88 protein-coding genes, 2 tRNA genes and 1 pseudogene are annotated in these 115,166 nt (G+C 34.0%); 51 read left to right on the top strand and 40 right to left on the bottom strand.

Annotated elements, in window-relative coordinates; all coding sequences use genetic code 11:
- Positions 1-102: 102 nt before the first annotated feature.
- Positions 103-2,829 (bottom strand): carboxypeptidase-like regulatory domain-containing protein, encoded by a 2,727-nt coding sequence (locus tag R2782_RS11415; protein WP_371268382.1) that lies wholly within the window; start codon positions 2,827-2,829, stop codon positions 103-105.
- Between the two features lie 32 nt (positions 2,830-2,861).
- On the bottom strand, positions 2,862-3,761 hold the full coding sequence (locus tag R2782_RS11410) for a GLPGLI family protein (protein ID WP_371268381.1): 900 nt from the start codon (positions 3,759-3,761) through the stop codon (positions 2,862-2,864).
- 125 nt (positions 3,762-3,886) lie between these two features.
- Between R2782_RS11410 and R2782_RS11405 the strand changes: the two genes are divergently transcribed.
- Together R2782_RS11405 and R2782_RS11400 are read left to right on the top strand one after the other, a co-directional pair.
- Positions 3,887-4,681: a hypothetical protein gene (locus R2782_RS11405; RefSeq protein ID WP_371268380.1), complete on the top strand. Its 795-nt coding sequence runs from the start codon at positions 3,887-3,889 to the stop codon at positions 4,679-4,681.
- On the top strand, positions 4,681-5,295 hold the full coding sequence (locus tag R2782_RS11400) for a deoxynucleoside kinase (RefSeq protein WP_333694712.1): 615 nt from the start codon (positions 4,681-4,683) through the stop codon (positions 5,293-5,295). Before R2782_RS11405 ends, R2782_RS11400 begins: the two co-directional genes overlap by 1 nt.
- A 38-nt stretch (positions 5,296-5,333) precedes the next feature.
- Here R2782_RS11400 and R2782_RS11395 read toward each other — a convergent pair whose 3' ends face one another.
- From R2782_RS11395 to R2782_RS11360, 8 genes are all read right to left on the bottom strand, one after another.
- Complete coding sequence (locus R2782_RS11395) at positions 5,334-7,811, bottom strand: glycoside hydrolase family 2 protein (protein ID WP_371268379.1); 2,478 nt, start codon at positions 7,809-7,811, stop codon at positions 5,334-5,336.
- 19 nt (positions 7,812-7,830) lie between these two features.
- The gene (locus R2782_RS11390) at positions 7,831-8,502 is read right to left on the bottom strand and encodes a copper homeostasis protein CutC (protein WP_371268378.1); all 672 of its coding nucleotides are present in this window, start codon (positions 8,500-8,502) and stop codon (positions 7,831-7,833) included.
- Positions 8,502-9,494: an isoaspartyl peptidase/L-asparaginase family protein gene (locus R2782_RS11385; RefSeq protein ID WP_371268377.1), complete on the bottom strand. Its 993-nt coding sequence runs from the start codon at positions 9,492-9,494 to the stop codon at positions 8,502-8,504. Before R2782_RS11385 ends, R2782_RS11390 begins: the two co-directional genes overlap by 1 nt.
- A gap of 1 nt (position 9,495) precedes the next feature.
- Positions 9,496-11,787: a family 20 glycosylhydrolase gene (locus tag R2782_RS11380; protein WP_371268376.1), complete on the bottom strand. Its 2,292-nt coding sequence runs from the start codon at positions 11,785-11,787 to the stop codon at positions 9,496-9,498.
- Positions 11,788-11,874: 87 nt separating this feature from the next.
- Entirely contained in the window at positions 11,875-14,331 is a 2,457-nt protein-coding gene (locus R2782_RS11375; RefSeq protein ID WP_371268374.1) for a sodium-translocating pyrophosphatase, read from the bottom strand.
- 111 nt (positions 14,332-14,442) lie between these two features.
- Entirely contained in the window at positions 14,443-14,973 is a 531-nt protein-coding gene (locus R2782_RS11370) for an inorganic diphosphatase (protein ID WP_371268373.1), read from the bottom strand.
- A 144-nt stretch (positions 14,974-15,117) separates the two neighbouring features.
- Positions 15,118-17,598, bottom strand: coding sequence for a DUF5686 family protein (locus R2782_RS11365; RefSeq protein WP_371268372.1), 2,481 nt, complete (start codon positions 17,596-17,598; stop codon positions 15,118-15,120).
- 68 nt (positions 17,599-17,666) lie between these two features.
- Positions 17,667-18,644, bottom strand: a complete 978-nt coding sequence (locus tag R2782_RS11360; RefSeq protein WP_371268371.1) for a pyruvate dehydrogenase complex E1 component subunit beta — start codon at positions 18,642-18,644, stop codon at positions 17,667-17,669.
- 263 nt (positions 18,645-18,907) lie between these two features.
- On the opposite strand from R2782_RS11360, the gene R2782_RS11355 reads away from it, so the two are divergent.
- The 6 genes from R2782_RS11355 to R2782_RS11330 all read left to right on the top strand — a co-directional run bounded on the left by R2782_RS11355 (position 18,908) and on the right by R2782_RS11330 (position 24,800).
- Positions 18,908-19,654, top strand: a complete 747-nt coding sequence (locus tag R2782_RS11355; RefSeq protein WP_371268370.1) for an electron transfer flavoprotein beta subunit/FixA family protein — start codon at positions 18,908-18,910, stop codon at positions 19,652-19,654.
- A 97-nt stretch (positions 19,655-19,751) separates the two neighbouring features.
- The gene (locus R2782_RS11350; protein WP_371268369.1) at positions 19,752-20,720 is read left to right on the top strand and encodes an electron transfer flavoprotein subunit alpha/FixB family protein; all 969 of its coding nucleotides are present in this window, start codon (positions 19,752-19,754) and stop codon (positions 20,718-20,720) included.
- 128 nt (positions 20,721-20,848) lie between these two features.
- Complete coding sequence (locus R2782_RS11345; RefSeq protein ID WP_371268368.1) at positions 20,849-21,472, top strand: bifunctional nuclease domain-containing protein; 624 nt, start codon at positions 20,849-20,851, stop codon at positions 21,470-21,472.
- Positions 21,473-21,493: 21 nt separating this feature from the next.
- A complete protein-coding gene (locus tag R2782_RS11340; protein WP_371268367.1) occupies positions 21,494-23,149 on the top strand; it encodes a NupC/NupG family nucleoside CNT transporter in 1,656 nt (551 codons plus the stop codon).
- Between the two features lie 23 nt (positions 23,150-23,172).
- Entirely contained in the window at positions 23,173-23,997 is an 825-nt protein-coding gene (locus R2782_RS11335) for a thymidylate synthase (protein ID WP_371268366.1), read from the top strand.
- An 8-nt stretch (positions 23,998-24,005) separates the two neighbouring features.
- Positions 24,006-24,800 (top strand): energy transducer TonB, encoded by a 795-nt coding sequence (locus R2782_RS11330; RefSeq protein ID WP_371268365.1) that lies wholly within the window; start codon positions 24,006-24,008, stop codon positions 24,798-24,800.
- A gap of 54 nt (positions 24,801-24,854) precedes the next feature.
- Here R2782_RS11330 and R2782_RS11325 read toward each other — a convergent pair whose 3' ends face one another.
- Entirely contained in the window at positions 24,855-25,151 is a 297-nt protein-coding gene (locus R2782_RS11325; RefSeq protein ID WP_371268364.1) for an isoamylase early set domain-containing protein, read from the bottom strand.
- A gap of 248 nt (positions 25,152-25,399) precedes the next feature.
- Here R2782_RS11325 and R2782_RS11320 point away from each other — a divergent pair, with 248 nt between their 5' ends.
- A complete protein-coding gene (locus tag R2782_RS11320) occupies positions 25,400-25,750 on the top strand; it encodes a 2TM domain-containing protein (protein ID WP_371268363.1) in 351 nt (116 codons plus the stop codon).
- On the top strand, positions 25,747-26,232 hold the full coding sequence (locus tag R2782_RS11315) for a dihydrofolate reductase (RefSeq protein WP_371268362.1): 486 nt from the start codon (positions 25,747-25,749) through the stop codon (positions 26,230-26,232). The genes R2782_RS11320 and R2782_RS11315 overlap by 4 nt, the downstream gene beginning before the upstream one ends.
- Positions 26,233-26,284: 52 nt before the next feature.
- Here the strand turns inward: R2782_RS11315 and R2782_RS11310 are convergent, their stop codons facing one another.
- Entirely contained in the window at positions 26,285-26,683 is a 399-nt protein-coding gene (locus tag R2782_RS11310; protein ID WP_371268361.1) for a hypothetical protein, read from the bottom strand.
- 114 nt (positions 26,684-26,797) lie between these two features.
- Here R2782_RS11310 and ubiE point away from each other — a divergent pair, with 114 nt between their 5' ends.
- Together ubiE and R2782_RS11300 are read left to right on the top strand one after the other, a co-directional pair.
- A complete protein-coding gene (ubiE, locus tag R2782_RS11305; protein ID WP_371268359.1) occupies positions 26,798-27,529 on the top strand; it encodes a bifunctional demethylmenaquinone methyltransferase/2-methoxy-6-polyprenyl-1,4-benzoquinol methylase UbiE in 732 nt (243 codons plus the stop codon).
- Between the two features lies 1 nt (position 27,530).
- Positions 27,531-28,232, top strand: a complete 702-nt coding sequence (locus tag R2782_RS11300) for a porin family protein (RefSeq protein WP_371268357.1) — start codon at positions 27,531-27,533, stop codon at positions 28,230-28,232.
- Here the strand turns inward: R2782_RS11300 and R2782_RS11295 are convergent.
- Complete coding sequence (locus tag R2782_RS11295; protein ID WP_371268356.1) at positions 28,219-28,956, bottom strand: TrmH family RNA methyltransferase; 738 nt, start codon at positions 28,954-28,956, stop codon at positions 28,219-28,221. The two genes, R2782_RS11300 and R2782_RS11295, sit on opposite strands and share 14 nt — an antisense overlap.
- Positions 28,957-28,992: 36 nt before the next feature.
- Between R2782_RS11295 and R2782_RS11290 the strand changes: the two genes are divergently transcribed.
- The 3 genes from R2782_RS11290 to accD all read left to right on the top strand — a co-directional run bounded on the left by R2782_RS11290 (position 28,993) and on the right by accD (position 33,671).
- On the top strand, positions 28,993-31,548 hold the full coding sequence (locus tag R2782_RS11290) for an outer membrane protein assembly factor (RefSeq protein WP_371268355.1): 2,556 nt from the start codon (positions 28,993-28,995) through the stop codon (positions 31,546-31,548).
- 116 nt (positions 31,549-31,664) lie between these two features.
- On the top strand, positions 31,665-32,732 hold the full coding sequence (gene fbaA / locus R2782_RS11285) for a class II fructose-bisphosphate aldolase (protein WP_371268354.1): 1,068 nt from the start codon (positions 31,665-31,667) through the stop codon (positions 32,730-32,732).
- Positions 32,733-32,816: 84 nt separating this feature from the next.
- A complete protein-coding gene (accD, locus tag R2782_RS11280) occupies positions 32,817-33,671 on the top strand; it encodes an acetyl-CoA carboxylase, carboxyltransferase subunit beta (protein ID WP_371268353.1) in 855 nt (284 codons plus the stop codon).
- Between the two features lie 47 nt (positions 33,672-33,718).
- On the opposite strand, the gene R2782_RS11275 is transcribed toward accD, so the two are convergent.
- Positions 33,719-34,972: an ABC transporter permease gene (locus tag R2782_RS11275; protein ID WP_371268352.1), complete on the bottom strand. Its 1,254-nt coding sequence runs from the start codon at positions 34,970-34,972 to the stop codon at positions 33,719-33,721.
- 222 nt (positions 34,973-35,194) lie between these two features.
- Here R2782_RS11275 and purH point away from each other — a divergent pair, with 222 nt between their 5' ends.
- The 6 genes and pseudogenes from purH to rodA all read left to right on the top strand — a co-directional run bounded on the left by purH (position 35,195) and on the right by rodA (position 42,287).
- Positions 35,195-36,721: a bifunctional phosphoribosylaminoimidazolecarboxamide formyltransferase/IMP cyclohydrolase gene (purH, locus tag R2782_RS11270; RefSeq protein WP_371268351.1), complete on the top strand. Its 1,527-nt coding sequence runs from the start codon at positions 35,195-35,197 to the stop codon at positions 36,719-36,721.
- Positions 36,722-36,776: 55 nt separating this feature from the next.
- Positions 36,777-37,805, top strand: coding sequence for a rod shape-determining protein (locus tag R2782_RS11265; protein ID WP_112084823.1), 1,029 nt, complete (start codon positions 36,777-36,779; stop codon positions 37,803-37,805).
- 53 nt (positions 37,806-37,858) lie between these two features.
- Positions 37,859-38,683: a rod shape-determining protein MreC gene (gene mreC, locus R2782_RS11260; RefSeq protein WP_371268350.1), complete on the top strand. Its 825-nt coding sequence runs from the start codon at positions 37,859-37,861 to the stop codon at positions 38,681-38,683.
- Complete coding sequence (locus tag R2782_RS11255) at positions 38,676-39,182, top strand: rod shape-determining protein MreD (RefSeq protein ID WP_371268349.1); 507 nt, start codon at positions 38,676-38,678, stop codon at positions 39,180-39,182. Before mreC ends, R2782_RS11255 begins: the two co-directional genes overlap by 8 nt.
- A pseudogene (mrdA, locus tag R2782_RS11250) lies at positions 39,179-41,034 on the top strand (penicillin-binding protein 2). Before R2782_RS11255 ends, mrdA begins: the two are co-directional and overlap by 4 nt.
- A complete protein-coding gene (gene rodA, locus R2782_RS11245; RefSeq protein WP_371268348.1) occupies positions 41,034-42,287 on the top strand; it encodes a rod shape-determining protein RodA in 1,254 nt (417 codons plus the stop codon). Before mrdA ends, rodA begins: the two are co-directional and overlap by 1 nt.
- A gap of 1 nt (position 42,288) precedes the next feature.
- Here the strand turns inward: rodA and R2782_RS11240 are convergent, their stop codons facing one another.
- Positions 42,289-43,125 (bottom strand): endonuclease/exonuclease/phosphatase family protein, encoded by an 837-nt coding sequence (locus tag R2782_RS11240; protein WP_371268347.1) that lies wholly within the window; start codon positions 43,123-43,125, stop codon positions 42,289-42,291.
- Positions 43,122-43,946, bottom strand: coding sequence for a DNA/RNA non-specific endonuclease (locus R2782_RS11235; RefSeq protein WP_371268346.1), 825 nt, complete (start codon positions 43,944-43,946; stop codon positions 43,122-43,124). The genes R2782_RS11240 and R2782_RS11235 overlap by 4 nt, the downstream gene beginning before the upstream one ends.
- A 109-nt stretch (positions 43,947-44,055) precedes the next feature.
- Between R2782_RS11235 and R2782_RS11230 the strand changes: the two genes are divergently transcribed.
- Positions 44,056-44,505 (top strand): hypothetical protein, encoded by a 450-nt coding sequence (locus R2782_RS11230; protein ID WP_371268345.1) that lies wholly within the window; start codon positions 44,056-44,058, stop codon positions 44,503-44,505.
- 28 nt (positions 44,506-44,533) lie between these two features.
- On the opposite strand, the gene R2782_RS11225 is transcribed toward R2782_RS11230, so the two are convergent.
- Positions 44,534-45,640: an ABC transporter permease gene (locus tag R2782_RS11225; RefSeq protein WP_371268344.1), complete on the bottom strand. Its 1,107-nt coding sequence runs from the start codon at positions 45,638-45,640 to the stop codon at positions 44,534-44,536.
- 42 nt (positions 45,641-45,682) lie between these two features.
- Positions 45,683-47,887 carry a carboxy terminal-processing peptidase gene (locus tag R2782_RS11220; RefSeq protein WP_371268343.1) on the bottom strand — a complete coding sequence of 735 codons (2,205 nt, stop codon included), beginning with the start codon at positions 47,885-47,887 and terminating at the stop codon, positions 45,683-45,685.
- 215 nt (positions 47,888-48,102) lie between these two features.
- Between R2782_RS11220 and surE the strand changes: the two genes are divergently transcribed.
- The 5 genes from surE to R2782_RS11195 are packed head-to-tail and all read left to right on the top strand — an operon-like array spanning position 48,103 to position 53,031.
- Complete coding sequence (gene surE / locus R2782_RS11215) at positions 48,103-48,876, top strand: 5'/3'-nucleotidase SurE (RefSeq protein ID WP_371268342.1); 774 nt, start codon at positions 48,103-48,105, stop codon at positions 48,874-48,876.
- 2 nt (positions 48,877-48,878) lie between these two features.
- Positions 48,879-49,151 (top strand): hypothetical protein, encoded by a 273-nt coding sequence (locus R2782_RS11210; protein WP_371268341.1) that lies wholly within the window; start codon positions 48,879-48,881, stop codon positions 49,149-49,151.
- Position 49,152: 1 nt separating this feature from the next.
- A complete protein-coding gene (lpxB, locus tag R2782_RS11205; protein ID WP_371268340.1) occupies positions 49,153-50,265 on the top strand; it encodes a lipid-A-disaccharide synthase in 1,113 nt (370 codons plus the stop codon).
- A gap of 43 nt (positions 50,266-50,308) precedes the next feature.
- Positions 50,309-50,953, top strand: coding sequence for a C40 family peptidase (locus R2782_RS11200; protein WP_371268339.1), 645 nt, complete (start codon positions 50,309-50,311; stop codon positions 50,951-50,953).
- A 47-nt stretch (positions 50,954-51,000) separates the two neighbouring features.
- On the top strand, positions 51,001-53,031 hold the full coding sequence (locus tag R2782_RS11195) for a ComEC/Rec2 family competence protein (RefSeq protein ID WP_371268338.1): 2,031 nt from the start codon (positions 51,001-51,003) through the stop codon (positions 53,029-53,031).
- Here the strand turns inward: R2782_RS11195 and R2782_RS11190 are convergent, their stop codons facing one another.
- From R2782_RS11190 to R2782_RS11170, 5 genes are read right to left on the bottom strand one after another with little or no spacing between them, the layout of a single operon-like run.
- A complete protein-coding gene (locus tag R2782_RS11190; protein ID WP_371268337.1) occupies positions 53,032-53,490 on the bottom strand; it encodes a thioredoxin family protein in 459 nt (152 codons plus the stop codon).
- Positions 53,490-53,951 (bottom strand): thioredoxin family protein, encoded by a 462-nt coding sequence (locus tag R2782_RS11185; RefSeq protein WP_371268336.1) that lies wholly within the window; start codon positions 53,949-53,951, stop codon positions 53,490-53,492. Before R2782_RS11185 ends, R2782_RS11190 begins: the two co-directional genes overlap by 1 nt.
- A gap of 45 nt (positions 53,952-53,996) precedes the next feature.
- Positions 53,997-55,742 carry a peptide MFS transporter gene (locus tag R2782_RS11180; protein ID WP_371268335.1) on the bottom strand — a complete coding sequence of 582 codons (1,746 nt, stop codon included), beginning with the start codon at positions 55,740-55,742 and terminating at the stop codon, positions 53,997-53,999.
- A 4-nt stretch (positions 55,743-55,746) separates the two neighbouring features.
- Positions 55,747-57,282 carry a peptide MFS transporter gene (locus R2782_RS11175; RefSeq protein ID WP_371268334.1) on the bottom strand — a complete coding sequence of 512 codons (1,536 nt, stop codon included), beginning with the start codon at positions 57,280-57,282 and terminating at the stop codon, positions 55,747-55,749.
- An 8-nt stretch (positions 57,283-57,290) separates the two neighbouring features.
- Positions 57,291-59,465 (bottom strand): S9 family peptidase, encoded by a 2,175-nt coding sequence (locus R2782_RS11170; RefSeq protein WP_371268333.1) that lies wholly within the window; start codon positions 59,463-59,465, stop codon positions 57,291-57,293.
- Positions 59,466-59,649: 184 nt separating this feature from the next.
- Between R2782_RS11170 and R2782_RS11165 the strand changes: the two genes are divergently transcribed.
- Both R2782_RS11165 and R2782_RS11160 read left to right on the top strand, forming a co-directional pair.
- A complete protein-coding gene (locus R2782_RS11165; protein WP_371268332.1) occupies positions 59,650-60,966 on the top strand; it encodes a hydroxymethylglutaryl-CoA reductase, degradative in 1,317 nt (438 codons plus the stop codon).
- Positions 60,967-60,972: 6 nt separating this feature from the next.
- The gene (locus R2782_RS11160) at positions 60,973-61,887 is read left to right on the top strand and encodes a GYDIA family GHMP kinase (RefSeq protein ID WP_371268331.1); all 915 of its coding nucleotides are present in this window, start codon (positions 60,973-60,975) and stop codon (positions 61,885-61,887) included.
- 52 nt (positions 61,888-61,939) lie between these two features.
- Here the strand turns inward: R2782_RS11160 and R2782_RS11155 are convergent, their stop codons facing one another.
- The 7 genes from R2782_RS11155 to R2782_RS11125 all read right to left on the bottom strand — a co-directional run bounded on the left by R2782_RS11155 (position 61,940) and on the right by R2782_RS11125 (position 69,655).
- Positions 61,940-64,042 (bottom strand): peptidylprolyl isomerase, encoded by a 2,103-nt coding sequence (locus R2782_RS11155; RefSeq protein ID WP_371268330.1) that lies wholly within the window; start codon positions 64,040-64,042, stop codon positions 61,940-61,942.
- A 161-nt stretch (positions 64,043-64,203) separates the two neighbouring features.
- On the bottom strand, positions 64,204-65,475 hold the full coding sequence (locus R2782_RS11150; protein WP_371268329.1) for a hemolysin family protein: 1,272 nt from the start codon (positions 65,473-65,475) through the stop codon (positions 64,204-64,206).
- 9 nt (positions 65,476-65,484) lie between these two features.
- Positions 65,485-65,673, bottom strand: a complete 189-nt coding sequence (locus R2782_RS11145; RefSeq protein ID WP_371268328.1) for a hypothetical protein — start codon at positions 65,671-65,673, stop codon at positions 65,485-65,487.
- A 70-nt stretch (positions 65,674-65,743) separates the two neighbouring features.
- Positions 65,744-66,298 carry an LPS export ABC transporter periplasmic protein LptC gene (gene lptC / locus R2782_RS11140; RefSeq protein WP_371268327.1) on the bottom strand — a complete coding sequence of 185 codons (555 nt, stop codon included), beginning with the start codon at positions 66,296-66,298 and terminating at the stop codon, positions 65,744-65,746.
- A gap of 2 nt (positions 66,299-66,300) precedes the next feature.
- Positions 66,301-67,656: a tetratricopeptide repeat protein gene (locus R2782_RS11135; protein ID WP_371268326.1), complete on the bottom strand. Its 1,356-nt coding sequence runs from the start codon at positions 67,654-67,656 to the stop codon at positions 66,301-66,303.
- Between the two features lie 18 nt (positions 67,657-67,674).
- Positions 67,675-68,928, bottom strand: coding sequence for an OmpP1/FadL family transporter (locus R2782_RS11130; protein WP_371268325.1), 1,254 nt, complete (start codon positions 68,926-68,928; stop codon positions 67,675-67,677).
- A complete protein-coding gene (locus R2782_RS11125) occupies positions 68,921-69,655 on the bottom strand; it encodes a type III pantothenate kinase (protein WP_371268324.1) in 735 nt (244 codons plus the stop codon). Before R2782_RS11125 ends, R2782_RS11130 begins: the two co-directional genes overlap by 8 nt.
- 98 nt (positions 69,656-69,753) lie before the next feature.
- On the opposite strand from R2782_RS11125, the gene R2782_RS11120 reads away from it, so the two are divergent.
- A tRNA-Phe gene (locus R2782_RS11120) sits at positions 69,754-69,826 on the top strand.
- A gap of 129 nt (positions 69,827-69,955) precedes the next feature.
- Here the strand turns inward: R2782_RS11120 and R2782_RS11115 are convergent.
- The 5 genes from R2782_RS11115 to R2782_RS11095 form a co-directional block, all read right to left on the bottom strand.
- A complete protein-coding gene (locus tag R2782_RS11115; protein ID WP_371268323.1) occupies positions 69,956-72,865 on the bottom strand; it encodes an alpha-amylase family glycosyl hydrolase in 2,910 nt (969 codons plus the stop codon).
- Between the two features lie 90 nt (positions 72,866-72,955).
- Complete coding sequence (locus R2782_RS11110; protein ID WP_371268322.1) at positions 72,956-73,732, bottom strand: SusE domain-containing protein; 777 nt, start codon at positions 73,730-73,732, stop codon at positions 72,956-72,958.
- A 17-nt stretch (positions 73,733-73,749) separates the two neighbouring features.
- Complete coding sequence (locus R2782_RS11105; protein ID WP_371268321.1) at positions 73,750-74,742, bottom strand: SusE domain-containing protein; 993 nt, start codon at positions 74,740-74,742, stop codon at positions 73,750-73,752.
- 19 nt (positions 74,743-74,761) lie between these two features.
- Positions 74,762-76,378 (bottom strand): RagB/SusD family nutrient uptake outer membrane protein, encoded by a 1,617-nt coding sequence (locus R2782_RS11100; protein WP_371268320.1) that lies wholly within the window; start codon positions 76,376-76,378, stop codon positions 74,762-74,764.
- A gap of 10 nt (positions 76,379-76,388) precedes the next feature.
- Complete coding sequence (locus R2782_RS11095) at positions 76,389-79,322, bottom strand: SusC/RagA family TonB-linked outer membrane protein (protein WP_371268319.1); 2,934 nt, start codon at positions 79,320-79,322, stop codon at positions 76,389-76,391.
- Positions 79,323-79,548: 226 nt separating this feature from the next.
- Here R2782_RS11095 and R2782_RS11090 point away from each other — a divergent pair, with 226 nt between their 5' ends.
- From R2782_RS11090 to R2782_RS11040, 11 genes are all read left to right on the top strand, one after another.
- A complete protein-coding gene (locus R2782_RS11090; protein WP_371268318.1) occupies positions 79,549-80,574 on the top strand; it encodes a LacI family DNA-binding transcriptional regulator in 1,026 nt (341 codons plus the stop codon).
- A 199-nt stretch (positions 80,575-80,773) separates the two neighbouring features.
- Complete coding sequence (locus R2782_RS11085) at positions 80,774-82,120, top strand: MFS transporter (RefSeq protein ID WP_371268317.1); 1,347 nt, start codon at positions 80,774-80,776, stop codon at positions 82,118-82,120.
- Complete coding sequence (gene pgmB, locus R2782_RS11080) at positions 82,120-82,776, top strand: beta-phosphoglucomutase (RefSeq protein WP_371268316.1); 657 nt, start codon at positions 82,120-82,122, stop codon at positions 82,774-82,776. The genes R2782_RS11085 and pgmB overlap by 1 nt, the downstream gene beginning before the upstream one ends.
- 67 nt (positions 82,777-82,843) lie before the next feature.
- Entirely contained in the window at positions 82,844-85,147 is a 2,304-nt protein-coding gene (locus tag R2782_RS11075; protein ID WP_371268315.1) for a glycoside hydrolase family 65 protein, read from the top strand.
- Between the two features lie 60 nt (positions 85,148-85,207).
- A complete protein-coding gene (locus R2782_RS11070) occupies positions 85,208-87,064 on the top strand; it encodes a glycoside hydrolase family 13 protein (protein ID WP_371268314.1) in 1,857 nt (618 codons plus the stop codon).
- Between the two features lie 3 nt (positions 87,065-87,067).
- Positions 87,068-89,464, top strand: a complete 2,397-nt coding sequence (locus tag R2782_RS11065; RefSeq protein WP_371268313.1) for a TIM-barrel domain-containing protein — start codon at positions 87,068-87,070, stop codon at positions 89,462-89,464.
- On the top strand, positions 89,464-91,113 hold the full coding sequence (locus R2782_RS11060; RefSeq protein ID WP_371268312.1) for an alpha-amylase family glycosyl hydrolase: 1,650 nt from the start codon (positions 89,464-89,466) through the stop codon (positions 91,111-91,113). The genes R2782_RS11065 and R2782_RS11060 overlap by 1 nt, the downstream gene beginning before the upstream one ends.
- Positions 91,114-91,254: 141 nt before the next feature.
- On the top strand, positions 91,255-94,962 hold the full coding sequence (locus tag R2782_RS11055; protein WP_371268311.1) for a metallophosphoesterase: 3,708 nt from the start codon (positions 91,255-91,257) through the stop codon (positions 94,960-94,962).
- A 190-nt stretch (positions 94,963-95,152) separates the two neighbouring features.
- Positions 95,153-95,842, top strand: a complete 690-nt coding sequence (locus tag R2782_RS11050; protein WP_371268310.1) for a glycerophosphodiester phosphodiesterase — start codon at positions 95,153-95,155, stop codon at positions 95,840-95,842.
- The gene (locus tag R2782_RS11045) at positions 95,842-97,053 is read left to right on the top strand and encodes an NAD(P)/FAD-dependent oxidoreductase (protein WP_371268309.1); all 1,212 of its coding nucleotides are present in this window, start codon (positions 95,842-95,844) and stop codon (positions 97,051-97,053) included. The genes R2782_RS11050 and R2782_RS11045 overlap by 1 nt, the downstream gene beginning before the upstream one ends.
- Before the next feature lie 75 nt (positions 97,054-97,128).
- Positions 97,129-100,179: a choice-of-anchor L domain-containing protein gene (locus R2782_RS11040; RefSeq protein ID WP_371268308.1), complete on the top strand. Its 3,051-nt coding sequence runs from the start codon at positions 97,129-97,131 to the stop codon at positions 100,177-100,179.
- A 242-nt stretch (positions 100,180-100,421) separates the two neighbouring features.
- Here R2782_RS11040 and R2782_RS11035 read toward each other — a convergent pair whose 3' ends face one another.
- Complete coding sequence (locus R2782_RS11035; RefSeq protein WP_371268307.1) at positions 100,422-100,922, bottom strand: DUF456 domain-containing protein; 501 nt, start codon at positions 100,920-100,922, stop codon at positions 100,422-100,424.
- Between the two features lie 59 nt (positions 100,923-100,981).
- Between R2782_RS11035 and R2782_RS11030 the strand changes: the two genes are divergently transcribed.
- Entirely contained in the window at positions 100,982-101,461 is a 480-nt protein-coding gene (locus R2782_RS11030; RefSeq protein ID WP_371268306.1) for a hypothetical protein, read from the top strand.
- Here R2782_RS11030 and R2782_RS11025 read toward each other — a convergent pair.
- Positions 101,458-102,549, bottom strand: coding sequence for a glycosyltransferase (locus tag R2782_RS11025; RefSeq protein ID WP_371268305.1), 1,092 nt, complete (start codon positions 102,547-102,549; stop codon positions 101,458-101,460). The two genes, R2782_RS11030 and R2782_RS11025, sit on opposite strands and share 4 nt — an antisense overlap.
- Complete coding sequence (locus tag R2782_RS11020; RefSeq protein WP_371268304.1) at positions 102,546-103,442, bottom strand: hypothetical protein; 897 nt, start codon at positions 103,440-103,442, stop codon at positions 102,546-102,548. The genes R2782_RS11025 and R2782_RS11020 overlap by 4 nt, the downstream gene beginning before the upstream one ends.
- A gap of 89 nt (positions 103,443-103,531) precedes the next feature.
- Here R2782_RS11020 and ruvC point away from each other — a divergent pair, with 89 nt between their 5' ends.
- The 7 genes from ruvC (at position 103,532) to R2782_RS10985 (ending at position 108,983) form a co-directional block, all read left to right on the top strand.
- Complete coding sequence (gene ruvC, locus R2782_RS11015; protein WP_371268303.1) at positions 103,532-104,086, top strand: crossover junction endodeoxyribonuclease RuvC; 555 nt, start codon at positions 103,532-103,534, stop codon at positions 104,084-104,086.
- 60 nt (positions 104,087-104,146) lie between these two features.
- Positions 104,147-105,280, top strand: coding sequence for a radical SAM family heme chaperone HemW (gene hemW / locus R2782_RS11010; RefSeq protein WP_371268301.1), 1,134 nt, complete (start codon positions 104,147-104,149; stop codon positions 105,278-105,280).
- 90 nt (positions 105,281-105,370) lie between these two features.
- The gene (locus R2782_RS11005) at positions 105,371-106,153 is read left to right on the top strand and encodes a DUF3667 domain-containing protein (RefSeq protein WP_371268300.1); all 783 of its coding nucleotides are present in this window, start codon (positions 105,371-105,373) and stop codon (positions 106,151-106,153) included.
- A 4-nt stretch (positions 106,154-106,157) separates the two neighbouring features.
- On the top strand, positions 106,158-106,913 hold the full coding sequence (locus R2782_RS11000) for a cyclase family protein (RefSeq protein ID WP_371268298.1): 756 nt from the start codon (positions 106,158-106,160) through the stop codon (positions 106,911-106,913).
- Positions 106,914-106,937: 24 nt separating this feature from the next.
- Entirely contained in the window at positions 106,938-107,210 is a 273-nt protein-coding gene (locus R2782_RS10995; RefSeq protein WP_371268297.1) for a four helix bundle protein, read from the top strand.
- A gap of 138 nt (positions 107,211-107,348) precedes the next feature.
- Entirely contained in the window at positions 107,349-107,705 is a 357-nt protein-coding gene (locus R2782_RS10990) for an MmcQ/YjbR family DNA-binding protein (protein WP_371268296.1), read from the top strand.
- Between the two features lie 75 nt (positions 107,706-107,780).
- Entirely contained in the window at positions 107,781-108,983 is a 1,203-nt protein-coding gene (locus tag R2782_RS10985) for an NAD(P)/FAD-dependent oxidoreductase (RefSeq protein ID WP_371268295.1), read from the top strand.
- A gap of 69 nt (positions 108,984-109,052) precedes the next feature.
- On the opposite strand, the gene R2782_RS10980 is transcribed toward R2782_RS10985, so the two are convergent.
- Positions 109,053-110,153, bottom strand: a complete 1,101-nt coding sequence (locus R2782_RS10980) for a DUF4407 domain-containing protein (protein WP_371268294.1) — start codon at positions 110,151-110,153, stop codon at positions 109,053-109,055.
- Between the two features lie 324 nt (positions 110,154-110,477).
- A complete protein-coding gene (locus R2782_RS10975; RefSeq protein ID WP_371268293.1) occupies positions 110,478-111,866 on the bottom strand; it encodes a dipeptidase in 1,389 nt (462 codons plus the stop codon).
- Between the two features lie 135 nt (positions 111,867-112,001).
- On the opposite strand from R2782_RS10975, the gene R2782_RS10970 reads away from it, so the two are divergent.
- Positions 112,002-112,083: transfer RNA gene (locus R2782_RS10970), tRNA-Leu, on the top strand.
- A gap of 178 nt (positions 112,084-112,261) precedes the next feature.
- Positions 112,262-115,166: hypothetical protein (locus R2782_RS10965; protein ID WP_371268292.1), on the top strand; the 2,905-nt coding region annotated here is incomplete at its 3' end.

Genomic DNA, 115,166 nt, shown 5'->3' with positions numbered 1-115,166 from the left:
TTATTTACTTGGGAAAAATTAGATTTTATTGAGCCTGTTAGAAAAGCATTTGGACTATAAATCACAAAAAAAACCTAACTAAGTTTTTAGTTAGGTTTTTTATTATAAATTATATTTTAGGCTAAAAATTATGTATCGAGGTTGAACAATGTATTGCGATGAAGAGTAAAAAGATTGATTAAAACTATCATCATTCAATGAGCGAGTATCCAATAAATTTGTCACACCAACTCTATACTCCATTTTTGCATCTTTCTTTCTGTAACTCAAACTGGCATTTAGAAAATCATATTCATTGTTAATAGTTCCATTAGAGTTTGAATAATTATAATAATCATACTCTGCATTAAAAGAAAACCCATTTAAAAAGTAATAATCTAAACGAACAAAAGGTTGTTGTGTCTTAAACGTAGCACTTTCATAATCATTCAATGTTATACTGTAACCCACTTCAATATTTGGCCAAAGTTTAAACTGAGTCCCTAAAGATGCTCTGTAAATTTGACTAAATGATTCTGTTGTTTGCAATCTTTCGACTTCAAAATTATTTAATTCAAAAACCCTGATTGTATTAAATTTAGACCAATTTAAATTGGCCCCAACGCTTGCTTTGTAAAATTTTAAAAAAGTGCGTTGATAACCTATTGTTCCATTAATACTCTCATTTTCCACATCCAAATTAACTCTTTCATTTAATTGATAAATGCCATTAAAAAATGCCCTATTAACAACAGGATCAGTTGTTTTAGAATAAATCAAATTACCAAAAATGGTTGTGTAATTGAAAAGATTATATTTAAAATAACGCAAAGTATGTGTCTGCTGTAAAGCGTTTTCCAGCAACCTATTGCCTCTGTTAAAGGCATTGAAATTACTAAAAGTTAATCCTTGGACAAAGGAATTTATATCACTAAAAACATTACTCATTCGGTAATTATAAGTCAACGATTCTGATTTCTTAATCTGATATTGTGCAAAAACATCCGGCAAAATTCTTGAAAAATCATCTCTAACTTTTGAATTAAGTTGATCATTAAATGTATTGTAACGATGGAAACTTACACCCGGATTAAACGTAAATTTACCTGCAATAAACTTGTAGTGAACCCCTAAGTATGCATCATTAAAACTATAACGAACATCATTTTTATAATCTTCAGAATCCAACACAAAATTAGCACCACTATCTAAGGTTTGAAAGATTGCAGAATTATAACTTTGGTAAGAATTTGTATTACCTAAAGTGATATTAATGTTGCTTTTTGATGTTAATGAATAATAATAATCAATTTTAGCATCTAATTTATTTGTTTTAACAAAACGTGTTTGATTGATATTATAGCTACTTTGATTATCATCAAATAGTTGGAGTTCTTCAAAAGGTTCATTCAACAAATCAGGATTATAAAGAGGGTCTTCATCCTGATAAAGATGCTGTATTTCTAAAGCCCAAGTGTTCTTTTCGTCTTGAGTCCAAAACATATTTAGACTTTGATTTAATGTAAGAGGATCTTGCTTTTTAAATGAATTGATACTATTAAAATTCTGAGTTCCGTCAAATGAAGTTTCGTTCGTTTCTACCAAATTTACCTCTTCCTGACTCGATCTTTTTAGAAAAACATCATAATCAAACTGAAAATTTGAATTTGGTTTAAATTTAGAACCCAACTTTATGATAGATAGGTTATTCCTTAAATTTGAAACATCATTTCTATTTTCTTGCGTTGCTACTTCCGTTGAATTAGGTAAAAAATATTCATATCTTGAAAGTGTATTCGTTTGTGTCTTATCTGAAGTCACTACCGCAAATCCGCTAAGATTCCATGTTTTAGAAATCTGTTGAGTAACGTTAGCTGCTCCAAATTTTGTATCAATAGCCGCTGCCCTGTTGTTTCGTTGTGTGGATATTCCTAAATCATTTGTTGAAATATTGAAGTTAGTTCCACTACGACTAATTGTATTTCTTGAACCCCCAGTTAGCCTAAAATAATCACGAAGAGAAAATGGAACATCGCCTATATTGTTAAAATTGGAAATTACATTTACACTTGTATTAGGGCTGTAATAAAACAATTTTGGATTAATAATATAGCGTTCATCCGGACCAATACCGGTAGAAATATCTCCAAACCAAAATTTATTTTTACCTTTTTTAAGTTTTATGTTAATGGCAATATCATCATTATTATTTTCTAAACCACGAAGTTGGCTAACTTCAGTATAATTTCGTAACACTTGTACTTTATCAACCGCATCCGACGGTATGTTTTTTGCTCCTAACTTAGTATCGCCTTCAAAAAACTTTTTCCCATCAACTAAAAGTTGAGAAACTTTCTTGCCTTCTACCTCTATTTCACCATCATCATTTACATCAACTCCCGGCAATCTTTTTAAAACATCTTCTAACTTTCGTTCTGTTCCTGTTTTAAAGGAATCTGCATTATATACAATGGTATCACCACTAATTGAAACAGGCATTTCTTGTACAATTTCTACCCCTTCTAAATCAAAGCCTCCTTCTTTTAAAATCAGTACTTTTTGAATATTTTCTTCTTTTGTTTCAACTGAAACATCAAGCGGTTGATAACCGATATAACTGACTTTAATCTTGTATAAGGAATTAGGTTTTAAAATCAATTGGAATTTTCCTTTATCATTTGTAATTGCATACGAATCCATAGCTTTTGTTAGTTGATTCACTGCCATTACATTAGCCATTTCCAAAGGTTTCTGTAAAGAGTCTTGAACAAACCCTTCTAACCGCACAGATTGCGAAAAAGAAAGAAAAGAAATCAATAAACTAAAGGCTAAAAGATATTTTTTTGTCATATTAAAAAAGTAACTAAATTTCACAATCAAGTTTATCCGCCAATTCTAAATTGCATTCCTCCTCTACCTTGATTCATTTCTCGCATTTCAGTCATTTTTTCCAAGACAATTTTATCATATTCTGCTTGTGATACTTCTTTTCCTTTTTTTGGAGCTTTAATTTCTTTTTTATCCTTTGTATTTAGCACAACTTTTGAGCATAAAATCACTGTTTTTCCATCGCTTACTTCCAAAATCAATCCAGGTAATCCCCAGTAATTTTCAGGTCCTTGATTGATTGGAATATCCGGTGTATACCAAGCTGTAATCTGCGTCTCTGTTGGCATTTCCCAACCATCCATAAAATTAGTAGTTTTTGTTTCTTCTTTCTTTTCTTCTGTATCAACTTCTTTGCTATCGCCTTTTTCTTCTTCTTTTTTTCTTCTAAAATTTCTAAAATCGGATTGGTTTACAGGTTGTTTTGCAGTTGCTTTAAAACACAAATAATTTCCAATTTGTTTGGTCTCCCCTTCTAATTTCCAATCTAATTTTGGAAGTGTATCTTTCACTAAAAACTCCTTACCAAAAAACTCCTTATCAACTGTAAATATCTTTTCTTTTACATTTTTGTAGTGCGTTCCACCGCCACCCATCATATTACTCATCATACGCATTCCTCCTCCTTGGCCAGGAGCATCAAGCTTCTCCTCTTCTTTGTAAATGGAAGCATTTTTGTCGAAATTTAGAATAAATGTTTTTTCAAACATTTTTTTCATACGCTCTTCTATCATTTTTTGCATCTCTGGAGTAATCTCTCTGTTTCCTGCTAGCGTTGCTTTGGCATCGGCAGTACTGGTTTTTGACTCATAAACAGCCATGCCCTGAAAATCTTGAGCAAAGACACTGACAACAGCTGCAAAGAATGTTAATAAAGTAACTACAATAGTTTTCATGGTAAAAACGTTTAATATTGATAGAACAAATATGACGAGTTATTTGGGTTTTTGTTACCAACATTTTGTTAAAAATTAAGATTTTCTTACAAAAAAATTGTCATCATAGTTGTAATTTAGCAAATATGAAAATATTACTTACAGCTTTTTGGCTGCTTTTGGTTGTTACTAGTTTTTCTCAGGATAAAAATAGTCCTCCTGTATTGACCTCAACTCAACAACTTACAGCTGATGAATTTATTACAATGGATTCATTCGGCTATTACTATTATATTAAAAACAATGTTTTTTTTAAACAAAAAGGGAAAGAATTATTTCAATATAAAAATTTAGCACTTGGGAAAATAAAACGGGCAGACTTGCAAAATCCGCTGAAAATTGTGTTGTTTTATGAAGGTTTTAATTCAGTCATCACCCTTGATAATCAATTGAATGAAACATCTACAATCTATTTCTCTGAAAACCAAAACAATCCGATTATAGCTTCAGCAGTAGGTTTGGCTGCTCAAAACAGACTATGGGTTTTTAATTCTTTACCCATGCAATTAGGTCTGTATGATTTTACCAAGCAAGTCTTTCAACCATTGTCACAGCCTTTTCAAAACCCAATTCAATTTTATCAAACCGATTACAATCAATTTTATTGGATTGATTCAAACGGACTTGTTTCCACTTGTGATGTGTTTGGAAAAATAACTATACTTGGCAATATTCCTCCTTTTGATTCGGCCCAAATAATTTCAAAAGATATTTTGATTTATCAAAAGAGTAATCAATTGTATTTTCATCATCTAAATGAAAATAAAAGTTTCCGCATTAATTTAGTTGAAAAAACAATAGAAAAATTTCAGGTAAAAGACCAATTTTTGCTTATTTTTACCGAGAATGAAATAAGAAAATATCAAATTAATTTACCGTAATGCACATAGCAGTAGCAGGCAATATTGGAGCCGGAAAAACCACTTTAACACGACTATTAGCCAAACATTTTAAATGGGAACCTCATTTTGAAGATGTGGTAGACAATCCTTATTTGGACGATTTTTATCATCAAATGGAACGTTGGTCATTTAATCTTCAAATTTACTTTTTGAATAGCCGTTTCAGACAAATTTTACAAATTCGTGAAAGCGGAAAAAAAATTATTCAGGATCGAACGATTTATGAAGATTCCCATATTTTTGCTCCTAACTTACACGCTATGGGATTAATGACCAACCGCGATTTTAATAATTACAAATCGTTGTTTGAGTTAATGGAAAGCATGGTTCAGGCACCGGATTTGTTGATTTATTTAAGAAGTTCGATTCCTAATTTAGTGAGTCAAATTCACAAAAGAGGTCGTGATTATGAAAATACGATTTCCATTGACTATTTGAGCCGATTAAACGAACGCTACGAAGCTTGGATACAAAGTTATGACAAGGGAAAATTATTGATTATTGATGTAGACAATATCAATTTCGTTGATAATCCGGAAGATTTAGGGATGATTATCAATAGAATTGATGCTGAAATAAACGGACTTTTTTAGCAAAAAATAGCAAAAGCCTCAATTTAGTTGAGGCTTTTTTATTTCATTGTATCAAACAACGATTTCACTTTTAGATTTTTAGGTGTTTTAGAAACGTTTATTATTCGTTTTTCATTGGGCAAGACATCAAAATAATTAACATCAAAAAACACATTATTCTCCGAAGAAAGAAAAACATCTTTTGCTAAAACATCTGAAGAAATTTCAATCATAAAATCATTTATCATTCTAATTTGAATAATCGGTTTTTGCAGTTTTAACCCTTTAGGTTTTGCAAAAAAATAATTTGATTTTACATTTTGGAACTGTGCTTTTAAAACGCTTTGTTGCAAATCGAATGATTTCAAATCTTCTTTCATTAACTCATAAACAATGATGCTCGAATTTTCTTCAACGGTTATTTCCTTTGAAATTTCCCAAAGCGATTTGCCGTCAAAAGAGAGCATTTCTAATTCCAATTTTCCGGAATAGCTTTCGAGATCATCATTAATCAAATACATGTTATATTTTTCATTTTCCTCAGCTACTGACAGCAACATATTTTCGAAACTTTGCTTTGCTTGGTAATGAAATGCTTTCCAATTACCGTAATAATCCACCGAACTCCAAGACGTAACCGGCCAGCAATCGTTCAATTGCCAATACAAGCTTCCCATGCAATAGGGTTTTGCTCTTCGATGAGCTTCAATGGCGATTTTCATACCACCAGCTTGTAATAATTGAGAAACATAAGCATAATCTTCAAAATCTTTGGGAACCACATAATCGCGTTCCATGTATTCTTTAATGGTTTCGAAACCCGTTGGATGTTTTTGGTGGTTTTTAAATGCTTCTGAAGTGAAATTCAAATCTTCTTGATCCATTGATTTCTGGAGTGTTCCCAATTTAGGCATGCCTTGAAAACCATATTCGCTTACAAAACGTCCTACTTTTTTTTCATAGATTTCAAACGGTTCTTTTCCCCACCAAACGCCCCAATAATGTACATCACCTTGCGTTAAACTTTCTTTTCTTCCCCAACCTTTTGAAGGTGAAGATGGCCAGTAGATATTTTTCTCTTTGGATAGTAAACTATCTAAAGTCTGCGGAATCATTTCATGAAATACTTTTTTATAATCTTTCCAAATTTGGGTGGAATCCGCTTTGGAATAATTAAATTGTTTTTGCCAACCCCAATTGTGCCAACCTTCATCGTTTTCATTATTACCGCACCAAATGGCAATACTTGGATGATTTTGTAAGCGATTTACGTTATCAATTACTTCTTGTTTTACATTTTGCACAAATTTTTCATCGCCCGGATACATGGAACACGCAAACATAAAATCTTGCCACACTAAAATCCCGTTGGCATCGCAAGCTTCATAAAAGGAATCATCAAAATATACGCCGCCGCCCCAAACACGCAGCATGTTCATATTCGCTTTTTTGGCATTTTCAACCAATGAAAAATAAGTGGAATCCGAAACGCGTGGTAAAAAACTATCCGGCGGAACCATATTAGCACCTTTCATAAAAACGGGTTTTCCGTTTAATTTGAAGTAAAAACTTTTTCCAACTTGGTCATTTTCTTGAATTAATTCGATGGTTCGTAGACCTATGTTTAGCTTTTTTGAATCAACTGATTTTCCTTTTTGATATAATTCGATTGAAAAAGAATATAAATTAGGTTTACCTAGCCCATTACACCACCAGAATTTGGGAGAATCAATTTTATATAGATTCTTAATTGATGTAGCTCCTTTTTTCAAATGAACAAACAACTCGTCTCTTCTACCTGTAACATCATTGTAAATTAAGAGAACATACTTTCCGCTTTTTTTAACATTCACATCAACAATAAACTCTAATTCAGCTATACTATCATTCAATTTGACTTGACTGTATTTTATGTTTTCGATTTTAGCCGAATTCCAAAATTTCAATTGTACTTTCTTCCAAATTCCGGCGGTTACAAAACGCGGACCCCAATCCCAACCGAATTGATATTGAGCTTTTCGAACAAAAACACGTTCTTTTTCAGGTAAAGTGTAGGATAATTTTTTAGTTTCTTCTTTCCCTTTTTGAACTGCCGAATGGAATACTACTTTCAAATGATTGGTACCAATTTTCAAATGTGATTTGGTTGAAATTAACCATTTTCGGAACATATTATTGGCTTCTAAAACTACTTTCCCATTCAAAAAAACCGTTGCATACGTATCTAAACCCTCAAATTCTAAATCGATATTTTGATTTTTAAGTTCCGATGCCGTAAGTGTAAAATATGTTTCGTATTCCCAATTTTCATTTTCAATCCATTGTAATTGTTTTTCATTGGCACCAAAAAAAGGATCGGGAATTAATTGATTTTGAAATAGATCAGTATGAACTGTTCCGGGAATAATTGCATTGTATTTTTTTGCTTCGTTTTGCTTGTTGAATGTCCAATTTTCGATTGATAAATTGCGATAGGAGATCTGTGCTGAAACTGAGTAGCAAATGAAAATTAAAAACAATGTTATTTTTTTAAACATATAAGTTCTATAAGTTCATTTAAGATTGTAACTTTTTCTTGAGTTGAAGTATTTCCTCAGCACTTGTCATTTCACTTCTATTGGTTATAGCGGAAGAATGATACCAATTGGCATTTACTATTTTATCCAAATCTGAAATATTGTTTGAACGCAAACCACCACCGGGCATAATTTCAATGCGATTATTGGCTTGAACGACTAGTCGCTTCAAAACTTCTTTTCCTTCCATTACATTTGGGGAAGTTCCGGAAGTTAGAATCGTTGAAAATCCGCAAGAAATGACATCTTCTAATGCTTTTTCGTAATTCGAAACGGCATCAAAAGCTCTGTGAAACGTACATGGAAAAGGTTTGGCTAATTCCACTAAGACTTTATTTTGTTTTATATTAATTGTATTATCATCCTTCAAAATCCCGAAAACAAAGCCGTTGACACCCAATTTTTTAATGGTTTCGATTTCCGATTTCATTTGTTCCAATTCAGTATCAGAATACACAAAATTTCCTCCTCTTGGACGAATCATTACATATAAATCGATGGTTAGCTTTTGACGAGCTTCTTGAATCATTTCAAGATTTGGAGTAATTCCACCTAGCGAAATATCAGTACATAATTCTACTCTATCAGCTCCAGCATTTTGAGCAATCAAAGCCGAATCCAAATTAAAACAAGCTATTTCTAGTTTTTTCATTATTTCAAATAATACTTCGCATCGATTAATTTATTTCCGGTTGCATCGTGAACGGCAAAATTGAAACCGCCTTGAACGCAATACGAACCGTATTCTCCTTTTTTATTTAAGGCAATAAAACCAACTTGAATGTCTTTTAGGTTTTTACCACGATTTTGCGTGAGTTTTACAATTCGCATAACCGCTTCTTCACACGCTTTTTGAGGCGATTTTCCTTGACGCATGAGTTCAACAACCAAATGACAACCCGTAATTCGAATGACTTCTTCACCGTGACCTGTTGCAGTAGCGGCACCAATTTCGTTATCCACATACAAACCTGCACCAATAATCGGTGAATCACCCACACGTCCATGCATTTTAAACGCCATGCCGCTTGTGGTGCATGCTCCAGATAAATTACCCTGTATATCCAAAGCAATCATTCCAATAGTATCGTGGTTTTCGATATTCACTTTGGGTTGGTATTGACTAGATTTTAGCCAATCTTTCCACTCTTTTTCAGATGCTTCAATTAATAAATTTTCTTTTGGAAATCCTTGCGATAAGGCAAATTGCAAAGCCCCTTCGCCCACCAACATAACATGAGGCGTTTTTTCCATCACGGCTCTGGCAACTGAAATGGGATGTTTGATATGTTCCAAACAAGCCACCGAGCCGATATTTGAAAATTCATCCATGATGCAAGCATCTAACGTTACACGCCCATCTCTGTCCGGACGACCGCCATAACCAACACTACGCTCGGAAGGATCAGCTTCAGTTAGTTTCACTCCAACTTCCACTGCATCGAGAGCTCTTCCATTGATTTTCAATATTTCCCAAGCGGCTTCATTGGCTTGTAAACCGAAATTCCATGTGGAAAGCACTATGGGTTTATTTGAGTATGAGGGAAATATTTCCTTCTCTTCCGATTTTGATTGAAAGGATTGCAAAGCTACACCTGCGGTTGCCAGAGCTGTTGTTTTTAGAAATTTTCGTCTATTTGCCATATTATTCTACACTTATTTCGTCCATAAATAACCAAGCTGCATTTCCGGCACCGGGTTTTCCATCTGGAATGATGCCGTAATTTTTAGCTATAACTTTGAGATATTTGGCTTTTGTTTTGGAAAAACTTTCAACCACAACTCCTTTTTGCTTTGCAATTTGTTCTTGTAAAACAGTTTTAATAAGTGAAAAGGATATTCCATCATCAGAAACCAAAAATTGAATTTCTCTAGGTAAATAAATCCAACTACTTTCGCCATTAAAAGTATTTAAACTCACTTTTTCAAAAGAGGTAGTCGAGCCAAAATCGATAGTGGCTTCGACATCTCTACCCGAAAAACCTAACCAATTTTTTCCAAAACGAAGCAAGTCGCCTTTGACACCATCTACCAAAGTAGATGCTCCATCTTTTCCATACGTTTTACTGGGTTCATATTTTAATGAAATGGATTTTCCGGAAGATTTGGTAATGTAAAATGTTTGTGAAATTGTCGTACTTTTGGCTTGTCCCGCTTCAAAATAGGCAGATTTTATAGTACAACTTTTATCTATTTGTATGGGTGAAGTATATGCTTTTGAATCTGCTTTTGGTTCAGAACCATTAGTTGTAAAGCGAATTCCGGATTCATTTATACCCTTCAAAGCATAATAGATTTGGTTGTTTTGAACTGCAATATCTGAAACCACTTGATAAATGGCTTTACTAAAATTGATATTTTTTTGTTTCCAAGCTTTCATGTGGTGCACCACTCGATCTTCAAAAGCTTTATAGTTTTGAGGATTTGAAGTTCCCCAAACCACCTCTGCAATAGCTGTAAGTCGAGGGAAAAGCATGTATTCAACTTGGGTAGGCGTTTCTATGTATTCAGTCCATAAATTGGCTTGGCCTCCTAATATATATGCCGATTCTGCCTCGTTTAACTCAGTTGGAATAGGATTGTAACTATACACTTTTTCCAAAGTAGTATATCCACCAAAAGCTAAAGGTTCATTAGCAGGTTCTCCTTGGTAATGATCAAAGTAGCAATGTGAGCCCGGCGACATAACTGCAAAATGTTTTTCTTTGGCTGCGGCAATACCTCCTTCGGTTCCTCTCCAACTCATTACGGCCGCATTTGGAGCCAAACCGCCTTCGAGAATTTCATCCCAGCCGATGATTTTTCGTCCTTTACTGTTGACAAATTTTTCAATTCGTTGGATGAAATAACTTTGTAATTCATGCTCGTCTTTTAACTTCTCGTCTTTCATTCGCTTTTGGCAAAACGAACAACTTTTCCATCGTGTTTTGGGACACTCATCACCGCCAATATGAATGTATTCTGACGGAAATAATACAATTACTTCACTTAAAATATTTTCTAAAAAGGTAAACGTTTCGTCTTTTGGGCAAAAGACATCGTCTAATACACCCCATGTTTTTCCCACTTCAAAAGGTCCGCCCGTACAAGAATATTCCGGATAAGCGGCCAAAGCAGCCAAAGCATGCCCCGGCATTTCAATTTCAGGAACTACCGTTATGTGTCGTTCTTTAGCATAGGCTACTACTTCTTTGATTTCTTCTTGGGTGTAAAATCCACCATATTTTTTATTGTCAAAAGTTTGGTCGCGGTAATGCCCAACCATGGAACCGTTTCGCCAAGCACCAATTTCAGTAAGTTTTGGATATTTCTTAATTTCAATCCGCCAACCTTGATCATCGGTTAAATGCCAATGAAAAGTATTCATTTTATACTGAGCCAGGAAATCAATATATTTTTTGATAAATTCTGTATCAAAAAAATGTCTAGAAACGTCTAAATGCATACCTCGCCATTGGAATTTGGGTTGGTCGGAAATTATCAAACATGGAATCTCAACCTCATCTTTTCGCTCCAATGGAAGTAATTGCAGTAGTGTTTGAATTCCATAAAAAACTCCGGCATTTCCAACTCCGGTAATACTGATTTCACTAGTATTTACCAACAACATATATTCCTCACCATTACTTTTAAATGAAGAGCGTTTTCCTGATGAGTCTTTAGTTACTGATAATTTTGGGGAGAGAGCATAATTTAGTGTAATGCAATTTTCACTCTTAGCATTTTTATTGATCGTTAGTTTCAACCCACTATTTTCATGAATATATTTTTGGAGAAATTGAGCTTCAAAGGAATTTTCATCTGCTTTAATGATGGTTTTACTATTTAACATAAATACACCTTGACGAAATTCTATAGATTCGGGTCGAGGAATAATATTTTGTCCAAAACTAAGAAAAGAAATGAATCCAATTAACAAAAAAGAAAATCTTGTCATAAAAAATATTTATTAAGCTAAATGTAGTAAAAATAAAAATGCCTTGCGTACGTAGGCAAGGCATTTTTTATGATTGAAAAACAAAAACTATTGCTTTTTAAATTCCTCAATTTTAGCAGTAACTTCTTCGTCTGTTCCTTCGAAAGTTTGGGTTGCTGTTTTTTCTTCACCATTTACTTTAGAAGTAATGGTTACTACAGCACCTACTTTACCAGTAACATCTTTGGATTTTTCAACAGAAATGTTTTTATAAACTTCTTCTTTTTCTTCGTTCATGAATTTACAATTCTTATTGTTGCAGCCTTTAGCAATACATTCTTCTTTCGTCATTGAAGCACACATTTCAGAAGAGGAACAACAAGTAGGCTTTTCTGCCACTGTAGTTGCATCGTGACCTCCTAAAATTGGAGCAATTACTAAACCTACCAAACAAGTTAATTTAATTAAAATGTTCATTGAAGGTCCCGAAGTATCTTTAAATGGATCACCCACAGTATCACCTGTTACGGCTGCTTTATGAGCATCAGAACCTTTGAAAGTCATTTCCCCATTGATCATCACTCCGGCTTCAAATGATTTTTTAGCATTATCCCAAGCACCACCGGCATTGTTTTGAAAAATTGCCCAAAGCACCCCTGAAACACAAACACCAGCCATGTAACCACCTAATGCCTCTGCACCCATAAATAATCCAACCAAAATGGGAACAATTATAGTGATAGCACCCGGTAACATCATTTCACGTAAAGCCGCTTTGGTAGAAATATCTACACATTTCCCATATTCCGGTTTACCGGTACCTTCCATGATACCCGGAATTTCTCTAAATTGACGACGCACCTCTTGAACCATATCCATAGCAGCTTTTCCTACTGATTGCATAGCAAGTGCAGAAAAAATTACCGGAATCATACCTCCTATAAATAAAGCAGCTAATACATCTGCCTTGAAAATATTGATACCATTAATTCCTGTAAAGGTTACATAAGCAGCAAATAATGCCAGAGCTGTTAACGCGGCAGAAGCAATGGCAAAACCTTTACCTACTGCTGCAGTGGTATTCCCTACTGAATCTAAAACGTCTGTACGTTGACGAACTTCTTTAGGTAATTCACTCATTTCAGCTACACCACCGGCATTATCAGCAATAGGTCCGAATGCATCAATTGCTAATTGCATAGCCGTAGTAGCCATCATAGCTGAAGCAGCAATAGCTACACCATAAAATCCGGCTAATGCATAAGCTCCCCAAATAGCTGCAGCAAAAAGAATTACGGAGCCAAACGTAGATTTCATCCCGGTTGCTAAACCTGCAATAATGTTGGTTGCTGCTCCTGTTGATGAATTTTGTACAATATTTAAAACCGGTTTTTTACCTAAAGCTGTGTAATATTCTGTAATTGCTGATATTAACCAACCTACAGATAAACCAACTAGTGTGGCATAAAACACATGACGAGAAGGCACTTCTTTTAACCCTTCGCCAAAGAAATTCATGTTGATGGTTTCCGGCAACATCATGTCGATTAAAAACCAACAAGCAACCACTGTTAAACCTAATGAGATATAATTACCTAAGTTCAAAGCAGATTGTACTTGAGCTTCTTTTGCATCATTATTTTTGATATTGACAAAAAAGGTCCCGATAATCGAAGCTAAGATTCCAATTCCGGCAATTACTAGCGGTAATAAAATTGGTCCCATATTTCCAAATGTATCCGAAAATTGAGTACCGTTAGCTTGTGTCATATCTTTGATGATATAATTTCCTAAAACCATAGAGGCTAATACTGTAGCTACATACGACCCAAATAAATCAGCTCCCATTCCGGCTACGTCACCTACATTATCACCTACATTATCCGCAATAGTAGCAGGATTACGCGGATCATCTTCCGGAATACCGGCTTCTACTTTACCCACTAAGTCTGCACCAACATCGGCTGCTTTTGTATAAATTCCACCTCCCACACGAGCAAAAAGAGCAATTGACTCAGCACCTAATGAAAATCCAGCTAACGTTTCAAGAGCTACAGTCATTTCGGTGTAAAAATCGCCTCCTTTACCAACAAACATGTTGATAAATATGATAAAAAACAAACTCAGTCCTAAAACGGCCAAACCGGCTACGCCAAGTCCCATTACTGTACCACCTCCAAATGACACTTTTAAGGCTTGAGGTAAGCTTGTTTTAGCAGCTTGAGTAGTTCTTACGTTGGCATTCGTGGCAATACGCATTCCTATATTTCCGGCAAGAGCTGAAAAAATTGCTCCAAAAATAAAAGCAATTACAATCAACCAGTGTGAAGTTTCTACTAATTGAGAAACGCCAAACAAAGCAATGGAGGCAATGACCACAAAAATGGCTAAAATTCTATACTCAGCTTTCAAAAAGGCCATTGCTCCTTCTTGAATACTCTTGGAAATACCTTGCATTTTGTCGTCTCCAGCATCTTGTTTGTTTACCCAAGCTGCTTTAATTCCCATAAAAAGTAATCCCAAGACTGCCATGACAATAGGCACATAAATCATCATTGAATCCATAAAAATGTATTTTATAATTTTTTTAACGATTGCAAAAGTAACAAAATAGGAACAAAAAAAAGCAACAATTCTTATTAGAATGTTGCTTTTTTGAATGAAAATGAAAATTCTTTACAAAATACGGAATAATCCTTCCGGTTTGTCCTTTAAATTCACAAACCGATCTACACATGTTTCAATAATATCTTTGGCTTCGTGAACATCACCCCAGCCTTCCACATCTACTTTCTTTTGTTCTAAATCTTTGTATACTTGAAAAAAGTGTTCAATTTCTTTTAATAAATGTGGATTCACATCGGATAAATCGTTCAATTTATTCCAAACGGGGTCTGAAACCGGTACACAAATCACTTTTTCATCCGGCCCTTTTTCGTCTGCCATGTGGAAGACGCCAATCGGTTTTACCTCCATCACACAACCTGGGAAAGTAGGCTCTGTTACTAAAACCAATACATCTAGCGGATCTCCATCCAAGGCCAACGTTTCCGGAATGAAACCGTAATCAGCCGGATACATCATTGAAGAAAAAATCATTCGATCGTAACGAATTTTTTTTAATTCAAAATCGTATTCATATTTATTTCGGCTTCCTTTTGGTATTTCGATTAGCACATCGAACGACTTTTGTTTTGCTACACTCATATGTTTTTTCTTTACTAAAATTAGTAATGCAAAGGTATCACCTTAATTATTAATAGTGAAGCAGGCAAATAAGTTTTATAAAATTCACAACAATACTTACAAAGCTTTAGAAAGAATAAAAAAATTGAATCTAAATTTTTCGAATTAAAAATAAAACCCAAATGAACCTTTGATTGTGAAATTATTTGCATCGGGAAGATGGCGGTAATTTCCTCGCCAAGAACAGTCGATTCGGAAAACTTTGAAGATATTTCCGATTCCAACACTATATTCCCAATAGGGTTTATCAGGAGCCAAATAGTTTAAACCGGAGGCATTTAACGCTCGGTTGGCATCAGAAACATTACCAACAACAGCTTTTACTCCTACTATTTCTCTTAAATTCAACTCTCTAAGCCCAGGAATTCTAGATAATAATCGCCCTAAAAAGTGATGTTCCAATTGCAAAGTTGCATATTCATCCGTTACAAACTCATAGAAATTTAAGTTATTGAAAGTGTTTTCAATTAGAAAGTAGGATTGGTTTCCCGGCACGACACTCATCAATCCCAATGGAACTTCACCAAAGGTTTTTCCTGCTTCTGTTATGACATTTAATCGTCCGAAACCACCCACTAAAATGGGCTGTTTGATGTATAATTGTAGTTTTTGATAGTCGAAATCACTGTCAAAAACACCTTTTAAACCTTGACTATAATTCACAAATATCCTTGTGAATGGGCTATCTACAATACTTCTTTCAACGCCATACCCAACGGTCTTTCTTCGGGGTGTATAATCTACCGAGAAGTTAATCTCAGATTGAGCCACTTCGCTTTTTATATCGGTTGGAGAATCACTTGAAAAATAATCTAAGCTAAACTTATCCCAAGCCGGTTTTAAGGTTCGGTATGAAAATCCGGTTTCGAAAGTTAGATTCTTTAGAGGTTCAATATTCAATGAAACCATACTCAAGTTAATACTTGTTAAATTATCATTCGCTCCAGACATAAATAATCCGTTGGAAGCAAAACTTCTACCAAGTACATTATTGGTTGTTGTTAAACTAGCTCCAATTTGTTCAATATCACGCCTATTTCCACCTTCGAGAATAAGTCGATTTCGTTTGTTCAATAAAACCTTACCGGAAACGCCATATTTAAATTGGTTATCTTCAAATCCGTATGCCGTATAAAATTGCAAACGCCATGGATCATTTTGACCGAAATAGGTTCTTCCTCCTGCACGTAATCGGAAACCTTCCACTTCATTGTAACCAAAAGTTGAAAAAATTGGACCGATGTCAAAATTACCTTTTTGAATGTACCCACTTCCCAAAATGGCTACCAAATCATACATTTGCTTGAATTTTTTCACGGTTTTGAGTGTATCAAGCATTTTGTAGACTCCCAATTCGTCTTTACTCAAATTCTCAAATCGGTTTTCATGCCAATATTCATCAGAGCGACTGTAGACTTCATTATCAATAAAATTGACTTCTTCTTTATAAAATTCTTTCGGCTTTTCAATATTGAATTGGTGGTTCTTGTAAAGTGTTGTTCTTTTTCCATAGACACCTTGTGATTCTTCCTTTTTTCTAAAAGCAAAATCAGACATCATGTGGTCTCTTTTCAATAAAAATACTGAATCATTCACAACTTCAAATTCTTGCTCAATATAAATTTCTTTGACCCAGTTAATATTAGCACTTTTAGTTACTGCCAAGTTGATGTTTTTGATTGCATAAGTAGTATCATTCACCCAAAAATCACCTTTAAATGTGAGTTCACCTTTTCTACGTGGATAATAAACAATGTTATAACACCATTTATTATCAATATACATACTATCGGTTAGAGCATAATTGTAGACATCAATTCCTGTTCTGGATAATGGACTCACAAAATCTTTATCAAAAAATTTCAGATAATTGTCATAAATATCATAATCGGCATACAAGTCTTTTACAAAAGCTATAATCTGTTGGTTGTTACTAAATCCTGAATTTTTATTAGCCTTAAGTATTTCTTTCTCCCTTTTTGACACATTATCACCATACACCTCTGAAAGGGATTCATTAATAAAAATTGGCAAATAGGTTTTACCGGTAATGGCTGAAGTATCCATCTGTTCAAAAACGAATTCCATTCCTTTGAAAACCCTGCTTTTCATCGTTGCACTATCAATGGTATTGAGATCAAACTCTACTTTTTCGTATTTATCATATTGGTAGTGATTGAATTGTCTCAAACCATTTTTTCGTTTTCTTTCCCAAATTTTACGGAGGATATCAATAGCCGGATTATTCTTTTTGGATAACTTGCCTGAGACCAATACGACTTCTCTTAGAGTTTCACCCTCTGTTAGTGTTACCTTCATGTTATATGTAACTGCTTTCTCCAATTTTACATCCTGAGGTGTATAGCCAATAAATGAGACAACTAAAACACCGTAATTTTTTTGTGACTCAAGGTAAAATCGTCCATTTTCGTTTGTAATTATACCTTCTGTAGAGTTTTTAAAATACACATTGGCAAACGGAATTGGTTCATTATTTTCGTCTACAACAATACCACTGACTTTAGTTTGTGCAATGATTGAAACGGAGAATAAAAAGAAAAATATAAGAAGGCTTTTAATTTTCATAGTGTTTGTAAAAAAAAACTTCATCAAAAATTAGGTTGATGAAGTTTCAAATATAGTTTTTATTTTGTTTATTTATATAAAACCTTTTTTACTGCTTTAATTACATCATTAGCATTAGGCAACCATTCTTTCAATAGTGAAGGAGAATAAGGTGCCGGTGTATCAGCCGTTGTAATTCGCTGTACTGGAGCATCTAAATAATCAAATACTCTCTCTTGAACCATATATGTAATTTCAGAAGCAACACTTGCAAATGGCCATGCCTCTTCTAAGACAACTAAACGGTTAGTTTTTTTAACAGAAGTAAGAATCGCATCATAATCCATTGGTCTAACTGTCCTTAAATCTATAATCTCACAAGAAATACCTTCTTTTGCCAATTCATCAGCAGCAACAAAAGCTTCTTTGATAATTTTTCCAAAAGAAACAATCGTTACATCTGAACCTTCTCTTTTGATATCAGCAACGCCAAGAGGAATAGTGTATTCTCCTTCAGGGACTTCCATTTTGTCACCATACATTTGTTCTGATTCCATGAAAATAACCGGATCATTATCACGAATAGCCGATTTTAATAATCCTTTTGCATCATATGGATTAGATGGAACCACTACTTTTAATCCGGGCGTATTAGCAAACCAATTTTCAAATGCTTGCGAATGTGTTGCGGCTAATTGTCCTGCTGAAGCGGTTGGTCCTCTAAAAACCATTGGCATCGGAAATTGTCCGGCTGACATTTGACGCATTTTTGCGGCATTATTAATAATTTGATCAATTCCAACCAAAGAAAAATTAAAGGTCATAAATTCAACAATCGGACGACAACCGTTCATAGCTGAACCTACCGCAATTCCGGCAAATCCTAGCTCTGCAATAGGAGTATCGATTACTCTTTTTGGACCAAACTCATCTAACATTCCTTTCGAAGCTTTGTAAGCTCCATTATATTCAGCTACTTCTTCACCCATTAAATAAACGCTTTCGTCACGTCTCATTTCTTCACTCATTGCTTCTGCAATAGCTTCTCTGAATTGTATTGTTCTCATATCTTAATATTCAATAATCTATTTTATGAAAGGCAAAAATAAAAATTATAAATCACTTAAATGCATATTTTGAAAGTAAAATAGTTGATATTTTTTTGCGTTATTTTAATTCAGAATTTGCAATAGTTGTTAGGGAAAAATAAAAAAACAATAATAATACCCTACGAAAACGATATAATACTAAAAAAATATTATGCATGCATACTAAAATTTGAAAATTAATTTGTAATTTCGTAACCGAAAAAATAACTTAAACCTATTTTATGAAAATATTAGTTTGCATCAGTCATGTACCTGATACTACTTCAAAAATTAATTTCACAAACGGTGATTCAGAATTTGATACAAACGGCGTGCAATTTGTGATTAACCCTAATGACGAGTTCGGTTTAACTAGAGCAATTTGGTTTCAAGAGCAACAAGGAGCAAACGTAACTGTTGTTAATGTTGGCGGGCCTGATACAGAGCCTACCTTGAGAAAAGCATTGGCAATTGGAGCAAATGAAGCAATTCGTGTAAATGCTAATCCAACTGACGGTTTTTTTGTTGCCAAACAATTAGCGGATGTAATCAAACAAGGTCAATATGATTTAGTTATTTGTGGCAAAGAATCATTAGATTACAATGGAGGAATGGTTCCCGGAATGATTGCCGGTTTATTAGGCTACAATTTCGTAAACTCTTGTATTGATGTAAAAATTGATGGCTCTTCTGTTAAAGCAATCAGAGAGATTGATGGTGGAAAAGAGACTATCTCAGCTTCTTTACCTTTAGTAATCGGTGGTCAAAAAGGTTTGGTTGAAGAAAAAGATTTGAGAATCCCTAACATGAGAGGAATTATGACTGCACGTACAAAAGTTCTCACCGTTTTAGAACCGATTGGAGCTAATGTGAACACAAAAGCAGTGAAATTTGAAAAACCGGCACCTAAATCAGCTGTAAAGTTAATCAATGCTGATAATTTAGATGAATTAGTAAATTTATTGCATAACGAAGCGAAAGTTATTTAGTAATCAGTTTTTAGTTAGGATTTGGGAGTAAGCATATTACCTACTTTTAAACCTTTAAACTATTAAATCACATTTAAACATTTAAACAAAAAAAATCATGTCACTATTAATATACGCAGAATCAACAGAAGGAAAATTCAAAAAAGTAGCTTTTGAATTGGCTTCGTATGCAAAAAAAGTTGCAGCATCATTAGGAACAAGTGTAACAGCCGTAACGGTAAACGCGGGCGATGTTTCAGAATTATCAAAATATGGTGTAGACAAAGTATTGAAAGTATCCAACGATAAATTGACCACATTCAATGCAAAAGCGTATGCTGATGTTATTAAACAAGCTGCACAAAAAGAAGGAGCAAAAGTAATAGTACTTTCTTCAACAACAGATAGTATTTATATGGCATCGCTTGTTGCTGTTGGATTAGAAGCCGGTTATGCTTCAAATGTAGTTGGATTGCCTTTGAGCACTTCTCCCTTCCAAGTAAAAAGAAATGCATTTTCAAATAAAGCTTTCAATATCACTGAAATTTCTACTGATATAAAAGTATTAGGTCTAGCTAAAAACTCTTATGGATTAATAGAAAGTAATTCTTCTTTATCGACCGAAGATTTTTCGCCAAACTTAAACGATGCTGATTTTTCAGTTAAAGTTGAAAATGTAGAAAAAGTAACAGGAAAAGTGACCATTGCAGATGCGGAAGTGGTAGTTTCAGGTGGTCGCGGATTAAAAGGTCCCGAAAACTGGGGAATGCTAGAAGAATTAGCATCCGTTTTAGGAGCAGCGACAGCTTGCTCAAAACCGGTATCTGACTTAGGCTGGAGACCTCATAGTGAACACGTTGGCCAAACAGGAAAACCCGTAGCAACTAATTTATATATTGCCATTGGAATTTCTGGAGCAATACAACATATTGCAGGGATTAATTCTTCAAAAGTAAAAGTTGTTATCAATTCAGACCCCGAAGCACCTTTTTTCAAAGTAGCGGATTATGGTGTGGTTGGTGATGCTTTTGAAATTGTTCCTAAATTGACCCAAAAATTAAAAGATTTTAAAGCTCAAAATTCATAATTTTTTATAAATTGTGCCCACATAGGGCTATCTAAATTGAGATAGTTGTATCTTTGTTTAGATTGCCCTTTTTTTTATTAGTATTTAAGCATAAATGCTTTATTTATAAAGCATTATAAATTCATGTCATGAGTCTTGTTAAACTAGCCATAAAAGGAATTTCTTATAGTCAAACCCAAAACGGTGCCTATGCATTAATATTAAACGAAGTTGATGGTGAGCGAAAATTACCTATTGTTATTGGTGCTTTTGAAGCTCAATCCATCGCTATTGCATTGGAAAAAGAGATAAAACCACCTCGCCCGCTCACGCACGACTTATTTAAAAATTTTGCAGATCGATTTGATATTGTTGTAAAGCAAGTGATTATTCATAAGTTAGTAGATGGCGTTTTTTATTCGAGTATTATTTGCGAACGAGATAAAATTGAAGAAATTATTGACGCTCGAACATCGGATGCAATTGCCTTGGCTCTACGTTTTAGTGCCCCCATTTTTACCTATAAAAACATACTTGATAAAGCCGGAGTTTACCTGAAAGGTAATACGATGGAATCTGAAGATTCAAAAGGTGATAACGATGGTGTGTTAAGTTCTCCGGAAACATTTGGATTGGAAGACTCCTCTTCTAAAGACACCTACAGTGCCAAAAGTATTCAGGAATTATATGAGCTCTTAAACGAAGCTGTGCTGAATGAAGACTATGAAAAAGCAGCAAAAATTAGAGATGAAATTTCGAAAAAAGAGTCTTAAACAAATAATCCTATTTAAAAAATGTATAAAAAAATAATTACCCTTATTATAACCTTGTTCTCTCTCGGTTTTAATGCTCAAGAAATAGAAAAAAAGTGGCAATTAAACTCTTCTAAATCTGATTATTTAGAGTTAAAAGAAGGCGGTTATGAACTCAAAATCAGTGCAGACAGCCTCACGCAAAAAGGTGATTATTTAGTGCAAGATAATTTTTTGTTTTTGTTTGAAAATGGTGCTGATGCTCCAACCAAGCGATTCACTATTATTTCTAAGTCCGATTCAATTCTGACTATAAAATCAAAAGATAAAGCCTATTCCTTTTTTTCATCTAATAAAATAAAACCGATTCAAAATCAAGCAAAACTTATTGCTAGCGAAGGTTTTTCAATAAATAGTTTATGGAGAGGACTTTTAGGAATGCTATCCCTCTTGGCTTTAGCCTATGTGTTTAGTGCTAATCGAAAGGCTATTAATTGGAAAACAGTTGGCATTGGAATTTTTGCCCAATTAGTTTTAGCTATTGGTGTACTAAAAATAACTTTTGTAAAAAATATTTTTGAATTTGTAGGCGGATTATTTGTAAAAGTTTTAGATTTTACAAGAGCCGGAAGTGAATTTTTATTAGGAGGAATGATGAATGTGGATAACTTCGGATTTATCTTTCTTTTTCAAGTTTTACCAACCATTATTTTCTTTTCTGCTTTAACTTCATTATTGTTTTATTTAGGAATAATCCAAATTGTAGTAAAAGGCTTAGCAATGCTTTTAACCAAAATTTTAGGTATATCAGGAGCAGAAAGTTTATCGGTTGCCGGAAATATCTTTTTGGGTCAAACCGAAGCTCCACTAATGATTAAAGCCTATTTGGAAAAAATGAACAAAAGCGAAATTTTGTTAGTCATGGTAGGCGGAATGGCTACTGTTGCCGGTGGAGTTTTAGCTGCTTATATTGGGTTTTTAGGTGGAAACGATCCTGTTTTGCGATTAGAATTTGCTAAACATTTACTTGCTGCTTCAGTAATGGCAGCACCGGGAGCAATTGTGGTATCAAAAATGTTATTCCCTCAAACAGAATCTATTGATACGAATGTAGAAGTTTCAAAAGAGAAAATTGGTTCAAATATTTTAGACGCAATAGCTACCGGAACAACTGAAGGATTAAAATTAGCCGCTAATGTTGCCGCTATGTTATTAGTTTTCATTGCTTTTATAGCGATGATAAATTACACATTGAGCTGGATAGGCGGATGGAGCGGATTAAATGATGTTATTTCGGCCAATACTCCGTATTCTAAATTTTCTTTAGAAACCATTTTAGGAATTGTCTTTGCTCCATTAATGTGGTTAATTGGTGTGGCAAAAGAAGATGTGATGCTGATGGGCCAATTACTAGGGATAAAATTAGCCGCTTCAGAATTTGTAGGTTACATTCAATTAGCGGAATTAAAAAATGCAACTTCAACAATTCATTTCACATATAACAAATCAGTTATTATGGCCACGTATATGCTCTGTGGTTTTGCCAATTTCGCTTCCATCGGCATTCAAATTGGTGGAATTGGCTCGTTAGCACCGGGACAACGTAAAACACTTTCGGAATTTGGTTTAAAAGCTGTTATTGGTGGAAGCATAGCTTCTTTGCTTTCGGCCACAATTGCTGGAATGATAATTGGATAACCTAATAAAATAAAAACATAAAAATGAAGCAGTATCATGACCTTGTAACACATGTTTTAAAAAACGGAACACAAAAAGGTGATAGAACCGGAACCGGAACCATCAGTGTTTTCGGCTATCAAATGCGTTTTGATTTAAGTGAAGGTTTTCCGATGGTAACCACCAAAAAATTACATTTGAAATCGATTATTTATGAATTGCTTTGGTTTTTAAAAGGCGACACCAACATCAATTACCTTAAAGAAAACGGAGTAAAAATTTGGGACGAATGGGCGGATGAAAACGGTGATTTAGGTCCGGTTTACGGACATCAATGGCGAAACTGGAACAGTGAAGAAATTGATCAAATTACAGAATTAATTGAAACATTGAAGAAAAATCCCAATAGTCGTAGAATGTTAGTTTCCGCTTGGAATCCTTCTGTTTTACCGGATACTTCTAAATCATTTGGAGAAAATGTAGCCAATGGCAAAGCAGCACTTCCACCTTGTCATGCCTTTTTTCAATTTTATGTGGCCGATGGTAAATTAAGTTGCCAATTGTATCAACGCAGTGCGGACATCTTTTTAGGAGTGCCTTTCAATATCGCTTCGTATGCTTTATTAACCATGATGATTGCTCAAGTTTGCGATTTGAAACCAGGCGATTTCATTCATACTTTTGGTGATGCTCACATCTATAACAACCATATCGAACAATTAGAATTACAACTTTCTCGTGAGCCAAGACCCTTACCCAAAATGGTTTTAAATCCGGATGTTAGAAATATTTTTGACTTCACTTTTGAAGATTTTACATTGGTAGGATATGATCCTCACCCACATATTAAAGGAGCAGTAGCTATTTAAATTCACTTATGAGATATCAATTAATATTCCTTTTATTTACTTTTTCATTGTTTGGACAGGAAAATAAATCCTATAAATATTTTCCTTTTACAGATATATGTAACAATGAGTCAGACTATTTCGATTGTGAAAGAGAAATTTTTGAAAAAGAAATATTAGGATTAATTACCCCTGAAATTGAAAACGATATCACTCAAAAAATGATTGACAACAAAACTTCTTTAACTTTTGCTTTTGTTTATAGTCCAAATAAATCTATTAGAGAAGATATTGATATTGATTTTCTGAATGAAGAAATAAAAGTTAAAATAATTCAATTTTTACTTCAATTACAACCCTATCCAAGTGATGAAAATCTCGAAGATACCATTAAAGCAAAACGTTTTGAATTTGTTTTTATAAAAAATTCAGAAAACAAACTATTTATTGCTAGTGATGAATTATTGAAAGAAATGAAATTTAAATCAGAATTTAAATTTATAGAAAGACCTTATCCTATAGAATGTAAAAACTCAATTGATATTGAAAGTTGTATCAATAAGTATTTTTCAAGTCACATTGTTAAAAATTTCAGATATCCAAATAAAGCATTAAGAAAAGGAATTCAAGGAAAAGTTGAATGTAACTTCTACATCGATAAAGATGGCTCAATTGTCATTAAAGAATTAAATGGTCCTGATAAAATTTTAGAAGATGAAGCCAAAAGAATTTTAAATAAAATTCCCAAATTAGTTAATGCTACCATTAAAGGAGTCCCTGTAAAAGTTTCTTTTAGTATTCCAATTACATTTAAATTAGATTAAAAAATCCGTTTGAAAAAAATCAAACGGATTAAATCTTTACGATAAAAACAAAGACTAAACTGCTACAACACTGTTTTCGGCAGCAGCAAAATCATTCCATTTGTAAGCATCTGCTTGATCGTCGTTTACAAATTCTCCATCCACTAAATAACGGAATTCATACGAATTGGAAGCCGGTAATTCAAACGTAGCTTTGAACGTTCCGTTTTTTAATTTACTTAACTCTCCTTCTTTTGGATTCCAATTATTAAAATCACCAACAACTGCAGCAGTACTCGCCTCTTTTGCTTCAATTGAAAAAGTTACTTTACAAACCGGTTTTGATTTTATAAATTGTTTCTTAATTGCCATAACTATCTAATTTTTAGAATTATGGCACAAAGAAACAAACAGAATAATGAAAATCAAATAGTTACCCGCACTTTTATCATTTTATCAAAAAGTTAATCTAAAAAAAATAAAATTCTTAATTTCTAACATATTGATTTGTATATAATAAACAGGAAAACGGTTTCGTAATTCATTATAAATAATTTGATTTTTTTATTTTTAAAAAAAACTATACCTTTCAAAAGCAAAAAACAGCAATATTAGAAGCAATGAATACAGAACAACATGAGAAATATGAATATGCCCGCAGAAGAATAAAACAAAAGAAAAGATTGTATTTTCACTTTGTTTTATTTCTTGTAGGTAGTCTTTTCTTTTTTTTAATTGAAAAATTCTTCGATATACAACCTTTTGAAGGGTGGTATTTGTGGGCTGTAACCGTTTGGTTTTTTTTATTTATTCTCCATTTTATTAAAGTTTACATAACAGATCGGTTTATGAACAAAGAATGGGAAAGAGAGCAAATAGAACGTTTAATGACCAAACAAGAACAACGAATTAAACAGCTTGAACAAAAAATAGAAAATCAAGCTAATTCTAAAAATGAACTACAACCATGATTATTATGATTGCTGCTGCGGCAGAAAATAATGCGTTAGGTAAAGACAATGATTTAGTTTGGTATTTACCGGATGATTTTAAACGATTTAAAGCACTTACAACCGGTCATCATATTATTATGGGAAGAAAAACGTTTGAGAGTTTTCCCAGACTCCTTCCCAATCGAACACATGTAATTGTTACAAGACAAAAAAACTACCATCCTAAACATTGTATCGTTGTTCAAAATATTGAGGAAGCCCTAAAATTTATTCCGGAAAATGAAGACGGATATATCATTGGTGGTGGAGAAATCTACAAACAAGCTCTCAAGTATACTGATGTAATTGAACTTACTCGGGTACATAGTTCTTTTGAGGCTGATGCTTTTTTCCCGGAAATCGATTCTAATCATTGGGAATTAGTAAAAGAAGAATATCACCCAAAAGATGACAACCATTTGATAGATTTTACTTATCAAACTTTTCTACGTAAAAAATAAAAAAACATCCCTCACGGGATGTTTAGAATCAATGTTACATGTTAGAATAAGCCTATTCAAGCATAAGTATCTGATAACTTAATATAAAAATTACCACTGCCAAAAATACTCCAGAAATGAAGATTACGACATTGGCAAACCTTTGAGAATACATCTCAAAGAAGCCTTTAATACCAAATACCACAAAGGTACTAAAAGCGAAAAAAACTAAAATTTCCAAAAACAAATTTAACCCTAAGAACGTTTGTGGCACCCCAACTGCAGTATTGCCGATTAAGGCAAAACTGTCGATACCAATAACAAGAAAAAATGTGATAATTAGTGCCAATAACATCCATTTTATTTCAGCCTTGATTATTCTTGAAAACATTATGTGTAACATTTGATTCATGTTGTAAAATTGCACTTTATCAACTACATACGCAATACCCACTTTTAGTGATTTTTTCATATCACCAAAAACAGTGATATTTTGTTCATCTTTATTTTAAATAAATTAAACAAAATATATTTCCCAGTTATTGTCAAGATTATAGAATAGTTTATATTTGCTTAAAATTTTATTATGCCAAAATCTGTAACGCCTTATAAAGATTCCAACTTAGGAAAAAAAGAACAAGTTGCCAAAATGTTTGACACTATTTCAGGTAATTATGATGGTCTGAACAGAGTTATTTCGTTTGGCACAGATATAAAATGGCGTAAAAAAGTTTTGGCATTAGTTGCTTCAAAAAACCCAGACTCAATATTAGATATTGCAACCGGTACGGGAGATTTAGCAATTTTAATGACCAAAACAAACGCAAAAAAAATTGTTGGATTAGATTTATCAGCGGGAATGCTCGAGGTTGGAAGAAAAAAAATTGAGCAAAAAAAATTATTCGATAGAATAGATATGGTCTTAGGAGATTCTGAAAATATGCCTTTTGAGGATAATTCTTTTGATGCTATAACTGTTGCGTTTGGAGTTAGAAACTTTGAAACTTTAGAAAAAGGTTTATCTGAAATTCTAAGAGTTTTAAAGCCGAATGGGATATTTGTTATTTTAGAAACTTCTGTTCCTCAAAAATTCCCTTTTAAACAAGGTTATCATTTTTATACAAGAAACATATTACCACTAATTGGCAAACTATTTTCTAAAGATAACGTAGCCTATTCTTATTTATCAGAATCAGCTTCGGTTTTTCCTTTTGGAGAAGATTTAAACAATATTTTGAGAAAAGTTGGGTTTATAGACGTAGCGGCAATGCCTCAAACATTTGGTGTTGCCACAATATATTCTGCATCAAAAAAGTAAAATGAGAACATTATTTTTAGTCTTTTTTTTAATAATAAGTTATTCGTCTAATGCCCAATTTAGTGGGATTTTTGGGAAAGACCCGATTATCCACTTGGAGAATTTTGACAAACAACGTGTACATTGGGGTTATTATCTAGGTTTTAATTCGTATGATTTTAAAATTGATCAAAATAGTATTTCTGAAGAAATTTTATCCGAAACCACCACAGGTTTTAATGTAGGTTTGGTCGGCGATTTGCGATTGCATCCAAATTTGAACCTTCGATTTGAGCCTGGTCTATATTACACTCAAAGAAACTTAACTTTTCCTAATTTTGAGAACCAATACGATGCCCTTCGTGAAGTAAAATCTACCTATATACACTTTCCTTTGCTCTTAAAGTTTTCTTCACAACGTTTGGGAAATATTAGGCCTTTTTTAGTTGGCGGAGTTTCAACTGCACTCAATCTCTCCAGTAATGCAAAAGCTCAAGATGATAATTCTAACAATCGTTTCCGAATGAATAAATGGACCAATTTTTATGAAGTTGGTTTTGGAATTGACATTTATTTGGAATATTTCAAGTTTTCACCATCCATTCGTGGTGTTTTTAGTTTTAATGATGAGTTAATACGCGATAACGACCCAAACAGCCCATGGACTTCAACAGTAGACTCTATGAAAACAAGAGGTTTTTTTGTGAATTTCACCTTTCACTAGTGCTTCTTCTGAATTCGCTTAATAAAATAGCTGTTGCTGTAGCCACATTGAGACTCTCTGTTTTCTGCAATTTCCCAAAACGAGGAATACTTATTTTTTTATCCACGAAAGTTGCAATCGCTTGGCTAACCCCATTGGCTTCATTACCCATGATAAGCACAGCATCTGCAGAAAATGAGGCTTCATAAACAACTTCTCCTTCCATAAAAGCCCCATAAATAGGTAACGTTGTATTTTCTAAGAATCCATTCAGCGGGGTGTACACTACATTCACCCTTGCAATTGATCCCATAGTGGCCTGAATTACTTTTGGATTATATACATCTACTGTTTCTTCAGAACAAATCAGTTGTTCAATTCCGAACCAATCACACAAACGAATAATCGTACCTAAATTTCCAGGATCCCGAACATCATCTAAAACTAAAGTCAGCCCTTGCTCAACAATTGGTTGCGAGGGTAATTTTTTAAAAGTAGCTAAACAAACATTAGGTGTTTTCAAACAACTTATTTTTTTTAAATCTGATTCGGTAATTACCTGAGGGTAAATGCTGTTATTCAATGATAAGGATGCGTCAGTAGAAAAAAAATCTTGCATTTCATAATGCGATTCAAACAATTCTTGAATCACTTTAAAACCTTCGGCAATAAAAAGCTGTTGTTCATTTCTAAACTTTTTTTGTTGTAATCCGGTAATTCGTTTAATTTGGTTTTTACTAACCATAAAATAGTGTACTTTTGAACTAAATTTCTAATTCAATTGAAAAAGATTTCCGCAAAAATATTATTTATAATTTTAATTATACTTTTTTTTTATGCCTGTAACTCAGTCAAAAGAGTTCCGGAAGGAAAAAACCTTCTTGCAAAATCTGAAATAATTGTTGATGGTAAGAAAGAAAAAAACGAAGATATCACCGAATTGTTATCACAAAAAACGAACACCCATTTTTTAAATATTCCTTTCAGTTTGTACGTGTATAATTGGGCTAAACCAAACCACGACTCCTTATTCGCAGAAAAATTTATCAAAGATTCTATACGGTTCCAAAGAACTTCTAAACTTTTATCTTCTAAACAAGTCTATCGTTTAGGTGAATCATTTTGGTATTCAGGTATTCATAATTTTCTTAAAAATACCGGTGAAAAACCTGTAATTTTAGATGAAACTAAAATTAAAAAATCAATTTCTAAACTCAAAGCTTACTATTTTAACGAAGGGTATTTTAATGTAAATGCAACGGCTAAAATAGATACCTTAGGAAATAAGAAAGCGTCAACAACCTATACTGTTGAATTAGGAAATCCTTACGTTTTAGACAGTATCAACCGTGAAATCTCCTCCCCTGTATTGGATTCTCTTTATAGCAAAACAGCTCAACTGTCTTTGCTTAAAACCGGACAACAATACAAATCAGATAATTTTGAAGAAGAAAGAAATCGATTAACGAATTATTTCCGCAACCATGGAGTATATAATTTTCAACAAAATTATATCAATTTTGAAGTAGATACAATAAACACAAATCACAAAGCAAATGTAAATTTAATTATTAGTGATTATTCATATCGCGATGGTGATTCGATAGTAACGGAACCGTTTAAAATTTACAAAATAAGTGAAGTAAATATTTATACTGATAATCCAAGTTCAAAAAATAAAGTAAAAATTGCTGACAGTATAACTTATAACAATTATACTATTTACAGTACTGATAAAATTAAATACAAACCAAAAGCTATTACAGATGCGGTTTTTATAAGCAAAGGAAGTACTTATGCAGATTTTAGAAACAACTTAACCTCTCGGTCACTAAATAATTTTAGAATTTTTAGTTATCCGTCTATCCAATATGAAATTGACCCAACTGACAGTTTAGCCAGTTCGCTAATTGCAAACATTTACCTTAGCCCAAGAAAAAAGTACAGTTTTGGTGCTTCTTTTGATGCTTTACACTCCAATATTCAAGACTTTGGATTAGCCGGAAACACCTCTTTTTCAATTCGTAATGTTTTTAACCGAGCTGAAACATTTGAAATTGCCGCCAGAGGTAACATAGGGTCATCGCAGGATTTAGCCAATCCAGACAATACCTTTTTTAATATCTCAGAATATGGGGCAGACATGCGATTGAATTTTCCCAGAGTATTTTTCCCAATCAAAACAGGAAGAATAATCCCAAAGGAAATGATTCCTTCTACACAAATTAGTTTAGGTTTTGCCAAACAAGAAAATATTGGTTTGGACAAAGAGAACTTTACCGGTTCTATAACATATAATTGGACTCCTAAAAGATATAATTCGGTTCGATTTGATTTAATCAACATCCAGTATATTAAAAACATAAATGTAAATAATTATTTTAATGTTTATCGCTCTTCGTATGATGCTTTAAACTCCATTGCTCAAAACTATAATGTAAATCCCGAATATTTGAATGATAACAATAATTTACGAATTCCTTTTGGTGCAAACAGTTTTATTGATGATGTGTTGTTTAATGAACCCGGTATAGCTACTTCAGATTCTGATTTAAATACAATTCGAAGTATAAATGAACGAAAAAACAGATTAACTGAGAATAACCTAATTATTGCTTCAAGTTACAGCTTTTCCAAATCCACTAAAACTAGTCTGTTAGATAATAATTTCTATGTTTTCAGAATTAAAGGTGAATCAGCCGGTAATATATTATCACTTGTTGCAGATGCATCTAACCAACCTGATGGTCCAAATGGCAATAAAACTTTTTTTGATATTGAGTTTTCACAATACCTTAAAGGTGAATTTGAGTTTATTAAGCATTTTGATTTAAGAAATAATATGGTTTTTGCTACAAGAGCTTTTTTTGGCATTGCAATTCCTTATGGAAACTCAAACAGTATTCCGTTTTCAAGAAGTTATTTTGGTGGAGGATCTAACGACAATAGAGCTTGGAGACCTTATAGTCTTGGTCCGGGAAGTAGCGGTGGAAGAAATGATTTTAATGAAGCTAATATGAAAATATTGATAAATGCCGAATTTCGTTTCAAAATGTTTGGTAAATTAAAAGGAGCTTTATTTGTTGATGCAGGAAACATTTGGAATGTACTGGACAATGTAGAAGATCCTGATTTTATTTTTGATGGAATTGATTCCTTAAAAGATATTGCTGTAGGTTCCGGTTTTGGTATTCGGTATGATTTCGGATTTGTTGTAGCCCGATTTGATTTAGGTTTTAAAACGTACAATCCGGCACATGAAGAAAGGAAAAGATGGTTTCAAGAGTACAACTTCAGCAAAACTGTTCTTAATGTTGGAATTAATTATCCTTTCTAAAATGTTATCTTTTTTTTTTTTGAAAAACCAATATTAATCACAACGATTTTATTGTCAATAATTTTTTGTTCATTCGATTAATTCCTATTTTTGTAACTTAACTAATTTTAAGCAAAATGGCACACAACATAAAACCAGGTGTAGCAACCGGAGATCAAGTTCAGGAAATTTTTAATTACGCCAAAGAAAAAGGATTTGCTTTACCGGCTGTAAACGTAATCGGTTCAAGCACTATCAATGGCGTTTTGGAAACTGCAGCTAAGTTAAAAGCTCCGGTCATTATTCAATTTTCTAACGGAGGAGCATCCTATAATGCAGGAAAAGGGCTTTCAAACGAAGGGCAAAAGGCTGCTATTTTAGGTGGAATTGCCGGTGCAAAACACATTCATACATTAGCTGAAGCTTACGGAGCAACTGTGATTTTACATACTGACCATTGTGCCAAAAATTTACTGCCGTGGATTGATGGTTTGTTAGATGCTTCTGAAAAGCATTTTGCAGAAACCGGAAAACCATTATTTTCTTCACACATGATTGATTTATCTGAAGAACCTTTAGAAGAAAATATTCATATTTGTAAAGAATATTTAGCACGAATGAGTAAAATGGGAATGACTTTAGAAATTGAATTAGGCGTTACCGGTGGTGAAGAAGACGGTGTTGATAATTCGGATGTTGATTCTTCAAAATTATACACACAACCGGAAGAAGTAAGTTACGCATATGAAGAGTTGATGAAAGTAAGTCCAAAATTTACCATTGCCGCCGCCTTTGGAAATGTTCACGGTGTTTATAAACCCGGAAATGTAAAATTGACCCCTGTGATTCTGAAAAACTCTCAGGAATATGTGCAGAAAAAATTCAATACCGGCTCAAACCCAATTGATTTTGTTTTCCACGGTGGATCCGGTTCTACACTAGAAGAAATTAGAGAAGCTATTTCATATGGGGTAGTCAAAATGAATATTGACACCGATTTACAATTCGCTTTTACAGAAGGAATCCGTGACTACATGATTAACAAAATCGAATACTTAAAAACACAAATTGGCAGTCCGGACGGAGCCGATTCTCCTAACAAAAAACACTACGACCCAAGAAAATGGATTCGCGAAGGAGAAGTTACATTCAACTCCCGTTTAGAGCAGGCTTTTGCCGATTTGAATAACGTAAACACTTTATAATAATTTAGAATTTAGAATTTAGAATTTAGAAACATTGTAATCTAAATTCTTGATTCTGATTTCTGATTTCTAAATTTAAGAAATATGGCTTGGTTTAAAAGAACAGAAAAAGGAATTCAAACCGCTACGGAGGATAAAAAAGATGTTCCGAAAGGACTTTGGTATAAATCGCCTACCGGAAAAATTATTGATCAGGATGAATTAGCCAAAAATCTTTGGGTAAGCCCCGATGATGATTTTCATGTGCGAATTGGAAGTAAAGAATATTTTGAAATCTTGTTTGATGGCAATAAATTCAAAGAATTAGATGCTAAAATGACTTCGAAAGATCCATTGCATTTTGTGGACACAAAAAAATATTCTGACCGATTAAAAGAGGCCTACGACAAAACCGGATTAAAAGATGCAGTTAGAACAGCCGTAGGAAAATCTAAAGGAAAAGATTTGGTGGTTTGTTGCATGGATTTTGCTTTTATTGGCGGTTCGATGGGAGCTGTCGTTGGTGAAAAAATTGCTAGAGGAATCGATTACTCCATCAAAAATAAAGTGCCTTTTCTGATGATTTCAAAATCAGGAGGTGCCCGAATGATGGAAGCAGCTTATTCCTTGATGCAATTGGCCAAAACCTCAGCTAAATTAGCTCAATTAGCCGAAGCTAAAATACCTTATATTTCATTGTGTACTGATCCAACAACAGGAGGAACAACCGCTTCTTATGCGATGTTAGGTGATATTAACATAGGTGAACCGGGAGCGTTGATTGGTTTTGCCGGGCCTCGTGTAGTAAAAGACACCACCGGAAAAGATTTACCGGAAGGTTTTCAAACTTCAGAATTTTTGTTAGAACACGGATTCTTAGATTTTATTACCCACCGAAAAGAATTAAAAGACAAAGTGAATCTTTATTTAGATTTAATTTTAAATGAAGATGTTAGATAAAATGAAATCCCGATTACTCGGGATTTTTTTATTAAGAAATTAATCATTTACATTCCGCTTCGAATCGCCTCCACCGGATCTAATTTGGATGCGGTTATAGCTGGTATAATCCCAGAAATCAAACCAATAACACCCGCTAATCCTGCTCCAATCATCATATTGGCTATGCTAAGTACAAATTCAAAATCTAACACCTTTGATAAAACCATAGCGATGAGCCAAACCATTACCAAACCGATGACACCTCCAATCACAGAAAGAATCACCGCTTCAAATAAAAACTGAAACAAAATAAATTTATTTTTTGCTCCAAGTGATTTTTGAATTCCGATTAAATTAGTTCGCTCTTTTACCGAAACAAACATAATATTAGCAATTCCGAAACCACCAACAAGTAGTGAAAACCCAGATATAATCCATCCAACAATATTCATTTGTCCCATTATATCATCAATCATATCTGTAAATCCGGAAAGTACATTGATAAAAAAATTATCAATATCGGAAGATTTTAATCCTCTGAAATTTCGTAGTTTTTGGGTGATTTCCCCTTTAAAACCTTCCATGTCGATTCCTTTTTCAGGTTTTATCAGAATTGCCGGTGTAAGCATACTACTATTCTCTCCATATAATCTTCGAATGAAATTCATCGGAATAAAAACCGCATTATCACGACTATCGCCAAAAGTTGAAAACCCTTGCTTTTGTGTGACCCCAATCACAGTGAAACGTTGACCATAAAGTCTTATTTTTTTTCCTATTGCCTGCTCCGGACTATCAAATAAACCATTGCAAACTTCAAAACCCAAGATAATTACTCCGGTTCCAGAATTTGACTCTGCTTCGTTAAAAAACCGCCCATGATCAATTTTAATTCCGTCAATCCCTTCAAATTCATTTGTAGTTGGTGTTACACGAACAGAACTTACCGTTCTATCTTCAAACTTTATATTTTCATTTCGGGTAAAAAGATTAAAGGCAATTTTATCAACGCCATTTAACGATCGTCTTAAATAGTCAAACTCTTCATACGTAACATCAGGGAATTGCTCTCTTTTCCAACTCGGAACATCACTGGGCCCGAAAGGAAATCGCAATAAATAAACGGTGTTTTTATCTAAATCAACTAAATCTCCTTGGATTTTTTTATCTAATGAATCTACAGCAGCTAACACTGCTATAATAGAAAAAATACCAATTGTTACACCAAGTAACGACAAAAAAGTACGTAATTTATTGTTTCGCAATGCATTCATTGCAAAATTGAAACTTTCTTTAAGCAAACGGAGATACAAAAGCATAAAACTCTTACATTATCGTAAATATAGTAATTGGTAGCAAAAGTTACTATTTTGTTACACAAAAACATATTCTTTCTACTCGAGTGCATCAAAAAAGATACTAAACAAAACATACTGATTAAGCAACACAAAAAACAATAAAAAAAGAAAAAACTAATCTTATATTCCTTTGATTGTTAAACAGACAAATAGTACTTTTGCAACTTCAAAAAACAACAACACATGACAACTACAAAAACCATTCAATCTGCTTTAATTTCGGTATTCGACAAAACCGGATTGGAGCCAATTGTACAAAAACTACACAGCCAAAACGTAACCATTTACTCTACCGGAGGAACAGAAGAATATATAAAAAAACTTGGTATTCCGGTTGTACCGGTTGAAGACGTAACTACTTATCCATCGATTCTCGGTGGTAGAGTAAAAACGCTCCATCCTAAAGTTTTTGGAGGAATTTTGAATCGTCAGGATAACCCAAGCGATGTAGAGGAAATGAAAGTTTTTGAAATTCCGCAAATTGATTTGGTTATTGTAGACTTGTATCCTTTTGAAAAAACCGTTGCATCGGGAGCATCCGAAGCAGATATCATCGAAAAAATTGACATTGGTGGCATTTCCTTAATCAGAGCAGCAGCAAAAAATTTCAAAGACACGGTTATCGTAGCTTCTGTAAACGAATACAATTATTTGTTGGATTTGATTTCTACCCAAAATGGTGTTACTACTTTAGAGCAAAGACGTCATTTAGCAACAAAAGCTTTTCATGTTTCATCACATTATGATTCCGCTATTTTTAATTATTTTAATACAGACGAAACAATATACAAAGAAAGTATCGAAAATGGTCAAGTGCTTCGTTATGGAGAAAATCCGCATCAAAAAGGGTTTTTCTTTGGTGATTTCGACAAAATGTTCACTAAACTTCATGGAAAAGAATTGTCTTACAACAATTTATTAGATGTTGATGCTGCAGTGAATTTAATTTTAGAATTTAAAGAAAATAACCCAACTTTCGCTATTCTAAAGCACAACAATGCCTGTGGGTTAGCAACAAGAAGCTCGATGAAACAAGCCTACTTAGATGCTTTGGCAGGCGACCCTACTTCTGCTTTTGGTGGAGTTTTAATTGCTAATGGAAAAATTGATGTAGAAACTGCTTTGGAAATAAACCAATTATTTTGTGAAGTTGTCATTGCTACAAGTTATGATGATAAAGCCATTTCTATCCTACAAGAAAAGAAAAACAGAATCATTTTAGTTCAACATGATGTTGAATTACCTGCCAAACAAATCAGAACTTGTTTGAACGGATTATTAATTCAAGATAAAAACAATATCACAGACAATAAAGAAGGATTAAAAACCGTTACCCTAACAACACCTACTAATCAAGAAATTGAAGATTTACTTTTTGCCTCAAAAATCTGCAAAAATACGAAGTCAAATACAATTGTATTTGCCAAAAACGGACAATTAATTGCCTCAGGAACTGGACAGACCTCTCGTGTAGATGCTTTGAAACAAGCAATAGAAAAAGCAAATTCTTTTGGTTTTGATTTAAATGGTGCTGTGATGGCAAGTGATGCATTTTTCCCTTTTCCTGATTGTGTAGAAATTGCTCATCATGCCGGAATAACTGCTGTTATTCAACCTGGTGGATCAATTAAAGATGAATTGAGTATCAACTATTGTAACGAAAATAAAATTGCAATGGTATTTACAGGAACACGTCATTTTAAACATTAATTTTTTTACCTTTGTACGTTATATTTTATTAAACTAATTAACCCTAAACAAACGTATGGGATTTTTTGATTTCATGACCGAGGACATTGCCATTGACCTTGGTACCGCAAATACCTTAATTATTCATAATGATAAAGTGGTGATTGATTCTCCATCAATTGTAGCCCGCGACAGAATTTCGGGAAAAATTATTGCTGTAGGAAAAGAAGCCAATTTAATGCAAGGTAAAACGCATGAAAATATTAAGACCATTCGTCCATTGAAAGATGGAGTAATTGCCGATTTTGACGCTTCTGAAAAGATGATCAGCATGTTCATTAAAAGTATACCGGCATTAAAAAAACGATTGTTTACTCCTGCTCTACGTATGGTAGTTTGTATTCCTTCCGGAATTACAGAAGTGGAAATGCGTGCGGTGAAAGAATCGTGTGAACGCGTAAACGGAAAAGAAGTTTATTTGATTCACGAACCAATGGCTGCCGCAATCGGTATCGGTGTTGATATTATGCAACCCAAAGGAAACATGATTGTGGATATTGGTGGTGGAACAACTGAAATTGCCGTAATCGCCTTAGGCGGAATTGTGTGTGATAAATCAGTTAAAATTGCCGGAGACGTTTTCACCAATGACATTGTTTACTACATGCGTACACAGCACAACTTATTTGTGGGAGAAAGCACGGCAGAAAAAATAAAAATTGAAATTGGTGCCGCTATTGAAGAGTTAGACACACCTCCGGATGAAATGTCCGTTCAAGGAAGAGACTTATTAACCGGAAAACCAAAACAAGTTGATGTTTCTTATCGTGAAATTGCCAAGGCTCTTGACAAGTCCATTCAACGAATTGAAGATGCTGTCATGGAAACCTTGTCGCAAACCCCTCCTGAATTAGCTGCCGATATTTACAATACAGGAATTTATCTTGCCGGTGGTGGTTCTATGTTGCGAGGTTTAGATAAGCGAATTTCATTAAAAACAGACTTACCGGTGTACATCGCCGAAGACCCTTTGCGAGCTGTAGTTAGAGGAACCGGAATAGCATTGAAAAACATCAATAAGTTCAGAAGTATTTTAATCAAATAACCTGTTTTACCGGTATTTACACTAACGGAATTACGAATCTGAATCACTGAAATATGCAGCAGATATTTACTTTTATCATAAAAAACAGTACGCGACTACTGTTTTTGCTGCTTTTAGTCATTTCGTTATCCCTCACTATTCAATCTCATTCATACCACAGAAGCAAAATTATTAATTCGGCAAATTTTATCACGGGAGGTGTTTACGAACGCATCAATTCAGTTAATGAGTATTTGAACTTAAAAACCGAGAACGAAGGTTTAGCGAATGAAAATGCTCGTTTAAAAAGCTTGTTGTATAACCGAAAAGACTCTACAAAAAGTATTGATAAAAATTTGTTGAGCAACTTTGGAAACTATAAAGTTATTCAATCAAAAATTATTAATAACTCGTATAATGTTCACGAAAATTTTCTAACTATAAATTCAGGTACTGCTAAAGGAGTAAAACAAGATATGGGTGTTGTGAATAGCAAAGGTATCATTGGGATAGTAGAAAACACATCGAAAAATTATGCAACTGTGATAAGTATTTTAAACATTAAATCTCAAATTAATGCTAAAATAAAAAAAACAAGTCATTTTGGAACATTGACTTGGAATGGTAAAAACACAGGATATGTTCAATTAATCGATGTACCCAGATTAGCTTCTGTTAAAAAAGGAGATACAATTGTAACAGGTGCTCAATCTATTATTTTTCCCGAAAATGTGAATATTGGTACAATTCACAAAATTTATACCGACGATAAAACGAATTATTTTACCATCGATGTAAAATTATTTAACGACATGACGAGTTTGGGTCACGTTTACATTATTGAAAATATTGACCGAAAAGAAATTTTAGAATTAGAAAGTAAAAACTCTGATGAATAGCACCATAATCGTCAATATTATTCGTTTTATATTACTGATCTTAGCTCAAGTGGCTATTTTTAGTAAGATCAACTTTTTGGGCTTTATAAATCCTTATCCCTATATTCTGTTTATAATACTTTACCCCGTTAACGGAAATAAAAACGGACTATTATTAGCGAGTTTTTTTCTTGGAATAACAATGGATATGTTTTCTGATTCCGGCGGTGTTCATGCTGCTTCATGTTTAACATTGGCTTACATGAGACCTTCTTTTTTTAAGTTTTCTTTTGGATTGAGTTACGAATACCAAACCGTAAAAATTAATGAAAGGCTCACTCCCGAACGCTTTTCTTTTTTATTAATATCTGTATTAACACATCATATTATCTTTTTCTTACTGGAAATATTCCGATTTACTTTTTTTTGGGATATATTGCTTCGAACCATTTTGAGTACTATCTTTACACTAATACTTTGCATTTTACTCATCTACTTGTTTAAGCCTACTAAAAATTGAGAAAAGCTATTTTACCTATCTTAATTATTTTTGTGACCCTTGCTATTTTGGCCAGGCTTTTTTATTTACAAATTATTGACGACGAATACAAACTGAAATCTGAAAATAACGCCATTAAAATTGTTTATGAATACCCGGAACGCGGTTATATTTATGACCGTAATGGAAAACTTTTGGTAGCCAATCAACCTTCGTATGATATTATGGTTGTTCCCAGAGAAGTGAAAAACTTAGACACGTTAAAATTCTGTGAATTAGTAGACATTACTAAGGAAGAGTTTGATAAAAAACTTAAAAAAGCCATTGTTTACAGTCCGCGACTACCTTCTGTTTTTTTACCCCAATTAAACAAAAGAGAATATGCCGCTTTTCAGGAAAAAATCAGAAAGTTTGATGGGTTTTATATTCAAAAACGTTCATTACGAGATTACCAAGTAAAAGTAGGGGCTAATGTTTTTGGTTTTATTACTCAAGTAAACCCGGCAATGATTGAGAAAAATCCCTACTACAAAAGCGGTGATTTGATTGGCAAGCAAGGCGTTGAAGAACAGTACGAGGAATTTTTAAGGGGAAGAAAAGGGGTTAAATATATCCAAAGGGATAAATTTAATAGAGACATTGGTCCCTATAAAGAAGGAATCTTTGATACTATTTCAAAACAAGGAGATGACATCACCCTTACTTTGGATATTGATATCCAAAAATATGGTGAAGAACTTATGCAAAATAAACGAGGTGGAATTGTTGCTATTGAACCCAAAACAGGTGAAATTTTAGCTTTAATCTCTGCTCCAACCTACGACCCTGCACTTTTGGTTGGTAAGACAACGGTCTAAAAATTACACCGCATTGTATAACGATAGTATTGCGAAACCTTTGTATGACAGAGGAGTTTATTAGCTGAATACCCCCTGGTTCTCCATTTAAAATCCTAACTGCTCTTATTGGTTTACAGGAAGAAGTGATTGATGAACAAACAACTTTTTTTTGCAGACGGGGATTTAGCTATGGGAATCGATTTATGAAATGCCATGATTCAGGCGGATTTAGTCTAAATGCAGGAATTTACAGTTCTTGTAACACCTATTTTGCTAATACCTATAAGAAAATTATTGAAAAATATCCAAAGCCTGCTTATGGTGTAGATGCTTGGAGTAATCATTTAAAAAGCTTTGGGCTGGGTAATTTTATGGGTTATGATTTACCTCCGGGACGAAAAGGAAATGTTCCCACTTCAAAACTCTATGACAAATACTACTCTGCCGGAGGTTGGAAAAGTACAACAATAATTTCCAATGCTATTGGTCAAGGAGAAGTATTAATGACGCCTATTCAGTTATGTAATGTGATGTGTGCGGTGGCCAATCAAGGGTATTATTATACTCCTCACGTAATCAAAAAAATAAAAAATCATACCATTGATAAAAAATTTACTACCAGACATCAAACCACCATTGACAAACAATATTTTCCCCCTGTAATTCAAGGAATGTTTGATGTTTACAACAAAGGAACTGCCTCTCGTTTACAAGTAGAAGGAATAGAAATTTGTGGAAAAACCGGAACTGCTGAGAACTTTACAAAAATTAATGGACAACGAGTGCAATTAACAGACCACTCTATTTTTGTTGCTTTCGCACCTAAAGATAATCCTAAAATTGCCATAGCCGTATTTGTTGAAAATGGGTATTGGGGTGCAAGAATAGCCGGGCCCATCGCAAGTTTAATGATTGAAAAATATATAAAGGGAAAGATTACTCGGACTGATTTAGAGAAAAAAATATTTAATTCTAGTTTAGAAAATGAATATGCCAAAGTAATTAGCGGTCAACCTTTTAGAATTAACCTGTAATGAAAAATCAAAGTGTAACTAGTAATTTAGATTGGGTTACCGTTTTATTATACTTTATTTTAGTAATAATGGGATGGGTAAATATCTTTTCTACTTCAATTCCTGTGGAATTTACAGCGTTTGATTTTAGTGATTATTACGGGAAGCAACTTCTTTTCATTACTCTGAGTATCCCTTTAATAATAGTTATTCTCACAATTGATGCAAAAATTTACGAGAAATTCTCCTTTGTTTTTTACATCATTGGGATTCTGTTGCTTTTAGGCTTGTTTGTTTTCGGAAAAACAGTAAAAGGTCAGACAAATTGGTATGGACTAGGTCCTTTTGGATTTCAACCTTCTGAATTTGCTAAAACTGCTGTTTCGCTTCTCTTAGCTAAATACCTAAGTGATTCGCAAGTATTTTTAAAAAACACTAAGCACCAAATCATCGCTTTTGGAATAATTTTTCTTCCCGTCTTTTTAATTTTAATGCAACCTGATGCAGGAAGTGCAATGATATTTTTATCTTTGATTTTAGTACTAAATAGAGAAGGATTACCGGAATGGTATCTATGGACTGGCTTTATCGCTGTTGTTTTGTTTTTTACAGCTTTACTTATCCAGCCTCTGTACATTTTACTTGGAATTGTATTTGTAATGGTTTTCCATTATTTAAGAGCAAGAAGAATCAACAGAAATCCATTAGCCTATCTAATCATTTTTATTGTTGCCACATCTTTTGTGCTTTCGGTTGGTTTTGTTTTTGATAATGTCTTAGAACCGCATCAAAAAGATAGAATCAATGTATTATTCAGTGATAACGTTGATTTAAAAAATGAAGGTTACAACCTCAACCAATCAATGATTGCAATTGGTTCCGGTGGATTAATTGGGAAAGGGTTTATGGAAGGCACCCAAACCAAAGGTGGGTTTGTGCCCGAACAACATACGGATTACATCTTTACGACCGTTGGAGAAGAATGGGGGTTTATAGGTTCAACAGTTGTAATTTTACTGTTTGTAACTCTTTTGTTTCGAATAATATATCTGGCTGAACAACAAAAAACCAAATTCAGTAGGGTTTACGGGTATTGTGTAGCGACTATTTTGTTTACCCATTTTTTTGTAAATATAACAATGCTTATCAAACTCTTTCCTACTATTGGTGTTCCGCTACCTTTTTTCTCATACGGTGGTTCAAGTCTTTGGTCGTTTACGATATTATTGTTTATCTTTTTAAAATTAGATGCCAATAAAGTAAACGAATGGTAGCTTACTTCAAAAAGTTTAGTTCAACAATTACAGGAAAATGATCGGATGGATATTTACATGAATAACTATCCGTTAAAACAGCGTATTTTTTTACTTCAAATGCTTTTTTGGTTATAAAAATGTGATCTATTTCTTTACTGCTATCAATTGGTTTATGAAATGCAAACCCATTAAATGTTCCCCCGGATTGATAAATTAATTGAGCCTCTTTTTTAGAATGAAGATAATGATTGGACAAAAATAAAATAGGTTCTGCATCAGGTTCTAAATTAAAATCTCCCATAATAATTAAGGGATAATTTTTAGTGTTTATTTGCGTAATTTTCTGATGAATCAATCGGGCACTCTTAACGCGGGCAATTTCTCCCATATGATCAAAATGTGTATTAAAAACCCAAAAGAGATGTTTGCTTTCTTTATTTTTAAATAATCCAAACGTACAAATTCTGTTTAATGCTGCATCCCACCCTTTTGAAACTTGATTAGGTGTTTCGGAAAGCCAAAAAGTATTCTGTTCGATTAATTCAACCTGATTGTGTTTGTAGAAAATAGAACTATGCTCTCCTTTATTTCCTCCTTCTCTACCATCACCAAACACTTTATAATCTACTAGAATCGAATCTAAATAGTTAACTTGTTGTGGTAATCCCTCCTGAATTCCAAAAATGTCTGGCTCGTAAAATCTGATCAAATCTGCAACTCTTTCCTTTCTCTTTGACCAACTATTTTCTCCGTCACTAGCCAAATCTAACCTAATATTATATGTCATTACTTTTAGCTCCTGACTGTGAATTTGATTGAACACCATCAGTAAAACAAAAACAACTCTTTTTTTCATTGTAATGAATTAAAACTCCACGATTTATAATTGATATTTTTTTCGATAGTATTCTCCATATCATCGGGTAAATGAGGAAAGAAATCGATTCCTGTTAGTTCTTCCAATTCATCTACCGAAACAACAAACTCATACAGGGGCTGATTAGAATTTTTATGAGGAACTAAAAATGCAATCATTCGAGGTTTATCTTTTGAGACATCTAACAAAACTTTATAAAAATAATCCGGAATAGCCACTTTTTCTTTTCCAATTGTTTTGAGGTTATTTGTCAGAATCCCTCCTGTTACTACATACAAACCATCATATTTATCAGCCCAATAGCGAACCTTTTGTTCTAATCTATTCCATACCCCGGCATTAAAATCAGCTTTTTGAGGAGAAATATTAGACGTATAAAATGTTTCATTATAAGCGTCAATTGAAAATTTCATATCTCCAGCCGGGCACAAATGTCCTTTATCATAACCTGAATTTTTATAATTTTTCCAATCAGCTGAACCTGTTTTTACTTTGGGATCATCAATAAAATAAGGTCTTTTAAAATCTGATTTAAAAGAATTCGACGCCTTTAATTCATAGGCAACCCATTCGGCTTGTTCAAAGTCTTCGTGATATGAAAGCGAAAAAAATTTATGTTTAACAACTTGTCCGGTTGTGGAAGTCGGATAAAAATCAAATTCATCCCAATTTATTTTTCTTAAATCTGATTCCTCAAATATTAGAGCAGAATCGGCATCGTTTTTATCATTATTCTCTCGACAAGCACTAAAAACAAACAAGAAGAAAATAAATTTTAACAAAAAACTCAATTTATACATTAAAAAAATTTTTATTCAACTTAATAGGAATGATTATTGTTAACTTTGTAAAAGTATTAAAAGTTATGCTTTTGTGACTAATAAATTTGTTTAATCTAATCCAGCACTTATGAAATTAATAGTTAGTATTCCATTGATTTTGCTAATCGCATTTATGAGCCAAGCACAAGAAAAAAATACAACAGCTGAAACTTCAATTAAAAATGAAGCAGCCCATAAAGCACATGAAGAAGCAATTAAAGAGCATGAAAAAGACGCTAAGAAATTAGCCAAAGAACAAAAAAAGCACCAAAAAGAAGTAAGGCAATTTGAAAAACAACAAAAGAAAGTTGCTTCCCTTGAAAAAGATTTTACAAAAGCTCAAAACAAACTGGAGAAAGAAAAAAAATCACTTCAAAAAAATATGGAAAGTTTGGAGAAAAAGAAACGCAAAGGCAAATTGACTGAGATTGAAATTGAAAAAGAAAACATACAAATCAGCAAACAACAAATTAAGATTAAAGAACTTGAAGAAGATTTGGAAAAAGCTCAACAAAAATTGTCAAAAGCTAGAGACTAATTCATAAGCCACGCATTTGCGTGGTTTTTTATTGCTTAACGTCTAAAGCATCTCTAAGTGCGTTTCCGGTCATCATAAAAGCCAATGTGATTAACATAATAGCTATACCGGGAACTATTGCCAAATATGGTTTTCCTAAGATAATATAACTGTAATGATCTTTAATCATACCTCCCCAACTGGGTATAGGTGGTTGAGCCCCCAAACCTAAAAAACTTAATCCACTTTCAACTAAAATAGCAGAAGCAAAATTAGCGGCTGAAATTACGATTACCGGTGCCAAAATATTTGGAATAATATGATGCAAAATAATTCGCATATCTGAAAATCCTAAAGCACGTGCGGCTGTGACATATTGCATTTCTTTTACGCTAATAATTTGTCCTCTCACCACACGGGCAACCTCAACCCACATCGTTAATCCAACAGCCACAAAAACCTGCCAAAATCCTTTACCAAGGGCTAAAGTAATAGCAATAACTAACAAAAGTGTAGGGATAGACCAAATAACATTGACCAACCACATCACAAAAGCATCAAGCTTACCACCATAAAAGCCTCCAAGAGCACCAAAAAAAAGTCCGACTATCACCGATATTAAAACTGCCACAAAACCAATCGAAATAGAAACCCGTGATCCAATTAACATCCTGCTTAGTAAATCCCTACCATATTTGTCTGTGCCTAAATAAAATTTTTTGGTGGTGATTAATTCTTTTTCAACTTCTTCAATAGAAGTAAAACCAACAAACTTTTCTAAGTTGATTTCTTTAGTTTGCTTTAATTCAACATCTTCAATATATTCTGTGTATTGTATGTTACTCCCAAGGAGTTTATATTCTAAAATCGGAATTTCTGTCACTTGATTAGGGTGACCAAAAAAGTATCCTTTCAGTGTTTTAGAATCCATTTTTACGGAAGGAACTGTTAGCATTTGAATTTGAAAACCGGGTGGTTTAGAATGAATAGACAAATGCATTTGGTTAGCATTTTCAGAATCATCTGGTGCTAAGAAATAAGCTAAAAATGCCAAAAGAACCATCAGGATGATGTATCCAAAACTAAAAACACCCCAAAAATTCTTTCGGAATTTTTGAAGTGCTATACTAGTTAACGACTGATTATTTTTGAGCATTAGTTTATTTTTCAACTATTGTTCAAAGATACAACTTGCCGTTTATGATTTCACAATTTTTTTCTTCAAATCTACTTTTCCTTTGACAACAGGTTGAGATTGTAGATCATCCAAAACATTGAGAGCTTCTTCAACATAAATGTCTTTTGAAAGGCTTTCAAACCAACGCTCTCTTTTTTCTTTGAACGATTCGTCTTTATTCATTAATTCAAAATCTTGAGGAATTGGTTTAAAAACTAAATCATTTTTATAATCATAGATTGGTTTAAACTGTTTGCTTTTTTCTTCTAAACTTTTTTGTTCTGTAGTAAAAGAATCTAAGTTCAAACTATAAACATAAGCATCTCTACGCTCTTTTGTCCATCTTGCACTCTTTTCAATTAACTGGAAATGTTCGTTTTTAGCCATTCGTAATTTACTATTTTGAACAGCTTTATCAAAATTTGTCTGTTTATCCCAAATGTTGAAGGAAGCAGGGTCAATTTTAGTCCAAGGCATTGCATTGTCCAAATCTCTCTCACCAATATCGATGTAGGCATAACGGTCAGGCATCTCTACATCGCTGGTTACTCCTTCAAGTTGAGTAGATCCTCCGTTGATTCGATAAAATTTTTGAGTAGTTGTTTTCAAGGCTCCTAAATCCCCTACTGTATTTCCACGCACAAATTGATTCAAATCTATAACATTTTGGACAGTCCCTTTACCATATGTTTGCTTACTCCCTATCACAACACCTCTTTTATAGTCTTGAATAGCAGCAGCTACAATTTCTGAAGCAGATGCTGAAAAATTATTAACCATTACAACCAATGGCCCGTCCCATTGAATTTTAGGATCTCTGTCAAACAAAACTTCTTTTTTGGTTCCTGCAGACTTAATTTGCACAACCGGTCCTTGTTCGATAAACAAACCGGTAATATCAACAGCAGTTTTTAATGAACCTCCACCGTTGTCACGAACATCCATGATGATTCCTTTGACGCCTTGTTCTTTTAAACGTTCAACTTCAATAGCCACATCTTTACCGGCATCGCGACTGTCTTGATTTTCGAAATCAATATAAAACTTCGGTAAATATATAATCCCATATTTTATTCCGTTTCTTTCAACGACACTAGATTTTGCGTAGGTTTCTTCGGTTTCAACCATATCGCGAATCAGGGAAATTACTTTCATTGTACCGTCTACTTTTTTTACGGTTAATCTCACTTCGGTTCCTTTGGGCCCTTTTATTTTTTTTACAACATTGTCTAAACGCATTCCTACAATATCAACAGGTTCCTCGTCACCTTGAGCTACTTTTAGAATAATATCTCCTTGTTCAAGTTCCTTTCCTCTCCAAGCCGGTCCGCCTGATATTAACTCTGTGATTTCGGTTAAATCATTTTTCTTTTGTAGTCGAGCCCCAATACCTTCAAATTTACCACTTATACTCACATCAAAACGTTCTTTATCATCCGGAGCCATATAATTTGTATGAGGATCAAATCGGGACGCAATGGCATTAACAAAAACCCCAAACCAATCATTTCTATCCAATTCTTTGATAAAAGTGAAATAATCGTCTAACGATTTTAACGAACTTTCTCTGGTTTCTTTTTCAAGTTCCTCAAAAGTTTTTGGTGCTTCATTTTTCTTTTCATTTTTTGATTTTTCATCAACAACACCATTTTTTTCATCTTCTTGTAACTTGATTCTATCCGTTAATGAAGATAGTGTTGAAAGCTTAATTTGCTTTCTCCAACGTTCTTTTAACTCAGATGTGTTTTTCGCATAGGGCAACTTTTCATAGTCTGTATTAATCGTCTCATTAAGCTTATAATCAAATGGTTTGTCTAAAATATCTTTATAGTATTTTTGACTTTCAAGCATTCTTTTTAAATACGTATTGTAAGTTAAATCAAAAAATGATAAATCTTTATTCTTAATTTGATCATCAATCAATGTTTCGTATTTAGCAAATTCATTGATGTCTGACTGTAGAAAAAAACGCTTAGAAGGATCAAGAGCTTCAATATAATCTTTGTATATACCTTTTGATAAATTGTCATCAATGGCTGCGGGGTCATAATGGCCTCTTTCAATCACAAAAGTTAATAATTCTATTAAAAGTTTGTCTTTTTCAGGATTCGAACTATTAATCTTGTTTGAGTCTATAGCATTAAATGCCAACAGTGAAACTGACAGAACGACTATCAACAACACCAATTTAAGGTTTTTCTTCATATATAACAATATATTTTTCATTGTACTTCTGCTTAAGTAGCCATAAAAATTATGCCACTTCTTTAGGAATTTAAATATTAAGTAAATTAATTTTAAAAAAATAACTTATACAAACAAAGTTATAAAATTTGTTACGCTTAAAAACCTTAAAAAGAGTTAATTTTGTTTTCTTTAGGAAATGATAAAACTAAATTTGTAATTGATTTCAAGTTAAATTCAAAAATAATCATTTTTCAATGAACAAAAAACCGCTCATTTTGGTCACCAACGACGATGGAATTTCTGCCCCCGGAATAAGAGCTTTGATTGATGTAATGAAACAATTGGGTGATGTAGTTGTTGTAGCACCCGATAGCCCACAGAGTGCCATGGGTCATGCTATAACCATCAATAACACACTATTCATCAACAAAGTAAATTTTGACGCAGCTGTAAAAGAAGAATACAGTTGCTCTGGGACACCGGTTGATTGTGTAAAATTAGCAGTGAATGAAATTTTGAAGCAAAAGCCTGATTTATGCGTTTCTGGGGTCAATCACGGTTCAAATTCATCCATTAATGTCATTTATTCAGGAACCATGAGTGCTGCGGTGGAGGCAGGCATTGAAGGAATTCCCGCTATTGGTTTTTCACTTTTGGATTATGACTGGAATGCAGATTTTGAACCCATTAAAAATCATATTGAAACTATTGCTTCGGAAGTACTAAAAAACGGTTTACCGGAAGGCGTAATTTTGAACGTAAACTTTCCTAAATTAAAAAAAGAGGCTATTAAAGGGATAAAAATATGTCGCCAAGCAAAGGCCTTTTGGAAAGAAGAATTTGATAAACGTAAAACACCTCAAGGGAAAGATTATTATTGGCTTACCGGAGAATTCATTAATCAAGACAAAGGTGAAGATACAGACGAATGGGCACTTGCCAATGGTTATGTTTCTATTGTTCCGGTGCAATATGACTTGACTGCTCATCATGCCATACAAAAATTAAACACTTATAAATTCAATTAATAATGCAGAAAACAGAGTTAATCATTGGGTTTTTAATCGGAATTATAGGAGCATTTATTGGTGTTTTTCTTTTTATTACATTTTTTACTGATTTTGATTTTGCAGATGGTGTGATTGCTTTACAATCTCAAAATTCGTTAGGCAAATTAATTGCTTTAGGTGCTGTAATTAATGTGGCTTTATTTTTTATTCTATTAAAATTCAATAAAGAACTAATGGCTAGAGGAGTTATTTTAGCAACTATTGTTTTAACCCTAGTTACCTTATTTGTTTAAAATGAAGTATTACATCATAGCCGGTGAAGCTTCCGGCGATTTGCACGGATCTAATCTAATAAAGGCACTTCTTGAAGAAGATCCTTTGGCTACCATTCGATTTTGGGGTGGCGACTTGATGCAAAGGGCAGGTGGTACTTTGGTAAAACACTACAAAGAATTGGCTTTTATGGGTTTTGCAGAAGTGCTATTTAACCTCAAAACCATCCTAAGCAATATACATTTTTGTAAAAAAGACATCGATCAATTTCAGCCGGATGTAATTATTTTTATTGATTATCCGGGTTTTAATATGCGAATTGCTGAATGGGCTAAAAAGAAAAACTTTCCAACACATTATTATATTTCACCACAAATTTGGGCTTGGAAAGAAAACCGAATCAAAAATATAAAACGAGACATTGATAAATTGTATGTAATTCTTCCTTTTGAAAAAGATTTTTACGAAAAAAAACATCATTTTCCGGTAGAATTTGTTGGTCATCCACTAATTGACGCAATTCATAATCGAACAAAAGTAAACGAGTCAAACTTTAGACAAGAGCATCGTTTAGACAATAGGCCAATCATTGCTCTATTGCCCGGTAGCAGGAAGCAGGAAATCAATAAACTCTTAAACCAAATGCTGGCTATTGTAGATGATTTTCCGGACTACCAATTCGTTATTGCAGGAGCTCCCGGACAGGATTATGCTTTTTACAAACAGTTTTTAACAAATAAAGCAGTTCATTTTATTTCAAATAAAACGTATGATTTGTTAAGTATTGCACATGCAGCCTTAGTAACATCAGGAACGGCAACACTTGAATCAGCTCTTTTTAAAGTACCTGAGGTGGTTTGTTACAAAGGAAATTGGATTTCATATCAAATTGCAAAACGAATTATTACCTTAAAGTATATTTCACTTGTGAATTTAATTATGGATGAAGAAGTGGTAACAGAGTTAATTCAAAATGAATGCAATGCTACAAAAATAAAAATTGAATTAACTAAGGTTTTAGATGAAAACCACCGCCAAAAATTACTGAAAAAATACCATTTATTGGAAAATAAATTAGGTGGTGAAGGAGCAAGTAAAAAAGTTGCAAGATTAATTGTGAAGGGAATTTCTTGATTACTACAATTCTATTTTTTAACTTTGTACAAATTAATAATTCTTGAAAAACCTTGCTTTTATAACTTTTTTGTTGTTGTTTTTGGTGGGATGTAAACCTACCTCATCAGGTATTATAACCTCAAAAAATGAAGCCCAAAAAAAGGGTGTTTATTCTTCTCCAAAAACTACTCAGACCGTCGCAAAAAATTCTAAAACATCCGAAAGCAAAAAATCTACTGGAAAAACAAAAAAGTCTAGAATCACTGAATCAGACGATAGCGATTTTATTCCCGATACTGAAGATACTTCTTATTTTGTACAACAACTCATCAGCTTTGCTATGCAATTTGAAGGTGTACGTTACCGAGGTGGAGGTACCACATCCGCTGGAATGGATTGCTCCGGTTTGGTGAGTACCGTTTTTAAAGAATATGATATTACTCTCCCCAGAAGATCCGTTGACATGTCTAAGGTGGGAAAGAAGCTAAAACTAAAAGACGTTAAAAAAGGTGATTTGGTTTTTTTTAAAACCGGCAGTCGAGGTGTTATCAACCATGTTGGCTTGGTTACCGAAGTAAACGATGATGAAATTTTGTTCATCCATTCATCTGTCCAACGAGGGGTAATCGTATCATCTTCTAAAGAGCCTTACTACCAAAGAACATTTGTCCAAGCCAATCGAATTCTGTCTGAGGAACATTTTTAATTGTCATTTTTTTATTACTAATTATTTTTTTTACTACTTTCGTTAGTATGAAAGTAATAAAATTTCCTACTATTATTATTACCGTTTGTTTGATTGTAGGGATTTTAGTTTCTAACCAAGTCAAACCAACCGTTTATTTAGGATTACTGATTGTTTCAGCAATATTAATTCCTTTTTCAATTTTATACTTTCTTCTGAGAAAAAATTTGAAATTCAGATTGAGTTTTGGCATATTCTCTTATTTATTGGCTTTTGCGGTAGGATTTTTGCTTTTTGCAATACACTACCCTAAAAACCAAGATTCGCATTATTCCAATTTAGGTTTTGATTCTTCCAATAAAAATATTGTGAAGGGCATTGTTTCAGAAAAACTGAAGCCAAATCAATTTTCATTCAAATATTTTATGGAAGTTGAATCTGTTAACCAAGAACAAACAAAAGGAAAGCTTTTACTTATCTTGAATAAAAAAGGGGTGTTAAAAGAGTTTGAAATTGGAGATGAAATTATAGTTAATGCAATCATTAAACCCATTATAAGACCTCATAATCCCTATCAATTTAATTATGCAGCCTATTTAGAAAAAAAAGATGTTTTTGACCAACTTTATTTAGAAAACAACAATTATTCTTTAGTTGGAAAAAAGGAAAATTTAAATTCTTTCTTAGAAAAAACAAGGTCTAAAGTTGTTACTTTATTTGAAAAAGAAAACATTCCAACAGAAAGAATAAATATTATGAAAGCCCTGTTTTTGGGTCAACGCCAAAATATTGAAGAAGAAACTATAACAAATTATTCAAAATCCGGTGCAATACATATTTTAGCAATTTCGGGTCTACATATCGGTATATTACTGTATTTTTTTAAAGCACTATTAAAACCACTCGAACGAATTAAGTATGGCAGCATTATAACACCCATCCTTTTGGTTGTAATTTTATGGTCTTTTGCTTTGCTTTCAGGTCTATCTGCTTCGGTAGTAAGAGCTGTAACGATGTTTACTTTTGTTAGCATTGGGATGTACATCAATCGAGAAACCAACATCTACAATACATTAGGTTCTTCTATCTTAATTTTACTTCTTTTTAAACCAAATTTTATTTTTGATGTAGGCTTCCAGCTAAGTTATTGTGCTGTTTTTGCTATCGTAGCTATACAACCTTTACTTAGCAAAATATGGGTTCCTAAAAATAAAATTCTAAGTTATTTTTACGATATCCTAACTGTTTCATTTGCTGCTCAAATTGGAGTTTTACCACTAAGTATCTACTATTTTCATCAGTTTCCCGGTTTATTTTTTGTCACCAACTTAGTAATAATACCGTTATTAACAGTGATATTAGTCACTGGAATAGTTGCTATTCTACTCTCTAGTTTGGGAATTTATTTGTCGTTTCTAATCAAACTGCTCTCTGAATTAATTGGGTTTATGAATAAGTACGTAGAAATAGTTTCTTCATTTGAACAATTCATTATCAAAGATATTCCATTCAACTATTATATATTGTTGGCCTCACTTATAGTGATAGTCTGTACATTTCATTGTTTTAAAAAACCTACTCCTATACGAATCATTTGGTGTTTAGTTTCAATTTTTATCTTTCAAATTTCAATTATTGGGTCGATAATAATACATAAAAACCAAAATGAGTTTATCATTTTTCAATATCCTAAAAGTACTATTTTGGCTAGTAAAGAAAACAATTCCATTGTTTTGCATAGCAATGATTCTTTGGTAAACTCAAATTATGTGATCAAAAATTACATCCAAAACAATTTTGGAAGAATTGACAGTGTTTCAAGACTTCAAAATGTATATTGGGTTAATAAAACCAAGATTTTGGTTATTGATGAAAAAGGTATTTATAAGCTTCCTCAAAAACCTGAAATAGTCTTGTTGACCCAATCCCCTAAAATTAATCTTGAGCGATTAATTGTTGAATTGAATCCACAAGTCATTATTGCAGATGGCAGTAATTATAAAAGTCTTATTACTGCTTGGAAAATGACTTGTCTGCAAAAAAATATCCCTTTTCACTCTACCAGCGAAAAGGGATATTATCGAATTCATTTAGACTGATTATTTTTTTACTAAAAATTGATTGGCAACTTCTATCCATTTTAATGGTCCGCCACCAACGTAGCCGGTTTTGCCCAATTGTTGCAAATTAATTTGTTCTCCATTCTTTTGAGGCGTAACAAACCAAATGGTAGGATAGCCTGAAACATTAAATATCTTCTGCAACTGTGCATTTTGTTGAGCCAAAGCAGGTTCTAATTTTGTTTTTCTGGGAAAATCCAATTCCACCAGCACAACATCATTAGCCCATTCTTTAAATTCCGGTTTTAAAAAAACCTCTTTTTGCAGTTTGATGCACCATCCACACCAATCACTTCCTGTAAAAAACAAGAGCATTGGTTTGTTTGTTTCCGATGAAATACTAATTGCTTTATTTATGTCTGTGTGCCAAGTTAATTCTTGTGAGGTAACTGTATTCACTGCACAAAGAAAAAATAAAAATAGAATCAATTTTCTCATTATTTTACTTCTTTTAGTTCTGCTAATAATTGATCGGCTTGGTAATACCCTACAATTACTTTAGCAACATCACCTTTTTTATCCATTACATACATTGAAGGATAGCCTTCAACTTTTAAAAATTCTGTAAATTCATGCATGCTGTTTCTTCCTTTTCGGTTGGCATCATAGCCTGGATTTGAATATTTTTTCCCTTTATAATTAACAGTGGTATTTCCTTCGCCATTAAATTTTACTGCATAATAATTGGCATTAATATAGTCAGCAAATGCTTTGGTTTGAAAGGTGTTTTTATCCAACATTTTACAAGGACCACACCAATCGGTATAGACATCCATAAAAATTGGTTTTGGATTTTTCTTTTGTAAAGCCATGGCATCATCAAAACTCATCCATTTAATTTCTTGTGCTTGTGTGAAAGAAACGGTTATAAAAGTAATAAGTAAGAATATCTTTTTCATAGTAAATTATTTTAAAATCTTTATTTTCAAAAATGATGCCGAAAATTATCGAACACCATGCATTAGTTTTTTGATGAAAGGTTGAAAAACAATTGAAATAATTCCAATAGCAATAGAGACAAAAGTTAACATCCAAAAGAAGTAACTAATTCCTTTTTCATCGGCTATTTTATCAATATTTTCTCCAAATTTAGCGGCTCCTTTCATTCCGATAGCAACAGCTAAGTACCAAATCCCGAACATCATTGCAATCATTCTAGCCGGTACTAATTTGCTTACGTAGGATAATCCAACTGGTGAAATACACAATTCACCCATCGTGTGAAACAAATATACTAAAATTAGCCAAATCATACTTACGGATGCGGTTTTTGCCCCTGGTTCAATTCCAGCAGATCCAAATGCCACACACGCCATCCCTAATGCTAATAAAAACATTCCAATTCCATATTTCATATTTGCAGATGGATTGTATTTACTTTCCCACCATTTTGAAAACAATGGAGCTAAACTGATGATAAACAAAGAATTAAGGGTCGAAAACCAAGAAGCTGGAACTTCTAATGTTTCTTCTTGGTATTGGTTATAAAGCATCCAAAGTGCAATTCCCCATACAATCACGAAACTAAATGCCAAAATTATATTAGCGAGAGCATATTTTTTAAATGTTTGTTTAAATAATAAATAAAGAACCCAAGTAATAATTGCCAAAGGGACAACGGTTATAAGTCCGTTTACAATTTTAAAAATCGTTCCTGCACTTCCATCCAAAACGCGATTGGTATAATCTTTAGCAAAAATAGTTAACGTTCCGGGAGATTGTTCAAATATTGCCCAAAAGAAGATAGTCAAAAAAGCAAAAAAGGTAACGGCAATTAATTTTTCCTTTGTTATTTGTGAATAATTCTGAAGCCTGTAAATCAATAAGAAAATAAATAAAATCAAAGCCAGAAGAATGGTAAAATTATTACCGGACAATCCCATGACATTAAAGTTGAAGATATCAACCGCACCGCTAGAAATAATCTTAGCCGGTTCGAAAATAATCCAAACCAGGCCTAAAACCACAGTAATTGCTATTATAACCAATTGCCAAACCGGAAATGGATTCAATTTATCATTGAATTCATCTGCTAATGTTACTTCTTTTTTAACCGGTTTTAAACCAATAGTACCAAAAATATCTTGTGATAACCAAAATTGTAAAGTCCCAAAAAACATAAAAATTCCGGCTAAACCAAAACCCCAACTCCATCCTACCATTTCACCCAAATAACCACATAAAAGAATACCAAAAAAGGCCCCGGCATTTACACCCATATAAAAAATAGTATATGCTCCATCTTTCTTGTCTTGACGATCTTTATACATTTCAGAAATTATTGATGTCATATTCGGTTTAAAAAAACCATTCCCAAAAACCAATAAAGCAAGACCTAAATAAATTGAAAATTCAGTTTCAATAGCCATCGAAGCGTGCCCTAAAGTCATCAAACCGGCACCAACAAATACGGCCATTCTATAACCAATTTTTTTATCAGCAAAATAGCCCCCCATCATCGTTGACAAATAGACCAACCCCACATAGGAACCAAATAATGCCATAGCTTGTTCTCTATCCCAAGCCCAGCCACCATCAATTAATGCTGAAGTTAAAAACATTACTAATAAAGCTCTCATTCCATAGAATGAAAAACGTTCCCACATTTCGGTAAAAAACAAGACAAAGAGTCCTGAAGGATGACCTAGGACTGTGCTTTTGAAAAATTGATCGGTTGAGTTTGTTTCCATAATTTTATTTGATTCCGTGCATTAATTTTTTAAGAAGTGGAGAGAGCAAAAGTAAGATTCCTCCAAAGATTAATCCTACCCAAAATAATTTTGAGAATAAATCTGTATAACTAGCAAGAGCGACAGTAACATCAGTAACTTGACCTCCTTCTGTATCAATTTTGGCTAAATTTGCTAAAACGGCTGCTATAAATTCTGAACTGGCTGTGGCTAAAAACCAAACCCCCATCATGAAACCAACTATTTTCTGTGGAGCTAATTTTGTAACGGATGACAAACCAACAGGAGACAAACAAAGCTCACCCATTGTGTGAAGAAAATAAGCCAATACCAGCCAAATCATTGCTATTTTAGCACCATCATCGGTTACATTTGCACCTATCACTAACATTCCAAATCCTAATCCAACTAAAATGATAGCAAGTGCAAATTTTACTGGTGTATTAGGATTGTATTTCCCTAATTTTACCCATAAATTAGCAACTACAGGAGCAAAAATAATAATAAATAATGCATTTAAACTTAGGAACCAAGGTCCAGGAATAGTCCATCCAAAAAACTGACGGTCTAAAACGCGATCGGCATATAAATTCATTGATGTATATGCTTGTTCAAATAAAGCCCAAAAGACAACTGAAAAGATAATCAAAACAGTCAAGGCTAACAAACGCTCACGTATAACTTTTTCTTCTTTAATACTGTAAAAAATAATCATCAACAAAGCAATTGCTCCTGTTATTCTCAACATCCAATCCACAACAGTATGTCGTTGTACCATTTGAGCAATAATAAACAAACTGGCAATAGATAAAATGTAAATCAACCATTCTACAGATATTCCTGCAAAAACTTTCTTCTTCAAAATTTCAGGATTTTTTGGTTCTGCCTTACCCATTAAATACTTTTGACCATAAATAAAAGTAACCAATCCTAAAATCATTCCAATTCCTGCAGCTCCAAAACCGTAACCCCAACCATAATTTTCTCCTAACCAACCACATAATAATGTAGCCACAAAAGAACCTAAATTAATTCCCATGTAGAAAATGGTAAAACCGGAATCTCTTCTAATATCTTCTTTTTCATAAAGTGCCCCAACTATAGACGAAATATTGGCTTTTAAAAACCCAACGCCTAAAATGATCAAAGAAAGTGAAAAGAAAAAGGCTTGTAAAGCAAATGTGTCTTGAACAACTTCACCATTTTCAGCTAAATAAGCTTGATGTCCTTCATAAGCTAAACCAATATGACCGAGCACCAATAAAACTCCACCAAAAATAACTGCTTTTCTAAATCCTAAATATTTATCGGCTAAATATCCGCCCACAACCGGAAGAGCATAAACCATTGCTGCATATCCTCCTACAATAAAATTCCCTGCTTCATCAGTAAATAGATGGTATTTTACCAAGTAATAAATTAGTAAAGCTTTCATTCCATAAAAAGAAAATCGTTCCCACATCTCGGTGAGGAAAAGAATAAAAAGCCCAATTGGATGTCCGAATAATTCTTTTTTGTCCAGCGAAGTATCGTTTGTCATAAGTTTGATTATAAATTAGCTTTTAAATAGTTTGTCATTTTGGTATATAATTGTAAGCGTATTTTTCCACCATAAATTCCGTGGTTTGTGTCGGGATAAATGGCTTGGTCAAATTGCTTGTTGGCCAATTGTAAAGCACGAATCATACGGGTTGCATTCTGAAAATGTACGTTATCATCGGCTGTGCCGTGAATGATTAAATAATTTCCTTTCAATTTATCTACGTGATTGATCGGCGAATTATCATCATAACCACTTGCATTTTCCTGTGGTGTTTGCATATATCTTTCGGTGTAAATCGAATCATAAAATCGCCAATTGGTTACCGGAGCAACGGCAATGGCTGTTTTAAACACGTCGTTTCCTTTTAGAATGCAGTTACTGGACATGAATCCGCCGTAACTCCAACCCCAGATTCCGATGCGGGTTTTATCGATATAAGGGTAATTTCCAAATGCTTTTGCGGCATCAATTTGGTCTTCGACTTCGTATTTTCCTAGTTCTTTTTGAGTAACTTTTTTGAAAGCAGCTCCTTTAAATCCGGTTCCTCTTCCATCTACACAAGCTACCAAATAGCCTTCTTGAGCCAGCATCATGTGCCAAAAATCATTCGCTCCCAACCATTGATTGGCTACTTGTTGTGAACCCGGTCCGCTGTATTGAAATAATAATAATGGGTATTTTTTTGTCGCATCAAAATCTTTCGGTTTGATAATGTAGGCATTTAATTTATGCCCTTTTTCAGTAGTTAATTCGAAGAATTCTTTTGTCGGAATATTATAGCTTTCTAATTTGGAAGCTAATTCTTTATTATCAACAATGGATTGAACTTGTTTTCCATCTTTTGAATTGTGTAATGTGTACAAAGTTGGTTCGGTTACACTAGAAAAAGAATTGATGAAGTATTGAAAATTCGGACTAAAAGTTGCTTTGTTGGTCCCTATTTTATTGGTTAATCGAACTTTACCTTTTCCATCTAATTTGATTGTATAAACATCACGATTAATTGAACCATTTTCAACCGATTGATAATAAACCTGACCGTTTTTTTCATCAAAACCGTAATAGGAAGTCACTTCCCAATTACCTTTGGTGATTTGGTTGCGAAGCTTTCCGTTTTTGTCGTAATGATAAATGTGATTAAATCCGTCTTTTTCGGAAGTCCAAATAAAACTGTTGTCTTTCAAAAAAGTCAAATTATCTGTAACATCCACATAAGCAGCATCTTTTTCATTTAAAACAACTTTTGTACTGCCGGTTTTAGCATCTACAAAAAGTAAATCCAACTTATTTTGATGACGATTTAACACTTGAATACTCAATGCATTGGCATCATTTGTCCATTTCATTCGAGCAATATAAAAATCATTGTATTGGCTCAAATTGATGTTTTTAGTTTGATTAGTTGCTACTTCGTATGTATACAAAGAAACCAACGCGTTTTTTTCACCCGCTTTTGGATATTTAAAAACCTCCTGCGAAGGATATAACTCTTTTCCATAAACATCCATCGAAAATTCAGGAACATCAGTTTCATCAAACTTAATGTAGGCTAGATGTGTACTGGAACTATTCCAATCAAAAGCTCTCACAAAAGCAAACTCTTCTTCATACACCCAATCGGTAATTCCGTTGATGATGTGATTTTTCTTTCCGTCTTTAGTAATTTGAGCATGCTTATCCGAAGCTAAATCATACACATATAAATTATTTTCATAACCATAAGCGATTTTCTTTCCATCGGGAGAAAACGTAGGCTCTTGAATTTTATAATCGGCAACTTTTTGTAATTTCTTCGATGCTAAATCAAAAATATAAAAATCGGCAACGGAAGAATGTCGATAAATTGGTTCTGAATTCATCGCAATTAACAGTTGCGTTTCAGTTGAATTGAAGGTATAACTATCAATGGATTTTAATTCTGAATGATTTTTCGTATCAATTAGCGTGCTTACTTTCTTCAACGTTGCAAAATCGAATAAATCAATTTGAAAACTTCTTGACGTTCTGTCGAAATTTAAAACTGTGTATTGGTTAGTGTTTTTAAGAGCTTGTAAAGCATCCATTCCTTTTGTTCGGAAAGTCCCTGAAGACCAAATATCTTCTAGGGTAATTTTTTGCTGACCTATAGCAGATGAGAATATAAGAAGTAAGAAACAAACGTGTTTAGAAAATTGATTCATTATAAATGCGTTAAAAAAAGATTCAATTTTAGTGAAAAAATTGGAATAAATCATGCTTTTTTCTGTTAAATAGCAGTTTTTGGATTTTTTTAAGTACTCTAAGATTTACAGTCGACTATTTCATTTTAAAAAAACTTACTGAGAATTTTTCTTCCTTATCTTTGTATTAAATTAAGCCACATACATGAGCCACGAAATTGCCGGATTTTCTAAATTATCCAAGATTGAAAAGATAGAATGGTTAGCAAAACAATATTTTTCAGAACCTGAAGAAGCTATTTCATTACTCAAAAAGTACTGGAATACAGATGTAAAACTGCAACAATTGCATGATGAATTCATCGAAAATACCATTTCTAATTTTTATTTACCGTTGGGAATTGCACCAAATTTTACCATCAACGGAAGAAATTACACCGTTCCGATGGTTATTGAAGAAAGTTCGGTTGTGGCTGCAGCCGCAAAATCTGCTAAATTTTGGTCAAAACGTGGCGGGTTTAAAACGACTGTAATAAACACTGAAAAAATAGGACAAGTTCATTTTATTTATAAAGGAGATAAATCAAAATTAGTTAACTTTTTCAGTCAAACGAAACCAAAGTTCTACCAAGAAACGGAAAGCATCACTCAAAATATGCAAAAACGAGGTGGTGGAATTTTGGATATTATTCTGCATGACAAAACTGCCGATTTAGAAAATTACTATCAATTGCATGCTACTTTTGAAACCAAAGACAGTATGGGTGCCAATTTTATCAATTCGTGTTTGGAACAATTTGCTAAAACCCTAAAACATGAGGCTCTAATGTTTGAAGCTTTTTCGGAAGAAGAAAAAAACATTGAAGTGGTGATGAGTATTTTGTCTAATTATGTGACTAATTGTATTGTTCGTGCAGAAGTTTCCTGTACCATTGAAGAATTAGCTGAGAAACATATTGAAAACCCAACTGAATTTGCTGAAAAATTCGTTCGAGCAGTCCAAATTGCTCAAATTGAACCTTACCGTGCTGTAACCCACAACAAAGGCATTATGAATGGAATTGATGCGGTCGTTTTAGCAACCGGTAACGATTTTAGAGCGGTAGAGGCCGGGGCACATGCTTACGCTTCGCGAGATGGAAAATACCGTAGTTTATCAAATGCTACCGTTGAAAATGGCATTTTTACATTTTGGTTAGAGATTCCGTTAGCCATTGGAACAGTGGGCGGATTAACTTCGTTGCACCCAATGGTAAAATTGAATTTGGAAATTTTAGAAAAACCGTCGGCACCTGAATTAATGCAAATTGTGGCCGCTGTTGGATTGGCTCAAAATTTTGCAGCCCTGCGTTCATTAACGACCAAAGGCATTCAAGAGGGTCATATGAAAATGCACATTAACAATATATTAAACCAATATCAAGCAACAGCTGAGGAAAGAATAAAAGTTGCTGAATATTTTAAAAACAATACTATTTCACACGCTTCAGTGGCAGGATTTTTGGAAGAAATTAGAAAATAAATCAAATTGAAACAAACCTTTTACAGCAACGGAAAATTACTCCTAACAGGCGAATATGTAGTGCTAGATGGAGCTTTAGCCTTAGCTTTACCTACAAAATTTGGACAATATTTGACTGTTGAGCCAATTTCATCAAAACAAATTCAATGGAAAAGTTTTGACCAAGATGGCAGCATATGGTTTGACGATACGTTTACTTTTAACGAAATCACTCATAAAACTTTCTCGTCTGAAAATTCGGTTAGAAATACGTTATTGGAAATTTTGCATGAAGCTTATCAAATGAAACCTGATTTTCTTTTAAACAAAAACGGATTCAATATAGAAACGAATCTGACATTTCAGAAAAATTGGGGGTTAGGCACCTCTTCTACCTTAATTAATAATATTGGTGATTGGTTAGAAATTGATGCCTTTGAATTATTGAACAAAAGTTTTGGCGGAAGTGGTTATGATATTGCCTGTGCCCAAAACAACGCTCCTATTATTTACCAACTGATTGACAACAAACCCTTTTACAGGAAAGTTGATTTTTCACCGAACTTTAGAGACCATCTTTTTTTTGTTTATTTAAACAAAAAACAAAGTAGTAAATCTGCCATTGCCAATTATATCAATAAACAAAATGAAGTTGGTAAAACAATTGAACAAATCAATAAAATTACGAAGTCACTTCTTTCTAACAACGATTTGAGAACATTCGTTTATGAAATAGAAAAACACGAAAATTTACTGAGTGATGTATTGGAAATAAGTACAATCAAAGAAGCTTTTTTTGATGATTTTAAAGGGGTTGTAAAAAGTTTAGGAGCTTGGGGCGGTGATTTTGTTCTTGTTGTCTCAAAAAATAATCCGACTGGTTATTTTAAAGAACGAGGTTTTGAAACCTTGCTTTGTTATGACGAAATGATATTGAAATAAAAAAATCCCAACACTTTTAAAAGGTTGGGATTTTCTTGTATTGCAGTTAGAATTAATAATTAAACTGTAATCTGTTATCTTTAATTTTAGCTTTATCTTTTAATGCACCAAAAACGCGACCAACTGCAGAGGCATTTTGAGATTTTAACGTATTGACTTGTTTAGTGTAGTCTTTTGTTGGTAAAGGCTCTACTATTTTAGTAGTTTTTACCACAAATACACTTGCATTACCCTCAATTGGAGCAGAAATTTTATTCTCAGCAGTTCCAAAAGCAGTTCCAACTACTTTAGGTTCATAACCGGCAGATGCAACAGATGGATTCTCTAACGTAACATCGGTAGCTGTTTGCACTTGCACAGCATTAGCTTTTGCAATGTCTTCCAAAGAAGAGGATTTCATTTTAGCCATAATTTTCTCGGCCTTCTTTTTATTCTTCAAAATTGGTTCAACTTGAATTCTTGCATCTTCGATGGCTAATAAACCTTCTTCGTTGATCTTTTTTAATTTTGCTATTAAATGGCCTACTTTAGGAAGTTCAAAACGTTTTACATCATTTACATCTGTATCTTTTTCAAAAGCCCAACGAATAACTTGCCTTTGCGACCCATATTGACCCAACATTTCATCTAACGCTTTCACACGAATAGATGGATTTACTGTTAATTTAGCTTCTTTTGCAGCTGCTTCAAACGATTTTTCGTTGGCCGCTAATTCAAATTTCACCGCATTAGTATACGCATTTTCAGATGTTTTTTCTGAAGCTTCAATTTTTTGAGCAATTGTTGCCAAACGTATTGCATCTTGTTTATCCGTTACTTTAATAATATGATAACCAAATTCTGTTTCAACTAAACCAACTTTTCCGATTGGATTATTAAAGACAAAATCATTAAAAGCGGGAACCATTTGACCAGGCCCGAAGAAATCTAAATCTCCACCTTTTTGTGCAGAACCTTGATCTTCAGATACAGAAAATGCTTGCATGGTAAATGAGTCAGGATTTGCAGTAACTTGTGCTAAAATTCCTTCAGCTTTTACTTTTGCTTCTTCTTTTGTTCTATCTTCTTTAGGTTGAGCTCTTGAACCGGTAAAGCTTATTAAAATATGACTTGCTCTGGCTTTCGCTCCGGCTCTTCTGCCCATAGAACGACTGATTGCAAAGTAATCTCCATATTGATAAGGTCCGTAAACTTGACCATCAGCTAAATTAAATATCGATTCTGCATGCTCAGCCGGTAAATCTGATTTTGCAACATACGTTGAATCATAAGGGAACTGAGAATTTTCATTAACAAATTTAATAACATCCGATGTGGTTGAAAAGCTTGGTAATGTATCGTTAGAATTTGTTTCTTTGTTATACACAACCCGAGGTGACAAGAATGAATTTAATTTATTTTTAATTTCACTTCTATCTGCTTCAGAGGGTTGATCTTCTATAACAACAAATTCAATCTCACGGGTTTCATCTGCTTTGTATTTTTTCTCATTCTTCTTCATATAGTCAATGATTTCATCATCTGTTACTTTCACATCACTATCTTTGACTGAAGAATATGGCACTGCTACAAAATCAAATGTAACTTTTTTATTTTCCACATTATATTTAAATTTTGCATCATTTTGAGTAGTAAAAAAACCCGACTTGACTAAACCACTATACAATTGGTACTTTGCATTAATATTTGCATTCTCTTCTACACTTTCAAAATATTTAACTTCGTCTGGATTAGAGCTTGATTTAATGTATTCTCGGTACTTATTAATATCAAATTGCTTCAGTTCATTTTGAAAAGAAGGATTTTGTCCTAAATTAGGATCTGCTTTTAATGTTTCTATCAAGTGATTTTCACCAATTCTGATTCCTAATTTATCTAGTTCTTCTGTTAATAGGGCAAGATTAATTTCTTGATTCCAAACTTGGTTAACTGCTTGGATATTTGACATTCCTTGTCCTGATTTTTCGGTATTCCCTACTTTAATTCTAAATTCTTCAAACGGAATATCTTTCCCATTAATACTTCCTACATTGTTTGAACTTTGACTAAAACCGCCGCTTTGAATAACATCTGCTAGTACAAAAGAGAATAATGCCAACGCAATAATCACTATAAGAATAAATGAACGTTGTCTAATTTTTCCTAAAATCGCCATTTTTATTTCTGTTTAATTTTATTTCAGTTTGCGAAAATACAATTATCTGTGAAATAATTATAAAGAATTGAATATATTTTATTGATTTTTTGCGGCACAAAAAATTATAAGGCTTTCTCTATAAGAATATTTGCATTTTCGGGTTAATGAAGTTATTTTCTTTACTCAAAATGGTCAACAATCATTTTCACTTGTTCAATTTTCTTGTTGGATGCTTCCTCAATGATAAATTGAAAATTGTTAATTTCGATAACTTCGCCTTTTTGAGGAATTTCTTTGACATGATTAACGATAAACCCACCCAAGGTCGAATACGAATCTTCTTCCGGAATGTTTAGTTTATAAACTTCATTAATGTACTCTACATCTAATCGGGTAGAAAACCTAAACTCTTTTTCATTCAATTGTTCTTCAATAAATGTCTCGTCAAAATCATGTTCGTCTTCTATTTCTCCAAAAAGTTCTTCTACAATATCTTCAATTGTAATCATTCCGGACGTTCCACCGTATTCATCCAAAACAATCGCTACACTTTTTCTTTTTTTAGTTAAAAGGTTCATCACATCTTTGATAAACATTGTTTCCGGAACAAATTCAACCGGAATCATTACCGATTTGATTGTTCTGGGTTTACGGAATAATTCAAATGAATGTACATAACCAATAATATCATCTAGAGAAGATTGAAAAACCAATATTTTAGAAAAACCCGTTTCAATAAAAAGTGATTTCAATTCTTTCACCGAATCATGAATTTCAACAGCAGAGATTTCTGTGCGGGGAATCATAATGTCTCTTGCCTTTACCCCTGAAAACTCAAGTGCATTTTGGAAAATTTGAATTTCAGAATCAACCGTTTCATGATCATCTACGGCATTCATTTGTTCAGAAATAAAATTTCCTAATTCAACTTTGCTGAAAAAAAGCTGAGCTTCATCGCCCTCTGTTTTGAAGAGTTTTCTTAGAAAAAAATCGGATATCCAAATGACAAAGGAAGATATATAATAAAGTAATTGGTAAAAAAAGTACGCCGGAACAGCAAAGATTTTAATAAATGTGTTGGCATAAATTTGAAAAAAAACCTTAGGTAAAAATTCAGCAGTAATGAGGATAATTGCTGTTGAAATCAATGTTTGAATGAGTAATACTTGGAACGGTAAATTATCATTATTGATGTACTCCGGATAAATCAGTTTGATGATAAGGTCTCCCATTGTAAACCCATAAATAACTAAAGCTATATTGTTTCCTACCAACATGGAAGCAATAAATTTTGAAGGATTTTGGGTGATTTTAGTTAAAATCTTCGCCACAAATCCATCTTGCATTTTTTCTATTCCAAGAAACACCTTGTTAGAAGATACAAAGGCGATTTCCATTCCGGAAAAAAAAGCCGAAAACAGCAAACAAATGAAAATGATTGTAATTGCCATTATTACCTATTATTTTTTCCGATTATCCATTTTATGCAAAAATCGTCTTCTAAAAAAAAACATAAAAATAGCCATTGCAGCAAAAAAGAACATAAGCCAAGGACTTTCTTCCTGAGTATTTAAATTAGTAAAACCTTGGTAAATAAAAAATCCGGCTGCAAAAAGATAAAAATATTGAATGTATTTTAAGTATGTCATGACCGATGTCGGTTATCTGTTGTCTGTTATAGGTTATCTGATTACTGAGCGTTTTTTACTTTAAACAAAATTATTCTGCTTCATTGATTACACCAGAAACTTTTTGAAAATTAATCCGTTTAAAGTCCTTGCTAAAATCAAGTCCTTCACCTTGTGTTTCTCCTTTATTAGGGTCTGTAAATTTAAACTTTTTTTCGGTAAAAAACCACTCGTTTTTTTGGTCGTAATACAATTGCTCGGTTTCTAAATATTGTCCACCGTCTGATGTCATTTTTACATTTCCTTGTAAATCAATAATATCAGTACCTTTAAATGAAATAGCATAATCAGACTTTATATAATTTCTTTTCCCGTCTTGGTCATACAATGTCACTTCCACACCTAAAGGAAATTCAGTAAAAGGATAGTGGACAGTTGCATAGTCAAACATTTTTGGGCTTACTAATATTGCCTTTATTTTACCGGAGTCAGTATATTTCATGTTAACAGAATCTGCTTCACCTGATGCCATGAACTCAGAAACATTAATTTTTTGAATTTCTTTAAAATTACTTTGGCAACCAAAAAACAATGTCACAGTAAAAACTGTGACACTGATTTTGATTATTTTTTGAATGCTTTGCATTATTATAAATTTGGCACTGTAACACTTCTTCCTACCCAGCAATTAAAACGGATTGATTGCCCTGCTCTACCTGAAGTATGTATTTCAGCTTTGGTAGGAGCTAATTTATCATAAGACGCAGCAGCAGCATTACCCGCAGAGGTTCCTGCTTTTCTGGCAGTTGAAGCTGCTAACCAATAAATTGCTCTTTTTTCAAATGGATCACTACCACATTCATTGGCACTATTCGCATAAAGTTGAGCGATAAACACATGAGCTTCTCCAAACGATGGTTTGGCCGCAATAGCTTTTTCTGCAAAAGCTCTTGCCTGTGATTTATTGCTATTCCCGTAAATATTTCTGGCAACAGTATAATATACCTTTGCTTTTTCTCCATTGTCTTTGTGTAACTCTGCTGATTGGTTAAAGTATTCCAATGCTTTTGTGGTATTCTTTTTATTATAATAAGAAACTCCCAAGTTATAAGCAGATTTAGCTGTTGGATTTAATTGGTGTAATGTCTCAGATATTTTTGAAAACAAAGGGTCAGAAGAACAACCTTTTTTGTCTAAACGATCTGCAGCTCTTCTTAACCACTCTGCATCACCTTTTTTCTCCTCAAAGCTACCACCTAAAAACGGAATCAATCGATCGCAAGTTGATAACTGTGCAATTTTATTATCCATACTAGTTCTAATTGTTTGAAAAGCATCTAAGTTAATTTGATTAGCATTTTTTACACTTGCTTCTTTCCTTGTTAACTCGGCACCTGTTTCTTCTTTTTGTAAAATTACATCCAACTCATCGGATAGTTTTTTCTCTTCCTCATCAATTTTGTCGGAGATTTCGTCATACTTACTAAACAAATCCTGAAGCTGTATCCCTTTTTTTCCTGCTTCGAAATCATTTACATAAATTTCAAAATAGACATAAAGAGCTTTAGCATTTGAAAAATTTTCTCTGTCTGTTTTAAATGCATTATCTATCAAGTTGTAAACTTCATCGGGTGTACCGACATTGTTTTCAAATAATGCCATTGATTTTCTGACTTTATTTCCTCTGTTATTATCAGGAAAGTGTTTGTCAAACTCGTCATACATTTTTATCAAATCGCGAACTTCTGCTTCTTTTTCAGCAGGTGTTTTGGCATTTTCAATACGGTAATTTAATATTTGCTCACCTCTAATATATATTGCATTGTGAAATGACGCACAATTTTTGCGACAATACATCCATGGTTCATAAGCAGCAGTAAAATCTTTGGCTTTACATAGCTCATTAAAGATAGATAATTTCTCAGCACAATCAGCAGCGTTCTGGGCATTTACATTGACCATTCCGATAAGAATCGCAAATACAATAATTAATTTAGTTTTCATAGTTATAAAATTTCTGTATTATTCATATTTTCTTTTTACAAACCATCTATCGCTTAATGATAGACTAATAAATACGTTGGCATAGTTCTCTTCTACCAATCCGGCATTGGTTGTTCCTCTTTTACCATATTCAAAACCAATATTGATATTAGAAAAACTTCCTCCGAGTGGTAATCCTAATCCAAAAGTTATGCCATAATTATTTATAGACTCGTTATTAATGATTAAACCTGTATTTTCATAATTGAATCCGGCTCTGTACGTTATTCGCTCCAAATACCTATTAAAAGAGTTATATTTAGGAATAAAATAGCCTCCTAAACTGAATTTTGTAGAATTTTCATATGCTACATTGTCTATATCATTAAAACGATTTCCAAAATTACTTGATTGCTGTAACGATATTTCTGTTCCAACCATCCATTTTCTTACTTCACCGATTCCGGCTCCAAAAACAAATTTTGAAGGTAATTTTAAATTAGAAGTACTTGTCTGTGTTATACCGTCTTCCTGAGGAATAATACTAAAGTTATTAGTTACCAAAACTGTATTGATATTTCTTTCGTTATCAACAGTTAAATTACTTTTCCCTGAATAGGACAAACTTCCGAATAGCGTCATTTTTTTAGTTACCTTTCTGTTGTACATTAATCCAACATTATAACTGAATCCATTCACTCTACTTGAATTTAACTCTCTTGTCCCATATTGAATCTCAGGTATATACTCAATTGAATTTGTAGATATGTTACCAAAATTATAACTCAAATCTGCTCCAAAACTCAAATTTTCATTAAACTTATATCCTAATCCACCAAAAAATTTGTTTACTCCACCTTCTCCAAAATACCTGGAACTTATTTGAGTTCTGTCTTCATTAACATTCTCAATTTTGTATCCAACAGAAGAGTAAGGAAGTAACCCTAATGCCGCTCCAAACTTTTTGGATAATGGAACCGCAACTACCAAATAATCGATTGTAGTTCTAGTTGCATTTTCTGACTGAGAATTCGTTTTTAAATTTACATTATTATAGTTTGCTCCAACGGTAAATGTTGTAAACTTTAGATGCGAAAATGAAGCCGGATTTTGTAAATTAACATGAATGGAATCATTAAAAACACTAACACCTCCCATTGAACGATTTTCAACTGCACCTTTAAATTTAACGTCCCCAATTCCATAAAAAGAATAAGGAGAGGCTGTACCTTCTTGTGACCAAGTTACAGCTGAAAAAAATAAGCAAAAGCCTATTAGAATTTTTTTAATCATTTCTGGTTTTGTATTGAAAAAATTGGTTCAAACTTTCCAATAGGAAATTTGAATTGGCAAATATGGTATTTTTTAATCTTTTTGCCAAAAAAACAGCATCTCCACCCGTTAAAATTATGGTAAAGTTTTCATTTAGCTGTTTATAACGTTCAATAAAGCCATCTATTTCACAAATTAGACCATTTACGACACCTGAATGAATGGATTGTTGAGTAGAGTTACCAATAAGACTATTCGGTTCTTCGAGCGTTAACAAAGGTAATTTTGCCGTAAACTGATGTAAAGACTCATACCTAAGCCTTAATCCAGGCGAAATTGCTCCACCCCAATAGTTATCTTTATCATCAACAAAGTCATAGGTAACACATGTTCCAACATCAATGATTAAACGATTTTGATGCGGATACAATAAGGTTGCTCCGGTTGCCAAAATCATTCTATCTACCCCTAATGTTTTTGGAGTGGTGTATTTATTTTTAAAGGGGAATTCGTCTAAGTTTGAAACATAATGAATTTTCAAATCTTTTGAAAGAGACTTTAAATCAAAAGTTAATTTTTTTGCTACTGTCGAAGCAATAATATTATTAATTTTTGGATAACCTTCTAAAATTTTTTCAAAATTATATTCCGCTTCATTTTCGGCAAAAACAAATGACGCCATGCGTGTATCCGATTCATATACAGCACATTTAATTCGAGTATTACCTATATCAATAACTAAAACCATACTTTACCTTTCAGTACACGAAGGTACGAATAGATTTTTTTTAATAATTGTTTTGTATAAAATAAAAATCGTTCTATATTTGCACCCGCATCAGCAAAGGTACCTTAGCTCAGATGGTAGAGCAACGGACTGAAAATCCGTGTGTCCCTGGTTCGATCCCTGGAGGTACCACTTAACACCCGAATAGCAATATTCGGGTTTTTTGTTTTTTATTACATCATGAAACAGAAACATATAGCAACAAAAAACCCAGCTAAATAACTGGGTTTAATAATAATATAATTAACTAACTCTAAAACATTAATTTTTGATTAACTTCATTGTTTTTTCGCTTCCATTAACATCGGTAGCGTTTACAAAGTATATTCCTTTATTTAAATCGCTTACATCAAAAGAATAATCTGAATTAAATTCATTATTAAACGATTTCACTAATTGACCTGTTACGGAATAAATATCAACTTTTGTTGTGGCGACCGAAATAGTAAATGTATTATAAGCTGGGTTTGGAGCCAATACTATATTTGTATTTATCTCAAAATTATTAGTAGACAATGTTGATGGTTGATTTCCATAAACCCTAAATTCTCCTGGTTGTAAATTGATTGCAGTTGTTGTATTGGTAACTGAAAAAGAAGTATCGTTCATCAAATTATACCAAGTTCCGGTATAAGGAAAATCAGGAGTGATGTTTTCGTTACTTGTAGAAAAATTAGCTAGAATTACTACATTTTTTAATTGAGAAGTAGGTAGCGAATTATCATAAACATAAATCCGTTGACGAAGATTACTTCCATTTGGACTAATAGAATATTCTCCGTTGAAAACAGGTTCATTTATTTTTAGTTTAATCATTCTTGACCAAGCGTCATAAATTGCGTTTCTTCTTGAGTCTGATAACCAATTTTCTGTCCACTGCCATTGGGGTTTAGTATCTAATTTACAGTCGCCAGGAGGTGTAGAACCTTCATCATTTACCGTCCCATTTGAGCAAGTATAAATGGATTGATTATTCCCCAATTCACCAAAATGCCATATCATTTTTGGACCCGGTACTAAAATACTAGTTGCTCCAATCGCTCCCATTCGTGATAAAGCATTCGTTAAGTTTCCATTAACTGGAGCTGAACCGCTATTACTTCCATAAGTAATTGCTTCGTACATCATTCGGTCCTTATCATGGCTTTCCGGATAACCGATTAATCTTTTCCCGGCAAATCCTCTACTGATATGCCCCATGTTGTTAATATTTTGCCCTGCATAACCCATAGCAAGCTCTTTATACTGAGAATACATTTCTCCCCACATAAGTACACCTTTTCCTTCTCCTAATCTATGATTTGCCCATTGTTGTTCTTCGTTATTAGAACCTAAATGTTCAAAAATCACAATGTGATCAGGATCTAAAATCCATGAATAATCAGCATAATCTTTTAAAACCTGAACCCTATCTGCTTGGTAAGTGTTGGTACAAGCTTCATCACCGCCTGAACAATTTTGAGTAAAGCCTTTGGTTAAATCCCAACGGAAACCATCAATTTTAAATTCCTCAATCCATTGTTTAATCACTCTTCTTGTATAATACTGGGTTAAAGCAGACTGGTGATTAAAATCTTCACCAACGCTATAACTATGACGAGCAGTTGTATTATAATAAGGGTTTTCTGTTGTAGGCGATCCCCATCCGTCTCCATCATGATCATTCATCCACATTCTTACACCGGGATTTCTACCAAATGAATGATTTAAAGCTACGTCTAAAATTACAGCAATTCCATTCTGATGGCATATGTCTATGAATTCTTTTAACTTATCAGGTGTACCGTAATATTTATCAATAGCTAAGTGAAAAGCGGTATTATACCCCCAACTTTCATTGCCTTCAAATTCCATTACCGGCATTAATTGAATGGCATTTACTCCTAGATCTTTAAAATAATCAATCTTATTTATCAAGTCTTGATAACTTCTATTGGCATCAAAATCTCTTACTAAAACTTCATAAACTACAAGATTATCTTTATTTGGCTTAACAAAATTTAAAGTAGCATCACTCCAATTATAAGGTGTTTGTCCGGTTTGTAATACTGTTACTTCTCTCTGTTGATTTGGAGCAATAGTGTTGTAGTCTGGTAAATTTGGAAACTTGCCCAATGCAATAATTTCTCCATCATCAAAAGGGGATAAAACTAGAGTTGAATACATATCTGCAGTTTTTACAATCCTAGGAGAATTTGCCGGAACTGCTGTATTATCACATACCCAATATTGGTAGGCATACATGGTACCTGGATTTAGTCCGTTTAATTCGAGCCAAAACTTTCCAGTTGATGGGTCTTTTTTCATTGAGTATGCTGGAGTAGGAGACCAATTATTAAAACTACCTGCAACATAAACAAAATCTTTATTTGGAGCAGATAGCACTAAGGTTGCTTTTGTTAAATCTGAAGTATTATAATTTATTCCATCTTGTAGATTAGACGGCAATGCTTCACTAACTGGTGTTAAAGTTTTAATGGCAGAAAATTGAAAACTTTTTGTAGATCCATTTTGAGTAACTTCTAAAACATAGCTATTAATATTTTCTGCTGTTGCATCTGAATATGTATAGCTTGGAGCCCCCGTACTAGCAGGAAGATTATTTTGTGTATTGACAACAACTCCATTGCGTTTTAACACATAGTTAGATGGCCCTACTGTATGTCTGGCGGCAACTGTATATGATGTTGTAAAAAGTTGTATTCCACCAGCTACAATATTATTCATTAATGTTACTTGAAATGAACCAACATTCAGCAGAATGTCTTGCGACTTTTTGTCTCCTGTTCCATTTTTTGCTTTGATTAAAAACCCTACTTTAGCCACTTCTGAAGAGCCAAAAAAACTAAACACACTTGGATTATAAGTAAATGAATAGGTGTCATTTATAGAGTTATAGGTCATCAATTTACTATTGTCTGAGTTTTCCCAAGCTCCATTTCCACCATAAGGAATATTGGCATTTGAGCTATTTAAAGCCCAAACCCAAGCATACAATTGGTTGTTAGACACCCCCCAAGTAGCTTCATTTATTGATGAACCATTTACGGTAATTGTTAAAGCATCTGTTCCTTCAAAAGTAGGTGATGGACTTATAGAATATGTTACAGTTTGTTGTTGAGCAAATGTACAAATTGGCAAGGTTAATAATAATAGTAAAAACTTTTTCATAGTTGAAATTTTAAGAGATATTTTCGGAACTGCTGAAGCGTACAATTTAGAAGTACCAAACACCAACAGCCCCGAAAATTATTCAATTTTTTATTGTAAAGTCATAGTATAACTTTTTGGCTGAATTCCATCTGAGGCTTCAGTTCCAAAGTTCACTTTTATAAGATATGTTCCTGGAACTGTTACAGGAATATCTGCACCGTTTAATTCCATTGTAGAATCATTTCCATTATCTCCATAATTAGTTGACCAACTATCGTCTAATCTAAATTTGAATGCTCCCTCAATTAATGGCATTGTGATGTAATAAATTTTGGTAGCCAAATCATAGTCTAAATTAGTATCAGAATCCCACCCTGTTGGTGTCGCACTGCCTATTATTCCCCAATTAGGCCACGCAGGATAAGGAGTTAAACGAATTGTAAAATGATTAGAATATTGTGGAACTGCTGTTCCAATTGTTCCAACAGTTGACTTAATCCTAACATCAATACTACTTTCTTCAAAAGGAGGAAATCCTGCATCTAGAGCTGCTTGATTCAATTCTGCTACTGTAAATTCTTTGAATTTGGTTGAAGAGCTTGCAACAACTGTTGGTGATTGAAAATTTGTACCAACTTCATCAAATTCAATTGCATAGTTAACAACTGTCGGTGTTCCGCTATAATCAGCATAATCCCATACAAATGTTACTGCAAAGTCAGCTGCGTTATCATTTTGCAAAACCATTGAAAAATCATTGTTTGGAAATTGCAAAACAGGAGTAATATTGGCTACAACTGGATCTCTATCTGTATCGGCTACATCGTCTGTACATGACAGCATAAAAAGACCGATACTTAGAATTAGAAATTTTATATTTTTCATAATTAATTATTTTAAAATTATAGTTGTGTAATGGTATATGTCAAACTATTAAAATCAGCGGTAATTAAATATTTACCGGAAGCAGTTACAGGAATATCAGCCCCCCCCGAATCTAATGTTAAATCATTACCATTATCTCCATAATTAGTTCCCCAATCTTGATTTAATCTAAATTTATATGCTCCTTCTACTAAATCAATTACAATAGAATATGTATTTGAAACAGAATCAAAATCCATCATGGTATCACTATCCCATCCTGTTGGTGTTGCACTACCTATTATTCCCCACGCATCAACTATTGGGGTTATTGAATAGTTTAGGCTCTCTAAGTCTAACACAATTGTGTAATTTCCTTCAGCAACTGGAATATTAGCTCCTCCAGAATCTAATGTTAAATCATTACCATCATCTCCAAAGTTTGTATCCCAGCTATTATCTAACCTAAATTTAAACTCACCGGTTAAAAGATAAAGAGATATAGAATATTTTCCAGTCATTGGATTGTATCTCATATCAGTACTATTATCCCAACCAAAAGGAGTTGCACTACCAATAATACCCCAATTTGGTTGATAAGGAGTAACTTTAATTGAAACAACATTTGATGTCCAAGTTGAGGATTTAATTCTAATGTCAATTATACCTTCTGTAAGTGGTTGAATACCCAAACTTTTTGCAGTTGCATCTAGAGTGCCAATTGTGACATCTAAAAATAAGTTTGTAGTTGTTCCAACAACTATTGGAGAAGCAAAATCTGTTTCTCCTAATGCTGCTTCAACAGTATAGGTGACCGAGGCATCGCCTGTTGCATCTGAATCAGTCCACACAAAAGTGGTTGCTACTTGATTTAATTTACTACCATCTAACACTGAATTGAAACTTGATGTTGGATTAATTAACATTATTCCCTCTCCTGGTGTTAATGCATCAATTTCTTGAATATCATCTGAACATGATATGACTATTAGTCCTATAAGCACTAATAACAGTTTTGAAATTTTTTTCATGCTTACTTCTTTAAAATTATTAATACCCTTGATTTTGAGTTAAATTTGGATTAGCAACAATTGCATTTGCAGGTATTGGAAAAATTCTCAAGTTATCAGAAATAGATGTTCCGTTTTGAATATTTCCTTTCCAAGCCCAATTATAGCTTCCACCTGTATATTTTCCAAATCGAATAAGGTCTTGTCTTCTATGACCTTCCCAATGTAACTCTCTTGCTCTCTCATCTAAAACAAAGTTTAAATCTACATCACCAGCTGAAACATTGGCACTAGATGAACCATTGTTTGCTCTCATTCTTAGATCGTTAAAGTAACCAATAGATTGAGTAGTCGCATTTTTAACATTACTGCCATTTGTAGCTCCATCTTTTCTCATCTGAGCTTCTACATACATTAAGTACACATCTGCTAATCTAAACAGTGGAAAATCTGTATCTACAAATGTTGAATTAGACCCCGCAACCCCAGCAGCACTTATATTCGAAAATTTACTTAAAATATGACCTTGTGCAGCATTTGTAATTACAGCAATATCAATTGGTCTAGCACCATTGTTATCTGAAGAAGTATTTCTTACATCATTAACAAACGGGTCACCATCAAATTTTTGAACCATTTGTTTTCTTAACCGTAGAGCACCTCCCCATCCACCAACTCCAAATTCTGAAGCATTGGCCTCAAGCGAACCAACTTGACCGTTTATAATTACTGTTGTAGCACCATAGTTTTGGGTTCTTACACCATCTGATTGCAATGTAAAAATCATTTCCCCTGAGGTATGATTATCTGCTTTAAAATTATTTAAATAATTAGTATTTAAAGTATATCCACCAGAAATAATATTCTCACATTGTGTCATACATTCAGCGTATTTTGAAGTTCCAATATACACTTCTGCATTTAAATACAATTTAGCTAAAATCATTTGAGCTACTGCTTTGTCTAACCTTCCATACTCGTTTGTTCTAGCATCTTTAAGAGCAGGAATTACATCTACCAACTCGCTCTCTACATATTCAAATAATTGTTGCCTATTATATTGAGGTCCTTTGAAACCAATTGGATCATTTTCTGTTACAAAAGGTGCCTTACCAAACACGTCCATCATGTAGTAATAAGCCAAAGCTCTTAATACTCTTGCTTCTGCTTTATAAATTTCAATTTCTGCAACATCATCAGGATCATTAATTCCTCTAGAAGCAAGTAATTCTGGTGTCGCTTGATTTAAAAAATCATTAGCAAAAGCAACCTCCGCCATTGTTCTACTAAAGAAACCTAACACGATAGGATTTGTAGCAGTCCAAGTATTTCTTTGTAATTCAGCAACACCTTCATCATTTTCATAAGTCCAAACCACTTCATCAGTAGTTAGATCTTGTAAATACCATAATGTTCTACCAAACTGACTTGTACCTGCATCAATTCCTTGTAAAAAAGAGCTTCCTGCATCTCCTGTACCTGTCAACGACAAATTTCCATAAACTCCTGCCAAAGCTTGTTTATAACCTTCTACAGAAGTAAACAATATTTCTGGCGTAACAGTTCTAGGGTCTTCTGAAGCAACATTTAAATCATCTGTACAAGACATAATTACTCCAAAAATCAGGAATAAATAAATAATCTTTAATCTTTTCATAACTTATTTTTTAAAATTTAACATTAGCACCAAACAAGAAACTTCTTTGTCTTGGATAAATAGTACTATCAACACCACCAGTTATTTCAGGGTCTAAACCAGAGTAATCAGTTATTACAAATACATTTTGCACACCAGTAAATAATCTTAGTGATGCTTTACCTTCTAACCACTTAGGAAAAGTATACCCCAAGGTTACATTATCCATTCTGAGGAATGAAGCATTTTCAACATACATATCAGACAATACATTTCTGTCATTTTGGTTTATAATTCCTGTTTCCAAAACCGATGTTGGTATGTTTCCTATGGTACCTCCTGTGCTTAATAAATTATACTGAGCTCTACTAGCATTTACTTGATTAAATACTCTATTCCCTAAATTAGCTCTTAAATTAAAATATAAATCAAAATTTTTGTAATTCAATGTTGAAGCAAAACCTAAAATTAATTTTGGATCTGGATTTCTATAAATATACTTATCTTCTGAATTAATGACGTTATCACCGTTTAAATCTGCAAATGCTCCTTCAATAGGTCTTCCGTTGGAATCGTACAATTGTTTATATACAAAAAATGAAGATGGACTAAATCCAACAAAATGAGCTTGTGCTTGTGTTCCAGTACCTGCAATATTATTACCGACGATAATATATTGAGCATCTAATTTTTCAATTTTTCTTTGATAAGTAGTTGCATTAAAACTTAAATTCAAGTTTAAATCATCTTTTTTAATTACATCGGAACTTAAAGTTAATTCAACACCCTTAGTTGTAAAATTTCCAATGTTTTGCCATGATCTGTTTGAAAAATTGCTTCCATCTGCGGTAGCTACATCTGCTAATAAATCTTTAGAATCTTTGTAAAATCCATCTATTGAACCCGTAACTCTACTATTAAAAAGACCAAAATCAATACCTACATTATAGGTTGTGGTTTCTTCCCATTTTAAATTGTTACTTTGTCTAGCAGAAACCGCAATAGGATAAGGCGTTTCACCAAAAATATACTGAGAACTACCGCTACCAATATTATATTGTTGCAAAAAGTCATTTCTGTTTCCAATATCTTGTTGACCTGTTATACCCCAACCCAATCTCAGTTTTAAGTCGTTTATAGTTTGGTTATCTTTAAAAAAGTCTTCATTAACTTTCCATGCAAAAGCAGCAGCCGGGAAATTTGCCCATCTGTTATCTTCATCAAATCTAGATGAACCATCTCTACGATAAGTAAATGTTAGTAAATATTTATCATTTAAATTGAAGTTTGTTCTTCCAAAAAAACCAATATTTACACGATCAAAATCAACGTATGTTTGAGGGAAACCAGTTGGACCAGTTGGCAAATTTGGATCGTTTATATTACCCGTTGAGTAACTGTAAGAATCCCATTTTTGATATGAGTAACCTGCTGTAGCGTCAAAAACTAAATTATTAAATGTTTTATTATAGTTAAGATAAGCATCTAATAATTTATTTTTTCTATAACCTCTTGTATATTCATTTGTTCCGTATGGTATATTATTTAGACTTCCGGAAGTTGCAGCATCTGAACCTGCGTCTCTTGTTCTCTCTCCAATAGTTTCATCAAAACCAACATTAACAACAGCTCTTAAATCTGGTAAAAAGTGAAATTTATAATCCATTTCAATATTACCAAAAAATCTATTGTTAAGTCCTTTATCATAAGTTTGTAATAATTGAGCAACAGGATTTCTTGGCACCTGTGTTGTCAATTCTCCATTTGAAGGGTTATAATATTCAAAAAAGCCTCCATAAATTGAACTACTATCATAAACTGGCTGTGTTGGATCAAATGATAAAGCAGAACCTTCTACACCATCTGCAAATCTATTTTTTTCATTTGCATAATTTGCATTAATCCTAAACTTTAAGTGGTCTTTTAACAAAGATGGACTTAATGAAAGACCGACTGTACTTCTATTAAATTTATTTGTCAATCTTAAACCTTCTTGATATGTGTGCCCGACTGTCAACCTTGATGGAATTGCACCAAACAAGTTACCTCTTAAAGATAAGTTTTGATCTACGAAATCAGTTCTTCTGTAAATTTCATCTTGCCAGTCAGTATTAGCATCGCCTAATCTTGAAACATCTTGAGGTCTAACTTCTTGAATAAGGGCTCTATAATCGTTAGCTGAAAAAACATCAATTTTATCAACCAATTTTCCTGAACCATATTGAAAATTATAATCAACTGCCAATTCTTTTCCCCCTTTTTTAGTAGTAATTAAAATTACACCATTAGAAGCTCTCGAACCATAAATCGCAGTAGCAGAAGCATCTTTTAACACCGTTAAAGATTCAATTGTACTAGGATTCAACGAAGCTAAAAACGAAGTTGAACCTGTACCTGTTGAATTTTCAATTGGCAATCCATCAATTACAATAAGTGGATCATTGGACGCAAAAAGCGAAGACCCTCCACGAATACGAATTTCAGAACCTGATCCCGGTGCTCCAGAAGTATTAATAGCCAAACCAGCAACTCTACCTTGTAGTAAATTCTCGGTAGTTACATTTGCCCCTTTGTTGAAATCCTCTGCGGTTACAGTTGTTACAGACCCTGTCGCATCTTTCTTTTTAACAGTTCCGTACCCCACTAAGACTACTTCGTCTAATTTGGCCGTTTCTTCTTCGAGAGAAACATTAATTGTTTTTTGAGAAGTGTAAGGAACATCTTGTGTAGCGAAACCTACATAAGAAAATTCAATCATCTCTCCACTATTCACATTTGACAGCACATATTTACCATCAAAATCGGTTGTGGTACCTTTAGCAGTACCTTTAATGATTACATTTACTCCCGGCAGGGGTTGCCCGGACGATTTGTCCGTCACAACACCACTTAAAGTGCTTTGAGCCAGCACACTAAGCGGCAATAACAGTAATAAAAATAACAACTTTTTAGAAATTGTTTTCATACAGTTTGTTTAAGTTAAAAATTGTGTTTTTTGCTTGTATTTTTTACTTCGAATGTTAAATTTAAGCAAAATTTTTGTCTTTTCTAACAAACAACTGTTAAACATCTCCCGAAAACGTTTTCGTGTTGAAAACTTTTAGGATATGAGGTGTTTTTGAGCTAAAAATTCCGATTCTAAAAAATATAATTTACCTTTATTCGCAAATCATTAAAAAGCTAAAAAAAGTATGAAAAGAAAAGTTACGTTAAAACAAATAGCCAAAGAATTGGATGTTTCGATTTCTACCGTTTCAAAATCCCTGAAAGACAGTGCCGAAATAAGTGAAGATACTCGACAAAAAGTACAGGCATTTGCTAAATTATACAATTACAAACCAAACAATATTGCTCTTAGTCTAAAAAATAAAAAAACTAAAACAATCGGAATCATTATTCCGGAAATTGTACATCACTTTTTTGCTACTGTAATCAGTGGCGTAGAAAATGTTGCCAATGAACATGGTTATAACGTAATAGTTTGCTTATCGGACGAATCGTTTGATAAAGAAGTTATCAACATGGAAATGTTAGCCAATGGCAGCATCGACGGATTTATAATGTCTTTATCAAAAGAAACTCAGTTAAAGAAAGATTTTCATCATATCACGGAAGTTATTAACCAAGGAATGCCTGTGGTAATGTTTGATCGTGTTACTAACGATATTCATTGTGATAAAGTAATTATTGATGATAATTTAGCAGCCTTCCAAGCCGTACAAACTTTAATTGACAAGGGCATGAAAAAAATAGCTCTCATAACAACTGTTGATTATGTGAGTGTTGGCAAACTTAGAACAGACGGTTATATGAAAGCTTTGAAAACAAATGACTTAAAAGTTGATTCATCTATCATTTTAAAAATTGAAGACATAGACAATTGTGAAGGTTTGATTGAAAATTTGATTCAAAACCAAAAAATTGATGCCGTTTTTGCTGTCAATGAACTATTTGCCGTCACAGCAATTAAATCTGCTTTAAAAATTGGGTTAAAAATACCAGATGATATTGCAATTGTTGGGTTTACCGACGGAATTATTTCAAAATATTCCTCGCCAAGCATTACCACCGTAAGTCAAAACGGTATTAAAATGGGTGGAAAAGCCGCAAAAATGTTAATCGATCGTTTGGAAAGTGAAGACGAAGATGACGAACTTTATCGTACAGAAATTATCGAAACACACTTAGTAGAAAGAGAATCTACGCCAACGTTGTAGTAACCGCAAACCATTGATTTTGTTTGACTTGAAATTTTAGCAACCTCTTTTTAACTAAGAATATTTTTTCAAAAAAATAATTTCGGTTTAAAAAAAAACTATATTTGTACTCATTATCAAAGCTTGTATTTTTACTTCGAACCAAAGTTTTGATAAGCCATAAATCGCTTATCGTATTATTAATCAACCAATTACGATAATGGAAAAGCGTAAGTTAAGTTTTTGGGAAATTTGGAACATGAGTTTCGGTTTTCTGGGAATTCAAATGGGTTTTGCCCTCCAAAATGCCAACGCAAGTAGAATTCTTCAAAAGTTTGGAGCCGATGTACATGAACTTTCATGGTTTTGGATTATAGCACCTCTAACGGGACTAATAGTTCAACCCATTATTGGACATTACAGTGACAATACTTGGAGTAAGTTTGGGAGAAGAAAACCTTTTTTTCTTTTAGGTGCGGTTCTTGCCTCTATTGGATTAATTCTCATGCCTCAATCAGAAATTTTTATTGCCTTTTTACCTGCTCTTTGGGTAGGTGCAGGTATGTTGATGATTATGGATGTGTCCTTTAACATTGCTATGGAACCTTTCCGGGCTTTAGTGGGAGATAATCTTAGAACCGATCAACGCACATTAGGTTTTAGCATCCAAACAGCCCTTATTGGAATGGGTGCTGTTGTTGGCTCAATATTACCTTCCTTTTTAGAATGGTTAGGAATGACTGGCGAGACCGAATCCGGAATTCCAAATTACCTCATATGGTCATTTGTAATTGGTGCTATTATATTAATCTTAACCATTTTGGTTACAGTTGTTACCACCAAAGAATATTCTCCTGAGGAATTGGCACAATTTTCAGATGAAAAAGCTCATCAAGAGGCCTTAGGAGACGAAAAGCCGGCAAGATTATTGGACATTTTTGAAGATTTTGCTAAAATGCCAACGACTATGAGGCAGTTAAGTATGGTTCAATTCTTTTCATGGTTTGGACTTTTTGGAATGTGGGTGTTTACTACTCCGGCTATTGCTCAACATATTTATGGCTTAGCATCTGATGACGTAAAAAATCCATTGTTTGATGAAGCCGGAAACTGGGTTGGTACCTTATTTGGTGTGTACAACTTTGTATCCATGATTTTTGCTTTTACACTTCCCTACATTGCCAAAAAAGTCGGCAGAAAAAAAACACACGCTATTTCTTTAATTATTGGTGGTATAGGATTAATTTCCATGTATTTTATGCCTAATAAAGAAGCCTTGATTTTTTCAATGGTTTGTGTTGGTGTAGCCTGGGCAAGTATTTTAGCAATGCCTTATGCCATTTTAGCGGGTTCTATTCATCCGAAAAAAATGGGTGTTTACATGGGGATTTTCAATTTCTTTATCGTAATTCCACAGATTATTAATGCCCTCATCGGAGGATTATTGGTTAAATATTTATATAATGATCATGCTATTTTTGCTTTAGTAACGAGCGGTGTCAGTTTCTTAATTGCCGCAGCTTTAGTTTATAAAGTAAAAGATGTGGATGATGTAGTACAAAACTAATGAATCAAAAATGTTTCATATTCGACTTAGACGGTGTAATCGTTGATACGGCTAAATACCATTATCTAGCATGGCAAAAGATTGCTCATCAACTCGGAATAGAATTTACTCCCGAACATAATGAAGAATTAAAAGGTGTAAGCCGTGTTCGTTCTCTTGATATAATTTTAGCCTTGGGAAATATCAATGCTTCACAAGAAGACAAAGACGTATGGCTTGTTCAAAAAAACGAAGACTACCTTTCTTATTTAGTTAACATGGATGAGAGTGAAATTTTGCCGGGAGTTTTACCTGTCTTGATTTACTTAAAAGAAAACAATCAAAAAATTGTATTAGGTTCTGCTAGTAAAAATGCAAAACCGATTTTGGAAAAAGCCAAAATTATTGACTTTTTTGATGCTATTGTTGATGGAAATGATGTGTCAAATGCAAAACCTGACCCGGAAGTTTTTTTACAAGGAGCTAAAAAAGTTAATTTTCAAAACGAAAAATGTATCGTTTTTGAAGACTCTGTTGCGGGAATTCAAGCCGCAAATATTGCTGGGATGATAAGTGTTGGAATTGGAGATGAAACTATTTTGCATGAAGCTCAGTTTGTTTTCCCCGATTTTACGCACATCGATTTAAATTTTATACAAAACCTAATAAATAAATAGTAAAAATTAAAGTTTTCGAGATTTTAAAATTATTCAACAAAACTTGAAACTTTTAAAACTAAAATTAATGAACCAAGATTATATCATACCAGATAACTGGTCGATTATTGAAGAAGGATTTGAGCAAGACCTGGTTAAGTCTTCCGAAAGTTTGTTCAGCATTGGAAACGGTGCCATGGGACAACGTGCGAATTTTGAAGAAAAGTATTCCGGAAAAACTTTCCAAGGAAGTTATATTGCCGGAATTTATTATCCCGATAAAACCAAAGTGGGTTGGTGGAAAAACGGTTATCCTGAATACTTTGCCAAAGTACTTAATGCACCTAACTGGATAGGAATTAACATCGAAATCAACGGTGAAAATTTGGATTTGGCAAATTGTAAAGCAGTAAAAAAATTCCGCAGAGAATTGAATATGAGAGAAGGTTGGTATCATCGTTCATTTGTTGCAACGCTTCAAAACGGAACTGAAATTGATGTGCAAGTACGTCGTTTTCTTTCGTTGGATTTGGATGAAGTGGGTGTCATTAATTATCAAGTTACGGCTTTAAATCGGGATGCAAAGATTGTTTTCAAACCGTACCTAGATGCCGGAGTACACAACGAAGATGCCAATTGGGAAGAAAAGTTTTGGGAACCATTAAACGTAAAAAATAATCAAAACGAAGCTTTTGTAACCGCTAGAACGTTCAAAACAAATTTTACGGCAACCACATTCATGCATAATTCTATTTTGATGGATGGGAAAACTGCAAATGCTACTCCTTCTGACATAATTTCTTCACATGATAAAATTGAATTTTCGTATGACGTTTCAATTGCACAAAATCAATCGGCTACCATTCAAAAAATAGGTGGTTATACGGTTTCAATGAATCATAAAAACACTGAAGATGCGGCTAAAAAAGTTTTATCTGATGCAATTTCTATCGGTTACAACCAATTATTAGAAGACCAAATCAAAGCGTGGGCAAAAATTTGGGAAATGAGCGATATTACCATTGATGGTGATGTGAAAGCTCAACAGGGGATTCGTTTCAACATTTTTCAATTAAATCAAACCTATTTAGGAAAAGATTCTCGTTTAAATATTGGTCCGAAAGGATTTACCGGAGAAAAATATGGTGGTTCTACCTATTGGGACACCGAAGCGTATTGCATTCCTTTTTATATGGCAACTAAAGATCAACAAGTAGCTAGAAATTTATTAACCTATCGTTATAATCAATTGGATAAAGCGATTGAAAATGCCGGAAAATTAGGTTTTAAAAACGGAGCTGCGTTGTATCCGATGGTGACCATGAACGGTGAAGAATGCCACAACGAATGGGAAATTACGTTTGAAGAAATTCACCGAAATGGAGCAATCGCTTTTGCCATTTTTAACTACTATCGTTTCACCGGAGATTATAGCTACATTCCAGAAAAAGGGTTAGAAGTGTTAATCGGAATTGCACGTTTTTGGCACCAAAGAGCAACTTACTCGACTTACAGAAATCAGTATGTGATTTTAGGGGTTACGGGTCCAAATGAGTATGAAAATAACGTAAATAACAATTGGTATACCAACTATATTGCTAAATGGTGTATTGATTACACGGTAGAACAAATTCAAAAAATCGAAAAAGAATATTCGTCAGATTACACCCGAATTTTAAATAAAGTAAAACTTTCCACTACGGAAATTAGCCACTGGAAAGAAGTAGCGGATAACATGTATTTTCCATATTCTGAAGAACATGGTGTTTATTTACAGCAGGATGGATTTTTAGATAAAGAGTTGGTAAAAGTGCATGATTTAGATAAGAGTCAGCGACCCATCAATCAAAAATGGTCTTGGGATAGAATTTTGCGTTCACCATACATCAAACAAGCGGATACGTTGCAAGGATTCTATTTCTTTGAAGATCATTTCAGCAAAGAACAGTTGGAAAAACATTTTGATTTTTACGAACCTTTTACTGTTCACGAAAGTTCGCTTTCGCCTTGTGTTCACTCCATTCAAGCCGCTGTTTTGGGCAGAATGGAACAGGCTTACACCTTCTATTTACGCACTTCCCGTTTGGATTTAGATGATTACAATAAAGAAGTACACGAAGGTTTACACATCACTTCAATGGCCGGAACTTGGATGAGTATTGTAGAAGGATTTGGTGGTATGCGTGTGAATAATGACACTTTGCATTTTGAACCAAAAATCCCAACACAATGGAAAGGATATTCATTTAAAATTAACTTCAGAAACCAAATATTAAAAGTCTCCGTTCATGCCAACGAAACAAAATTTTCATTAGAAGGCAATAAACCAATTATTGTTTTTGTTAACGGAAAAGAGATCTTGGTAGAACCGGATAGTCTTGTTACGGTTTAAATAACTCGATTAACCCTTTTAGAGTTTCGAACTCTAAAAGGGTTTTTAATTTCTACGATAATGAAAAAGCTACTTATTTTTTTACTTCTATCAACTTCAGCTTTTGCTCAAGTCAATCGGATTGAACCACCTAATTGGTGGATTGGATTTAAAAACAAAAATCTGCAATTACTTATACATCATCCCAATATCGGAAATGCAACTCCAAAAATTTCCTATACTGGTATTTCAATAACCAAAGTTCATAAAGCTAAAAGTCCGAACTTCTTATTTGTCGATGTAAAAATTGATAAATCCACTAAGCCGGGAAAATTCAATATCATTTTTGAATTGGATAGAGGAAAAAAAATTACACAATCCTACGAATTAAAATCAAAGTCAAAACCTTCCGAAGATTTCATCGGCTTCAATAGTTCCGATGCCATTTACCTCATCACACCAGACCGTTTTGCCAACGGAAATGAAGCAAACGATGTGGTGAAAACGATGAACGAAACAACTTTAGACCGAACGCACGACTACAAACGTCACGGCGGTGATATTCAAGGAATTATCAATCATATTGACTATATCAAAAACTTAGGATTTACAGCTGTTTGGCCAACACCAGTCCTGACCAATGACATGAAAAGTGGTTCGTATCACGGCTATGCCATGACCGATTTTTATCAAGTTGACCCGAGATTTGGAACGTTAACGGATTATAAAAATCTAGCCGAGAAATTGAAACAAAATGGTATGAAATTCATCATGGATCAAGTGGCAAACCATTGCGGCAGCGAACATTGGTGGATGAAAGATTTGCCTTTTACCGATTGGGTGAATTATCAAGAATTGTTTCAAAAAGATAAAAAATATATCACTTCCAATCACCGAAGAACCAGCAACCAAGATTTATACGCTTCCAAAAAAGACAAAAGAGAAATGGCAGACGGTTGGTTTGTTTCTTCCATGCCCGATTTGAATCAACGCAATCCTTTCTTGGCAAAATATATCATTCAAAATAGCATTTGGTGGATTGAAACACTTAATTTAGGTGGAATACGCCAAGACACCTATCCTTATCCTGACAAAACGTTTATGAGCAATTGGGCTGGAGCAATCATGAATGAATATCCAAATTTTAACATTGTTGGCGAAGAATGGAGTTCGAATCCGTTATTGATTGGCTATTGGCAAAAAGGAGCAAATAATAAAGATGGTTACGAATCGAATTTGCGTTCAACAATGGATTTTGCCATGCAAACCCTCATTCCGCAAGCCATCAAAGAAAAAGAAAGTTGGGACAAAGGATTAGCAAAAATTTACGACGGTTTAGCCAACGATTTTCATTATGCTTCGCCAAAAGACATCATGATTTTTCCGGACAATCACGACATGGATCGCATTTTTACTCAATTGGAAGAAAATGTTGAAAATACTAAAATGGCTTTGGCTACCTATTTGGTTTTACCAAGAATTCCGCAGTTCTATTACGGAACAGAAATTTTGATGCAAAATACCGCCAAACCAGGTGATCACGGCTTAATCAGAACCGATTTTCCCGGCGGTTGGAAAGGCGACAAAGTCAATGCTTTTACAGGCGAAGGACTTACCGCAGAGCAAAAAGATATGCAAAGCTTTTTATCCAAAATTTTAAATTACCGTAAAAACAGTAAAGCCATTCACGAAGGTAAAACGATGCATTTTGCTCCAAATAACGGAATTTACACTTTATTTAGAATGTTGAATGATGAAATTGTCGTTTTTATTTTAAACAAAAATGAATCGGCAAAAGTAGATTTATCGATATATAAAGAACTGAATTTGAATGGTAAAAAATTCAAAAACATCCTTACCGGAGAAGATTTTATTTGGGATAATGAATTGAATTTGAACCAAAAAGGAGCTTTTATTTTTACTACAAAAATGAATTAACAAATGAAAAAACTTTTTCTACTATTTTTCCTTTCAACAATTGGATTTGCTCAAAATGCAAATCGGAAATACCTTTCTCATCAATTAAATGAAAATGTTTTAGAAATAAAAACTTCCGATGGAATGTATTTTTTTCAATTATACAATGACAAAATCATTGAAACTACTTTCGTTCCAAAAGGAGAAAAATTCAATCCAAATTCACATGCAGTTGTTTTAAAACCAAACAACAATAGGTTTGAATTTAAACAATCAACGGATTATTTAGAAATTAAAACTACTCATTTAGAAGTTCAGATTGTAAAATCACCATTTAAAATTTCGTATTACAAAAAGGGCGAATTACTTCTTTCAGAAAAATTAGGTTACTTCAAACGCAAACATGAACCGCTTGAAAAAGTGAAAGGAAACATTGTTTATGATTCTACCGAAGTAATTCAGTTCAACCTCAACGCTACCGAAAAACTATATGGTGGTGGAGCAAGAGTGTTGGGAATGAATCGTCGTGGCAACCGATTAGCACTTTACAACCGAGCAGATTACGGATACGAAACACGTTCAGAATTAATGAATTTTACCATTCCAATTGTGATTTCATCCAAAAAATACATGATTCATTTTGATAATGCTCCCATTGGTTATTTGGATTTAGATAGTAAAAAAGAAAATGTGTTGGAATATGAAACCATTTCCGGCAGAAAAACCTATCAAGTCATTATAGGCAATTCATGGGAGAATTTGATTGCCAATTATACTGAGTTAACGGGTAGACAACCCTTGCCTCCACGTTGGGCCTTGGGTAATTTCTCTTCTCGTTTTGGTTATCATTCGGAAGCTGAAGCACGAAAAACCATTCAAAAATTTAAAGAGGAAAACATTCCCGTTGATGCCATTATTTTAGATTTGTATTGGTTTGGGAAGGAAGTTCAGGGCACTATGGGGAATTTAGAAGTGTATCGTGACAGCTTTCCGACTTTTGAAAAAATGGTGGATGACTTCTCTAAAATGGGTATCAAAACCATTCCTATAACCGAACCGTTTATTTTGACAACTTCCAAAAAATGGCAAGAAGCGGTGGATAAAAAAATCTTGGCAACAGATTCTATCGGAAAGCCATTTACCTATGATTTTTATTTTGGAAATACCGGAATTATTGATATTTTTAAATCATCCGGCAAAAAATGGTTTTGGGATATTTACAGAGATTTAGCCAACAAAGGTGTAAGCGGTGTTTGGGGCGATTTGGGTGAACCCGAAGTTTTCCCGGCAGCCGCTAGAACGTATGATGGAACAGCCGATGAAGTACACAATATTTACGGACACAATTGGGCAAAATTAGTTTTTGAAGGATATCAGAAAGATTTTCCAACGCAAAGACCTTTTATTTTGATGCGTTCCGGTTATTCGGGTTCGCAGCGTTATGGAATGATTCCGTGGAGTGGCGATGTGAATCGTACTTGGGGCGGACTTTCCGGTCAAGTGGAAATTTCATTGCAAATGGGAATGCAAGGTTTTGCTTATATGCATTCTGATTTGGGCGGATTCGCAGGTGCCAATTTAGATGACGAATTATATGTACGTTGGTTGCAATATGGTGTTTTCAATCCGATATTTCGTCCGCATGCACAATCAGATGTGGCTTCTGAACCGATTTTTAGAAGTGATTGGGCAAAGAAATTAGCTAAAAAAGCGATTGAATTGCGTTATCAAATGCTTCCCTACAATTACAGTTTGGCTTATGAAAATTCGCAAACCGGTATACCATTTATGCGTCCGCTGTTTTTTGAAGAACCTGAAAATGAAGCCTTATTGACCAAATCAGATGGTTACTTATGGGGAAAAGATTTCCTGATTTACCCGATTATGGAAGGGAAACAATCAACGAAAGAAATTTATTTTCCTAAAAATGGTAATTGGACGGATATTTATTCCGCAAAAAAATACAGTGGTGGTTCAACTGAAAAAATAAATGTTGCTTCTACTCACATACCAACTTTTGTGAGAAATGGTGTTTTGATTCCGATGACAAAAGTAGTTCAAACTACGAACAATTATCAAAATTCAAACTTGGATTTACATTTTTATTTTGATGAAAAAGTAACGTCAAGCGAACGTCAATTCTATTTTGATGAAGGAAATAATTCAACTGAAAATAATCCTGAATTACTTACTTGTGAAACAGAAATCGAAAAAAAATCACTCTTCATTTCAATGGAAAGCAACGTATTTCCTTCCAAAGAAAAAAAAGGTATGATTCATATTTTTTTGTTATCTAAAAAACCGAAATCTTTGTTAATAGATGGTAAAAAAGTTAAGTTTCAATATGATAAAATAGCTAAAAAACTAACTTTTGACTATGTTATGACGTCTAACAAATCCAATATTAAAATAAAATTATAATGAAAAAAATACTTTTCACCCTAATCCTAACTTCTATGTTTCTAGGATGTTCACCCAAAAAAGAAACCGTTCAAATCGAAACGCCCTTCGTTTGGGAAGGTGCGAATTTATACTTCCTACTAATCGACCGCTTTAACAATGGAAATCCTGAAAATGATAAGATTATTCCGAGAGATAAAGAAACCGGAGTGCTTCGTAATTTCATGGGTGGCGATATCAAAGGAATTACACAAAAAATCGACGAAGGTTATTTTACCGATTTGGGTATTAATGCCATTTGGATGACGCCTGTAGTGGAACAAATTCATGGTTCTGTGGATGAAGGAACAGGAAACTCCTATGGTTTTCATGGCTATTGGACTAAAGATTGGACGAACATCGATCCGAGTTACGGCACAAAAGAGGATTTAAAAGAATTGGTTGAAAAAGCTCACGCCAAAGGCATCCGAATTGTGTTGGATGCTGTGATTAATCATACCGGACCGGTAACCGAATTAGATCCGGTTTGGCCGGAAAGTTGGGTGCGAACCGGTCCGAAATGTTCTTACGACAGTTATCAAAATTACATCGATTGCACGTTAGTAGAGAATCTACCGGACATTAAAACCGAAAGCAATGAAAACGTAGAATTGCCGCCTGCTTTAGTAGAAAAATGGAAAAAAGAAGGCCGTTACGAACAAGAAGTAGCCGAATTGGATGAATTTTTCAAACGAACCGGATATCCAAGAGCACCGAAATATTACATCATGAAATGGTTGGCTGACTACATTACCGATTTTGGAATTGACGGTTATCGCGTAGATACTGTGAAACATACAACCGAAGATGTATGGCCTGATTTTGAAAAAGTTTGTAAAGACGCTTTTGCTCAATATAAAAAAGATAATCCGGAAAAAGTGTTGGATGACAACAATTTTTTCATCGTAGGTGAAGTATATGGGTACGGTATCAGTGGCAAACAACTCTATAATTTTGGTGATAAAAAAGTGAATTACTTTGAAAACGGTTTTATTTCACTCATCAATTTTGATTTTAAAGGCGATGCCAATAAACCGTATGAAGAACTTTTCAGCAATTATGCTTCTATTTTAAGTGCTGATTTGAAAGGTTTAAGCGTAATGAATTATGTGACGTCTCACGATGACGGCTGGCCATTTGATAAAAAAAGAGAAAAAGCATTTGATGCCGGAACCAAATTGTTATTGACCCCGGGAATTTCACAAGTGTATTATGGTGATGAAACCGCACGTTCTTTGGAAATTGAAGGAGCCGAAGGCGATGCCACTTTACGTTCGTTTATGAATTGGGACGATATTAAATCTAATCAAAATACGAAAAATGTATTGACACATTTTCAAAAAATCGGACAGTTTAGAAAAAACCATCCGGCAGTTGGAGCAGGAGTTCATAAAGAAATTTCCAAAGCTCCTTTTTACACGTTCAGCAGAACCTTCACCAAAGGTGATTTTACGGATAAAGTAGTCATTGGTTTAGAGTTGCCATTTGGTAAAAAAGAAATCAATGTCTCAACCATTTTTGAAGATGGTTCAGAAATTCACGATGCTTTTTCAGGAATTTCAACTACTGTAAAAGAAGGAAAAGTGGTGATTGATAGTCAGATGGGGATTGTTTTGTTGGAGAGAAAGTAAAATTAAAATACTATAACAAATTCAAAGGCGTTTATAATCAAACAGATTGTAAACGCTTTTTTTAAATCATTTTTTTTAGATTTAAAGATTACTTGCTTTATTCCTATATTTGAACACATCAATAAAAAACAACCTTTTTTAATGAATTTTTTCAGCATACATTTTGTTTCAAAGTCATTTCTTCAACGAATTGTTCTGCTGTTTTTTATTGGATTCTTGACGGGCTGCACGACATACAAAACCCAACTAGGTAGTCAAGCCACTTCGTTTTATAACAACCAATCGCTTGATACGACCACCATTGTTTATTCTGTGTTTTTAACTGGAAATGCGGCGAATACACAAAATGACGGAGCCACTCCTTCCCTATCCAATTTTAAAAAAAGACTGGAAAAAGCGTCAAAAAATAGTACTGTACTTTTTTTAGGCGACAATATTTTTCCGTTAAACGGATTCAATCAGAACAAAACAAAAGCCGAAGAAAAAATTACCACACAATTAAATTTAACCGAGAAATTCAAAGGGAAAGTATTTTTAATTCCAGGTAAAAGTGATTGGGGAAACTCCACGTCATCATTACTTGCTCAAGAAAATTTTATTTCAAAATACAAGAAAAAGGAAAGCCAACTAATTCCTCAAAATGCGTGCGGAATCGAGTTTGTTTCGTTAAGCAATGAAGTAGAATTGGTTTCCATTAATTCACAATGGTTTTTGGACGATTGGAATGAACACACCGAAATCAACAAAGGTTGCAGCATTAAAACCCGTGAACAATTTTTTGATGAACTCGATAGTCATTTATTGGAAAATCAGGAAAAAACGATTCTCTTAGCTATTCATCATCCCTTATTGAGTAACGGGATTTATGGTGGTCAGTATTCATTAAATCAACAACTTTTTCCGTTGGAAAAGAACATTCCGTTACCAATTGCCGGAAGTTTTTATAACCTGTTTCGAAAAGCGAGTGGTTACAAAACTAATGATTTACAACATGCTTCCTACCGTGAAATGACTGAGCGAATAAAATCGATTGTGCAAAAATACAATCATGTGGTGGTGGTTTCGGGTCACGAACAAAATTTGCAGTACATCAACAAAGAAGGTATTAAGCAAGTTATTAGTGGTTCCGGTGCTTATTTTTCAGAAGCAAGAGCTGTCAATCCTAAAGATTTTAGCTATGGCGGCTATGGCTACGCCGTAATAGATGTATATGAAAACGGAGCTTCTACGGTTTCGTTTTATACTACTTCTAATCGTAAAGAAGGATTGCTTTTTAGGCAAAAAATAAGAGAACCTGAGCTAAATATAAAACATCAGCAATACCCCAAACAATTTGAACCCACTGTAAAAAAATCAATATTTGGTAAACCGGTGAGTAGAAAAAGTGATGTCTATCAATTCCTTTGGGGAAAACATTATAAAAACTATTATAAAAAAGAGATTGCCTTGCGAACGGTTAGTTTAGATACACTGTATGGCGGTTTAAAGCCCATTGGGCTAGATAATGAAGGAACAACAAATTCGCTTCTATTAAAAGATAAAAATGGAAAAGAATTCAGTATGCAACCTCTCGAAAAAGATGCTTCTTCCTTTTTTAAGTCGTTGGCGTACAAAAACAGCAACTTAAAAAACCAAGAGAAAAATGCTCTTTCAGAAGATTTTTTAAGGGATTATTTCACAACTATTCATCCGTTTACCCCGTTAGTTGTATCCAAATTGTCTCTTGCTATTGGCATAAGTTCACCGCATTCAAAATTATTTTATGTCCCTAATCAAAATGCTTTAGGTAATTATAATGAAGATTTTGGTGGCAGTTTATATTACATTTCCGAGAAAGTTAATACTACGCAAAAAAGTTTGGCTGATTTTGGTAAACCAAATGCTATTATTGACACCGATGAAATGTTACATCAAATCAGAATCGATAAAAATCATGTGGTAGATAAAGAAAATTACATTCGAGCTCGTCTTTTAGATATGCTTATCGGCGATTGGGACCGACAGGAAAAAAACTGGCGTTGGAGCGTTCACCAAGAAAAAGAAAAAACAATTTATAGGCCAATTCCGTTGAATCGCGACCAGGCTTTCGCAAAATACGACGGTGCTTTTCTATGGCTTTTGAAAAGTATTCCGGCTATGGGGCAAATGCATTCGTACACGTACAACCCAAAAAACATAAAGGAATTTAACAAACAAGTCTATGCATTGGATTTGGCTCTTTTATCTGATAGCGATGAAAAAGTATGGGAAAAACAAGCCAAATTCATCCAAGATAATTTAACAAATGACGTAATTAACAAAGCCTTTTTGCAATTGCCTTATGAATTGCAAGACGAAACAACTACCAAACTCAAATTGTATTTGAGAAATCGTCTTAAAAAATTAAATCAAACTGCCCAACAGTATCAAAATTTGTTAAACAAAAAAACATTGGTTGTTGGTACTATGAAAGATGATGTTTTTGTAATAAATCGATTGTCCAATGGTAGAACTTCAGTAGTGGTCTACAACGGCAAAAAAACTCCATCTAATATTGTTTTTGAAAAAACGTTTACAAAAAAACGAACCAAAGAGATTTGGTTTTTTGGACTAGAAGGCAAAGACGAATTCAGTATGGAAGGAAATGAATTTAATCCCATAAAAATCAGATTGATTGGTGGTTTGAATCAAGATTCGTATATTATCGAAAACGGAAAGAAAGTCAAAATTCACGACTTTAAAACGAATAACATTTTGAATGTGGATAAAAAAACAACGGTTTTACTTTCCAATGATTATGAGACCAACACATATAATTATAACAAACCAAATTTCGACGAATTCACCGGAGTTCCACTAGTAGGCTTTAATCCTGATGATGGTATACGATTGGGTGTTCGATTAGATTTTACTAAAAAAGGTTATTTAGGAAATCCCTATTCGCAAAAACACACCGCCGACGCAAATTATTTTTTCGCCACAAAAGGTTATGAATTGACTTATTCAGGAATAATTAAAAGAGCTTTTTCACATTTTGATATGGTGATTAATGCCCAAGCCACCAGTTCAAACTTTGCACAAAACTTTTTCGGTTTTGGCAATAACACGCAAAATGAAGCAGATGAATTTGATTTTAATCGGGTTCGAATAGCCTCTTACAAAGTAAGTCCGGGATTGTTATGGCAAAAAACCAAAAGCTCCAGCTTCATAGGCAGAATCAACTTTGAAGCCTATAAAGTGGAAGATACACCGAACCGATTTATTTCTTCCGGAGTTGTAGATAACCGTGTGTTTTCATATCAAAATTTTGCCGGGGTGGGACTAACTTATCAATTTAAAAATTATGACAATCCGTTCATTCCCTCGTTGGGAATGGGTCTTCAAGTAATCGGAAAATGGAATACTAACTTGACTGATTTTTCCAAACAAGTTCCTTCAGCAGAAGTAGTTGCCAACTTTGTTTATCGTTTGACTCCTGATGCTCAATGGATTTTTGAGACAACATTGAAAGGAAAATCGCTCTTTAGTGACACCTATGAATTTTATCAAGCCGCTAATCTAGGTGGCGACAGTGATTTACGTGGTTTTAGAGATAATCGGTTTTCAGGAAAAACAGCGGCTTTTCAAGGTTCAGATTTGCGGTATAGTATCGGACAAATTAAAAACCCTTTTGCACCAATGAATTACGGAGCATTTATAGGGTTTGATTACGGAAGGGTTTGGTTTCCCGGAGAAAATAACTCTAAATGGCATCAATCCACTGGTTTTGGGTTGTGGTTAAACAGTAGCAATGTTATTTCTTCCACTATTTCCTATTTTCATTCAAGCGATGGTGGACGAATAGCTTTTGGGATGAAATTTAATTTTTGATATTATCAAATTGTTATCTATTGAATTAGTTAGGTTAAGAATAATCCATCTAAAATTAATTTTTGCTTAATACTAATTCATTGCGTTAAATTATTGGAATTCATTTTACATTTTTGTTAAAATTTTTCCGATGAAGACAACATTTTATTTACTTGTAATTACTTGTTTACTTTTGCAAAATTGTGCTAAAATGGACAAAAAACCACTAAATATAGGTCATCGCGGTGCAATGGGTCACGAAACAGAAAATACTATTGCTTCCGTCAAGAAAGCCATGGAATTGAATGTGGATATGATTGAAATTGATGTTTTTTTAATAAAAAGTGGCGAATTAGTAGTTTTTCACGATGAAATCCTAGATAGTCTTACCGATACATCTGGTAAAATTGAGGATTTTACTTGGGACGAATTACAAAGAGTAGTAGTAAAAGGAAATCATCAAATTCCAACTTTAGATGAAGTAATCGAAACAGTGGACAGATTGGTTGTTTTAAACATTGAACTAAAAGGTAAAAATACGGCTAAACCTACCTTTGCTCTACTTGAAAAATACTATCAAAAAGGATGGCAAAAAGAAGATTTTATGATTTCCAGTTTTTTATGGGATGAGTTAGAAACGTTTAGAAAATTAGACAAACAAATTCCCATTGCAATTTTAACTGAAGATAGCCCGATAAACGCCATTAAAATTGGAAAAAAATTAAAAGCTGTGGCTATCAATCCTTGGTGGAAAACCTTAACGGCAGAAAACAGCCAACAACTACACGAGGAAGGTTTTCAAATTTATACTTATACCGTTAACGAACCAAAAGACATTAAATTAGTAACTGAATTGGGAGTAGATGGAATTTTTTGTAATTTCCCCGAAAGATTACATTGATGTATGATGTATTGATTGTGGGTGGTGGAGCCGCGGGTTTTTTTACCGCTATCAATATCGCCGAAAAAAATTCTAATTATAAAATCGCTATTCTGGAACGTGGAAAGGAAGTGCTTACAAAGGTGCGGGTTTCCGGTGGTGGTCGATGCAATGTCACGCATGCGTGTTTTGTTCCGAATGATTTAGTGAAATTTTATCCGCGTGGCGAAAAAGAGTTACGTGGTCCTTTTCATCAATTTTGTTCCGGAGATACGATTGAATGGTTTGAAAAACACGGTGTAGAATTAAAAATTGAAGAAGACGGCAGAATGTTTCCCGTTTCCGATTCTTCCCAAACCATCATTGATTGTTTTTTAAATGCCGTTAAAAAACATAAAATTGAAATCCTTACCGGACAAAGTGTGCAATCTGTTTTTCGTTTGGAAGACAATTGGAAAGTAGAAACCAATCAGCAAACGTTTCGTTGTGAAAATTTGGTGATGACCACCGGAAGCAATCCTAAAATTTGGGAAATGCTAGAAAAATTAGGCCACAAAATTGTTCTTCCGGTCCCTTCCCTTTTTACGTTTAACATAAAAGACAAACGCATAAAAGATTTAATGGGAGTTTCGGCATTTGCTTCCGTGAAAATCAAAAATTCAAAACTTTCGGCTTCGGGACCGCTTTTGATTACCCATTGGGGAATGAGTGGTCCAGGAATTTTGCGACTTTCCGCTTGGGGAGCAAGAGAATTATTTGATAAAAACTATCAGTTTATTTTGGAAGTCAATTGGCTCAATGATGCTACTTTGGAAGAAACTGAAAACCAATTGAAAGAACTCAAATTGGAGCACGCCAAAAAAATAGTAGTAAAAAAATCTCCTTTTGATTTCCCAAATCGCTTGTGGGAAAGTTTGGTTTTGGCTTCCGAAATTTCATTGGAAACCAAATGGGCCGATTTATCTAAAAAACAACTTCTAAATTTGGCTTTACAATTGACAAATGGCCAATTTCAGGTAAATGGAAAAAGTACATTTAAAGAAGAATTTGTCACTGCAGGCGGCATCGATTTAAAAGAAATTAATTTTAAATCGATGGAAAGTAAATTACTTCCAAAAGTATATTTTGCAGGAGAAATTCTGAATATTGATGCGATTACAGGTGGGTTTAATTTTCAAAATGCATGGACAGGTGGGTTTATTGTGAGTGAGCATCTTGCAAATTCTCATTGATATCCAAAAAATTCTCATTTACATAATTATAATTTATTAAAAATCAATTACTTTTGATAACCTAATCATCAAAAAATGAAAACAAAACTACTTTCTCTGACATTTTTTCTTTTATTCTTTGTCTTCGGAACGCAAGCACAAATTCAATTAACAGCGTGTGACACTGAGTTCAACGGCACTCAAACATTTGATTTAACAACGGTTATTCCGGGTTTATTAGGAGGCCAAAATCCAAATGATTTTACCACGACATTCTATATAAGCCAAACGAATGCTATAGCAAATGTGAATGCAATAACAAATCCAACCAGTTATGCGAACAGTACTAATCCGCAACTAATTTGGGTATCATTTGTAAATAATTCGACTTCAGAGGTGACCATTAATTCATTTTCACTACAAGTAAATCCTCTTCCTTCATTAGGTACAGAAGTAGCGACTGCTTGTGATGATAACAATGACGGAATTGCAACATTTGATTTTAACGAAGCTGTGCAGATTATTTATCAAGTCAACAATGCAACGCCAAACTCAATGTTAGTGCAGTTTTACGAAACTCAATCGGACATGGAAACCCAATCTAATCCAATTGGTTATACTTATACCAACATATCTCCTAACCAAATCATTTACATCCGCATCGAAAATTTAATTACCGGTTGTTTTTGGGGTGGTGAATTCTTTTTATTTGTAGAAAATTGTTCCACTAGTTGTGAAACACCCATCAATTTGAATGTAACCAGCGTTTTTGAAACAGGAGCCGTTTTGTCTTGGGTAAATCAATCCTCGCCGGCTACTTTAAATGAAATTATAATACTCCCAGAAGGCTCTCCTGAACCCAACCCAAGTTCGCAAGGTTTTATCATTTATTCTAATCCCTACACTATTACAGCCCTTACATGTGAAACCAGCTATACTTTTTACGTTCGCACACTTTGTGAAAATCAAACCGCAACAGATTGGTCAGAAGGATTCACATTTACTACGGCTACTTGTGGTTCAACGGTAACCCCATACATTAGTGTAAACACCACTTCTTTTTCACCGGAACAACTATTAAACAATATTATTTTAAATTCCAGCTGTGGCGTAATTGAAAATGTGGTAACCCAGGGCCCTTGTGGTGTGGGCTATTTTAATGGGAACGATAGTGACTTTCCTTTTGAACAAGGAATGATCATAAGAAGTGGACAAGCAATCTTTACAGAAGGACCATACAATGCCAATTCTTTATCAACAACTTGCTCTCAAGCGGGCGACCCACAATTAAATGCTATCATGCAATTAACGGGACAGACAGGCACAATAAATGACGTGTCTTTTGTGAAGTTTGATATCACTCCAACCTCCAATATTTTAAGTTTCAACTTTATTTTTGCCTCCAATGAGTACGGTCAATACCAATGTCAATATTCCGATGTATTTGGATTTATTTTAACCGATTTAACAACAAACGAAGTAACGAATATTGCAATTGTTCCCGGTACAACCACACCTGTTTCCGTGACCACTATCAGGGATATTATTCACAATGTAAACTGTCCGTCTGTTAACCCACAATTTTTCAGCACGTATAATGTAAATAACCCAAATAGCAGCTTGAACATGAGAGGTTATACCATGCCGATGACTGCGATAGCATCGGTTATTCCTAATCATACCTATTCATTAAAACTTTCTGTTGGTGATTATCAAGATACTTCTTTTGATTCGGCCGTTTTTATTGAAGGCGGTAGTTTGGCGTTAGGTAACCAATGTAGAGAAAATATCCAACTTATTACCTTTTTAGATTCAAATAACAATGGAATTAAAGATGCCGGCGAACCCAACTTTTTAAATGGTAATTTGAATTATCAACTGAATAATTCAGGTGAAACGGTTTCTGCCACATCACACAACGGCGTGTTTTATATTTTCCCTGAAAATGAAACGGATACCTATGATTTTAATTATTCCATTTATTCTGAATTTGCCGGATTTTATGCAGAACCTATCAGTTTTGATGATATTGTTTTTTCCCAAACTGAATCTAATGTGTATTACATCCCCATCGTAAACACAACTCCTTACAACGATGTTACGGTTTCTTTGGTCGCTACCAACCAACCGGCGGCAGGATTTAATTATAGCAACAAAATCTATTATTCAAACAACGGTATTGCTCCGGCATCCGGCACATTGACTTTTGAGAAAGACCCTGCGTTAACCATCACTAACATTTCGGTTGCCGGAACAACCAATCTACCCACCGGATTTACATTTGATTATACTGATTTAATGCCTTCTGAAACGAGAGCGATAACGGTAACGATGAGCGTTCCACCCATTCCAACGGTTGCTATTGGAGATTTAGTAACTAATTCTGTTTCGATTTCCAGTTTAACAACAGATGCTAATCCAAATAACAACACTGCTTCACAAACAAAACCAATTGTAGCTTCGTATGACCCGAATGATAAAAATGAGTCACATGGTAATAAAATTGCTTTAGCAGATTTTACGGAGGATGATTATTTGTATTACACGATTCGTTTTCAAAATACAGGAACCACCAATGCTACTTTTGTTCGCGTAGAAGATGTGTTGGATGCTCAGTTAAATCCGGAAAGTTTGCGAATGATTGCCGCCAGCCATCCGTATGTTTTGGAACGCATTAATAATGAATTGGTTTGGAAATTTGACAACATTCAGTTAGTTCCACAAATCGTGAATGAAAATGCGAGTATTGGATTTGTACATTTTAAAATTAAACCAAATTCTGGTATTGCTGTAGGCGACATCATTCCAAATACGGCAGACATTTATTTTGATTTTAATCCGGTGATTGTCACCAACACGTTTGAAACCGAATTTGTTGAAACGTTAAGCACTCCAGATTTTACCAATTCAACGGTTGTGCTTTCTCCGAATCCAGCGAAAGATCGCCTTCAAATTCAATTGAATGGCAGTTCAACTATTGAACAAATTTCGGTTTATGATGTGGTTGGAAAAAGGGTTTATTTTAGAAATAAAATAGAAGTAAATTCAGCTTCAGTTGATTTTTCTAATTTAATTCAAGGTGTTTATATGGTGGAAGTGATAACGGCTTCGAATCAGAAATTGGTGAATAAGGTGATAAAACAATAATAATTAGACCGATAAATTATAATCTAAGGGTGAAAGCAATTTTGCCCTTTTTTTATTTTCTGTAAACAAAATTTCATTTAAAAACACCTCTCCCCTGCCCGGGATTGAAACGGAAAGCCCACAGCACGGAAACTTTAAAATGCTTAAAGCGGCAAAGCGACCAAAGGAAGCTCTTGACGGTTTGTAGCATTTTTAGTTTATGGGCGAGGACTTGCAGTGAAAAGCCCGATAAGGCCCAAAAATCAAAAGAATTCGCTTCGGTATTCCCAAACTTTTAAAAGAAACAGACCAAAAAACACTATTGAAACCACAAATTTTATAAACGTTGAAGCTAAAAAACCAATAAAAGAACCGGTTGCCGCTTTAAATGCTTTTTGCGAATCGTTGGAATTATTCATCATTTCGCCTATAAAAGCTCCCACAAACGGCCCGATGACAAAACCCAATGGAATCGGGGCAAAAATGCCAACGATTAATCCGATGTTTGTTCCCCAGATGCCGTATTTGCTACCACCAAATCGTTTGGTTCCTTTGGCGGGAATGACGTAATCGAGGATGCCTACAACAATTGCTACGAATAAAGTTATGCCCAAAACCGTGTAACTCATTGGCACGGCTTTGGTAAGATACAACAACAAAAGTCCGACCCAACTAATCGGTGGCCCGGGTAAAACAGGTAAAAAACTTCCGAGAATGCCAAGTATCATTAAAATGAATGCGATGAGTAAAAGTGTGATATCCATAAAATAATTTATTACTTTTGGTTAATCAAAAATACGTGTTGTTTAATTACAAACGAAAAATGAACAAATTTCTTTCCATTTTTTCTTTACTTTTTCTCTTGGTTTCCTGCCAATACTTCGAAAAGCGAGTGCCTTCGGAAGAGGAGTTATTACAAAAAAGACTAAAGGAAATTAATTGGAATGAGGTTACTGTTTATCCATCGGTGGCGAAATGCGATAGTATTTTAGATAAAGAATTGCAAAAGGAATGTTTTTTCAAGTATTTAACAGAAATCATTCATCAAAAAATTGCTCCGGACTCGTTGTTGACCAATGCTAAAGTTTTAGACACCATTGAGGTCAGAATTACTGTTTTTCCGGATTCTCAAATTACATTTGAACCACTTTTTTCGTCGGATAGTTTAACGTATGACAAACAAAAAACAGACAGTATCATTCGTGCAAGATTAACCGATTTTCCTAAAATTGAACCCGCTCAAAAAGAAGGAATTCCGGTAAAAACACAATTTATTTTACCTGTTATTTTAAAAACGGATTAAGATTTGAATTTTCTTCCTTTCCACTCATACTTTCCAAATAACGAATAAAATGCTACAGCTGAACTGAAAAACGGATAAACTAAAGCTGTCAATAAACTTTTTTTCATTTTTATTTGATAAAATTGAGCCGTTTGATTGGCTACTAATAAATCGGCTATAATTTTTAAATGAAGTAAAATTATCATTTCAAAAAATCCGAAGAAAAGGAGAATTAAAGAAATGATGAAAGCCAAATTTGCTAAAAAAACAATCAACGCTACAAGTTTTCCAAAACTTGCTGTATAGGCTTTTGATTTTCCCGCCCATCGCACGCGTTGCTGAAAAAGTTCTGTCCAACTTTCTGCCGGATTGGTTGTAACTTGAAAATCTTGTTTGCATAAAAATCCAACTTCATACGGAAAATTTTTAACGGCTTTTTGCAATAAAAACACATCATCACCGCTAGCAATTTTATCGTTGCCTTCAAAACCATTGAGTTGAATAAAGAAATTTTTGGAATAAGCTAAATTGGCTCCGTTGCACATAAAAGCTAAGTTGAAATCAAAACTTCCTATCGTGACAGCTTGCAAACTAATCATTTCAATTTGCTGAAAATCAAACAAAAAACCATTTTTATTCTTAAAAAAAACCGGTCCACAAACCATTAATTTTTTGGTGTTTTGGATGTAATTATTCAAATCCAATAGCCAGTTTTCAGGCACTAAACAATCGGCATCGGTGGTAATAATCCAATCAAATTTTGAATGTTGAATTGCTGTTTGAATGGCATCTTTTTTTGGTGAATTAGAAACTCTATCATTGGGAATTACTTGAACTTGAAACCCGCAACTCGCAACCCGAAAACCATCCGAAGAATCATCATCAACCAAAATCACTTCAAAATTTTCGATAGGATAATTCAATTTTTTAATGGTTTGCATTAGATTGGGAAGATTTTCAGCTTCATTTCTAAACGGCACCACAATAGAAAAAGATAGTTTTTCAGCAGCTGAATTTTCGTTAGATTTTGGCACTTTTTTAAATCCTATCCAAAAGAAAACCATCAAAAAAACATAAACCGAAATGGCTAAAATCAATAAGTACATCATAGTTCTAATTTGGGTTTAAATTTCATTACAAAAAAACTTCCAATTAAAACCGGAATAACTAAATTCAACAACCACATTAACGTAGTAATGGAAACTATTGTCCATTGATTAACCCCTAACTTACCAAATAAAACAACGGCAACACTTCCTTTTATGGCAACATCCATCAGATGAATACTGGGAACAATTGAGGCTAAAAAATACATTGAAAAAATAGTTGCTAAGGCTAATGAATACGTAATTTCTACACCAAAAACCAACAATAAAAAATAGAATTGATGAGAGAAAATAAGAAATCGAATCACCGACAATTGTTGGGTTGTTTTTAGTGAATTTTTAGGAAACGTTTTGATTTTTTGAATTAATTTTTCAACCGAAAACCCATAAATAATTATCTTCTTTCCAAACATCAAAAAAAGTAAAAAAGCCAATACAATTACTAAAAGAACTATCGAAATTTTAGAACTAAAATAATCATAAAATAACCCCGTTAGCAACAATCCGAACACGCCAAAAAAGGAGGTCGTAGCCATTTGACTACTGTTTCCGATAAAGTTCAGCAGAATGATTTTTTTGGTTTCCGATTTTGGAAAACACATTACTTTTGCCCCATATTCTCCCACGCGATTGGGTGTAAATACAGAAGCGGTTAACGATCCTAAGGATTGCATTGCGGCTTCTTTGAAGGAAATTTTAAAATAGGTATTCACTAAGTTTTGCCATTTCAAAATTTCGAAAAACCAATTTAAAACGCTTAAAAAGATAATTCCGAGTAAACCAAAAAATGTAAATTTAGTAGAAACAAGATGCCAATCGTCTAGGTTTTTTTTACTCAATTCGGCATATAAATAATAAAAAGCAATGCCCACAATCAAAAGTTTGACGAGAACCAACAGGAATTGTTTAGCTTTGTAAGGAATTGCATTCATCAACACAAAGAAACAAACTTTAACCTGAAACAGTAAACTTTAAAGAAAAAAGATTGGCAAACGAACGCATCATCTTAGGCATTGACCCGGGAACGACCATCATGGGATTTGGTTTAATTAAAGTGGTGAACAAAAAAATGGAATTCATTCAGTTGAATGAATTGATTTTGAGTAAATACGACGACCATTATACCAAGTTAAAAGTCATTTTTGAACGCACCATCGAGTTGATTGAAACCCATCACCCGGACGAGATTGCCATTGAAGCTCCGTTTTTTGGCAAAAATGTACAATCCATGCTCAAACTCGGACGAGCCCAAGGTGTGGCGATGGCCGCAGGATTATCGCGACAAATTCCGATTACCGAATACGAACCCAAAAAAATAAAAATGGCCATCACCGGAAACGGAAATGCCAGTAAAGAACAAGTAGCCAAAATGCTGCAACAATTACTAGGGTTGAAAGAATTGCCTAAAAATTTAGATTCTACCGATGGTTTGGCGGCAGCGGTTTGTCATTTTTTTAATTCCGGAAAAGTAATTGGAGAGAAAAGTTACACTGGTTGGGATGCGTTTGTGAAGAATAATGAGAATCGTGTAAAAAAATAGTTTACAGTCTCAGTTTACAGTCACAACACTGCAACCTGAGACTGTGACTGCAAACTAAAAATGTCAGGAATTTATATACACATCCCGTTCTGCAAGCAAGCTTGTCATTATTGCGACTTTCATTTTTCCACTTCCATGAAAAAGAAAGATGAGATGGTTTTGGCTTTAGCGAAAGAAATATCGATGCGAAAAGAGGAGTTCAAAAATGATATAGTGGAAACCATTTATTTCGGCGGCGGAACGCCATCAATATTAGTGATTGAAGATTTGCGATTGTTGATTGATGAGGTTTTTAAAAACTATAATGTTGTTGAAAATCCGGAAATAACGGTTGAAGCAAATCCTGACGACTTATCGAATAATCGAATAATCGAACTATCCAACAATCGAATAAACCGTCTCTCCATCGGCATTCAATCTTTTTTTGAAGACGATTTGAAGATGATGAATCGTGCTCATAATGCCAAAGAAGCTAAAAAGTGTCTGGAAGAAGCAACTAAACATTTCGACAACATTTCACTCGATTTGATTTACGGAATTCCGGGAATGAGTAATGAAAAATGGATTCAGAACATAGAATCCGCTTTGTCTTTTGGCATTCCGCATATTTCGAGTTATGCGTTAACGGTTGAACCAAAAACTGCTTTGCATGCATTTATTCAAAAAGGAATCATTCCGGTTCCTGATGATGAAGTAGCTCAAGAACATTTTGAAATTTTAGTTGAAAAACTGGAAGAAGCCGGGTTTATTCACTACGAATTATCCAATTTTGGAAAGGAAAACTATTTTTCAAAAAACAATTCGAGTTATTGGTTGGGTAAAAAATACATCGGCATCGGTCCGTCTGCTCATAGTTATGATGGCGAAAAACGAGGCTGGAATGTGTCGAATAATACCTTGTATATCAAATCCATTCAAGAAGGAAAATTATCACTTGAAACCGAAACGTTGTCCAAAACCGATCGGTACAACGAATATGTGATGACGGGTTTGCGAACCATTTGGGGAATTTCGTTGGATAGAATTCAAACAGAATTTGGTCAAACCTATTTAGATTACCTCAACCAACAAGCCGCCAAATATATCGAAGACCATTTGCTTTTTGTAGATGAAAACATTTTGCGAACTACTCGAAAAGGGAAGTTTTTGAGCGATGGGATTGCTTCCGATCTTTTTATGTTGAATTTGGTTTAATTTTTTAACATTAAGAAGTTAAGGATAATTAAGGTTTTCATTAAGTCTTAACTTATTTTATTAAATTTGGAGTAAATCAAATTCTATAGTGTGAACGAATATAAATGTGTTAGTTGCCAACAACCATTAATCGGAAAACATTGCCACAATTGTGGAGAAAAAGTTGTTGAAGAAAGTGATTTTTCAATAAAAACCATTTTCCTACAATTTGTGGATGGATTAACTAATATTGACTCAAAGTTCATCAAAAGCTTTCTCTTGTTGCTTTTTAAACCTGGACAATTAACCTTGAATTATGTAAAAGGAAATAGAAATCCTTACATGAGACCCTTTCAACTATTTATAGTAGTCAATATTTTATTTTTCCTTCTTTTAGCTGATGCCGATATCTTTAGGATTCCAGCAGAATATTATATTTCTAATGAAATTAACACGCAAAAAGTAGAAGCAAGTAACTTATTACTTGATGATGTTAAACAGAAATATGATGCTTTATCGCTAACAAACTCTAAACTATTCATATTTATATTGATTCCTTTTTTTAGTTTGGTTTTTTGGCTCGTCAATTTAAAAAAGAGACATTATTTTGGTGTGCATACAATTTTTGCTATTCATTACTTGTCTTTTTTTATGTTATTTTGTGTAACATTAGTCATTACACCAAAAGAATTATGGACACCTAGAGCTATTCAATTTGTAATTTTTGGTGCTAACTTTGTTTATTTGGCTTTTGCAATTAAAAATTTTTATAATGAAAACTGGAAAATATCAATTCTTAAGACCTTCATTTGTCTGGTTTTATGTTTTATGTTTATTTTCCTTTATCGTGAACAAATAAGCAATTATACTCTTTATACTCTTTTAAAAAATTGATTCCATGAAAGCGATTATCAATAATAAATTTGAAGTAGATTTATCAAAACCCATTGATATTTCGCTACCGTTATCCAATACTGAAAAAAATCCGATTGCTTGGTATATTGAAAAACCGCAGATTGAACCCGTTCGTTTTGGTTCTTGGGTGGGAAGTGTAAAAGGCGGAGCAACGACCAATTTCAATAACATTTTTTTCAATCCGCACGGGCATGGCACGCACACGGAATGTTTGGGACATATTACAAAGGAATTTTTCAGCATCAATCAAGCTCTGAAAACCTTTTTTTTCAACGCCCAACTGATTTCTATTCAACCGGAACAACAAGGAGAGGATTTTGTAATTACGAAAAGTCAAGTGGAAAAAGCATTAGGGAATGCAATTCCGGAAGCCCTTATCATTCGAACCTTACCGAATTTGGACGAAAAAAAATCCAAAAATTATTCGCATACTAATCCGCCTTATTTGCATGAAGAAGCAGCTATTTATATTCGTGAAAAAGGTATTCAACATTTATTAATCGATTTACCGAGCGTGGATAAAGAAAAAGACGAAGGTAAATTATTAGCTCACAAAGCTTTTTGGAATGTGAAAGATGTAAATGATTTAAATAACGATGCACGAAAAAATGCAACGATTACGGAATTGATTTTTGTTGATGATGCTGTAAAGGATGGTTCTTATTTATTGAATTTGCAGATTGCTTCGTTTGAGAATGATGCGAGTCCGAGTAAACCGGTTTTGTTTAGTATGGAGTAGATAGTTAGGAGTAATAATAAAATTATGGATTGTAGAGATTTATTAGCCTATAAAAAATCCTTTGCTTTAGCGATGATGATTTTTGAAGTTTCTGAAGAATTCCCGAAAGAGGAGAAATATTCATTAACCGATCAAATAAGACGAAGTTCAAGAAGTGTAACTGTTACATTAACGGAAGCGTATAGAAAAAGAACATATCCAAAAAACTTTTTTAGTAAATTGTCTGATACCGAAGCAGAAAACTCAGAAACTCAAGTTTGGCTTGATTTCTCATTTTCCTGTGGCTATTTGAATTAAATAAAACATTCTGAATTAAGTAGTTTAAATGATGAAATTGGAAAATTAATTCGTTATATGATGAACAATCCTGATAAATTTGGTTCTTCAAAAATTTGAATTATTAGTTTACTCCCAACTATAAACTCCCAACTAACCATGAATATCGAACAACTTTATCAATTCTGCCTTTCTAAAAAAGCCGTCACTGAACATTTCCCTTTTGACGAAGATACGTTAGTGTTTAAAGTCGGTGGAAAAATGTTTTGCCTCACTTCTTTGAAAGAATGGGAAAGTGGAGCTCCTTCCTTAAACCTAAAATGTAATCCCGAAAAAGCATTGGAACTTCGAGCTGAATATGATGCGATAACGGCTGGTTATCATATGAGTAAAGTGCATTGGAATACGGTTGCTTTTCACAGCGATGTAGATGATAAAATGATGCGGGAATTGATTAATCATTCGTATGAATTGGTGTTTAATAGTCTTCCCAAAAAAGTTCGAGAATCGATATAAATTTTTGGTTATGTAACAAGTGTTACTCTTTAAGTGGCTGATGATGAGTACCTTTATACTATAAAATTAATCATCATGACCACAACAGTTGTAATAGGAGGGAGTTTTGCAGGAATGACGGCCGCCCTTGAAATCAATCGAAAAGGAAAAGACCAACACAAAGTCATTTTAATAGATAAATCACCGCTTTTTCTGTTTATTCCCTCACTCATTTGGGTACCGCTAGGCAGAAGAGAAATCAAAGATATTTCCTTTAAAAAAGAAGCCATTCTAAAGAAAAAAGGCGTTGATTTTGTTGTTGCCGAGGCGATAAAAGTAGATCCAAAAACCAGTACTGTTTTTACCGACCATGGTGAATTCCATTACGACCATTTGGTTATTGCTACAGGTCCAAAAGTGAAATATGACGTTGCTCCCGGAGTGGAAGAATTTGCCCATTACATCGGCACACCTAACGGAGCTATGAAAACAAGAAAGGCATTGGAAGAATTCAAGAAAAATCCGGGTCCGATTGTGATTGGAGCGACTCAAAATGCCGGATGTATGGGTGCTGCTTACGAATTTTTATTCAATATTGAAAAATGGCTTCGCGAACAAAACATCCGTAAAAAAGTAGATTTGTTTTGGATTACGCCGGAAGATTATTTAGGTCACTTTGGTATCGACGGAATGCCGATGGGTGAAACCATGTTAAAATCCTTCATGAGCATGTTCAATATTCATTATCGCACACAAGTTGGCGTAAAAGAAGTTCAAAAAGATAGAGTAATTTTAACTAACGATGAAATTTTACCGAGTCAATTCACCATGTTGATGCCTCCGTTTATTGGGGTAGATTTTGTGACCAACTCACCGGAACTACACGCGACTCCCACCGGTTATCTTCCAGTTGGAAATGATTACAGACATCCGGACTATCCGAATATTTGGGCTGCGGGTATTGCCGTGAATGTACCGCTCCCTTTTACACCGGGAAAAGTGCCGTTTTCTTCGCCCAAAACAGGTTATCCTTCTGATGAAACCGGAAAAATTGTTGCAGAAAATATCATTCGAGTCACCAAAGGCAGAACCGATTTAAAAGAAAAAGCATGGGGAAGAATTCCCGGGTTATGTATTATGGATGCTGGTAAAAAAGAAGTTTTATTGCTTTCAACCAGTTTATTCAAACCTAGAACGTTTGCGATTATGATTCCAAATGTACTTTATGACTTCAATAAAATTTTATTTGAAAAATATTTCCTTTGGAAAACCCGAAATGGGTTGTCTTATTTGCCTTAAGAAATACCACAAAAAAACAATTAAAAAACCCTTCCGGAATTTAGAACACCGGAAGGGTTTAATTTTTTACTAAAGTGATTTTTTCTGCTTCTCCACAAAACCATCTGCTTGCAATTCCAACAATTCAATCGCTCGTTTTTTCTTGTAATCGTATAAACCTTTGTCTTCCCGAATATCAGCATAGACTTTATCGTAGATGGAAACATCCGTTTGTTTTTGCAATTCGCTTTGGTATTTGTTTTGGGACAAAACATTTTTAACTGCTAATTCTCCATCTTCTTGTTTAAAATCGTATTCGCCTCGGGGCGATAATAATTTGGCAATAATGGGTGACGTTTCAATCGCTAAAAAAAGTAACATAATAAAAAATGACGGCAACCAAGGTAACTTATCCAACGCATTGATACGTGCCATTAAACCATCAAAACCATCGATGATGGGTTGGGTTTCGGCTACTTTTTTATCCAAATCGGCTTGCAAAGTTTTCCCTATGGCTTCTAATTCGGCTATTTTGGCTTGATTGGTCGTTTTTAAGGTGGCTAATTCCTGCAACGCTGCATCGTGTTTTTCACGTTTTTCTTTGTAAACCGGACCTTTTCCGAGTTTTTTAGTCCCGGCAGTTCCTTCTGCTTCGGTAATGTAAACGGCATATAAATCATTGACTTCTTTTTCTTTTTTCAGGATGTCGGATTTTAGACTGTCGATTTGAGCTTTGTTTTGATCTACGTCAGATTGGAAATAAGTGGCCACTTGTTTTTTGTTATTCATCGCCATTTCATTCTTCTCTTTCAACAAAACGGTATTGATTTCCTTTTCAAAAATTTTGATTTCCAATGGTTTTGAAATGACGATTGCGATGATTACCGCCAACACAATTCGGGGAGAAGCTTGAATGAATTCATCCAAAAAACTGTCTCTTTTTTTGATAGTGGAAACAATAAAACGGTCAAGGTTAAAGATGAGTAAACCCCAAACGAATCCAAAAAATACCGCCGTGTAAACATTATCAAAAACGGTGTAAAGAGCATAACTGCCGGCGATAAAAGCCATGACTGCCGTAAAGAAAACCGTTGCACCAATTCCGGCATATTTGTTTTGTTCGCCATTGGAACAACTTTCGATGATTTGCTTGTCGGCACCCGAACAAAGCAGGAAGAATTTTTTGAGCATGAGGATTGATTTTTGATGATGATTGGTACAAATTTAACGCCAAAAATTAAATTTTGTTATAATTTGTTTCAGGTTTCAAGTTTCAAGTTTCAAGTTAAAAAGCTTTAATAGTACAGATTGCACCCGGGATAGTAGCGGAAAGCCCGCAGGACGGGGGTTGAGTTTTTTGCGGGTTGGGCCGGCGACCAACGGAAGCCGAGCCCAACCCGACAAAAAACCAACCAATGGACGAGGACTTGCAGCGAATAGCCCGAATTGGGGCTATAAAAAAACCGCTTACTCAACTGAATAAACGGTTTTAAAATTTGCGAATTTGCGGTTGATTTATTTACTCAACTCTACAAAATATTTATAAAACAACGGAATAGTTTCGATTCCTTTGAGATAATTGAAGATTCCGAAATGTTCGTTGGGTGAATGAATCGCATCGCTGTCGAGACCGAATCCCATCAGGATGGTTTTTGATTTCAGTTCTTTTTCGAAGAGAGCCACAATCGGAATACTACCGCCGGAACGCACCGGAATTGCAGGTACTCCAAACGTTTCGGTATAGGCTTTGTTGGCCGCTTGATAGCCGATGCTGTCGATTGGCGTTACATACCCTTGACCGCCATGATGCGACGTTACTTTCACTTTTACCGATTTTGGAGCGATGCTTTCAAAGTGGTTTTTGAACAATTCGGTGATTTCTTCCCAATCTTGATGTGGAACTAAACGCATGGAAATTTTGGCATAGGCTTTACTGGCAATAACGGTTTTGGCCCCTTCTCCGGTATAGCCGCCCCAGATTCCGTTCACGTCTAACGTTGGTCGGATGGAGTTGCGTTCGTTGGTCACATAACCGGCTTCGCCGTGAACATCTTCGATGTCAAGTGCTCTTTTATAGTTTTCGAGTGAAAATGGTGCTTTGGCCATTTCGGCTCTTTCTTCGGTTGAAAGTTCTTCAACTTTGTCGTAAAAACCGGGAATGGTGATGTGGTTATTTTCATCATGCAAGGAAGCAATCATTTTGGCTAGAATATTGATGGGATTGGCTACCGCTCCGCCATACAATCCGGAATGCAAATCGCGGTTTGGTCCGGTAACTTCAACTTCTACATAACTTAAACCGCGTAAACCGGTGGTAATGGAAGGTTGTTGGTTGGAAATCATTCCGGTATCGGAAATTAGAATTACGTCGTTGGCTAATTTTTCTTGGTTGCGTTCTACGAACCAGCTGAGGCTCTTTGAACCGACTTCCTCTTCGCCTTCAATCATAAATTTGACGTTACAAGGCAAGCAATTGTTAGCAATCATATACTCAAACGCTTTCACGTGCATGTACATTTGCCCTTTATCATCGCAAGAACCACGTGCAAAAATAGCACCTTCGGGGTGAATTTCAGTGGTTTTGATAACAGGTTCAAACGGTGGCGAAGTCCATAAATCCATGGGATCGGGTGGTTGCACATCGTAATGTCCGTACACCAAAACGGTTGGTAAATTCTTGTCGATGATTTTTTCTCCGTAAACGATGGGATAACCGGGAGTTTCGCAGAGTTCCACGAAATCACATCCGGCTTTTTCGAGACTTTTCTTTACCGCGTCAGCCGTGTCAATCACATCTTGAGCATAAGCCGAATCAGCACTTACGGATGGGATTTTAAGTAAATCAATCAGTTCACTTATGAATCGTTCTTTGTTTTGTTGAACGTAATTATTTATGTTGTCCATTATAAAAAGTAAAAATGATAAAGTTCAAAAGTACGAAAAAAATAAGGGTAAAAAAATTGATTCATCTTGAATAAAATTCAAAATAATCTCTATATTTGCACCCACTTATTGAAACAGCTACTGTTTTATTTGCCCGCGGGTGTGGTGAAACTGGTAGACACGCCAGACTTAGGATCTGGTGCCGCAAGGTGTGTAGGTTCGAGTCCTATCACCCGCACTAAACCTCAACGAATGTTGGGGTTTTTTGTTATTTATCTTGTTGTCGATAAATTATTTATCAAACTATAACGTTTGCGAATTCTTTTTTATGAAAAAAAACAACGCCTTTATTTGCATTCTTTTAAAAATACTTATCTTAGATTGACATTTTTTTAAACAAAACAAGAAATAATCCTATGAAAAGAATTATTCTACTTTTCTGTTCTCTTTTCTTATTATCCTATTCACATTTATTGAGTCAAAACTTTGGAACTTTTGCTTCTGCTGTTTGGCTAACTGATTGTAATACGTCCAATTTTTTTAATACTACGGGGGAAGGAGCGAACTTGATTGGCCCTATTCAAAATGAATTTACTAATACAAATTTTGGGGTTTTTATACAAAATTCAGGTTCATTTATCTTGCGTGGAGGTGAAGTAAAAACATTTAAAAACAGCAACGGTAATGCTTGTAGCGTTCGAATGAATTATCGAATATACTTAGAATCAGCAACGCCCGGAGTTTTCAACACCATTGACTTTCCTTTTTTTGATAACTGTAACACTGCAATTAGTGAATTCCCAACCGGTGGTCCTTGTGGCGAAGGCGATCAAAAATGGCAAGAAGTCTTAGAAGATGGTCAAACCATTCCTTATTCACCTATTGATTTAACAGCTTTTGCCCAAGGAAACTATATTTTGGAAGTTTTTTTTGAAGCAACAGGAGATTTGAATTCCTCAACTGAATGCGATGACACTGTCTTTGTAAACAATAATGGAAATAATTTCAAAGCCTTTTTTTCTATTAGAGCCAATCCAAACTTTATTGCTTCTAATCCTACTACTTGTTCAGGAACAGAAGGAACAATTACCATTGAAAATTTAAATCCAAATTCTTCTTATTCATTGACCTATAATGACGATGGATCATCAGTTGGGCCAACTTCAGTTATCGCCGACAATAATGGACATTTTGTGATTACGGGATTAAATGCCGGTAGCTACAGTAACTTTAACTTTGTGATAAACAATTGTTCAACAACTATAAACACGACAATTTCTCTAAATGACCCAACGGTTAATCCACCTACATCCGGCGGAAATCAATCGGTTTGTGAAAACAATCCGATTCAAACGTTAACTGCAGAAGCAACAACAAGTGATGGGTCAGTTATGGTTTGGTATGATGCACCTATTAATGGTACAATAGTTACAAACCCAACTTTATCTAGTGTTGGAACAATAGTGTATTATGCCGAGGCTCAAAATACAACTTCAAATTGTATCAGTTCCACCAGAACTCCGGTTAGTTTAACCATCAACCCTGCTCCATTGGCACCAACCGGTGATGCCATTCAGTCGATTTGTAGTACAGCAACAGTTGTGTTTACTTTAGCTGATTTAGTCATTAGTGGTTCAAATTTGCAATGGTATGCCGATCAAGCGGCAACTATTCCATTGGCTACCAGTACGCCAATTGTAAACAATACAACTTACTATGTTACACAAACTGTTGATGGTTGTGAAAGCAATTCAGCCCTACCCGTGTTGGCGTTGTTGAACGATCAAATCGTACCGGAAGTTACTGTTGTCCAACCAACATGTGCCACTGCCACCGGCAGTATTGAAATTACTAATCCCATTTCTTCCGGAAATGTATATCCAGATTTAATCATTTCTGAAATTACCGATGAATCCGTTGGTTCTCTAACCTATATTGAATTATTTAACGGAACCGGAAATACGCTTGATTTAGCGAATTACCGAATTAAAGTCTACAATAATGGTGGCACAAATCCGTCTTGTAATCTACTTTTAAGTGGTTTAATTCCACATAATACTGCTAAAGTTGTCTCCATTGGCAGTAACGGCAATCAAGGTGGTGTTGTTCCAGATTTGGTTTTTGCAGGTTGCGGTGGCGTAAATATCGATGACAACCTTCGTTTGACAAATTTTTCTGATGTTGAAATTGACATATGGGGAAGAACTGATGGTGTAGCTTTTACCCCTAATAATGAGCCCGGATATACTTACCGAAGATTACAAACCGCTATCGCACCAAGTACAACATGGAATTCGGCTGAATGGGAAGCCATTGACCCGCAAGATTATTCAAATATCGGACAATTTATCAATGTGTCTTCAGGTTCTTATGAATATAGTATTGATAACGGCACTACTTTTCAAACGAATCTATTTTTTGGAAATTTAGCTCCCGGAACCTATACTGTAATTGTGAGAGATGTTCAAACGAGCTGTATATCACAAGCTGTAATTGTAGTTTTAGCCAATCCTAATGAAAATAATGTACCGGTTTTTACATTTGGAAATAATTTAACTATTTGTGCCGGTGATAATGCTCCTATTTTACCAACAGTTGACAATAATGGTGTAAATGGAACTTGGAATCCTTCCACAATTGACAATACACAATCAAATACGTATATATTTACCCCTAATGACACACAATGTTATTCAACCTTTACCTTAACCGTATCTGTTTCTTCGTCAACAGTACCGGTTTTTAATTTCGGAAATGCTTTTACGATTTGTAATGGTGATGATATTCCTTCTTTGCCAACGGTTGACAACAATGGTCTTACAGGAAATTGGACTCCCACTTCTATAGATAATACTATATCAGGCACTTATATTTTTACACCTGATAATAATCCATGTGCTTCTGAACATACTTTGAACGTTACCGTAAATGATGTCATTACACCGGTATTCAATTTTAACAATTCAATTTCAATTTGTACCAGTGCTCAAGCTCCTCTTCTTCCCTCTATTGATAATAATGGAATTATAGGAAGTTGGAATCCGTCACAAATTGACGATACCGATGGTGGGATTTACACCTTTACGCCGGATGTGGGTCAATGTGCAAATAATTTTATATTAACCGTTGATATTATAAATTTTGCAACGCCTGTTTTTGATTTTGGAAACACACTTACGATTTGTGAAGGCGATATCGTTCCTGTTTTGCCGGATGTTGATAACAACGGTGTTAATGGTTTTTGGAGTCCGGCCGCCATCGATAATACAGCAAGCGGCACTTATACTTTTATTGTGAATAATTCTGAATGTGCTGTAAACT

Source organism: Flavobacterium sp. (assembly GCF_041392085.1).
Lineage (GTDB): Bacteria > Bacteroidota > Bacteroidia > Flavobacteriales > Flavobacteriaceae > Flavobacterium.
Note: the sequence above shows the minus strand (reverse complement) of the source record. Positions and strands in the feature narration are given on the sequence as shown.

Coding starts and splice junctions, on each gene's coding strand:
- R2782_RS11415 (WP_371268382.1), bottom strand. CDS start 2,829: ATGACAAAAAAATATCTTTTAGCCTTTAGTTTATTGATTTCTTTTCTT.
- R2782_RS11410 (WP_371268381.1), bottom strand. CDS start 3,761: ATGAAAACTATTGTAGTTACTTTATTAACATTCTTTGCAGCTGTTGTC.
- R2782_RS11405 (WP_371268380.1), top strand. CDS start 3,887: ATGAAAATATTACTTACAGCTTTTTGGCTGCTTTTGGTTGTTACTAGT.
- R2782_RS11400 (WP_333694712.1), top strand. CDS start 4,681: ATGCACATAGCAGTAGCAGGCAATATTGGAGCCGGAAAAACCACTTTA.
- R2782_RS11395 (WP_371268379.1), bottom strand. CDS start 7,811: ATGTTTAAAAAAATAACATTGTTTTTAATTTTCATTTGCTACTCAGTT.
- R2782_RS11390 (WP_371268378.1), bottom strand. CDS start 8,502: ATGAAAAAACTAGAAATAGCTTGTTTTAATTTGGATTCGGCTTTGATT.
- R2782_RS11385 (WP_371268377.1), bottom strand. CDS start 9,494: ATGGCAAATAGACGAAAATTTCTAAAAACAACAGCTCTGGCAACCGCA.
- R2782_RS11380 (WP_371268376.1), bottom strand. CDS start 11,787: ATGACAAGATTTTCTTTTTTGTTAATTGGATTCATTTCTTTTCTTAGT.
- R2782_RS11375 (WP_371268374.1), bottom strand. CDS start 14,331: ATGGATTCAATGATGATTTATGTGCCTATTGTCATGGCAGTCTTGGGA.
- R2782_RS11370 (WP_371268373.1), bottom strand. CDS start 14,973: ATGAGTGTAGCAAAACAAAAGTCGTTCGATGTGCTAATCGAAATACCA.
- R2782_RS11365 (WP_371268372.1), bottom strand. CDS start 17,598: ATGAAAATTAAAAGCCTTCTTATATTTTTCTTTTTATTCTCCGTTTCA.
- R2782_RS11360 (WP_371268371.1), bottom strand. CDS start 18,644: ATGAGAACAATACAATTCAGAGAAGCTATTGCAGAAGCAATGAGTGAA.
- R2782_RS11355 (WP_371268370.1), top strand. CDS start 18,908: ATGAAAATATTAGTTTGCATCAGTCATGTACCTGATACTACTTCAAAA.
- R2782_RS11350 (WP_371268369.1), top strand. CDS start 19,752: ATGTCACTATTAATATACGCAGAATCAACAGAAGGAAAATTCAAAAAA.
- R2782_RS11345 (WP_371268368.1), top strand. CDS start 20,849: ATGAGTCTTGTTAAACTAGCCATAAAAGGAATTTCTTATAGTCAAACC.
- R2782_RS11340 (WP_371268367.1), top strand. CDS start 21,494: ATGTATAAAAAAATAATTACCCTTATTATAACCTTGTTCTCTCTCGGT.
- R2782_RS11335 (WP_371268366.1), top strand. CDS start 23,173: ATGAAGCAGTATCATGACCTTGTAACACATGTTTTAAAAAACGGAACA.
- R2782_RS11330 (WP_371268365.1), top strand. CDS start 24,006: ATGAGATATCAATTAATATTCCTTTTATTTACTTTTTCATTGTTTGGA.
- R2782_RS11325 (WP_371268364.1), bottom strand. CDS start 25,151: ATGGCAATTAAGAAACAATTTATAAAATCAAAACCGGTTTGTAAAGTA.
- R2782_RS11320 (WP_371268363.1), top strand. CDS start 25,400: ATGAATACAGAACAACATGAGAAATATGAATATGCCCGCAGAAGAATA.
- R2782_RS11315 (WP_371268362.1), top strand. CDS start 25,747: ATGATTATTATGATTGCTGCTGCGGCAGAAAATAATGCGTTAGGTAAA.
- R2782_RS11310 (WP_371268361.1), bottom strand. CDS start 26,683: ATGAAAAAATCACTAAAAGTGGGTATTGCGTATGTAGTTGATAAAGTG.
- ubiE (WP_371268359.1), top strand. CDS start 26,798: ATGCCAAAATCTGTAACGCCTTATAAAGATTCCAACTTAGGAAAAAAA.
- R2782_RS11300 (WP_371268357.1), top strand. CDS start 27,531: ATGAGAACATTATTTTTAGTCTTTTTTTTAATAATAAGTTATTCGTCT.
- R2782_RS11295 (WP_371268356.1), bottom strand. CDS start 28,956: ATGGTTAGTAAAAACCAAATTAAACGAATTACCGGATTACAACAAAAA.
- fbaA (WP_371268354.1), top strand. CDS start 31,665: ATGGCACACAACATAAAACCAGGTGTAGCAACCGGAGATCAAGTTCAG.
- accD (WP_371268353.1), top strand. CDS start 32,817: ATGGCTTGGTTTAAAAGAACAGAAAAAGGAATTCAAACCGCTACGGAG.
- R2782_RS11275 (WP_371268352.1), bottom strand. CDS start 34,972: ATGCTTTTGTATCTCCGTTTGCTTAAAGAAAGTTTCAATTTTGCAATG.
- purH (WP_371268351.1), top strand. CDS start 35,195: ATGACAACTACAAAAACCATTCAATCTGCTTTAATTTCGGTATTCGAC.
- R2782_RS11265 (WP_112084823.1), top strand. CDS start 36,777: ATGGGATTTTTTGATTTCATGACCGAGGACATTGCCATTGACCTTGGT.
- mreC (WP_371268350.1), top strand. CDS start 37,859: ATGCAGCAGATATTTACTTTTATCATAAAAAACAGTACGCGACTACTG.
- R2782_RS11255 (WP_371268349.1), top strand. CDS start 38,676: ATGAATAGCACCATAATCGTCAATATTATTCGTTTTATATTACTGATC.
- rodA (WP_371268348.1), top strand. CDS start 41,034: ATGAAAAATCAAAGTGTAACTAGTAATTTAGATTGGGTTACCGTTTTA.
- R2782_RS11240 (WP_371268347.1), bottom strand. CDS start 43,125: ATGAAAAAAAGAGTTGTTTTTGTTTTACTGATGGTGTTCAATCAAATT.
- R2782_RS11235 (WP_371268346.1), bottom strand. CDS start 43,946: ATGTATAAATTGAGTTTTTTGTTAAAATTTATTTTCTTCTTGTTTGTT.
- R2782_RS11230 (WP_371268345.1), top strand. CDS start 44,056: ATGAAATTAATAGTTAGTATTCCATTGATTTTGCTAATCGCATTTATG.
- R2782_RS11225 (WP_371268344.1), bottom strand. CDS start 45,640: ATGCTCAAAAATAATCAGTCGTTAACTAGTATAGCACTTCAAAAATTC.
- R2782_RS11220 (WP_371268343.1), bottom strand. CDS start 47,887: ATGAAAAATATATTGTTATATATGAAGAAAAACCTTAAATTGGTGTTG.
- surE (WP_371268342.1), top strand. CDS start 48,103: ATGAACAAAAAACCGCTCATTTTGGTCACCAACGACGATGGAATTTCT.
- R2782_RS11210 (WP_371268341.1), top strand. CDS start 48,879: ATGCAGAAAACAGAGTTAATCATTGGGTTTTTAATCGGAATTATAGGA.
- lpxB (WP_371268340.1), top strand. CDS start 49,153: ATGAAGTATTACATCATAGCCGGTGAAGCTTCCGGCGATTTGCACGGA.
- R2782_RS11195 (WP_371268338.1), top strand. CDS start 51,001: ATGAAAGTAATAAAATTTCCTACTATTATTATTACCGTTTGTTTGATT.
- R2782_RS11190 (WP_371268337.1), bottom strand. CDS start 53,490: ATGAGAAAATTGATTCTATTTTTATTTTTTCTTTGTGCAGTGAATACA.
- R2782_RS11185 (WP_371268336.1), bottom strand. CDS start 53,951: ATGAAAAAGATATTCTTACTTATTACTTTTATAACCGTTTCTTTCACA.
- R2782_RS11180 (WP_371268335.1), bottom strand. CDS start 55,742: ATGGAAACAAACTCAACCGATCAATTTTTCAAAAGCACAGTCCTAGGT.
- R2782_RS11175 (WP_371268334.1), bottom strand. CDS start 57,282: ATGACAAACGATACTTCGCTGGACAAAAAAGAATTATTCGGACATCCA.
- R2782_RS11170 (WP_371268333.1), bottom strand. CDS start 59,465: ATGAATCAATTTTCTAAACACGTTTGTTTCTTACTTCTTATATTCTCA.
- R2782_RS11165 (WP_371268332.1), top strand. CDS start 59,650: ATGAGCCACGAAATTGCCGGATTTTCTAAATTATCCAAGATTGAAAAG.
- R2782_RS11155 (WP_371268330.1), bottom strand. CDS start 64,042: ATGGCGATTTTAGGAAAAATTAGACAACGTTCATTTATTCTTATAGTG.
- R2782_RS11150 (WP_371268329.1), bottom strand. CDS start 65,475: ATGGCAATTACAATCATTTTCATTTGTTTGCTGTTTTCGGCTTTTTTT.
- R2782_RS11145 (WP_371268328.1), bottom strand. CDS start 65,673: ATGACATACTTAAAATACATTCAATATTTTTATCTTTTTGCAGCCGGA.
- lptC (WP_371268327.1), bottom strand. CDS start 66,298: ATGCAAAGCATTCAAAAAATAATCAAAATCAGTGTCACAGTTTTTACT.
- R2782_RS11135 (WP_371268326.1), bottom strand. CDS start 67,656: ATGAAAACTAAATTAATTATTGTATTTGCGATTCTTATCGGAATGGTC.
- R2782_RS11130 (WP_371268325.1), bottom strand. CDS start 68,928: ATGATTAAAAAAATTCTAATAGGCTTTTGCTTATTTTTTTCAGCTGTA.
- R2782_RS11125 (WP_371268324.1), bottom strand. CDS start 69,655: ATGGTTTTAGTTATTGATATAGGTAATACTCGAATTAAATGTGCTGTA.
- R2782_RS11115 (WP_371268323.1), bottom strand. CDS start 72,865: ATGAAAAAGTTTTTACTATTATTATTAACCTTGCCAATTTGTACATTT.
- R2782_RS11110 (WP_371268322.1), bottom strand. CDS start 73,732: ATGAAAAATATAAAATTTCTAATTCTAAGTATCGGTCTTTTTATGCTG.
- R2782_RS11105 (WP_371268321.1), bottom strand. CDS start 74,742: ATGAAAAAAATTTCAAAACTGTTATTAGTGCTTATAGGACTAATAGTC.
- R2782_RS11100 (WP_371268320.1), bottom strand. CDS start 76,378: ATGAAAAGATTAAAGATTATTTATTTATTCCTGATTTTTGGAGTAATT.
- R2782_RS11095 (WP_371268319.1), bottom strand. CDS start 79,322: ATGAAAACAATTTCTAAAAAGTTGTTATTTTTATTACTGTTATTGCCG.
- R2782_RS11090 (WP_371268318.1), top strand. CDS start 79,549: ATGAAAAGAAAAGTTACGTTAAAACAAATAGCCAAAGAATTGGATGTT.
- R2782_RS11085 (WP_371268317.1), top strand. CDS start 80,774: ATGGAAAAGCGTAAGTTAAGTTTTTGGGAAATTTGGAACATGAGTTTC.
- pgmB (WP_371268316.1), top strand. CDS start 82,120: ATGAATCAAAAATGTTTCATATTCGACTTAGACGGTGTAATCGTTGAT.
- R2782_RS11075 (WP_371268315.1), top strand. CDS start 82,844: ATGAACCAAGATTATATCATACCAGATAACTGGTCGATTATTGAAGAA.
- R2782_RS11070 (WP_371268314.1), top strand. CDS start 85,208: ATGAAAAAGCTACTTATTTTTTTACTTCTATCAACTTCAGCTTTTGCT.
- R2782_RS11065 (WP_371268313.1), top strand. CDS start 87,068: ATGAAAAAACTTTTTCTACTATTTTTCCTTTCAACAATTGGATTTGCT.
- R2782_RS11060 (WP_371268312.1), top strand. CDS start 89,464: ATGAAAAAAATACTTTTCACCCTAATCCTAACTTCTATGTTTCTAGGA.
- R2782_RS11055 (WP_371268311.1), top strand. CDS start 91,255: ATGAATTTTTTCAGCATACATTTTGTTTCAAAGTCATTTCTTCAACGA.
- R2782_RS11050 (WP_371268310.1), top strand. CDS start 95,153: ATGGACAAAAAACCACTAAATATAGGTCATCGCGGTGCAATGGGTCAC.
- R2782_RS11045 (WP_371268309.1), top strand. CDS start 95,842: ATGTATGATGTATTGATTGTGGGTGGTGGAGCCGCGGGTTTTTTTACC.
- R2782_RS11040 (WP_371268308.1), top strand. CDS start 97,129: ATGAAAACAAAACTACTTTCTCTGACATTTTTTCTTTTATTCTTTGTC.
- R2782_RS11035 (WP_371268307.1), bottom strand. CDS start 100,922: ATGGATATCACACTTTTACTCATCGCATTCATTTTAATGATACTTGGC.
- R2782_RS11030 (WP_371268306.1), top strand. CDS start 100,982: ATGAACAAATTTCTTTCCATTTTTTCTTTACTTTTTCTCTTGGTTTCC.
- R2782_RS11025 (WP_371268305.1), bottom strand. CDS start 102,549: ATGATGTACTTATTGATTTTAGCCATTTCGGTTTATGTTTTTTTGATG.
- hemW (WP_371268301.1), top strand. CDS start 104,147: ATGTCAGGAATTTATATACACATCCCGTTCTGCAAGCAAGCTTGTCAT.
- R2782_RS11000 (WP_371268298.1), top strand. CDS start 106,158: ATGAAAGCGATTATCAATAATAAATTTGAAGTAGATTTATCAAAACCC.
- R2782_RS10995 (WP_371268297.1), top strand. CDS start 106,938: ATGGATTGTAGAGATTTATTAGCCTATAAAAAATCCTTTGCTTTAGCG.
- R2782_RS10990 (WP_371268296.1), top strand. CDS start 107,349: ATGAATATCGAACAACTTTATCAATTCTGCCTTTCTAAAAAAGCCGTC.
- R2782_RS10985 (WP_371268295.1), top strand. CDS start 107,781: ATGACCACAACAGTTGTAATAGGAGGGAGTTTTGCAGGAATGACGGCC.
- R2782_RS10980 (WP_371268294.1), bottom strand. CDS start 110,153: ATGCTCAAAAAATTCTTCCTGCTTTGTTCGGGTGCCGACAAGCAAATC.
- R2782_RS10975 (WP_371268293.1), bottom strand. CDS start 111,866: ATGGACAACATAAATAATTACGTTCAACAAAACAAAGAACGATTCATA.